This window comes from Mycobacterium sp. Dal123C01, from assembly GCF_052566995.1.
On the sequence record NZ_CP199580.1, the window covers coordinates 796611 to 911594 of the forward strand.

The window sequence follows — 114984 nt, forward strand, 5'->3', positions numbered from 1 at the left end:
CTCCGGGGGCGATGCCATCCAAATCGGCGCGGTCATTCTCGGCCGCCCGCGATCAAAGGCCACACCGCCGGCGATGCGACTAATCCAAGGGACAGAACCGGTAGTGCCATACCAGGACTCCTCGCGGGGGCGAGTCAACGACGCCTGGGCGTAGATGGCGCACGTATCAACCCCGTTAGGAGTCGGGTGGCAGCCCGAAAAAGTTCCGGCTCACGTTCAACTCATTGAAAATTCTGAGAAAGCCGCCAGTGAGGCTGCTCCGGTGGTTACGCCCTGACGGCGCTGACCAGGGTGTTGCGCGCAATCATCGGCCCCGCTTCGGTTTCCGGTCCGGGAACCGGACGGCCAACCTCGCGCAAGTAGTCGGCCAAGGGGGTGCCGACCGCGGTCCATCCGTGTTGGCCGAACCATTCGGCGGCCGGGGCATGCTGCTCGTTGTAGACCAACTGGAAGAACACCCGCGTGTCGCCCTCGGCGGTGGCCGCCCGTTCCTCTTCGACGGCAGTCTCGAACTCGTCGGGCTGCAGCGGCGCGCCATCCTCGACGGCCACATGGCTGCCGGGGCCGGCCAGGCCGTCGATGCCGGTGAACAGCTGCTCCTGCGCGGCGGCCGGGAGATAGATCAGCAGACCCTCAGCAATCCACGCCGAGGGCTTGGCGGGATCGAAACCGCTGTTCCGCAGGGCTTGTGGCCAATCTTCCCGCAGATCGACAGCGATCTCCCGGCGCTCGGCGCGCGGCTGGTCGCCGTGGCCGCTGAGCACCTCACGCTTGAAATCGAGCACCTGCGGGCGGTCCAGCTCGAAGATCGTCGTCGCGGCGGGCCAGTTCAGACGGTAGGCGCGCGAGTCGAGTCCGGCCGCCAGGATGACTACCTGCCGCACACCAGCCTCGGCGGCCCGCAGGAAGTACTCGTCGAAATATTTCGTGCGAGCGGCCTGGAAGTTGACGAAATGGTCGCCGAAGCCGGCACTCTTGAGTTTGTGGTCGGGTTCCTTGCCGTCGAGAACGTCCGCCGACGAACCACCGACGGCTCGGCAGAAGATCTCCGCATACGGGTCGACGACCAGGGGGTTGGGCTTTTGCGCCTCCAACGCCCGCGCGGTGGCTACGAATAACGCCGTCGAACCGACACTTGTCGTGATGTCCCAGGTATCACCTTCGCTACGCACCCGCCCGACGTTACGCCGCCGCGGCGGCGGGACCGCGCCTAGACCAAGGGGCGTCCCGTCCTGATCCGGCGGTCCACGTCCCAGAGCAGGATGTTGAACGGGAACTGCCGGACGAACCGCGGCAGAAGCCCATTCACCGTTCGCAATACCGCAATCAGCCGGTCGAACCGACGCTGTTTGCCGGCGTCCCACGGCAACCGCATCTCGTCGCGGAATTGGTGCGGCAAAAACCCGGCGGTGATCAGCAGATTGAAACTGTCCAGCCGACGCTGCAGGCGGCGCGGCAACGACACCCCGCGCACGCGGCCCGCGGCGATCGGATACAGGTAGTCCCGAACGGCGTCGTCGATGTGCACCTTGCTCAGGGACTCTTGCCAGTACCGGTCGAACGCCGCCCGGTCCGTCGGCCACATCGCCACCGGCACCTGCAACGTGGTGGCCAGCGTCATGCCCTCGCGGTAGTGCCGATCGGCGTTCTCGCCGTCCAGCTCACCGATGAAAATCCGGTAGATGTCGACCCCGCCCTTGTACAAGCACGCCCCGACCCACAGTTGCAGGTTGAGGTCGAAAGCGTCATATTGCACCGGACTTTCGGCAGTGGAGTAGACCTGCGCGTGCGCCTTGTTCACCGCGCGGCGAAAGGCGTCCTTTTGCGCGTCGCTGCCGCCGGTGGCCACCGCCAGGTAGGTGAAGGTGGTCCGCGCCCGTTTGATCGGGTGCAGATCGACCCGGCCGCTCTCGACGCGACTCTCCATCACGCCATAGCCGACGCCGGGAAGCGCCAGTTGCATGATCACGTTGGCCGGACCGGCCAGCAGCGCCACGCCCATCAGACCTTCGTCGATCCCCAGCCTGCGCCCGCGCCGTGCGCGCCGCGGCAGGGGCGGGTCGGAGACCGGGCGCTCGACATGCGGAAGCGGCCGGTCAACGGCGTCCTGAATCGCCATCCGAAAACCTCCCGGCGCTCGTGCGCTATATGTGACAACGATTGTTTCCTGATATTGTCCGCGCATCGCGACGGTGTCAAGATGGTGCTCATGGCGCAGACCCCAAGCGAGCGTCCCTACCGCGGCGTCGAAGCCTCCCGGCGACTGGCGGAGCGCCGCGGCCGGCTGCTGGCCGCGGGCCTGGACTTACTGGGCGCCGACCAGCAGGATGCCTCGGCGTTGACGGTTCGCGCCGTCTGTGGCCTCGCCGGCCTGACCCCCCGTTATTTCTACGAAAGCTTCAGCGACAAGGACGGCTTCGTGGGCGCGGTCTTCGACTCGGTGATCGCCGACCTGGCCGCCACCACCCAGGCCGCGGTGGCGGCGGTGCCGATCCCGGAACAGGCCCGCGCCGGGATGACCAACATCGTGCGGACCATCGCCGGAGATGCCCGCATCGGGCGTCTGCTGTTCAGCACCCAACTCGCCGATGCCGTGATTGTGCGCAAGCGCGCCGAATCCAGTGCGCTGTTCGCGATGCTGTCCGGCCAGCATGCCGGCGACGTGCTGCGGATGCGGGCAAACGATCGCATGAAAGCGGGCGCGCACTTCGCGGTCGGCGGTGTCGGACAGATGATCAGCGCCTGGCTGGCCGGGGACGTGCGGCTGGAGCCCGACGAACTCGTCGATCAGCTGGCGTCGCTGCTCGACGAACTCGCCCATCCGCGGCTTTACGGCGTCAGGGGAACAACGGGAGCTGCCAAAGCGGCATCTTCGGATCCAGGAGCCACAGGCGCATCATGGTGAGTCGCAAAATGCGATGCGCTCCGGTGATCATGAAAATCGCCAGCGGCACCTCGATGCCCAGCGCCGTGACCACCGACAACCAGACATCATTGGGCCCCGCGGTCATCAGGTCGAACCACGCGTCGCAGATCAGCAGCACACCAGAGGTGAACGCTGCAAACATCAGCACCTGGCGGCGAAAGTAACCGAAAGCCGCTGTCGCCACCATGAAGCTGGCCAACAGGATGTCGAAGCCGACCCAGGTCGCGGGCCAGTTGTGCGCGACGTAGTTGTCCGGCAACGTCAGGGAGAGATAGACCAGCCAGGGAATCATCGCGATCGAGCCACCGACCATCAGGCCCAGTCGGATGCGCCGTATCCGCGCCAGCAGCATCGGGTCGATCACTTCGCTCAGCGGTGCTTCCAGTCGCGTGATCAGGTCGCGCCGCTGCTCTGGTGTCAGCGCCTCGATCTGCTCATCGGTCAAAATGCCGTCGGTCATCGTGGACATCCCCCGGCTCGGCCACAAGTTTGCCGATCAGCCTACGGCCTGCGCTCGGGGTCGCCGGTCGGCAGCCGTCCTCGGAACGGTCTGGACATCGCCGTCGCCGAATTCCTTTACCCAGCAGGCGAACTCAAGCGTGACGCCGTCGGGGTCCAGGAAATAGAAGGAGCGCACGTACACACCGGGATGCACCGTCGCGGATACCTGCATCTCGCTCTCGTCGTGGTTGAGGATCGGGCCAACTCGCACGCCCTTGTCCTTGAGCCGCTGCCGATATGCGTCGAATTTCTCGGCCGGTACGTGAAAAGCGAGATGATTCATCGTGCTGACCGCGCTGGTGATGTCCCCGATACCGGGGATGGCGTCCGGGGACGAGATGCCGGGCACCCGATCGGGTGCATCGGCGAACCAGAAGAACGCGACACAGTCGCCGTTGCCGGCGTCGAAGAAGAAGTGCTGGCCGCCACCGCCGGGCAGATCAAGCGATTTGATCAGCGGCATGCCGAGGATGTTGCTGTAGAAATCCACGGTGCGTGCCATGTCGGAACACACCAGCGCAACATGATTGATCCCACCGAGTTCGAATTCGGTGTTGGTGTTGTTCGGCTTGATCATGTTGCGGCTCCCATCGATTGGTGGGCCTGGCCAAGATGCAAAACTGAATCTAACATCAGATTCAGTTTTGCTCCAGGGAGGAACATCAGGTGTCGATCGCGGCGGAATCCAAAGGTCGGGGAAACCGGCCTGCCGAGTTCCCGACACACCGCGGCAGGCAGACGCAGGCCGCGATCGACGCCGCCGCACGAACGGTCATCGCGCGCAAGGGAATCCTGGCGACGACCATTGCCGACATCGCCGCGGAAGCGGGCCGCTCGGCGGCGTCCTTTTACAACTATTACGACTCCAAAGAGGCGATGGTCCGCCAGTGGGCAATGCGTTTCCGCGACGAGGCCAACGAGCGCGCGCGCTCGGTCACCGGGCATGGCCTGTCCGATCGCGAACGCGCCCACCAGGCCGCCGCCGCGCACTGGCACACCTACCGCAACCGGCTCGCCGAGGTGATCAGCGTGTCTCAGCTGGCGATGGTCAACGACGATTTCGCACAGTACTGGGCTGAAATCTGTGATATTCCAATCTCTTTCATCGCCGATACGGTCCGGCGCGCCCAAACAAAGGGCTACTGCGCGGGCGATGACCCGCAGCTGATCGCCGAGGCGATCGTGGCGATGTTCAACCAGTTCTGCTATATCCAGCTCAGCCGGGCAGACTCCGACGCGCTCGACGACCAGGCCTGCATCCAAACCCTCGCCAACATCTACTACCGGGCGATCTACTCGCAGGAAGGTCGCTGAATTGACGCGTAATGGCGGCGGTGCAGGGGTTATCCGCGAGTTCGTCGGCGTGACGTCGCCCACCGCCGGACGGGCCGGTGCGGGCGGACATCCGTGCCAAGGGCTGTACCACCGCGGCGTGGGACGCAAGCCGAAGGTGGCCATGATCGCCACGCACTACCAGATCGACTTCTCCGAGCACTATCTCGCCGACTACATGGCGATCCGGGGTATCGGATTCCTCGGCTGGAACACCAGGTTCCGCGGCTTCGAAGCCAACTTCCTGCTTGACCACGCGCTGGTCGACATCGGCGTCGGGGTGCGCTGGCTGCGCGAGGTCCAAGGAGTGGATACGGTTGTGCTGCTGGGTAACTCGGGAGGCGGATCGTTGATGGCCGCCTATCAGTCACAGGCCGCCGACCCGAATGTCACCCCACTGCAGGGAATGCGGCCGGCGGCCGGTCTGACCGAGCTGCCGCTCGCGGACGGCTACGTCGCCACCGCCGCTCATCCCGGACGCCCCGAGGTGCTGACCGCCTGGATGGACGGCTCCGTCGTCGACGAAAACGATCCCGTCGCCAGCGAACCCGAGCTGGACCTGTTCAACGAGGTCAACGGGCCGCCATACGCACCGGAGTTCATCGCCCGCTACCGCTCGGCCCAGACTGCGCGCAACCACGCCATTACCGACTGGGCCGAGATGGAGCTCAAACGTGTTCGCGCCGCGGGGTTTTCCGACCGGCCGTTCTCCGTGATGCGAACCTGGGCCGATCCCCGCATGGTCGATCCCGGCATCGAGCCCACCAAACGTGCGCCCAACCTGTGCTACGCGGGTGTGCCGGCCAAGGCCAACCGCTCCGCCCAAGGCATCGCCGCGTCCTGCACACTGCGTAGCTGGCTGGGCATGTGGAGCCTGCGGGTGGCGCAAACCCGGGCCGAGCCGCACCTGAGCCGCATCACCTGCCCGGCCCTGGTGATCAACGCCGAGGCCGACACCGGAGTGTTTCCGTCTGACGCCCAACGTATCTACGACGCGCTCGCCGGCGCCGACAAGTCGCAGGCCTCGATCGAAACCGACCACTACTTCACCACCCCGGGCGCGCGTAGCGAGCAGGCGGATACCATCGCCAGGTGGATCAGCAAGCGGTGGCGCTGAGAGTTCTCGCCCACTTCGTTCCCGGTGACAAAGTCCTCGATTTCCTTGCCGCCGAGGCAGATTGGCTCGACGTCCGATGGTGTGCCGCGGATGACGACGCGGGCTTCTACCGTGAGCTGCCCGAAGCCGACGTGATTTGGCATGTACTACGACCGTTGTCAGGCGGCGACCTGCGCCGGGGGGAACGGCTGCGGCTGGTGCACAAACTCGGCGCCGGGGTGAACACCATCGACGTCGAGACCGCGACGAGCTGCGGCATCGCGGTCGCCAACATGCCCGGCGCCAACGCACCGTCGGTGGCCGAGGGAACGGTGCTGTTGATGCTCGCCGCGTTGCGCCGGCTGCCGGCGCTGGACCGCGCCACCCGGCAGGGGCGTGGCTGGCCGCTCGATCCCGAGCTGGGCGAGACGGTCCGCGACATCGGCGGCTGCACCGTCGGACTGGTGGGCTACGGCAATATCGCCAAGCGGGTGGGCGAGCTCGTCGGGGCAATGGGCGCCACCGTCGTACACACCAGCACGCGCGACGACGGGCACCCCGGCTGGCGGCGGCTGCCCGAGCTACTGGCCGATAGCGACATCGTCTCGCTGCACCTACCGTTGACGGCTGACACCCATCATCTGCTCAACCGGGATGCGATCGCCTTGATGAAGCCCAGCGCGGTGCTGGTCAATACCTCGCGTGGAGCCATCGTCGACGAAGACGCCCTTGTCGGCGCGCTGCGCGACCGGCGGCTGGCCGCCGCGGGGCTCGACGTTTTCGAGGTCGAGCCCGTGGCGTCCGACAGTGCGCTGTTTGACCTGGACAACGTCGTGCTGACACCGCACGTCACCTGGTACACCGCCGACACCATGCGGCGCTATCTGGTCGAGGCGGTGGCCAACTGTCGGCGCCTGCGCGACGGCGAGCCCTTGGCCAATGTGGTCAACCAACCGACCGGTTATTAGATTAATGAGTGCTTGGCCGAAACGAACCCCGAAAAAATGGGAAGGCGACCAATGCCGATCGCAATAATTCCTGAACACCAAGCCCTGGCGGACTCGGTGCGATCCCTGGTGGCGCGCATCGCGCCGTCGGAGGCGCTGCACGCGGCCATGGAGACCCCGATCGAGAACCCGCCGCCGTACTGGCAGGCGGCCGCCGACCAAGGCCTGCAGGGTGTTCACCTGTCCGAGTCCGTCGGCGGACAGGGTTTCGGCCTCCTCGAACTGGCCATCGTGCTGGCCGAGTTCGGCTACGGCGCCGTGCCCGGGCCGTTCGTGCCGTCGGCGATCGCCAGCGCGCTGATCGCCGCGCACGACCCGGAGGCCAAGGTGCTCGCCGACTTGGCGTCCGGCGCGGCCATCGCGGCCTACGCGCTCGATTCCGGGCTGACCGCCACCCGGCAGGGCCGCCCCGGTGAGGAAGTGCTGGTGATCCGGGGCGAAGTCCGCGCGGTTCCCGCCGCAGCGCAGGCGTCGGTGCTGGTGCTCCCCGTGGCGATCGACAGTGGTGACGAGTGGATGGTGCTGCGCGCCGACCAGCTGGAGATCGAGCCGGTGAAAAGTCTTGACCCGCTGCGGCCCATCGCGCATGTGCGGGCCAACGCCGTCGAGGTCGGCGATGATGCCGCCTTGAGCAACCTGACCATGACAACCGCGTACGCCGTGATGTCCACGCTGCTGTCTGCCGAGGCGATCGGCGTGGCGCGCTGGGCGACCGATACGGCGGCGCAATACGCCAAGATCCGGGAACAGTTCGGCAGGCCGATCGGCCAGTTCCAGGCCATCAAGCACAAGTGTGCAGAGATGATCGCCGACACCGAGCGGGCTACCGCGGCGGTATGGGACGCTGCCCGCGCGATCGACGACGCCGGCCAAAACGATGGGGACATCGTCGCTTCCGGAGTCGAGTTCGCCGCCGCCGTGGCCGCGACGCTGGCACCCGCGGCCGCCCAGCGATGCACGCAGGACTGCATTCAGGTGCACGGTGGCATCGGCTACACCTGGGAGCACGACACCAACGTGTACTACCGCCGGGCGCTGATGCTGGCCGCTTGCTTCGGTCGCAGCTCGGAATACCCGCAGAAAGTGGTCAACACCGCGACCACCACCGGCATGCGCGCGGTGGACATCGACCTGGATCCCGAGACCGAAAAACTGCGGGCAGAGATCCGCGCCGAGGTCGCCGCGTTCAAAGAGATGGACCGCGAATCGCGCACGGTGGCACTCGCCGAAGGTGGCTGGGTGTTGCCGCACCTGCCCGCCCCGTGGGGCCGGGCGTCCGGCCCGGTCGAGCAGGTCATCATTGCCCAGGAGTTCAGCACCGGGCGGGTCAAACGGCCGCAGGTCGGCATCGCCGCGTGGATCATTCCGTCGATCGTCGCGTTCGGAACCGAGGAGCAAAAGCAACGGTTCCTGCCGCCGACCTTCCGCGGCGAGATGATCTGGTGCCAGCTGTTCTCCGAGCCGGGCGCCGGATCGGACCTGGCCGGGCTGACCACGAAGGCGACCCGGGCCGACGGCGGCTGGCGCATTACCGGCCAGAAGATCTGGACCACCGCCGCGCAGTACTCGCAGTGGGGTGCGCTGCTGGCCAGAAGTGAGCCCAGCGCTCCAAAACATAATGGCATCACTTACTTCCTGCTGGACATGAAGAGCGAAGGTGTCACGGTCAAGCCGCTGCGTGAGCTCACCGGGAACGCGATGTTCAACACCGTCTACATCGACGACGTGTTCGTGCCCGATGAGTGCGTGCTGGGCGAGGTCGACCGCGGCTGGGAGGTCAGCCGCAACACGCTGACCGCCGAGCGGGTATCGATTGGCAACAGCGACGCGAACTTCCTGGCGACCCTGCCGCAGTTCGTCGACTTCGTTCGCGACGGCCAGTTCGATCAGGTCGCACAACACCGGGCCGGGCAGTTGATCGCCGAAGGGCATGCCGCCAAGGTGCTGAACCTGCGCTCGACGCTGTTGACGCTGGCCGGTGGCGACGCCATGCCGTCCGCGGCGATCTCCAAGCTGTTGTCGATGCGCACCGGACAGGGCTACGCCGAATTCGCGGTGTCCTCATTCGGCACCGACGCCGCCATCGGCGACCCGGATCAGTTGGCGGGCAAGTGGGGCGAGTATTTGCTGGCCAGCCGGGCCACCACCATCTACGGCGGCACGTCGGAAGTGCAGCTCAACATCATCGCCGAGCGACTGCTGGGCCTGCCCCGCGACCCCTAAACAAAATCCATGCCGACCCGAGGCCGGTCTCGGGTCGGCATGGACGTCTCTAGAGGTGAGGCCACGCCGGCCTGAGATTGTCAGACCGGCGTGGTTTCCCCCCTCAATGCGGGCCGGCCAACCTATGAATCTGGCAGGACGAGGCTGGCCGGCCTCACGCTATTGGTCACCACCAAGGGCGCCAAAAGCCTCCATGACCCCAACCGTGGCCCCAGCCACCGTGACCCCAGCCGCGGCCAAAGCCACCGCCGTGACCCCACCCGTGGCCAAAGCCGTGGCCAAAGCCACCGCCGCGGCCAAAGCCTCCGTGACCCCAGCCACCGTGGCCTCCGCCCCCATGACCCCAACCGGGCCGGTCCGGGAGCAGGCCCGGGCCGAGCGGTGCGCCGCCATGCGGCCCGACAGTTTCGAAGCTTGTGGCAGGGGCGGGCGCCGGTGCGGCCTGCGCCGCCGGAATGCCGCCGAACAACATCGCGCCGGCCACCGCGCTGGCGCCGACTGCACCAGCGGCCGCGCCGCGGATCGATCGCAGTGTATTCATCTTGGTGAGCTCCTTCCGAGACCTCAGTTCCCCGACATTCTGGACGCTACGCATAAATTCCTAGGCAAACAATGGAAATTGCACTAATTCCACCTGTGAATTTGATGTCAGTCTCAGCTTTTTACCCATTGCACATTTCCGTATCAGCGGATTCGATTTCCGCATTTCTGTTAATACGCATTTCCGCCATTCAGGATATTTGCTGATACTGAGATCAGTATCCACTGATTGCGCTAAATGCCCAGTATAACCTCACTTTACTGAGGTACTGAGATACGGATTCGTGCACTTCAGTACATCGCTATTGTCGTGCTAATACGCTCGTCCAGTTAGTGATCCAACCCACTGTCATTGCCCAAATAGATAAGCCGACAGCCGGATTTAATCAGCTAAGCAGTAATCGGCATGCCGCGCAATCATATTTCCGGCAGCTACGTTAGTAGAATTCACGGCTCGAAACCGCTGGTGGGGCTCCTCATCGCGGCCGGGTTCGTCCGGGCCGCGTTGTGTCCGGCCGGTGACACCCGAGGCCGCGCGACGCGACTTACGCTGGGGTCAGTGAGACAATCAATAGAAGCCATGCACGCACTGATCTACTGATTGGCACCCACGGAGGGACGTCGCCGCAGTGAGTTCCAACCCCGGCCACATCGGACCCGGCGCCGGATCGTTCCGCGCGCAGATGTCCGCTGCGACCCCTCCCGGAGATGGCGCGCCCACCGAACGCATCACCGGCTTCCGACAGCCGCGCCCCCAACGACTGGTCGCCGAGCCGGTGGATCCCCAGCCACGGGAGCGGTCGGCAGGCGAGCAGCCGGCACGGATCCAGCGGACACGTCGCACCGTCGACCTCCCGGCCGCCACCCACCGAGCCCTCGACATCTGGCAGCGGGACGCCGCCGACCGCCTTGGTGTCGCGCGCGTGACGGGGCAAGAGGTGCTCACCGCGCTAATCGACCAACTGCTGGCCGACCCCAAACTCGCGACGCAGATCGTTCGCGCCATCCAGGACCGGCGCTGAACCGCCTGCCGCTAGTCGACCTGCATCTCGCGTAGCTCGCGTTTGAGGATCTTGCCGGTGGGGTTGCGCGGCAGCTCTTCGAGGAAGATCACTTCCCGCGGCACCTTGTAGCGGGCCAGGTGGTCGCGCACATAGTGCTTGATGCCGTCTTCGTCGACGTCGGCGTCGCCCTTCTTGACCACGAACGCGCGCAGCCGGTGGCCGTACTCCTTGTCCTCGACACCGATCGCGGTGGCCTCCACCACGTCGGGATGCCCGCTGATCAGGTCCTCGACTTCGGCCGGGAAGACATTCTCGCCGCCGGAAACGATCATCTCGTCGTCGCGGCCGCTGACATACAGCAGGCCGTCCTCGTCGAAGTAGCCGACGTCGCCCGAGGACATCAGGCCGTCGATGATCTGCTTGTGACCGCCACCCGTGTAACCCTCGAACGGGAAGGCATTGCCGACGAAGATCCGTCCGACGTCGCCCTGGGGCAACTCATTGCCGTTGTCATCGAGGATTTTGACCTTCACACCCTTGACCACCGGACCGACCGTCGACGCGTTCTTTTCCAAGTCCTCGGGCCGGGCGATGGTCGCAAAGGCGATCTCGGTCGAGCCGTACATGTTGTAGATGACCGGACCGATGTCCTTCAGTGCGCGGTTGGCGAGCTCGGCGCCCAATTGGGACCCGGACACGAAGATGATTTTCAGGCTGGACAGGTCGGGCTTGGTGTCCATCTTTTCCAGCGCATCGAGGATGCGGGACAACATGACCGGCACCACGACCATGGCCGTCACCTTGTGCTTCTCAATGTCTTCGAGCACCAGCGGCGGCTTGAACTTGCGCCGCAGCACCAGCGTCGAGCCCAGGAACATCGCGATGGTGGCGTGCAGATAACCCAGCGCGTGGAACATCGGTGCCGGCAGCGAGGTGATCTCGTTCGCCTTGAACGGAACGTGCGACAGGATGCCGCCGACCGGGGCCAGGGTGGGCGGGGTGCTGCGGTTCGCGCCCTTCGGGGTGCCGGTGGTGCCGCTGGTCAGGATGATGATCGAGGCGTGCTTGGCGGCCTTGGGGGCGGGCTCCTTGCTACTGCGCTCGATCAGCTCGGCGAGCGTCTCGTCGGTGCTGCCCGACGGCTCGTCGCTGTCCGGGTTGACGCCGAGCGCCCGTAGCTTGCCCAGCTCCGGCTCCGCTTTGCTGACGGCCTCGGTGTACTCGTCGTCGTAGATGATGACCTTGGCGCCCTCGCGCTCGGAGACCTCTTTGATCTGCGGCCCGGAGAATTCGCTGTTGAGCAGGATGATGCGGGCGCCGACCCGGGCCGCGCCGTAGTTGGCGATGACGAACCAGCGGTGGTTGCGAGCCAGGATGGCGACGCCGTCGCCGCCCTTCACGCCCTTCTCGATCAGGCCGTTAGCCACCGCGTGGGCGGCTTCGTCGAGCTCCCGGTAGCTGAACGCGCCGTCTTCGTCGATTAGTGCGGCGCGGTCGGGGGTGCGCCTGGCGTTGTGCGAGGGCAGCATGCCGAACTCGCCCCACTTGGCAATGTCGGTCACCAACCCGGTGTAGTTCTGCGGCGCCTCCAGCCGAAACGCGCCCGATTCGAAGATTTTGCGCACGTAGTGCAACTCAGCCGCACCGCGTTCGACGTACTGCTGGAGCTTTGAAACGGCTTGCCCGGGCAGGCCAGGAAGGTTAGGCATAACCTCACCATATGTGACGCGGGTCGCATCGCGGCCAGAAAATTTTCCCGGAATTACGATGAACCTCATGACCGGTCCGGCGTCATTTGAGGTAGCCGGGCACCAGGTGACCATCACCCATCCGGACAAGGTTGTGTTCGAGGGCCGAGGCGACACCAGGGCTTACACCAAGCTCGACCTGGTCCACTATTACCTCGCGGTCGCCGACGGAGCGTTGCGCGGGGTGGCCGGCCGGCCGATGATCCTCAAGCGCTTCGTCAAGGGAATCTCCGAGGAGGCCGTGTTCCAGAAGCGCGCGCCGACGAAGCGGCCGGACTGGGTCGACGTTGCCGAACTCCACTACGCGCGGGGCACGTCTGCCGCGGAGGCCGTCATCCACGATGCCGCCGGGCTGACGTGGGCGGTCAACCTGGGATGCGTGGACCTCAACCCGCATCCCGTGCTCGCCGACGACCTCGATCACCCCGACGAACTGCGCGTCGATCTGGACCCGATGCCCGGGGTCGAGTGGCAACGGATCGTCGACGTGGCGTTGGTGGCCCGCGAGGTGTTGGAGGATTACGGCCTGGTCGCGTGGCCGAAGACGTCCGGGTCCCGCGGCTTTCACGTCTACGCCCGGATCGCCCCGCGCTGGGAGTTCCGTCAGGTCCGGCTGGCCGCCCAGACCGTGGCCCGTGAGGTCGAGCGGCGGGTGCCCGACGCGGCGACCAGCCGCTGGTGGAAGGAAGAGCGCGAGGGCGTATTCGTCGACTTCAACCAGAACGCCAAGGACCGCACGGTCGCCTCGGCGTACTCGGTCCGGGCCACTCCGGACGCCCGGGTGTCGACGCCGCTGCATTGGGACGAGGTCGCCGACTGCCGACCGGAAGCGTTCACGATCGCCACCGTGCCCGACCGGTTCGCCGACATGGGCGACCCGTGGGCGGGGATGAACGACGCGGTCGGCGGACTGGACCGGTTGCTGATGCTGGCCGAGGAACTGGGCCCCCCGGAGCGGGCGCCGCGGGGATCGAAAAAGCCCGCCGACGGCCGGCGCCAGTCGGCGAAGCCGCTCATTGAGATCGCCCGGACCAAAACCAAAGACGAAGCGATGGCCGCGCTGGAAACCTGGCGCGACCGCCACCCCGCCGTGGCCGGGCGGTTGCAGCCGGCCGACGTGCTGGTCGACGGCATGCGAGGGCCGAGTTCGATTTGGTACCGGATCCGGATCAACCTGCAGCACGTTCCGGTCGATCAGCGCCCGCCGCAGGAGGAACTGATCGCCGATTACAGCCCCTGGGAGGGGTACACGCCGCCGGCTTCCCGGCCGGGTGCCGCGGGTGCGGGAGAACCGCCCCATGCCGGCGACTGATCAGTCCCTGGGTTTGCGCTAGCGCAAGAAACTCAAGACTTCGTGGATGCCGGCATGCGGCTGGGCTGAGCGGCAAAACCGCGCGGCGCTGCAGGTCAGAGTCGGCGACGCGATACTCTCACGCGATGCGACAGGGTTGGAATCGGCGGGGGTTCTTGCAGCTCGCCGGGGCCGCGGCGGCCGCCGCGGCAGCCGGGGCGACCGGGCTCTCATCGGGGTGCTCCTCGCCCAAACCGACGCCGGGCGCCGCTGGCGGCGAAGGGGTGACGATCACCCATCTTTTCGGTCAGACCGTCATCAAGCAGCCGCCCAAGCGCGTGGTCAGTGCCGGCTACACCGAGCAAGACGACCTGCTCGCGGTGGGCATCGTGCCGGTCGCGGTGACCAACTGGTTCGGTGATCAGCCGTCCGCGGTGTGGCCGTGGGCTCAGTCCAAGCTCGGCGGCGCGCAACCCGTGGTGTTGAACCTGGACAACGGAATTCCCGTCGACCAGATCGCCGGTCTGAAGCCCGACTTGATCGTGGCCATCAACGCCGGCCTAGACGCCGACACCTACCAGAAGCTGTCCGCGATCGCTCCGACCGTCGCGCAGTCCGGCGGTGACGCCTTCTTCGAGCCGTGGAAGGACCAGGCCAGCACGATCGGCCAGGCGGTGTACCAGGCCGACCAGATGAAGTCGCTGATCGATGCCGTCGACAAGCAGTTCGTCGCTGTCGCCCAAAATCATCCGCAGTGGCAAGCCAAGAAGGTGTTGCTGATGCAGGGCCGCATGTTCCAGGGCACCGTCGTCGCCACCGCGGCGGGCTGGCGGACCGACTTCCTGAACCAGATGGGTCTGGTGATCGCCGACAGCATCAAGCCTTTCGTCACCGATCACCGCGCCGTCATTCCTCGCGATCAGATCAAAGCGGTGCTCGATTCCGCCGACGTGGTGATCTGGACGACCGAGAATCCGGACGACCAGAAGAGGCTGCTGGCCGACCCCGAGATAGCCGGATCGCAGGCGACCGCGCAGAACCGCCACATCTTCACCACCAAGGACCAGGCCGGCGCGATTGCTTTCGGCTCGGTTCTGAGCTACCCGATGATCGCCGATCAACTGCCGCCACAGATCAGCAAGGTCCTGGGATAGCTGCCCGCGGCGGGCCCGCCACTTTGAGCGTTCGCTAAGGCAGCTCTGGCAGTGTTCGAAAATCCCGCGCTGCCCCCTCCCGCCAGCCCCGATTCCGGGGTTACCGTCGAGTAATGAGCGTGACGGATCTCCCTGCGGACCTGCCCACCGAACTGGTCGGCACTGTCGTTCTCGACTACGGCGATCAGGCCCTCTTGGTGCAATGTGCCAGCACCGCTGAGGTATTGGCCTGGGCGGATGCGTTGCGCACGGCGGCACTGCCGGGTGTTCTCGACATCGTTCCCGCCGCCCGCACAGTGCTGGTCAAGCTCGACGGCCCCCGGTATCAGGGAGTCATCCGTCAGCGGCTACGGAAACTGCGGGTCACCGCCGATGCGCCCGCCCCGGCGGAGCGCACCGCCGACGTGGTGATCGACGTCGTGTACGACGGCCCAGACCTCGCCGAGGTCGCCGGCCACACCGGGCTCACCACCGCACAGGTCATCAATGCCCACACCGCCACCTTGTGGCGAGTCGGATTCAGCGGATTCGCACCAGGTTTCGCGTACCTGGTCGACGGCGACCCGCGCCTGCGGGTGCCGCGCCGCGACGAGCCGCGGACCTCGGTGCCGGCCGGCTCGGTAGCACTCGCGGGCGAATTCAGCGCGATATATCCACGCCGGTCCCCCGGGGGCTGGCAACTCATCGGTCATACCGACGTGGTCCTGTGGGACCTGGTGCGATCCGATCCCGCGTTGCTGACGCAGGGCATGTGGGTTCAGTTCCGGGCCGCGTAGAGGAGTACACCGTGACAACCCTTGAAATTCTGCGCACCGGCCCGCTCGCCGTTGTCCAGGACCTCGGCCGGATCGGGCAGGCCCACATCGGCGTCGGCCGGTCCGGCGCCGCCGACCGTCGCTCGCACAAGCTCGCCAACCGGCTGGTCGCCAACCCCGACGACCGCGCCACCGTCGAAGTGACCTTCGGCGGTTTCGCGGCCCGGGTGCACGGCGGCGATCTCGACATCGCGGTGACGGGCGCCGACACCGACCCTTCGGTCAACGGAATCAAGTTCGGCACCAACAGCATTCATCATGTCCGCGATGGCCAACTGATTTCGCTGGGCACCCCGCGGGCCGGCCTACGGACGTACCTGGCGGTGCGTGGCGGCATTTCCGTGGAACCGGTCCTGGGCTCTCGAAGCTATGACGTGATGTCGGAGATTGGGCCGTCCCCACTGTCGCCCGGAGACCAACTGCCGGTCGGCGCGCATTCCGACGAGTACCCCGAACTCGACCAGGCTCCCGTCGCGGCCATCAGCGGCGACACGGTCGAACTGTTGGCGGTCCCCGGACCACGCGACGACTGGTTCGTCGATCCCGATGTCCTGGTGCACACCGACTGGTTGGCATCCGATCGCAGCGACCGAGTCGGGATGCGCCTGGTCGGCCGCCCACTGCAGTACCGCTTCCCCGACCGGCAGCTGCCCAGCGAGGGCGCCACCCGGGGTGCGATTCAGGTGCCGCCCAACGGATTACCGGTAATCCTGGGGCCTGACCATCCGATCACCGGCGGTTACCCGGTCGTCGGCGTGGTGATCGATGACGACATCGACAAGGTCGCCCAGGTGCGGGCGGGTCAGCGGGTGCGACTGCATTGGGCGCGGCCACGGTCTCCGGTCGGCCCCCAGTCGTACTCGGGTTGATCGAGCTCGCCGGCCTCGTAATGCGAGACCGCCCACAAGCCTGTAGACAAGAGGGGTGCACACCCGGGTACTCACCGCCCGCCTCGTCCACACTGCCGATCTCGACAGCGACACCAGGCAGCGCATCCACCAGATGGTCACCGAGGCCTTCGCCGGTCGTTTCACCGAGAACGACTGGGAACACGCCCTGGGCGGTATGCACGCCCTGATCTTGGAGCACGGCGCAATCATCGCGCACGCCGCAGTGGTCCAGCGGCGATTGTTTTACCAGGGCAAGGCGGTGCGTTGTGGTTACGTCGAAGGGGTCGCGGTGCGGGAAGACCACCGCGGCCAGGGTCTGGTGCACGCCCTGCTAGACGGGGTCGAGCAGGTGATACGCGGCGCCTATCAGGTGGGGGCACTGAGTTCGTCGGCCCGGGCCCGCAACCTCTACACGGGGCGGGGCTGGTTGCCCTGGCATGGCCCGACGTCGGTGCTGACCCCGACCGGGTCCACGCGCACACCCGACGACGACGAAACGATATTCGTCTTCCCGGCCGTGATCGGCCTGGACACTTCCGCGGAACTGATGTGCGATTGGCGCGCGGGCGACGTCTGGTAGCCCAGCCCTCCCAGTGCTCGAAGTCTCCTCCATACCAGCGCGATTCATCACACCGAAGTCGGCTAAGATGTGAGGTGTTCGTGCTTGGGCCCACGTTATTGTGGTGCACGCCACACTAATTGACCGCCCCTCACATTGCCGCCCGTCAGAAGTGAGCGGAAATTCACGCCCGAGTGACTGCGGGCAGTGCCGGAGGCAACAAAGGATTCCTAGCGTGATCGCCAAGAGCGATGACGATTGGAGTCCCATGAAAATCTCGCTGGGCCGTTCGCATGTCCTTTCGGACTGGGACCCCGAAGACACGGCAGCCTGGGAGGCCGGCAACGACAAGATCGCCCGTCGCAACCTGATCTGGTCAGTGGCCGCCGAACACATCGGCTTCTCGATCTGGTCGATCTGGTCGGTGATGGTCTTGTTCATGCCGGCGTCGGTGTATGGCTTCTCCGCCAGCGACAAGTTCTTGCTCGGCGCCACCGCAACCCTGGTCGGGGCCTGCCTGCGGTTCCCCTACACGTTTGCCACCGCCAAGTTCGGCGGCCGCAACTGGACGGTGTTCTCCGCGCTGGTGCTGCTGATCCCGACCGTCGGCACCATGCTGCTACTGGCCCATCCCGGTCTGCCGCTGTGGCCGTACCTGGTGTGCGCGGCGCTGGCCGGCCTCGGCGGCGGAAACTTCGCATCGTCGATGACGAACATCAATGCGTTCTACCCGCAACGCCTCAAGGGCTGGGCATTGGCGGTCAACGCCGGTGGCGGCAACCTCGGCGTGCCGCTGGTCCAGCTCGTCGGCCTGCTCGTGATCGCGGCCGCAGGAAACCGTCAGCCCTACTGGGTATGCGCGATTTACCTTGTGCTGCTGGCGATCGCGGGCATCGGGGCCGCGCTTTACATGGACAATCTGCCGCAGTATCGCATCGAGATGAACACCATGCGCGCGGTGCTGGCCGAGCCACACAGCTGGGTGATCGCACTGCTCTACGTCGGCACCTTCGGCTCTTTCATCGGGTTCTCCTTCGCGTTTGGCCAAGTGCTGCAGATGAACTTCATTGCCGGCGGGGAGAACACCGCGCAGGCATCGTTGCATGCCGCCCAGATCGCCTTTCTGGGACCACTATTGGGATCGGCGTCGCGGGTGTACGGCGGTAAACTCGCCGACCGCATCGGTGGTGGCCGGGTCACCCTCGCCGTCTTCTGTTCGATGATCCTGGCCGCCGGAATACTGGTCAGCGCAAGCACTTTGGGTGGTCACGGCGCCGGTCGGACGCCCGCTGCGACGATGGTCGGCTATGTGATCGGCTTCGTCGCCCTGTTCATCCTGTCCGGCATCGGCAATGGGTCGGTGTACAAGATGATTCCGTCGATCTTCGAGGCGCGTAGTCACTCGCTGCAGGTCGGCGAGGCAGAGCGCCGGCAGTGGTCACGTTCCATGTCCGGCGCGCTGATCGGACTCGCCGGGGCGATCGGCGCCCTCGGTGGCGTCGGCGTCAATCTGGCGCTGCGGCAGTCATATCTGCACAGCGGCACGGCAACCTCGGCCTTCTGGGCCTTCACGTTGTGCTACGTGGCCGCTGCGGTGCTGACCTGGGCGGTGTACATCCGCCGTCCACTCGAGGTCACCGCCCCGATCACACCGGAAGCTTCATCGCCCGCTCGGCTTGCTCACGTATAGCCGCGATATATGTGCCATTGCGATTCGGTAGCGAAGTCGATAGCACGAAATGTATTCCACCTCACACCGAATTTCACAGCCACCCTGGAGGCGTCGAATATTTACCGTCTTTGGATGTGATTGTTGCCGGTGAGATCCCTTCTGATCTGCGGTCTTTCGATCTCTGGCAATTCTTCAGCGACTTACCAGATAACTGGGATTCAACTTACAGGCGATATAGGTCCGATTAAGTTGACGGAGTTCGGTTCCGAATGTGACCATCGGAACTACGGCAGGGCGTGCCTCTTAATTCGAGGCGCCCACATGGGCATCGAAGGCCAGACTCACAACAGCTCTTCCCGCTTATCGGGTGAGCTGGCTGACGGTTTGGCCCAAGGCCGCTGTTGTGCGGTTGACGTGGGCGGCTCGACGAAAGGGATTCCTTATGCCTGAGGTTGGCGGCGGTCCTTCATTTCAACGCGCCCAGACGATTTCGGTGAAGAGTGCAGATCGCATGGGCCGCAACCACCGCATCACGGACTGGAATCCCGAAGACACCGCGGCCTGGGAGGCCGGCGACAACAAGATCGCCCGCCGCAATCTGCTGTGCACGATGGCGGGCGACCATGTCGCTTTCTCGATCTGGAGCCTGTGGTCAGTGATGGCGCTGTTCATGCCGGTGTCGGTCTACGGCTTTTCCGCCAGTGACAAGTTGCTGCTGAGTGCGGTTGCCACGCTGGTCGGCGCCTGCGCGCGCATCCCGTACACCCTGGGCATCGCCAGGTTCGGGGGCCGCGACTGGACCACGTTCTCTGCGTTCGTGTTGCTGATCCCGACTGTCGGCACCATCGTGTTGTTGTCCAACCCCGGGCTGCCGTTGTGGCCATATGTGTTGTGCGCGGCGCTAACCGGGCTGGGCGGTGGCAACTACGCGGCGTCGCTGGCCAACGTCAACGCGTTCTATCCGCAGCGACTCAAGGGCACCGCGCTGGCCATCAACGCCGGTGTCGGCAACCTCGGTGTCGCGGTGATCCAATTGATCGGCCTGCTGGTGCTGGCGACGGCGGGCCACCAGGCGCCGTACTGGGTGTGCGCCGTCTACCTGGTGTTGCTCGCGGTGGTCGGTATCGCTTCGGCGCTGTTCATGGACAATCTCGACCACGGTATCGAGCTCAACCACATGCGGTCGATCCTGTTCGACCGCGACACCTGGGTGATCTCGCTGCTCTACATCTGCACCTTCGGTTCCTGGATCGGCTTTTCCTTCGCCTTCGGTCAGGTGTTGCAGGTCAACTTCCTGGCCAATGGCGAAAGCACCGCGCACGCGTCGCTGCATGCGGCCGAAATCGCGTTTATCGGGCCGTTATTGGGCTCACTGGCGCGGATCTACGGCGGCAGACTGGCAGACCGCCGGAGCGGTGGCCGCGTCACCCTGGGCGTCCTGGGCGGCATGATTTTGGGCGCCGGGGTGCTGGCGGGCATCAGCATGCTCGACGACCGCCGCGGAACCACGCCGTCCACCGCGGTAATCGGCTACATCATCGGCTTCATGGTGCTGTTCGTTCTGTCCGGGATGGGCAATGGGTCAGTGTTCAAACTGATTCCGTCGGTCTTCGAGGCACGCAGTCGCTCGCTGGAGGTCAGTGAGGCGGAGCGCCGGCAGTGGTCGCGTGCCAAGTCGGGATCGCTGATCGGTATCTGCTCCGCGGTCGGGGCGCTCGGCGGCGTCGGAATCAACTTGGCGCTGCGCGAGTCCTACCTGCGTAGCGGCACCGAAACGTCAGCGTATTGGCTGTTCCTGGCGTCCTACGTCGTCGCGGCGATCCTGACGTGGATGATGTACGTGCGCCGACCTGCGTCGATCCCAGAGGCGCAGAATTCGCTTCTCACAGCAGAACCCGCCCGAGTGTGATCACCACCGCAACCCGGGCAATGCGTCAGCAATCGTCAGGTAACGACGCCGAAACGTCACAGGCATACACAGGTCGTATGGGGCAGCCCGGCTCACCACCGCTTACCGGTTACCGGATCGCGGTCACATCGTCGCGCCGTTCCGAGGAGTTGTGCGCGTTGCTGAGCCGTCAGGGTGCCGAGGTCTCCAGCGCCGCCGCGATCAACATGATCGCGCTGCCCGAAGACGAAGAACTGCAAAGAAATACCGAAGCCGTCATCGCCGATCCGCCCGACATCCTGGTGGCGCACACCGGCATCGGCTTTCGCGGCTGGCTGGCCGCCGCCGAGGGTTGGGGTCTGTCCACCCAGCTCATCACGTCGTTGTCCAAGTCGCGGGTCCTGGCCCGCGGGCCAAAAGCAACCGGTGCGCTGCGCGCCGCCGGCCTGCACGAAGAGTGGTCCCCGAAATCCGAATCCTCCCAAGAGCTTCTCAAATACCTGCTCGAATCGAATCTGTCCGGCGCGCGTATCGCCGTCCAGCTGCACGGAGCCGCCGACGCGTGGGATCCGTTCCCCGAGTTCATTGGGGGATTGAGCGCCGCGGGTGCCGAAGTGGTGCCCATCCGGGTGTATCGATGGAAATCCACCGCCATGGGCGGCAACTTCGACCAACTCGTCACCGGGATCGCGCGACGACAGTTCGACGCCGTCAGCTTCACCTCGGCACCAGCCGCGGCGGCGGTCCTGGAACGCAGCCGCGACCTCAATATCGAGGACCAAGTGATCGCGGCGCTGCGCACCAATGTGCATGCGATGTGTGTCGGCCCGGTGACATCGCAGCCCCTGCACCGCAAGGGCATTCCGACATCGGCGCCCGAACGAATGCGGCTGGGCGCCTTGGCTCGCCACATCGCCGAAAAGCTTCCGGTGCTCGGATCATGCGCCGTGAAGGCCGCGGGACACGCGATTGAGATCCGAGGAAACTGCGTGCTGGTCGACGGTTCAGTCCAATCGCTGTCCGGATCCGGGATGGCGGTAATGCGCGCGCTGGCACACCGTCCCGGCGACGTCGTCGCCCGCGGCGACCTGCTGCGGGTGCTCCCCGGCCATAGCAACGATCCACACGCTGTCGACACGGCCGTGCTTCGGTTACGAACATCCCTGGGCGACAAGAACATTGTGGCGACAGTCGTCAAGCGCGGCTACCGGCTCGCGATCGACGAACCGGCGGGATTGCCATGAGCCTGATTCTGGCAGCGCACGGCACCCGCCGACCGGGCGGTGTCACGATGATCGGCGACCTGGCGGCGCAGGTGAGCGGACTCCTGGGGCCCACGGTGCGGGTTGCCTTCGTCGACGTCCTGGGTCCCACCCCGAACGAGGTACTTTCCGCGGTCGGCGGACACCGAGCCGTCGTGGTGCCCGCGTTTTTGTCCCGCGGCTATCACGTCCGCACCGATGTCCCCGCCCATGTGGCGGCCAGCGGGCACCCCAATGTCATCGTCACCCCGGCTTTGGGGCCGGGTGGGGAGATCGCCCGGATCGTCGCCGACCAGTTGATGAAATCCGGTTGGCGCCCTGGCGATTCGGTGATTCTCGGGGCAGCTGGAACATCGGATCCGATAGCCCGCGCGGACCTGCACACCACCGCGACGCTGTTGTCGGCGCTGACCGGATCACGAGTCAGCCTGGGATTTGCGGCCATTGGCGATCCGCATATCACCGAGGCCGTCGAGATGGCCCGGGCCGACGGGGCGCGCCGCGTCGCCGTCGCCTCCTATCTGCTGGCCGACGGTCTGTTTCAGGAGAGGCTGCGGGATTGTGGTGCCGACCTGGTCAGCCGGCCACTGGGGACCCATCCGCGGCTGGCACGGTTGATTGCGAACCGATTCCGCAGGGCCCTACCGGCGCCAACCACCCGGCACCCCGTGCGTCGCTACCGGCGGGGCGCGCCGACACCGGCAATGCTTGATCTTTGATCACGCACGGGTGATCCTGGCACCATGCCCCGTCGCGAAGAGCCGTCGCGTGGGCTCCTCGACCCGGTCGCGAAGATGCTGCGGTTGCCATTCGGCACACCGGAATTCATCGACCGTATCGTCACCGGCGGGGTCAACCAGGTCGGCCGGCGAACGCTGTACATGCTGATCACCACGTGGGATGCCGCCGGCGGTGGCCCGTTCGCAGCGAGCGCCGTGGCTTCCACAGGGATGGCTAAGACCGCCGAGGTCGTGCAAAGCATGTTCATCGGACCGGTTTTCGGCCCGCTGCTGAAGATGCTGGGCGCCGACAAGGCCGCCGTGCGGGCATCGTTGTGCGCCTCGCAACTGGTAGGCCTCGGCATCATGCGCTACGGGGTGCGCTCCGAGCCGCTGCACTCCATGTCGGTGGACACGCTCGTGGACGCGATCGGGCCAACGATGCAGCGCTACCTGGTCGGCGATATCGGCTAGGCAGCCAACCGCGCGATCTGAATTTCTCCCCTATCGGTGACGCGCACCTGGTACACCGGCACCGACACCCGCGGATCGTCCAGGCAGCAACCGTCCTCGAGGGCGAAAGCCTGCTTGAGGATGGGCGATTGGACGGTGGCGCGACCGCCACGGTCGCCGACGATCCCGCGTGAGATCACGGCCGCACCGGAGAACGGGTCGACGTTGCCGAGCGCGTGCACCGACCCGTCGTCCAGACGAAACAGCGCCGCCTGGGAACCGTCGTCGAGCAGCACTCCGACGCCACGGCCCGGGATGAGGTGGTCGTAGGAGCAGGCGGTGGTCCACACCTGAACGTCGTTGACGATTGTCACGCTGCCTCCTTCATCATGAGCGGACCCGCGGCATGCCAATGGACACAGGGATTTTGCGCCCGGCATGCTCGGTGAATGTCACAGTCGAATCGATTTCTTCCGGCGCGTTGACGAAGGAGACAAACCGCGACAGCTTGTCCGGATCTTCGAGCACGCCCTTCCACTCGCACTTGTAGTTGTCCACGTGCCGCTCCATCGCGGCCTCGAATTCCTGCGCCAGGCCTAGCGAGTCGTCGCACACGACCTCGCGCACGTGATCGAGGCCGCCGTCCAGGGAGTCAACCCACGGCGCGGTGCGCTGCAGCCGATCGGCGGTGCGGATGTAGTACATCAGGAACCGGTCGATGTAGCGGACCATCGTCTCGGTGTCCAGGTCGCTGGCCAGCAGCTGGGCGTGCTTGGGAGTCATCCCGCCGTTGCCGCCGACGTACAGGTTCCAGCCCTGCTCGGTGGCGATGATGCCCACGTCCTTGCTGCGCGCCTCGGCGCACTCCCGCGCGCAACCCGAAACCCCGAACTTGATCTTGTGCGGTGCGCGCAGGCCCCGATAACGCATCTCCAGGTCGATGGCGAGCTGCACCGAATCCTGCTGGCCGTAGCGGCACCAGTCGCTGCCCACGCAGCTCTTCACCGTGCGCAACGCCTTGCCGTAGGCGTGGCCGGATTCCATGCCGCCGTCCACCAGCCGCTGCCAGATCTGCGGCAACTGGTCCACCCGGGCGCCAAACATGTCGATCCGCTGGCCGCCGGTGATCTTCGTGTAAAGCCCGAAGTCCTGGGCGATCTGGCCGATCAGAATCAGGTGCTCGGGCTTGATGTCGCCGCCGGGCACCCGCGGCACCACCGAGTAGCTGCCGTTCTTCTGAATATTGGCCAGGAAGTGGTCGTTGGAATCCTGCAGCGCGGCCTGCTCACCCTCGAGAATGTGATCCGAGCCGGTCGAAGCAAGGATGGACGCGACCACGGGTTTGCAGATGTCGCAACCCCTTCCGCGACCGAACCTCTCCAGCAGACCGGAGAAGGTCCGGATCTCGGTGGCCGAGATGATCTCGAAAAGCTCCGCGCGCGACTGGCTGAAGTGCTCGCACAACGCTTTGGACTGCGCCACGCCCTCGGCTTCGAGCAGCTGCTTGAGCAGCGGCACGCATGACCCACACGACGTGCCGGCCGCCGTGCACGACTTGAGCGCGGGAACGTCGCCGCAACCATCGGCGATCGCGCACTTGAGATCGCCCTTGGTGACGTTGTTGCAGGAGCAGATCTGCGCCGAATCCGGGAGCGCGCCAACGCCCAAAGCCGAAGCGCCGCCGCCGGCCTGCTCGGGGGCGATCAGCGCGAGCGGGTCGCCGGGCAACTCGCTGCCGACCATGGGCCGCAGCACTCCGTAGGTGGAAGCGTCGCCCACCAGCACCCCGCCGAGCAGGGTCTTGGCGTCATCGGAGAGCACCAGCTTGGCGTAGGTCCGGTTCACCGCGTCGTTGATCGCGACCTCGAGGCAGTTCTCGGTCGTGCCCATCGCGTCGCCGAAGCTGGCGACGTCGACGCCCAGCAGTTTGAGCTTGGTGGACAGATCCGCCTCGGGAAACTCCGCGGCGCCACCCAGCAGCCGGTCGACCACGACCTCCGCGGAGGTGTAGCCCGGTCCGACCAGGCCGTAGCACCGACCGTCGATCGCGGCGACCTCGCCGATGGCGTAGATGTCGGGATCACTTGTTCGGCAGGATAAGTCGGTGAGCACGCCGCCGCGCTCGGCGAGCGTCAATCCCGCCGCCGCGCCCAGCTCGTCGCGCGGCCGGACGCCGGCCGCGAAGATCACCAGGCCGGCGTCGATCACTTCGCCGTCGGTCAGCCGCACCTGCGCCGCTGCCGAACCATCCGCATACTCAACGGATTCAATCGATTCGGTACCCGTGCCGACGTGCACCGAAATCTCGAGTTCGCTGACCATCCTGGCCAGCAGCGCGCCGCCGGCCTCGTCGATCTGCTGGGCCATCAATCGCGGCATCATCTCGACGACGTGGGTCTGCAACCCGAACTGCCGCAAGGCATTGGCGGCCTCGAGCCCGAGCAGGCCGCCACCGATCACAACGCCGGCCGCATTGTGACCGGTGTCACGGGCACGCTCGGCGTCGGCACGGATGGCGTCGAGGTCGTCCAGGGTCCGGTACACGTGGCATGCGGGCAGGTCATGGCCGGGCACCGGCGGAACGAAGGCGTAGGAGCCGGTGGCCAGGACCAGCGCGTCGTAGCCGTGTCGTTCGCCGTCCGCGGTCACCACTGACTTTGCCGCGCGGTCGATTTCGGTGACCCGCGCGTTCAACAGCAGGCGCACCCGCTCGTCACCGGCGTAGTCGTTACCGGGCAGTGCCAGCAGGGCGCGGTCCCAGCTCTCGGTGTACGAGGTCAGTCCAACGCGGTCGTAGGCGGCGTCGGTCTCTTCGGCCAAAACGGTGATCTGCCAAGAGCCGTCGGCGTCACGGGCGCGCAGCGCCTCGACCAAGCGGTGGCCGACCATGCCATGCCCGACCACAACCAAGTGACGGGCAGCACATCGCGCGCGCGTGTTGGGGGTTGGGGTCATGCCACGAGGTTAAGCGCCAGAAATTAAGGAAAACCCGCTCAATGTATCGCTCGTATGACGTGGCTCTCACACCTCACAATCTCCTGTGTGATGTGCGTTCGCTCCCGGCGAACGACCTGATGGAACTTTAGCGTGGTCGACTCAAGTTCGTCTAGGTAGCCGGCCCGCAAGGCGTCGGTCACAGCACACTCACAATGAAGCTCAAGGAAGCGTAGAGGAGACGACAATGAGCAATCTTGCATTGCGGTCGCGTTCGGCCTGGGACACCGACCGGTGGTTGCGCGACTTTTTCGGCCCCGCCGCGACGGCGGACTGGTACAAGCCAGTGACCAGCGGTTTCAATCCCGCGGCGGAGATCGTCAAGGACGGCGACGACGCAGTGGTACGCGTGGAACTGCCTGGTGTTGATGTCGAGAAGGACGTCAACGTCGAGGTCGACAAGGGCCGCCTGGTAATCCACGGCGAACACCGCGACGAGCACGCCGAGGAGCAGAACGGCCGCACGTTGCGGGAGATCCGTTACGGCTCATTCCGCCGGTCGTTCCAGCTGCCCGCCCACGTCACCGGCGAGGCCATCGCGGCTTCCTACGACGCCGGCGTGTTGACGGTACGGGTCACCGGCGCTTACGCCGGAAGCCAGGCGCAGCGCATCGAGATCACGAAGTAAATTCGCGCGAACAACGGCCAAGCCGGCGGAGCCAGATGTTCCGCCGGCTCGGCCGTACTCATCAGCGAAACGCCTCGCCGGCGTCAATTCCGATCACTCGCAACAGGTTTACCACCTTGCGATCCAGGCTTTCGCCCACCGTGGTCACCTCCGCGATACCCAGGCTGCCGAACGCGGCACTGGGCTGGTCCATGGAGAACACCGCATTGCCCTCGGCGTCGGCATGGATCAAAAGGCGTAATGGGGCGTACAGCAAGGTTTTCGGGTCATGGCGGAACATGGTTTCGGCGATCGTGTGATTGCCGAGCAGATACTCCACCGCCTTGGTGGTGTGGCCGGCGAGAATAAAGAACGGCAGTCCGTCGATCTTTGCGTAGACCATCAGTCCGTTCGGCGCGTTGATCGCCGCGGCCGCAATGACTTCGTCCCAACTGCCGCCGCGCTCGGCGATCTCGCGTACCGTCGCCGGGTCGAACGGCGGTGCCGCCTTCTCGAAAGCCGCGATGAATTGGTCGAACTCCACACCGGTGGAGATATCGATGCGATTCATGGTGTGCGGCGCCACACTGAATTCGGTTGTCTTGAGGCTATTTGTCATGGCATTCCTCATACTTCGATAGTTGGGTTCAAAACAATGACGCGATCACCAGCTGTCGCGGACCGGGCGTGGGGTCCGGAAGATCAAGGTACTCAAGCACTTCCGGACCACCGAAGCGGTCGTAGCGGATTGCCCTCACAGCGGCCTACCCCCAGTGGTTCGGTGAACGAACTTCACGATTCTGACTATACGGTTCGGTGAATGAACCGGCAAGGGGTAGCATGGACATCGTGGCCCTTCCCCGTGAATACCCCAGCGAGAGCTGCCCGATCGCCCGGTCATTGGAGATCGTCGGCGAGCGCTGGACGTTGCTGATCATGCGCGACGCCTTCTTCGGGGTGCGGCGCTTCAGCGACTTTCGCGGTCACCTCGGCATTCCGAAAGCGGTGCTGGCCGAACGGCTGTCATTCCTCGTGAAAGAGGAGGTGCTGGCCAAGGTGGCGGGTGAGTACGAGTTGACCACCAAGGGCTGTCAGCTCTGGCCGATGATCTGGTCAATGATCAGCTGGGGCGACGAGAACTACATGGAGAAGCCCACCAGGCGGACCTATCGGCACGCGGAGTGCGACGGCGTCATCGGGCAGGACCGCAGCTGTCAGCGATGTGGCCAGGTCCCCCAGGTCGCCGACCTGATCGTGCATCCGCCACAGCGCCCGCGTGATCCGATTCGGCACGATCCGGCCAGTGCGGCGCTGCGCCGGCCGCACCGGATGCTGGAGCCGATCTAGCCGCTCAGCCCCAGCGGGCCAACAGTTCCTTGGCCCGGCCGGCCAGTGTGGCTTGCAAGAACGGGCCGAAACTGATCCGGGCCACCCCCAGCGGGCCGAACGACGCCGGGTCGTCCTGATCGGGCAGAGCGATTGCGTTGATCGGCAGCGGCAACTCAGTTGCCAAGCGCCGCAACGTCTCCGGGTCGTGACGGCCCACCGGGTAGAGCACATCAGCGCCGGCGTCGGCCGCCTCCGTCAGTCGCGCCACCACACGTTCGACGCGGTCGGAATCATCCCCGTCCTTGCGCAAGAAAAGATCGGTGCGGGCGTTGATCACGACGTGGACCCCGGCGCTATCAGCGGCCGAACGCAACGCACCGACTAATTCGGCGTGCTCACCGGCGGACCGCAGTCGCTTGCCCTCGGAGTGCACGGTGTCTTCGATATTGAGGCCGACGGCGCCCACGCTCAGCAAGCCTTCGATCAGGCGCGACGCCGGTTGGCCGTAGCCCGACTCGATGTCCACCGACACCGGGACCTCGACCGCCGCGGTGATCTGGGCGACCCGGGTCAGCACATCGTCGAACGACATGCCCTCGCCATCCGGTTTGCCGATCGAGTCGGCCAGCGGATGGCTGCCCACGGTCAGCGCGACGAATCCGGCATCCGTGGCGAGACGCGCCGACCAGGCATCCCAGACGGTCGGCAGCACCACCGGGTTGCCCGGCTGATGCAATTCCAGTAGCGCCGCCGCGCGCTGCGCGGACGTGGTCTGACCTGTCATAGGTGTTTGCTCCGCGGTCTGGGCGAGTCATCTGTCCGGCGTCAATCCTGTGCGGTCGATACTATCGAGGGACGGACTGTGATCCGCGACACCTCGGCCCTAGGAGATCCCTTGTCCACCACTACTGAACTTGCCGAACTGCACGATCTCATCGGCGGCTTGCGGCGGTGTGTGAGCTCCTTGAAGTCGCGCTACGGCGACAGTCCGGCGATGCGTCGCATCGTCATCGACGCCGACCGGATCATGAGCGATGTCGAATTACTCGACACCGATGTTTCGGAATTAGACTTGGCGGGCGCCACGGTGCAGCATTCCGGCGAGAAAATCACCATTCCCGACACCCAATACGACACCGATTTCTGGCGCGATGTCGATGACGAGGGTGTCGGGGGTCACAATCGCTCCTGATATTCCAAGCCCCCGTTAAAACGGAGGGCTCTGTCTTGTACCCTTCGACCAACAGCCCTGTTCGAAGAGGAACATTTGATGAGCGCACCCACGGCGAACCGTCCTGCGTCCGGTGTCTTTTCACCCACGCGAGCCCACATCCAGCAACGGACGCTCCGCACCGACCGGTGGTGGTTGTCGCCATTGCGGATCGATCTTGGCTTCGCCGCATTCGTCATCTACGCGACGCTGCGCGCGTTCCAGCAGGATTACTTCTTCGTCCCGAAATACCACTACCTGACGCCGTTCTACTCGCCGTGCGTCAGCACGGCATGCGGTGAGGCCAGCGACTTCTGGCCGCGGATCCTGCCGGATGTGTGGTGGTTGCCGTACGCGGCACTGACGCTGCCATTCCTGCTGCTGTTCCGATTGACCTGCTACTACTACCGCGGCGCCTACTACCGCACGGTGTGGCAGTCGCCCACCGCCTGCGGGGTGGCCGAACCGCGCGTCCACTACACCGGCGAGACCAAGCTCCCGCTGATCGTCCAGAACACCCACCGGTACTTCTTCTACATCGCCGGCATCATCTCGGTGATCAACAGCTACGACGCGATCGTCGCGTTCCATTCCGAAGACGGACCAGGTGGATTCGGCTTCGGCCTGGGCAACGTGATCCTGGTCGGCAACGTCGTCATGCTGTGGATCTACACGATCTCCTGCCATTCGTGCCGGCACGTGACCGGCGGGCGGCTCAAGCACTTCTCCAAACACCCTGTGCGGTATTGGATCTGGACGCAGGTCAGCAGGCTCAACACCCGGCACAAGCTGTACGCGTGGATCACGCTCGGCACCCTGATGCTCACCGATTTCTACATCGCACTGGTGGCCAGCGGCACCATTTCGGACCTGAGATTTGTTGGCTGAGAAGCCCTTTCACGCACATCAGAAAGCTAAGTGAGGTTCTATGACTGAGGTCGAACGGCACTCCTACGACGTCGTAGTGATCGGTGCCGGCGGCGCGGGCTTGCGGGCGGTCATCGAAGCGCGCGAACGTGGCCTCAAGGTCGCGGTCGTGTCCAAATCGCTGTTCGGCAAGGCACACACGGTGATGGCCGAGGGTGGCTGCGCCGCGTCGATGGGCAACACCAACCCGAAAGACAACTGGCAGACCCACTTCGGCGACACCATGCGCGGCGGCAAGTTCCTGAACAACTGGCGGATGGCCGAGCTGCACGCCAAGGAGGCGCCGGACCGGGTCTGGGAGCTGGAGACCTACGGCGCGCTCTTCGACCGCCTCAAGGACGGCAAGATCAGCCAGCGCAACTTCGGTGGACACACCTATCCGCGGCTGGCCCACGTCGGCGACCGCACCGGCCTGGAGCTGATCCGGACCATGCAGCAGAAGATCGTCTCGCTGCAGCAGGAGGATTTCGCCGAGCTCGGTGACTACGAGGCGCGAATCAAGGTGTTCGCCGAATGCACGATCACCGAGTTACTCAAGGACGGCGACAGAATCGCCGGGGCGTTCGGCTACTGGCGCGACAGCGGCGGATTCGTCGTCTTCGAAGCACCCGCGGTGGTCCTGGCCACCGGCGGGATCGGCAAGTCCTTCAAGGTCACGTCGAACTCCTGGGAGTACACCGGCGACGGTCATGCGCTGGCGCTGCGCGCGGGCGCGACGCTGATCAACATGGAGTTCATCCAGTTCCACCCGACGGGCATGGTGTGGCCGCCGAGTGTGAAAGGAATTCTGGTCACCGAGGGTGTGCGCGGCGACGGCGGAGTGTTGAAGAACTCCGACAGCAAGCGCTTCATGTTCGACTACATCCCCCCGGTGTTCAAAGGCCAGTACGCCGAATCCGAGCAAGAAGCCGACCAGTGGCTCAAAGACAACGACTCGGCTCGCCGCACTCCTGACCTGCTGCCCCGCGATGAGGTCGCCCGCGCGATCAACTCGGAGGTCAAGTCCGGTCGCGGCACCCCGCACGGCGGCGTCTACCTGGACATCGCCTCCCGGTTGACGCCCGAGGAGATCAAGCGGCGGCTTCCGTCGATGCACCACCAGTTCATGGAGCTGGCCGGGGTCGACATCACCAAGGAGCCCATGGAAGTCGGGCCCACCTGTCACTACGTGATGGGCGGTGTCGAGGTCGACCCCGACACCGGCGCGGCCACCGTAGCCGGGCTGTTCGCCGCGGGCGAGTGCTCCGGCGGCATGCACGGTTCCAACCGACTGGGCGGCAACTCGCTGTCGGACCTGCTGGTCTTCGGCCGGCGCGCCGGGCTGGGCGCCGCCGACTACGCCCGCGCCCTGGCCAGCCGCCCGGCGGTGAGCGAGGATGCCGTCGACGCGGCGGCGAAGCGGGCGCTGGCTCCTTTCGAGGGACCGACGAACGGCGCCAGCGCCGAGAACCCGTACACGCTGCAACTGGAACTGCAGCAATCGATGAACGACCTGGTCGGCATCATCCGCAAGTCGGAGGAAATCTCCGAGGCCCTCGACCGGCTCACCCAGCTGCGCGAGCGGTTCACGCGCATGCACGTCGAGGGGCACCGCCAGTACAACCCCGGCTGGAACCTGGCTATCGACCTGCGCAACATGCTGCTGGTCAGCGAATGCGTGGCCAAAGCCGCGCTGATGCGCACCGAGAGCCGTGGCGGCCACACCCGCGACGACCACCCTGGACTGGACTCGTCCTGGCGCAAGGTGTTGCTGGTGTGCCGCGCGTCCGGCGGCGACGACGACGTGATTCCCGACGTCACCGTCACTCGCGAGGACCAGGTACCGATGCGGTCTGACCTCTTGGAGCTGTTTGAGGTCTCCGAGCTGGAGAAGTACTTCACCGAGGAAGAGCTGGCCGACCACCCAGGACGGAGAGGCTAATGAGCTACGACGCGACGATGCGGGTGTGGCGCGGCGACGAAGCCGGCGGCGCGCTGCAGGATTTCACGGTCGAGGTCAACGAGGGCGAGGTGGTGCTCGACATCATCCATCGTCTGCAGCAGACCCAGACCCCCGACCTCGCAGTGCGGTGGAACTGCAAGGCGGGCAAGTGCGGATCCTGCTCGGCCGAAATCAACGGCAAGCCAAAGTTGATGTGCATGACCCGGATGTCGACATTCGCCGAGGAAGAGGTCGTGACGGTAACGCCGCTGCGGACCTTCCCGGTGATCCGCGATCTGGTCACCGATGTCTCGTTCAACTACGAGAAGGCCCGTGAGATCCCGTCTTTCGCGCCGCCCAAGGAATTGCAGCCCGGCGAATACCGGATGGCGCAGGTCGACGTTCAGCGCTCGCAGGAGTTCCGTAAATGCATCGAGTGCTTCCTGTGCCAGGACGTCTGCCACGTGGTCCGCGACCACGAGGAAAACAAGAAGGAGTTCGCCGGGCCGCGTTTCCTGATGCGCATCGCCGAACTCGAAATGCACCCGCTGGACACCCGGGACCGCCGCAACGACGCCCAGGAAGAGCACGGTCTGGGCTTCTGCAACATCACCAAGTGCTGCACCGAGGTCTGCCCGGAACACATCAAGATCACCGACAACGCGCTGATCCCGATGAAAGAGCGGGTCGCCGACCGTAAATACGATCCGGTCGTTTGGCTGGGCAACAAGCTGTTCCGCCGCTAGCATCCTGCGGCTAGTCGAAAGTTTCAGCGAGACAAGCTGTTTAGACGCCCAGTCGGCGGAACGCGCTGCGGTGGAACACGATGGGTGCCACTTCGGCGTCCACCGTCACCTCGGAGACCCGCAGGACCACGATGATGTGGTCACCGGCCGGGATCAACTGCTCGATCGCGCTTTCCAGCCACAGCCCGGTGCCCTTGATGAACACCGCACCGGACTCACTGGATACCGTCTCCAAGCCCGCGAACCTGTCGCCAGTCTTGGCGGCGAGTGTCTTGGCCGCCTCGTCGTGGGACTCGCCAAGCACGCTGATGCCCAGTTTCGGCAGGTCTTTGAGCTTGGGCCAGGTCGTCGACGTGTTCTGCACGCAGAACGACACCAGCGGCGGTTCCAGCGAGACGGGGACAAAGGTACTGGCAGCCAGTCCCACCCGGACTCCCGAAACCTCCGCGGCGATCGCCACCACGCCGGACGGGAAGTGGCCGAAGGCATCACGCAGTGTGGATGCTGTCAGGTTGTTCGATGCATTCACTGGACTTCACTCGCCCCTTGAGATGACGACGGATTCGCTTTTGTGACCCTACCTGCCAAGTATCCATGCGCGTCGGCCACGTCAGGGTGGGCCCGCAGCCTGCTCTTCCAGGCGTTGCGGCCGTAGACCGAGAAGATCGGGTCGGCCGGGTCCTCGGTCGGGGACCAGGTTTTGTCGGTCCGCGCGGCGAGTTCGCCGGGTAGCGACAGCACCGGTATCTGCGCGTCCAGCCGGGGATTGAAGAAGAACGGCACCGAAATCCGCTCGGCCACCTGCCCGCCCAGATCCACCCGGTGTTCGGTAGCGCGCAGGTAGCCGCCGGTCGCGACCTCGAGCAGCTCGCCGATGTTGACGATGAACGCCCCGTCCAGGGGCGCCGCGTCGATCCAACCTTGCGAGTCTCCCTGCGCGGGATCACCGCCCCTGCCCCGTCGCACCTGCAGGCCCCGACTGCCCGGCTCGGCCAGCAGCAACGTCAGCACCCCGGAGTCTCGGTGCGCGCCCACGCCCTGCGAGGTGGCCGCGCGGGCGGGATAGCGGATGACCTTGATCAGGGTGGCCGGCGCCTCGGCGAAGGCGTCATCGAACACATCGGGCGGACTGCCCAGCGACGCCGCCCAGTGCCGCAATAGCGCGCGGGACACCCGCGACAGGGCGGCGTCCCACTCGGCGATGATCGCCGGAAGCTCGGGCAGCGCGGCCGGCCACTGGTTGGGGCCCTGCAGCCAGAGGTAGTCGGGCTTGTCCGGCCCACCGATGGGCGGACGTTCGGGTCCAATATCAATCTGCTCGCGCCAATCCACCTCGCCCAGCGTCAGCTCGCCGCCCAGCCGGGTGTAGCCGCGAAAATGCGGGCTGCGCACCATCGCCACGGCGTCCTTGTCGGCCTGCGGCAGCTCGAACAACTTGCGCGCCACCTCGAGCACCCGGGCGACGAGCGTCTCGGGTACGCCATGGCCGGTCAGATAGAAGAATCCCACCTCGTGGGCAGCCTCGCGGAGGCCCTCGCGCAGCCGGCCGGCACTAACCGCCAGGTCCACCACGGGTAAGGCGGTGACGCTCTTCACACCTGTCACGTGTCCATTATCGCCGCAGGTAGAGCCTCTGTCGAAAGCGCGAACAGGCACTTCCCAACCGGTTGGTTAATTAGACAATGAAATCTAGCTCACACTCACTTGCGCTCATGTCACAACCCGATATATTTTGGGCAGAGTTACTGGTGGGTAACTTAGCCCGAGTACCCAACCATTACGTGGCATTCTCAACGAGGAGGAAAGTAGTGAGCCACTACAAGAGCAACGTCCGTGACCAGGTATTCAACCTGTTCGAGGTGTTAGGCGTTGAGAAGGCATTAGGCCAAGGCGAGTACACCGACCTCGATGTCGACACCGCCCAGGAAATGTTGAACGAGCTCAGTCGACTGGCCGAGGGGCCGATCGCCGAGTCGTTCATCGAGGGCGACCGCAACCCGCCGGTATTCGACCCCAAGGCGCACTCGGTGACCCTGCCGGAGTCGTTCCAGAAATCAGTCCGCGCAGTCCAAGAAGGCGGCTGGGACAAGGTTGGTCTCGATGAGGCCCTCGGCGGCGTACCCGCGCCCAAATCCCTGCTGTGGGCCCTGCACGAGCACATCCTGGGCGCCAACCCGGCGGTCTGGATGTATGCCGGCGGCGCCGGCTTCGCCAACATCCTCTACCACCTCGGTACCGAGGAGCAGAAGAAGTGGGCCGTGCTGTGCGCTGAGCAAGGTTGGGGTTCGACCATGGTGCTCACCGAGCCGGATGCCGGTTCGGACGTCGGCGCCGGCCGCACCAAAGCCGTGCAGCAGGAAGACGGTTCCTGGCACATCGACGGCGTCAAGAGGTTCATCACCTCGGCCGACTCCGGCGACCTGTTCGAGAACATCTTCCACCTGGTACTGGCCCGCCCGGAGGGCGCCGGTCCCGGCACCAAGGGTCTGTCGCTGTTCTTCGTGCCCAAGTTCCTGTTCGACTTCGAGACCGGTGAACTGGGCGAACGCAACGGCGTGTTCGTCACCAACGTCGAGCACAAGATGGGCCTGAAGGCCTCCGCTACCTGTGAGCTGACCTTCGGTCAGCACGACGTGCCCGCCAAGGGCTGGCTGGTCGGTGAGGTGCACAACGGCATCGCGCAGATGTTCGACGTCATCGAGCAGGCCCGCATGATGGTCGGCACCAAGGCCATCGCCACCCTGTCGACCGGTTACCTGAACGCGCTGGACTACGCCAAGTCTCGCGTGCAGGGCGCCGACATGACCCAGATGACCGACAAGTCGGCACCGCGCGTGACGATCACGCATCACCCCGACGTGCGCCGGTCGCTGATGACCCAGAAGGCGTACGCCGAAGGTTTGCGTGCCCTGTACCTCTACACCGCGACCTTCCAGGACACGGCGGTTGCCGAGGCGATTCACGGCATCGACGCCGACCTGGCCGTCAAGATCAACGACCTGTTGCTGCCGGTGGTCAAGGGTGTGGGCTCCGAGCAGGCCTACGCGAAGTTGACCGAGAGCCTGCAGACGTTCGGTGGGTCCGGCTTCCTGCAGGACTACCCGATCGAGCAGTACATCCGGGACGCCAAGATCGACTCGCTCTACGAAGGCACCACCGCCATCCAGGCGCAGGACTTCTTCTTCCGCAAGATCGTCCGCGACAAGGGTGTAGCGCTGGCCCACGTATCGGGCGAGATCCAGAAGTTCGTCGACTCCGAATCCGGCAACGGCCGGCTGAAGACCGAACGCGAACTGCTGGCCAAGGCGCTCGCCGATGTCCAGAGCATGGCGGCGACGCTGACCGGCTACCTGATGGAAGCCCAGCAAGACGTCACCAGCCTGTACAAGGTGGGCCTGGGTTCGGTGCGCTTCCTGATGAGCGTCGGCGACCTGGTCATCGGCTGGTTGCTGCAGCGTCAGGCGGCAGTGGCCGTGGCGGCGCTCGACGAGGGCGCCAGCGGCACTGAGCGGTCCTTCTACGAGGGCAAGCTCGCGGTCGGGTCGTTCTTCGCGAAGAACTTCTTGCCGTTGTTGGACAGCACCCGCGAGGTGATCGAGACGCTGGACAACGACATCATGGAGCTGGACGAGGCCGCTTTCTAAGCGACTTCGCCCGCCGGACTACACAAGCAAAATCCCCCGCTTCCACGCTGAAGCGGGGGATTTTGTGTCTTTGGGAGCGTACGAAAAAGACCGCCGCTGGATCCCCTCACTCCAGCGGCGGCCCTTTTCGTACGCCCGCTTTTTCATACAGGCGATCGAATCGGGGACGGCCCCGCGTCGCCGTCGGGGTCGGGGGGTCAGACCACAACACGGGGCAATCCGTTCTTCGGTTACCCATCCCCTGCTGTTACTAATCGGCTGTGACGGATTTCATCCGTCACGACAGTCGATGGGCCCAGCTGCAGCCCTTAGGCGCAGGTCAAGCCTCTAAAATCGCGGCGACGCCCTGGCCGCCGGCGGCACAGATCGAAATCAGCGCGCGGACCGGACCCTCACCTTTGCGCTCCGCCTTCGTGGCCTCTTTCTTTTCAAAGAGCTGCTTGGCGGCCTGCGCGAGAATGCGCCCGCCGGTGGCCGCAAAGGGGTGGCCGGCAGCCAACGACGAGCCGTTGACGTTGAGTTTGGACCGGTCGATCGAGCCCAACGCGGCGTCGAGACCCAACCGCTCCTTGCAGTACTCCTCGGACTCCCAGGCCTGCAGATGCGCCAGCACCACCGAAGCGAAGGCCTCGTGGATTTCGTAGAAGTCGAAATCCTGCAGGCTCAGCCCGTTGCGGGCCAGCAGCCGCGGCACCGCATAGGTGGGCGCCATCAGCAGCCCGTCACGTCCGTTGACGTAGTCGACCGCGGCGGTCTCCGCGTCCACCAGGTAAGCCAGCGTGGGCAACGAATGGTCGGCGGCCCACTGTTCGGTTGCCAGCAGGGCGACCGAGGCGCCGTCGGTCAACGGCGTCGAGTTGCCCGCCGTCATCGTCGCGTCACCGGCCTTGACACCGAAGACTGGGCGCAGCGTGGCCAGCTTCTCGACGCTGGAGTTGGCTCGCAGGTTGTCGTCGCGGTACAGCCCCAAGAAGGGTGTGACGAGGTCGTCGAAAAAGCCTCGATCGTAGGCCGCGGCCATGTTGTGGTGGCTGGCGACGGCCAATTCGTCCTGGTCTACTCGCTTGATCCCCAGCTGCTTGGCGGTGATGGCGGCATGCTCCCCCATCGACAGCCCGGTGCGCGGCTCGCTGTTGGCCGGGATCTCGATACCCAGGGTGGCGGGCAGCGTGCCGACCAGCTTCAGCCGTTGCACGTTGGACTTGGACCGGCGCAACTTCAGCAGGGTCCGCCGCAGGTTGTCCCCCAGGCCGATCGGCGGGTCAGAGGTGGTGTCCACCCCGCCGGCGGCGGCGACCTCGTAGCGGCCCGACGCGATGCCGTCGGCGGCGGCGATGGCCGCCTGCAAACCCGTGCCACAGGCCTGTTGAATGTCGAATGCCGGTGTGTACGAAGACAATTCAGAGCCCAGCACGCATTCGCGCATGAGATTGAAGTCGCGGCTGTGTTTGAGTACCGCACCGCCGACGACCACGCCCAGGCGCTCGCCGCCCAGCCCGAACCGATCCACCAGCCCACCCAGGGCCGCGGTGAACATGTCCTGGTTGGACGCGTCGGCGTAGGCGCCGTCCGAGCGTGCGAAGGGAATGCGATTGCCGCCGAGCACGGCGACGCGTCGCCGGGATTTCAGACTCGTCTGAGCAGACTGTTTACTTGTCTCAGAACTTGCAGGGGCCACGTTGATCTCCGGTTATCAGTTTGGATTCGGCCGTCTGGGGCCATACTACCGACTGTTCTTACTCTGCAGTAAGTTCGTCCCCGATACGGTTGGCTCATACGAACGTTCGACCCAGAAAGAAAACGGAAGGCAGCTCAGTGGCTCCCAATCGTTCGTCCGATCTGTTCTCGCAAGTCGTCAACTCCGGCCCCGGATCCTTTGTGGCGAGGCAACTTGGTGTCCCGCAACCCGAGGACCTGCGCCGCTACCGGCCCGGTGATTCACCGCTGGCCGGAGCCTTGCTGATCGGGGGCGAAGGCCGGGTCGTCGAGCCGCTGCGCGCGGCACTGGACAACGACTACGACCTGGTAGGCAACAACCTGGGTGGTCGCTGGGCCGACCGATTCGGCGGTCTGGTTTTCGACGCCACCGGCATCACGGCGCCGGAGGGCCTCAAGGCGTTGCACGATTTCTTCACGCCGCTGCTGCGCAACCTGGGCCACAGCGCCCGCGTCGTCGTCGTCGGCACCACGCCCGACGCCGCCGCCAGCACCGGCGAGCGGATCGCGCAGCGCGCACTGGAGGGCTTCACCCGCTCGCTGGGCAAGGAGCTGCGCCACGGCGCCACCGCGTCCCTGGTCTACCTGTCGCCGGAGGCCAAACCGGCCGCGACGGGCCTGGAATCCACCATGCGGTTCATCCTTTCGGCCAAATCGGCCTACGTCGACGGCCAGGTCTTCTACCTCGGCGCCGCCGACTCCACCCCACCGGCCGACTGGGACCGGCCGCTGGACGGCAAGGTCGCGATCGTGACCGGCGCCGCCCGCGGCATCGGCGCGACGATCGCCGAAGTGTTCGCCCGTGACGGTGCCCGCGTCGTCGCGATCGACGTGGAGTCCGCCGCCGAGACGCTGGCCGAAACCGCGAGCCGGGTGGGCGGCACGGCGTTGTGGCTCGATGTCACCGCCGACGACGCCGTCGACAAGATCACCGAGCACCTGCGCGACCACTATGCCGGGCACGCCGACGTCCTGGTCAACAATGCCGGCATCACCCGCGACAAGCTGCTGGCCAACATGGATGACGCCCGGTGGGATGCCGTCTTGGCCGTCAATCTGCTTGCCCCACTGCGACTTACCGAGGGCCTGGTCGAAAACGGCAGCATCGGCAAGGGAGGCCGGGTGATCGGCTTGTCGTCGATGGCCGGCATCGCCGGTAACCGCGGGCAGACGAACTACGCCACCACGAAGGCCGGGATGATCGGCCTCACCCAGGCGCTGGCACCGGAACTGTACGAGAAGGGCGTCACGATCAACGCCGTCGCGCCGGGATTCATCGAAACCCAGATGACGGCCGCGATTCCGCTGGCCACCCGTGAGGTAGGCCGCCGAATGAACTCGCTGCTGCAGGGCGGCCAGCCGGTCGACGTCGCCGAAGCCATCGCCTACTTCGCCAGCCCGGCGTCAAACGCGGTGACCGGCAATGTCATTCGTGTCTGCGGCCAGGCCATGCTGGGCGCTTGAGTCCGGAGTTCGAGGAGAACACGATGAATCAACCAAGCGGCCTGAGGAACATGCTGCGAGCGGCCGCCGGGGCACTGCCCCTGGTGTCGCGATCCGACCAGTTGCCCAGCCGCACGGTGACCGTCGAAGAGCTGCCCATCGACCAGACAAACGTGGCCGAGTACGCCGCGCTCACCGGTCTGCGCTACGGCAACAACGTGCCACTCACCTACCCTTTCGCGTTGACCTTTCCGGCGCTGATGTCGTTGGTGACGGGGTTTGACTTTCCCTTCGCCGCAATGGGTTCGGTGCATACCGAGAACCACATCACGCAGTACCGCCCCATCGCGGTCACCGACACCGTCGCAGTGAAGGTGCATGCCGAGAATCTCCGCGAGCATCGCAAGGGCCTGCTGGTCGACTTGGTCACCGACGTCAGCGTCGGCAGCGAAACCGCATGGCACCAGGTGACGACCTTCCTGCACCAGCAGCGCACCAGCCTGTCGGACGAACCGAAACCGCCACCGCAAAAACAGCGCAAGCTTCCGCCGCCACCCATCGTGCTACGAATCACGCCCGGCCAGATCCGGCGCTACGCCGCCGTCGGCGGCGATCACAACCCGATCCACACCAACCCGATCGCCGCCAAGTTATTCGGATTCCCGACCGTGATTGCACACGGAATGTTCAGTGCCGCAGCGGTATTGGCTAACATCGAAGGCGGCTTGCCCGACGCGGTGCGGTACTCGGTGCGGTTCGGCAAGCCGGTGATCCTGCCCGCGACCACCGGCCTCTACATCGACGAAGGCGACCAGGGCGCCGGGGGCTGGGACCTTTCGCTGCGCAATATCACCAAGGGCTACCCGCACCTGACGGGCAACATCCGGCCGCTGTAGCAGCCTGTTCAGCCCGCGCGTTCGTCGTGCTTCTGGGCGGGCACGCCGCGACCACCGAGAAGCGCTTTCAGCCCGTGCGCACCGGTCGCGGTCAGCAGAAAAACCAAGAACAGCCAAAGCGGCGGCCGGGCGAGCTCCCAGACGAAGATCGCCGCCCAGATCGGCGAGCCCTGGGTGACCGCAAGCACTCCAGCGGCACCGGCCAACGAGACGGCCGGCACGTGCAGGTGTGTCCCGGCAATCCAATTGATCGTCAACACCAGCAGCGTGCCCGTCGCCGCGCCGGTGGCCAGCGAGGGGGTGAGCATCCCGCCGGCCCCGCCGGCGCGCAGGAACAAGGCGGTCAGCAGCGGCTTCAGCAGCAGGATCGCGGCCGCTGCGGACAGCGTCAGCCCGCTGGCGAGGCTGACGGTCAGGATGCTTCGGCCGTTGCCGGGCAGTTCGGGCCACCAATGCGCGCAGATGCCCATCACCAGCCCGGCGCCGGCGAGTGCGGGGATCAGCACCCAGGTCTTGATCTGGCGCGCTGGGCGCGCGGCCGCCATCAGCCGGTTGAACGCCAACCCCACGGCGAGGGCGAAGGGAGCCAACAGCAGCCCGTGCGCCGTCAGCAGATAGGTGGATTCCCCGATCGGCCAGTCCAGGTTGGGCTGATCGCGGGTAACGGCCGAGCCGACCGCGACGGCCAGGCTGGAGGTGAGCAACGCGGCGCCCAGCGCCCTGGGATGCCAGGTGTTGAGCATGATCCGCGCGGAGAACAACGCACCGGCCAGCGGCACGGCATACACCGCGCCCAGCCCGGCCCCGGCGGCGCAGGCCAGCAGGATCTCGCGGTCACGGCTCGACATCCGCTTCAGCCATCCGGTCCCCAAATCGCTGAGCGCCGCGGCGAATTGGCGTGGCGCCCCTTCCCGGCCAAGGGATGCCCCCGAGCCGACCAACAGCACCTGCAGCATGGCGTCGATGCTCCAGGACAGCCGCGGTATGCGCTCGTGGCGGGCGATGGTTCCGGCCAGCGGCGGCACGTCGGCCCGGCGGCGCAGGATCCACCAACCCATAGCCGCCAGCGCGGCACCGACCATCGGCCCCAACACCCGCCGCACCGGACTGCTGCCGGTGACCCCGGCCAGCAGGGTGCCGAAACTGTAGTGGTAGGTCAGGTGCTGAACGAAGCGCAGCACGAACGTCGTCGACAGCCCGGCGATCCCAGCCAGCACTCCCACGATGACGACCGCACAGAAGAAGTCGAGATTGCGGCCCGAGGTCGAAGCGTGCAAGCGAGGCACTGCACGAATCTAGCCCGGACCCGACGCTGTCGCCCCTAGGACGCGGGCCGCTGGGCGGGGCCGACGTCCTGATCGGCCGGCACGCCACGCAGGCCGTGCCAGAACAGCTCGATCATCAGCTCGGCCGCCTCGTCGACGTCGATGTCGCCGGTGGAAAGCCGGTTGGCCATCGCCTCGCCCGCGCCCACCAGCGCCACCCCCATCATCTGGTGCTCGGCGTCCGTCCGCGGCGTGCGACTGCCTTCCCGTACCAGTCCGGCCACCAGCTCGATGATCTGTTCGCGCCCTTCACGCACGGTGTGGGCGAACGCCTGCGAGCTGATGGCCTGGGTGTACATCACGATCCAGGACGCCCGGTTGGCGTCGATGTAGCGCAGGAACGCCCCGATGGTGTTGCGCAGCAGGTCCCTGGGGCTTTGGGTGAAGTCGATGTCGGAACGCACCGCGTCGATGAACCGGGACAGTTCGCGGCTCAGGCAGGCGCCGAACAAATCCTCTTTCGAGCCGTAATACAGGTACAGCATCGGCTTGGAGATCTCGGCCGCGGCGGCGATGGTGTCCATCGAGGTCTCGTGGTAGCCGTTGACCGAGAACATCTGCACGGCGGCGTCGAGCATCTGCTGTTCCCGGACAGCGCGCGGTAGCCGCTTGGTACCACCTGCCATCGATGTGCCCTTCTAGCCCGTCTATCTGACTCCAGGGTAACGATCGAGCGGCCGGTTAGTGCCCACACGTCCGGCCGGGGCCCTTCATCGTCGCCACCCGCACCAGCGATTGGTCCACCGCGGGCAGCGCCAATTCTCCTGCCGCCACGGCTTTTTCGAGCCGGTCCAGGACCGCGGGAACCTCGTCGGTGGTGACCCACAGCGCGACGTCGCTACCCGCCTGCAAAGTGCGCAGCGCCGCTTCGGCCACGCCGAACCGATCGGAGATCGCCGCCATGCTGGACAGATCGTCGCTGAACACCGGCCCGTTGAAGGGTGGGCCGCCGTAGCCGATGCCATCGCGCAGCAACTGCACCGCGGCGCGGCTCAGGCTGGCCGGGTCGTCGCCGGTCAGCCCGGGAACCTGCAGGTGACCCACCATCACCGCGACCGGTGCGGCGGTCACCAGCGTCCGGTATGGCACCAGGTCGACGTTCTGCAGCTCACTCAGCGGTGGGGTGACGACGCCACCGGTGTGCGAATCACCGGACCCGTGCCCGTGGCCGGGGAAGTGTTTGAGCACCGGCAGCAGTCCGGCGTCACGCAAACCTTGCGCGTAGGCCCCGGCGTAGGCGGTGACCGTGTTCGGGTCGTTGCTGAACGAGCGGTCCCCGATCACGCTGTCGTCGGGGGCGTCGGAGACGTCGACCACCGGTGCAAAGTCGATCGTGATGCCCAAGTCGCGCATCTTCTTGCCGCGCTGCGCCGCCAGATCGCGGACCTGCTCGGCGGTTTGACTCTTGGCCAGCTCCCGGGGCGACGGGGCCGTGCCGATCAGCGACTTCAACCGGGACACCCGGCCGCCCTCTTCGTCGACGCTGACCGCCAGCGGCAGCGGCCCCGCGCTGCCCGCGATCTCGGCCAGCGGACCCTTGAAGATCCCCAGGTCCGTCCAGCTGCCGATGAAGATCCCGCCGACGTGGTTGCCGTTGACCACGGCGCGGGCGTCGTCGGCGTTTTTGACGCCCACCATCAGCAGCTGGGCCAGCTTGTCGCGGGTAGACAGCTTGGCCGGCAGGGTCGTCGGGTCGGCGCAGACCGGTGGCGCGGGGGATGCGGCAACCGCCTTGCTGGTCGTGGTCGACGCGGGGGGCCGGGTGGCGTCGTGGCCACACGCTGTGATCAGCGCCGAGGCGGCGGCCAGCACGGCCAGGGTGCGCGGAAAAGCCATCGGGACATGTTGTCACGAGGGGCAGTCGCGTCGGCGCGGCCCCTTGGACCCGTCCGCTGGCAAGATGGCGAGCGGGGAGAGGAGCCGGCGATGAGCGGGATAACGCTGGCCGCGGCCGGCATCGCGGCGGGGCTAATGATCGGTGCCGCGGCGACCGTCGGCGTCACGCTCGCCTTGGACGCCACGGCAGACCACAGCACGGTGCCGGCGCAGACCCCACCGGCTACCTCGATCCCTTCGGGGCCCTTCCTGGTGAACTACGGCGATCGGTGTTGGCACGGCCATTGCGTGCCGTGGCCATGACTCACCGACCCGGATCGCGACAGCCGTTCTGCTAGGTTGGCCTGGGGTTGTCCCCAGTCACGCCCGCAAACCCGAGGAGTCACCGATGAACCGGATCGTTGCGCCCGCCGCCGCGAGCGTGGTGGTTGGTTTGTTGCTGGGCGCGGCCGCGATCTTCGGGATCACCCTGATGGTGCAACAGGACACGAAGCCGCCACTTCCCGGGGGCGATCCGCAGTCGTCAGTGCTCAACCGGGTCGAATACGGCAACCGTAGCTAGCTCGGCGACACGGACTGCGCCGGCGGCGCCTGCGGAATCGGCCGTGGGCTTGTCGGCCTCGCCGCTATCCCGACGTTGGCTGTTCTTGGTCGGTGCGATCGCGCTGGCGCTGACGTTCGCGCAATCCCCCGGGCAGGTGTCCCCCGATACGAAACTCGACCTCACCGCCAACCCGCTGCGCTTCCTACTCCGCGCGACCAACTTGTGGAACAGCGAGCTGCCGTTCGGCCAGACGCAGAATCAGGCCTACGGGTACCTGTTTCCGCACGGCACCTTCTTTTTGATCGGCCACCTGCTGGGCGTACCCGGCTGGATGACCCAGCGGCTGTGGTGGGCGCTGCTGCTCACCGTCGGCTTCTGGGGATTTCTGCGGGTCGCCGAGGCGTTGGGCATCGGCAGCCCCTCCTCGCGTCTGATCGGCGCGGCCGCGTTCGCGCTGTCGCCGCGGGTGCTGACCACGCTCGGATCGATCTCGTCGGAAACCTTGCCGATCATGCTCGCGCCGTGGGTGTTGCTGCCGACGATCCTGGCTCTGCGGGGGACCGCGGACCGCTCGGTGCGCGCACTGGCCGGCCAGGCCGGGCTGGCGGTGGCGCTGATGGGCGCGGTCAACGCGATCGCCACGCTGGCGGGTTGCCTGCCGGCCGTGATCTGGTGGGCATGCCATCGGCCCAATCGGTTGTGGCGGCGCTACACCGCGTGGTGGCTGTTGAGTCTGGCGCTGGCGATGCTGTGGTGGGTCGTGGCGCTTCTGCTGCTGCGTAACGTCAGCCCCCCTTTCCTGGACTTCATCGAATCCTCGGGCGTGACGACGCAGTGGTCGTCGCTGGTCGAGATGCTGCGCGGTACCGACAGCTGGACTCCGTTCGTGGCACCGACGGCCACCGCGGGCGCGCCGCTGGTGACCGGATCGGCGGCCATCCTGGCTACCTGCCTGGTCGCTGCGGCCGGACTGGCCGGGCTGGCCAGCCCGGGGATGCCGGCCCGCGGACGGCTGGTGACGATGCTGCTGGTCGGGGTGGTGCTGATGGCCGCCGGCTACAGCGGTGGGCTGGGCTCGCCGCTGGCACATCAGGTGCAGGTGTTTTTGGATGCGGCGGGCGCGCCGCTGCGCAACGTGCACAAGCTGGAGTCGCTGATCCGGATTCCGATCGTGCTGGGCATCGCCCAGCTGCTGGGCCGGATACCGCTACCGGGCAGCGCGCCGCGAGCGCAGTGGCTGCGCGCGTTCGCTCACCTCGAGCGCGACAAACGCGTCGCCGCGACGGTTGTGGTGCTGACCGCGCTGACGGTCAGCACCTCGCTGGCGTGGAGCGCCCGGCTCACCCCGCCGGGCACGTTCGGCGCGATCCCGCAGTACTGGCACGACGCCGCCGACTGGCTCAGCGAGCACAATTCCGGATCGGGGACCGGGGGCCCACCCCCCGGACGGGTGCTGGTGGCCCCGGGGGCGCCGTTCGCCACGCAGACGTGGGGCACCAGCCACGACGAACCACTCCAGGTGCTCGGCAGCACCCCGTGGGGCGTGCGCGACTCCATCCCGTTGACCCCGCCGCAGACCATCCGGGCGCTGGATTCGGTGCAACGGCTGTTCGCCGCCGGCCTTCCCTCGGCAGGCCTGGCCGATACCCTTGCCCGCCAAGGTATTTCGTATGTGGTGATGCGCAACGACCTCGATCCCGACTCGTCGCGTTCGGCGCGCCCGATCCTGGTGCACCGTGCGATCGAAGGGTCACCGCGACTGGAGAAGGTGGCGCAGTTCGGCGCGCCGGTGGGGCCCGGCACGTTGCCCGGGTTCGTCGCCGACAGCGGGCTGCGCCCGCGCTACCCGGCGGTGGAGATTTACCGCGTGGCCGCCGCCGATCCCGGCGCGCCCTATTTCGCCGACCTCGACCGCCTGGCCCGGGTCGACGGCGGACCCGAAGTGCTGCTGCGGCTCGACGAGCGGCGCCGGCTACTGGGCCAACCGCCACTGGGTCCGGTGCTGATGACCGCCGACACTCGCGGTGCCGGCCTGCCGGCGCCCGTCGTGACCGTGACCGACACGCCGGTGGCGCGTGAGACCGACTACGGCCGCGTCGATGAACATTCGTCGGCGATCCGGGCCGACGGCGACACGAGGCACACCTACAACCGGGTGCCCGACTACCCGATGCCCGGCGCCGACCCCGTCTTCGGCGGCTGGAACGGCGGGCGGATCACCGTGTCGAGTTCGTCGTCGGATTCCACCGCCATGCCCGACGTCGCTCCGGCGACCTCCCCCGCCGCCGCCATCGACGGCGACCCGGCAACGGCGTGGGTGACCAATGCCCTGCAATCGGCGGTCGGGCAGTGGCTGCAGGTCAATTTCGACCACCCGGTGACCAACGCCGCGATCACGCTGACACCCAGCGCGACCGCGGTCGGTTCCCAGGTTCGTCGCATCGCGATCGACACCGCCACCGGCAGCACCACCCTGCGATTCGACCAGCCGGGCAAGCCGCTTACCGCGGCGCTGCCCTACGGGGAAACCCCGTGGGTGCGGATCACCGCCGCCGGCACCGACGACGGATCCAGCGGCGTGCAGTTCGGCATCACCGACCTGTCGATCACCCAGTACGACGCCTCCGGATTCGCTCACCCCGTCGACCTGCGGCACACGGTCCGGGTGCCCGGGCCGCCGCAGGGTTCGGCCATCGCGGGCTGGGACCTGGGCTCCGAACTGCTGGGCCGGCCGGGTTGCGCACCGGCAACCGGCAGCGTGCGGTGCGCGCCGTCGATGGCGCTGGCCCCCGAAGAGCCGGTCAATTTCAGCCGTACCCTGACCGTTCCCACGCCGGTGTCGGTGACCCCGCGGCTGTGGGTGCGGCCCCGGCAAGGCCCGAAGCTGGCCGACCTGATCGCCGAGCCGAATACCACCCGGGCCCAGGGCGATTCCGACACGTTCGACATTCTCGGTTCGGCCTTTGCGGTCACCGACGGTGACCCGGCCACGGCGTGGACGGCGCCACAGCGGGTGGTGCAACACAAGAGCGCACCGACGCTGACGCTGGTGCTGCCGCGGCCCACCGAGGTCGCTGGGGTGCGGCTGCTGCCGAGCCGGTCGACCCTGCCTGCCCAGCCGACGGTGGTGGCCGTCAACCTCGGCGACGGCCCCCAGGTCCAGGAGTTCAGGCCGAGCGACGAGGTTTCCAGCGGGGCCGCCCGGCCGCAAACCCTGTCGCTGCGACCCCGGTTAACCGACACCGTCACGATCAGCCTGCTGGACTGGCAAGACATCATCGACCGCAACGCGCTGGGCTTCGACCAGCTCAAGCCGCCGGGGCTGGCCGAAGTCGCGGTGCTCGGCACCGACGGCAACCCGATCGCCCCCGCCGACGCGGCCCGCAACCGGTCGCGCGAGATCGTCGTCGACTGCGACCACGGTCCGGTCATCGCGGTCGCGGGCCGGTTTGTGCACACCTCGATCCGGACCACGGCGGGTGCGCTGCTGGACGGCGAGCCGGTTCCCGCCAGCCCGTGCGATCGCAATCCGATCGCGCTGCCGGCGGGGCAACAGGAATTACTGATCAGCCCCGGCGCCCAGTTCGTGGTGGACGGGGCACAGCTGTCGACCGCAACTGCCGCCGAATTGCCCGTCACCACGGGCGCCGCGGCGGTTCCCGCGGCGACGGGGTCCTGGGGTCCCGACCGTCGCGAGGTGCGGGCCCCGGCGTCGGCGACCCCGCGGGTGCTGGTCATCCGCGAGAGCATCAATCCGGGCTGGGTGGCACGCACCAGCACCGGGGCCCGACTGACGCCGGTAACCGTCAACGGGTGGCAACAGGGCTGGGTGGTGCCCGCGGGAAACCCGGGCACGATCACGCTGACCTTCGCATCCAATTCGCTGTACCGGGTTGGCCTGGCCGCCGGGCTGGCGTTGCTGCCGCTGTTGGCGATGCTCGCGTTGTGGCGAACCCGGCGAGGGCGTTCGGACGACCCACCCCCACCACCATGGTCACCCGGGCCGTGGGCCGCGGTGCCGGTGCTGGCGGCCGGTGCGGTGATCGCCGGCGTGGCCGGGGTCGTCGTGATCGGCGCCGCCCTCGGCGTGCGGTACGCGCTGCGCCATCGAGAGCAGTTGCGCGACCGGGCCACGATCGCGGCCAGCGCGGGCGGACTGATTCTGGCCGGGGCGGCACTGTCCCGCCATCCCTGGCGGTCGGTGGACGGCTACGCCGGCCATTCCGCGAATGTGCAACTGCTGGCTTTGATTTCGCTTGCGGCGGTCACCGCCTCGGTGGTGACGCCCGATCTCTTGCGCAACCGCCGCGCGGGATAGTCATGGTCATGGGCTGGTTTTCGGCACCCACCTACTCGCTGTGCAGCTTCGTGCTCGAGCGCGGCGTGGCGGCCATCTACCTGATCGCGTTCGTCGCCGCCGCGGCACAGTTCCGCTCACTGATCGGAGAGCACGGAATCCTTCCGGTGCCACGGTTTTTAGCGGGGCATTCGTTTTGGAGGACGCCAAGCATTTTTCATCTGCGCTATTCCGATCGGCTGTTCGCGGGTGTCTCCTGGTTCGGTGCGGCGTTGTCGGCGGCCGTGGTCGTCGGCGTGCCGGACCTGGTGCCGCTGTGGGCGGCGATCCCGATGTGGCTGACGCTGTGGGTCCTCTACCTGTCGATCGTCAACGTCGGGCAAGCGTGGTATTCGTTCGGCTGGGAATCCCTGTTGCTGGAAAGCGGATTCCTGATGATCTTCCTCGGCAACGATCGCGTTGCGCCCCCGGTGCTGACCTTATGGATCGCGCGACTGCTGCTGTTCCGGGTCGAGTTCGGCGCGGGACTGATCAAGATGCGCGGCGACCCGTGCTGGCGCGATCTGACCTGCCTGTATTACCACCACGAAACCCAGCCGATGCCGGGGCCGCTGAGCTGGTTCTTCCATCACCTCCCCAAACCACTGCATCGAATTGAGGTGGCGGGCAACCATTTCGCGCAGCTGGTGGTGCCATTCGGGCTATTCGCGCCACAGCCGATAGCCAGCGCGGCCGGGGCCATCATCGTCGTCACGCAGCTGTGGTTGGTGATGTCGGGCAATTTCGCCTGGCTCAACTGGCTGACGATCGTCCTGGCGTTCAGCGCGATCGACGACTCTTCGGCGGCGCTGCTGCTGCCGATACCCGCGCATCCGCCGCTGTCGGCGCCGCCGTCGTGGTTCGCCGCACTGGTGGTCGCGTTCGCCGCCGCGGTACTGTTCCTGACCTATTGGCCGGTGCGCAACATGCTGTCCTCACGCCAGCGAATGAACATGTCGTTCAACCCATTTCACTTGGTCAATACCTACGGCGCCTTCGGCAGCATCGGCCGTACCCGTCGGGAGGTGGTGATCGAGGGCACCGACGAACCAAGGATCACCGCGCAGACGGTATGGAAGGAATACGAATTCAAGGGCAAGCCCGGCGTTGTAGGCCGGCTGCCACGGCAATGGGCCCCTTACCATCTGCGGCTGGACTGGCTGATGTGGTTTGCCGCGATCTCGCCCGGTTATGCCCAGCCGTGGCTGACGCCGTTCCTGCAACAGCTGCTGCGCAACGACCGGGCAGCCCTGCACCTGTTGCGGCACAACCCGTTCCCGGAATCACCGCCTCGCTACGTGCGGGCACAGCTCTACCGGTATCGCTTCACCACACCGGCGGAGTTGCGACGCGATCGGGCGTGGTGGCATCGCACACTGGAAGGCCGCTACGTCGCGCCGATGGCATTGGGGACAGCGCCTCCAGCCGGCTGAGGAAACTGTCAGCCCAGTCGGCTGAGATCCGTGATGAGCTGGGAAACCACCGTGACCGTGGCGATCCGGCGGTCCGCGTCGTCGTCGAGGTCGGCGGCAAGAACGGCGTTTGTTCTCGTCAGCTTCAGCACCCGCCCGGTCGCCACAAAGGATTTCGCCGTTCCGGCCCGCAGGATCGTCACCGTCATACTCAGCGTCGGGCAGGGACAACCGGTCACCAGCGAGCCGCAATGCGTGGCCGTCTGATCCAGCATCTCGGCGATCGACCCTCCACTGAGTTGCCTGAAATTGAAAGCGGTGGGGCCCGGTTCGTAGGACATGCGTAGCCATCGCTCTTCGCGACAGCCCTCGAGGAACCTCGCATTCAGCGCCGAAAGGTTGGGCATCAGATGCTTGTTCGCGCGTTCCACCCACTCCGCATCGGTGAGCGCGAGGCCCGGTTCGCCGAACAGTCCGAAGTATCCATCGACATCCATAGTTTCCACCTTAGCGTTGGGCCGCGACGAAACCAGTTCCATCACAGCATCTTTCATTCACCAAACGAGATATCGATTGCGATGCAAGCCCTCTCAGCGGTGCCGTGCGGCTTCTTGAACGAGTTGAACGCGGGAAGCGACGCCCAGCTTGCGGAAAATATGACGGAGGTGGGTTTGTACCGTGCGTGGCGAGATGAATAGCTTGGCAGCGATGTCTTTGTTGGCGAGTCCGTCACTCACTAGTTGGACGACCTCGCGCTCTGTCGGGGTCACAGATGCCCAACCACTCGCAGGCCGTTTCCGTTCGCCGCGGCCGCGCTGCGCATACGCGATTGCCTCCGCGATAGACAACGCGGCGCCGGCGGCCCAAGTGGACTCAAACTCACTGTCGCCCATTGCATCACGTAGCGCTGCGACCGAGGATTCGTGGGCGGCGTCGTAGATCTGGAACCGGACCTGGCCGGTCCGGTCTCTCATCGCTTGGGCGGCCCCGAACAGCCGTACCGCCTCCCGCTGGCTGCCCGCGTCGGCCGCCAGACTGGCCAGGCATTCCAGGGTGTCAGCAACCCCCAAGTACGCGCCGGATCCGGACGCGCAGACGAGCGCCCCGTGTGCATCCTTCTCGGCTTGCACGAAGTCACCTTGGGTTACCGCGATGCGGGCACGCGCAGTCAATGCCATGGCGGCATTCCATCCGGATGTCGCGCGGACAACTTCGTCGGCGCAGCGTCGAGCCGCCCGAAGGTCGCCGCGAGCCAGCGCGATCTCTGCAACGGGATTCACATACAGCGCCAAGAATTCCCGTCGTTGGCTCAACCGCTGCATCGCAATCTCGCTAGCCTGCGCCGCGGCCGTGACATCGCCGGCGGCGAGGGCGGCCAGCGCCAGCGCCGCATTGCTGAACCCTTCCACGAAGTCACCGAGTTCGGTCGCTTGCTCGACGGCGGCCGCGGCGATGGCGCGCGACGCGGTCGTGTCGCCTCTAAATGCGAGCGCCATGCTGTGGCCGACTCGCCCGGCGTAGCTGAAGAGCGCGTCCTGGCAGGCGTCGGCATCGGTGATCAGCGCGTCGAACTGTTGAACGGCTCCGTCGAGGTCGCCACAATGCATCTGGGCCATTCCGAGGTTCCAGCGGCAGTGACGCGCGACGAACTGATCGCCGATCGCCTCCGCGATATCGCGTCCCTCTTCGGCGGCCACCCGCTCCGCCCTCACGTCACCGGCGAAGAGGGCCGCAAATGCCCGGTAGGGCTGGATCTGACTCAGCGCCGCCAAATCTCCCAGCGATCGGGCGAGGTCGAGCGCCTCGGTGAAAGACTCCTCGGATGCCTCCCCGCTGTACGACCAAACGCAGCACCACGCGGTGAGTGCCCTCAGCAAGAGCGCCGGTTCCCCGATACCACGGGCGAGCGTGAGCGCCTCTGCGGCAGCGTCTTTGCTTCCGGGATCTACCACCGAGACGGTCAACATGATGCGGTCGGCGAGCGCGCGTACCCGCATGGCGGGCGCGATATCCGCGCCGTGGGCGTCGGCAGTGGCGAGGGCGGCATCAAACCACGCCAGCCCCTCCTGAATCCGTCCGCGGCGCCGCCACAGCGGCTGCAGAAATGATGCCAGGGCTAGCGCCGCCTCCGGTTCAGCTCGATCGAGTGACCAGGCGAAAGCTGAACGGAGATTGTCGATTTCGGTTTCGGCTTGCTCTGTGTGCCGCTCGAGGCCGGTGGGCGCCAAGGTCTCGAACATCGCCGCGAACGAGCTGTAATGACCGCGATGGCGGGACCGAATGGTCTCGGCCTCAGCCGAGTCGCTGAGCTTTTCTTGAGCATACTGACGCACCGTCTCCAGCAGCCGATACCGTGTTCGGCCCCGATGATCCTCGGCAACCACCAGCGACTTGTCCACCAGCAGACTGAGCTGGTCCAGGACGTGATGGCGCTCGAGTTCGCCGCTACCAGCGACCGCTTGCGCCGCGTCGAGGTCGAAGCCACCCATAAACACTGCCAACCGCCGGAATAGGACACGCTCGGGCTGGGTCAAAAGGGCGTGTGACCAATCGACCGAGGCTCGCAGGGTCTGCTGACGTCGCACTGCAGTGCGGGCGCCGCCAGTCAACAGCCGGAAACGATCGTGCAGTCCGTCGAGGATTTCGCCCAGCGATAACGTACGCACCCGAGCGGCTGCCAGCTCGATGGCCAACGGCAGGCCATCGAGGCGTCGGCAGATCTCTCCCAACGCGGCCAGGTTGTCGTCGGTGATGCGGAAACCGGGCCGGGCAAGGCCCGCACGGTCGGCGAACAGCTCGAGGGCGTCGTCGGCTATCGGCAGTGAGGGGACCCGCCAGATGACCTCGCCTGTCACACCAAGCGGCTCACGACTCGTGGCAAGCAGGGTCAGTCTGGGGCAGGCCGCGAGCAAGGCATCCGCGAGCACGGCACATGCATCGAGCAGATGTTCGCAGTTGTCCAACACGATCAGCATCTGACGGCCGCCCACCGACTGCGCGAGCATGTCGATCTCAGCACGGCCCGGGTGGTCGCACAGACCAAGCGCGCGGGCTACGATGGCCGCCACGATGTCGGCAGAGCCGATCGGCGCCAGATCGACGTACCACACTCCGTCACTGAAATCAGCGGCTAACTGAGCTGAAAGTTCTTGGGCTAGGCGCGTTTTGCCGACACCTCCAGCGCCGGTAAGGGTGACAAGCCGGCTGTCGGCCAGCAGATGGCCCACCTCGTGCAGCTCCTCGGTGCGTCCCACGAAACTGGTGAGCTGCACCGGAACATTGTGGGTCAGAACGGAAGTCGCCGCGCGCAGCGGCGGAAACTCGTTATGCAGATCGGGGTGGCACAGCTGCACCACCCGTTCGGGCCGGGGCAGATCGCGCAGGCTGTGCGTGCCAAGGTCGGCCAGCCACGCATCGGCGGGAAGATGTTCGATGACTAGATCTGCCGTGGTGCCCGACAGCACGGTTTGGCCGCCATGCGCCAAATCACGTACGCGCGCGGCTCGATTGATGGTGGTTCCGACGTAGTTGCCTTCATCGCGCAGCTGCACCTCGCCGGCATGTAAACCGATGCGCAACCGGATTGGCGCCAGCGGCGCCCTCTGCAGTTCGAGAGCACACGCGACCGCGTCGCTGGCCCGGGCGAATGCCACCACGAAGCTGTCGCCCTCGCCCTGCTCGACCGGGCGGACGCCACCATGCGCCGCGATCGCGTCCGACAGGGTGCGGTCGAGCGCCGCGATGGCAGCGGTCATGTCGCTCGGAGCCGTATCCCACAGCCGGGTTGACGCTTCGACGTCCGCCAGCAGCAGCGTCACCGTTCCGGTTGGGACCAACTCACTCACCCCAAGATCCCGCCGCTCTGAGCGCGACGTATGCGCACACCGGTCAATATCCGTCACACTCGCCACTCTGCAGCCAGCACGGCCGGCAAACATCAGCCGAAATGCGTATATCTCCCCGGCCCACGACCGCTTATCGGCCGTTCGCTGTACAGCATATGGACAATTTGCCAGGCGGACGAGTCAGCCGCTGCTACAGAAATACGTCTGTGCCGCAGCATTGGTAGGCCTTCTGACCGATGATCTTGGCTTCGCCGCGACGAAAAGTTGATTTTGAACCGCCCGACCACTGGCCCGACGCAAGGATCCAGTGATCTATCTCACCGATGTAGATGGCTTGCGGCACAACGAGATAGCTCAGCTAATGAACACTCCCACCGCGACAACCGCCCCACTCCTGCGGTTGGCGTATCAACTGGTGCGTGTTCTGTCCATGTTTCTGGCCGTATTTCCGGCCGGGCGGCACCATCGAATCATGCGGGCTCGGCTCGCCAGTCCAGGAGGTCCGTCAGATGACACGCACACATTCAGGTTCACTGGTTGCCGGTGGGCTCAACTGGGATAGCTTGCCGCTGCGGCTCTTCGCCAGAGGCAATGCCACGTTCTGGGATCCCGCCGATATCGACTTCTCCCGCGACCGCGCGGACTGGGAACGGCTGACCGAGGAGGAACGCGACTACGCGATCCGATTGTGCGCTCAGTTCATTGCCGGGGAGGAAGCGGTGACCGAAGACATTCAGCCGTTTATGGCGGCCATGCGGGCCGAAGGCCGGCTCGGTGACGAGATGTATCTGACGCAGTTCGCTTTCGAGGAGGCAAAGCACACCCAGGTGTTCCGCATGTGGCTCGACGCCGTGGGCGAGACCGGAGATTTGCAGAGTTACCTCGAACCCCTGTCGGCCTACCGGACGATCTTCTACCAAGAGCTTCCAGATTGCCTCAACGCATTGTCGTGGGATCCCTCACCGGCCGCCCAGATCCGGGCATCCGTGACCTACAACCACGTGGTCGAGGGCATGATGGCGCTGACCGGCTACCACTCTTGGCACAAAATCTGTGCTGGCCGCAACATTCTTCCCGGCATGCAGGAGTTGGTCCGGCGCATCGGCGACGATGAACGACGCCACATGGCGTGGGGCACCTTCACGTGTCGGCGCCATGTCGCCGCCGACGACGCCAACTGGACCGTCTTCGAAACGCGGATGAACGAGCTCATCCCGCTAGTCCTGCAATCCACCGAGCAAAACTATTCCATGTACAGCGGCCCCATTCCGTTCGGACTGTCCATGGACGAAACCAGGCAGTACGCCTCCGACAAGGGAATGCGACGGTTCGGCACCATCTCCAGCGCCCGCGGGCGTCCGCTCGGCGAGATCGACGTCGACTACTCGCCGGTGCAGCTCGAGGACACCTTCGCCGACGAGGACGAGAAGGCCATGGCGGCCTCGGCATCGGTGAGATGAAAGCCCTGGGGATTGCGGCGGCAGCCGCCATAGCACTTGCGCCGTTCGCTGTGGTAGCAACCACACCCGTTGTGGCACAGGCGGCTCCGTTTTCCGATGCTAGAGCAGACGCTATCGGCCCTTCCGCCGCGTCCTCCGCCCCCGAGCACGATTCCGGCGGGGCCGCAGACGAGGAGCCGACCCGACCCTGGGGGCACTCGGCGGCGCTGCACTATGGGGCGTTGGTGACAGCAGTGGGCCTTGTCGCCTGGATTGTCGGATTGTCTTCACGTCGCGACAGTGGCACACCTCCGATCCCGCGCCGGGCCGAACCTCGCCGGGCCGGCCACGGTGCGCTAGCCGCCAAATCCGCGCTCACGTTTCCGACGATTGATCATCCAGGTTCAGCGCTAAAGCGAAGGGTGCTAGTCGAGGCGGCCCATAGATGCGCCATCCCCACCTGTCGGAACCCAACGACCGAGATAGCTCACATCGTGCCTGAGTCACAGAGCCATGACGACTCGTTCGAAAACCTCATCGCGTTATGCCCGGACTGCCAAAAGAAAGAACTCGATCGGCAGTCGATCCGCATGTACAAGCGCAATCTCGGGATCTTGAACAGCCGCTACTCTGATTTCGAGCGCCGGGTGTTCGATCAGATTGCCGAGACAGACCGGAGATCCTTTATTGTCGAGGCGGGTTTGGAGATCCCTCTCCTCCATGCGGTCAATGATGGGCTTTTGAAACGAGTCGAACTATCGCCGGTAGCGATCGGACCCGGCGAACCAACCCATTACAAATACGAAGTCGCCGATGCTGGGCTGGATTTCGTCAGCCGATACATCCAGGGTGAAGACATATCATGATGTCCCGCAACGCCGCCCGTTGAGGAACATCGACCCGGCTGCACACCACCTGGTCCGCGGCTGCCCTGCGAGCAGGCAGAAGGCTTTAGCGGCCTCGGCATAGCCGAGGCCGCTAAACCTACTTCTGAGCCTTACTTCTGGTAGGACAGCGCTCCCGTTCCGGCGAGCTTGCCACCCTCGACGATCAGGTACTCCGGACGAATGGGCTTGCCGGCGAACCAGCTTTCCAGGATCTCCCTGGTGCCGGCTGCGTAGCGGGCCTGCGCGGACAGCGTGGTTCCCGAAACATGCGGAGTCATCGCGTTATTCGGCATGGTCCGCCACGGGTGGTCGGCCGGCGGCGGTTGCGGGAACCAGACATCGCCGGCATAGCCCGCGAGCTGGCCACTACGCAGCGCTGCCGCGATGGCCTCGGGGACGGTTTCCTCGCCGCGGGCGGTGTTGACAATGTAGGAGCCGCGCCGCATGGTGCCCAGCAACCGCTCGTTGAACATCCGACGGGTGGCTTCGTAGAGAGGCGAGTGGATGGAGACGACGTCGACCGAACGCACCAGCGACTCGACGTCGGGATGGAACGTGACGTTGAGTTCCTTCTCGACCTCCGGCGACAGCCGTCGTGTGTCGGTGTAGTGCAGGTTGACGTCGAACGGCGCCAGGCGGCGCAACACAGCCCGCCCGATCCGGCCGGCGGCGATCAGCCCGACGTCCATGCCCTCCAGGTCGTAGGCACGCTCCGCGCAATCGGCGATGTTCCAGCCGCCTTCGGTGGCCCACCGATGCGACGGGACGAAGTTACGTACCAGCGTCAGGATCTGCATCACCGTGTGTTCGGCGACACTGATGCTGTTGCTGTAGGTCTCCTCGGCGACGGTGATGCCGTGCTCTTTGGCCGCGTCTAAATCCACATGGTCGGAGCCGATACCCGCGGTCAGCGCCAGCTTGAGTCTGGGCGCCTTCGCAATGCGCTCCTTGGTCAGGTAGGCCGGCCAAAACGGTTGGGAAATAACGATATCGGCATCGACCAGCTCGCGCTCGAACTCCGAATCCGGCCCGTCCTTGTCCGACGTCACCACCAACTCGTGGCCGCCGTCTTCGAAGAACTTGCGCAACCCGAGCGCACCCGATACGCAACCGAGTAGCTCACCGGGGGTGAAGTCGATGTTCTCCGGAGTCGGCACGGTGGCGCCGTCGGGGTAGCTCTGGATCGTCGGGATGCTGTCGCGGGCGTACTTCGGCGGATACCCGTTGACGGGGTCCGGGTAGAGCACCATTACACACTTCGCCATCGGTTTCTCCTGGCTCGATTCTTCGGAGGTTGATATATCCGAGTTTTCTCCGGTGACATCGAAGGTGTCCAAGACCAAATTTCGACCGGCCGATAGGCCGCGCCGATCAGACCTCGTGCAGTCGGTCACTGGCCGTCGTTGACGGCCGGCCGAACACCTCACCGATGCCCGCGTCCCGCGCGGTCTCAACCAGCGTGCGGGTCACCACCGAGCCGGGTTCTGCGGCGTTGGTGACCAGCACCATCGGAGCCGTGACCGAAGGATCGTGCAGCCGCAGCACGGAAGCCCCGGCCGGTACCCCAAGGGCGCGGATCCAGGTATGCGGCACGATGGTCGCCCAGCGTCCGGTGGCTACGTGAGCGAATAACGTGGCGACAGAGTCCGTTTCGAGTTGCGGACTGACCACGAGACCTTGGGTGTCCAAGGCGTCGTCGATGACGCGGCGCCCTCGCATCCCCTCGGTCAGCAAACACAGCGGCAAGGCCAAGGCATCCGACCAACTGATGGTGTCGGATTTAGCGGTGAGCAGCTCGCTGCCGACGACGAGCACCTGATGCTCCTGATACAGCGGGGTGACCAGCAGTTCGTCGGTGTCGTGGCTGTCCGGATACAGAATCCCCGCGTCCAATTCGAACCGCCGGATGCGTTCGATGATCTCGGCCGAGCGCAGGTTGGTCTCCAGCTGAACGCGCACCAACGGGTGGGCGGCACAAAACGGATCGGTCAGCAGCGCAACAGTGGTGGCGGCGTTCGGGACCACCCCCAACCGCAGCTCGCCGACGAGGCCGGTCTGCAATGCCGCGACTTCAAGCTTGAGAGCGTCGCAATCGGCCAGGATGCGCCGCGCCCAATGCACGAGCCGTTCGCCTTCGGGGGTGAGGCCTTCGAACTTCTGGCCGCGCCGGACCAACGGGACCTTCAGCTCGTGTTCAAGCTTGCGGATGGCTTCCGACAACGCCGGCTGGGATACATGGCACGCGTTCGCAGCATGGGCGAAATGACGCTCCCGGGCGAGCGCTACGAAATACTCCAGCTGACGAAACAGCATGACCTATTCGACCACGCTGCAAGTGTGGTCGGGCTATCGCCCGGGCATGCGGCCCTGGGAGTCGGTCTGCTTTGCTGAAACTCGTTGCTGCCGAGACATAATCGCAGCGCCTCGTTCTTTCGTGCCAGCTCTGTGACCAAAGCGTGGCCGATTCGTATGTGCCGCCGAACTATGTTAACGACTCGGCAGACTTAGTGCTTTCTCGTTCTCAGGCGTAGCTGGAAGATTGATATTCCTGCCTGGGCGCGTGAGCACACGAACTTCCATCAGATCCCAAGAGAGAGAATATGGATTTCGAGGGCGCGCATACCCGGGACCTTCTGACATTGGCTGAGCAGGCCCTACAGGGCGAAAACGTTGACAAGGAAATGCTAAGCAGGGCCGCTATCCGGGTTATTGACAACCCTCCCCGAGATGGGATTCTGCGCAGCCTTGTCGATCACGTGTGTCAAGCCGTTTTTGATTGGACTTGCTTCGATGGCTCACGCGCACGGCTTGAGGGTGTCATCGAAGGCTACAAAATGGCCGCCAACGCGCTCAAGGTCGATGTACAGCTGGACAACCTGCGGCACTAGTCAACGGGCCTGCTCCTGGTGTTACAGCGTTTCGTCGAGTTCACCGAGCCGGTCGGTCAAGCGGAGATTCTCCGAATAGTCGACCGGACAGCAGATCAGCGAAACGCCGTCATCGTCGAGCGCGGCCTGCAGCGTCGGCAGTAACTCGTCGGCGCTGGTGATCCGATATCCCTTGGCACCAAAGCTTTCGGCGTACTTCACGATGTCGGGATTGCCGAACTTCACGTAGTAGTGTTCGCCGAGTTCGAGATCCATCTTCCATTCGATGAGGCCGTAACCGCCGTCATCCCAGATCAACACCACTAGGGGGATGCTCTCTCGGACGGCGGTCTCGATTTCCTGCGAGTTCATCATGAACGCGCCGTCGCCGACCACGGCGAGCACCTTGGAGTCGGGCTGGGCCAATTTGACCCCGAGCGCCCCCGGCAGCGCAAAACCCATGGTGGACAAGCCATTCGAGATCAGGCAGGTGTTCCGCTCGTAGGTCGGGTAGAGCCGCGCCATCCACATCTTGGTGGCCCCGGTGTCGACCAGCACCACGTCGCTGCGGCCCAGCGCTTCGCGGGTATCGGCCACCACCCGCTGCGGCGCCAACGGGTAGCGCGAATCCTGTTGTCCCCGAGCGAATTCCTCGGCCAGCAGGCCGGAGCCGCGCACCTCCGGCTCTGCGTCGTAGGTGTGGTCGCCCAGCGCATCGGCCAGTGCATCAAGAGAGTCGCTGATATCGCCGATAATGCCGACGTCAACCGAGTAGTGCGCGTCGACTTCGGCCGGGAAGCGATGGATGTGGATGATCTTCTTGTCGGCCTGCGGGTTGATCCGGACGGGGTCGAACTCTTGCAGCTCGTAGCCGACGGCGATGACGACGTCGGCGTTGTCGAACCCGAAATTGACGTAGTCGTGGCGCATGAACCCGATGGTCCCGATGCTGTTGGGGTGATCGTCGGGCATCACGCCCTTGCCGTGGAAGGTGTTGGCCACCGGAATACCGAATTTCTCGGAGAACCGCTCCAACGCCGCGGTAGCGTCGCTGCGCGCCGCACCATGTCCGGCCAGCATCACCGGTCGCTTCGCGTTACGCAGGATGTCGGCCGCGCGTTCCACCTGACCGGGCGCCGGCGCGTCGGCGCGGACCACGTTGCGCGGCAACGGGGTCAGGTCGTAGTCGGCCTCGTCGACGTCGATGTTCTCGGGCACGGCCAGGTAGACGGCGGCGGGGCGTTCGGTCTCGGCGAGTTTGAACGCCTTGCGGAACATTTCCGGAATGGCGCGCGCGGTGGGGACGCTAGCGGCCCACCGGGTGATCGGGGCGAACATCGAAACGAGGTCGACGTATTGGTGCGATTCTTTGAACTGGCGGTCCTGGCCGACCTGAGCGGAGATCGCCACCATGGGGGTGCTGTTCGTGGTGGCATCGGCGACGCCCAGCTGCATGTTGATCGCGCCCGGGCCCAAGGTGGTCGACACCACCGCCGCCCGTCCGGTGACCCGTCCGTACATCTCGGCCATGAACGCCGCGGCCTGCTCGTGCCGGGTGAGCACGTAACGGATCTTCGAGGCCGCCAGCGCCTGCGTGAAGCGGATGTTCTCCTCACCGGGCAGCCCGAACACCACGGCAACACCCTCGTTTTCCAGGCACTTGACCATCAGCTGAGCCGCTGTACTCATCCGGCACCTCCCTCGAGGAACGATAGTGGCAGGCTAGATGTTGAACCTTTCACAACCATCCCAAGCGAAGGATGTCAGCATGGCGATCGCCACCATCAACCCGGCTACCGGCGAGACGGTCAAGACCTTCACCCCGGCAACCGACGCGGAAGTCGACGCAGCCATCGCGCGCGCGCACGAGCGGTTCCTCGACTACCGCCACTCCACCACCTTTGCTCAGCGCGCCGAATGGGCGAACGCGACGGCCGACCTCCTGGAAAAGGAGGCCGACGACGTCGCGGCGATGATGACCCTCGAAATGGGGAAGACCCTCAAATCAGCCAAAGGCGAAGCGCTCAAGTGCGCCAAGGGTTTTCGCTACTACGCGGAGAACGCCGAGAAGCTGCTGGCCGACGAACCGGCCGAAGCCTCGAAGGTCGGAGCGAAAAGGGCCTACACGCGCTGGCAGCCGCTCGGGGTGGTCCTGGCGGTGATGCCGTGGAACTTCCCGCTCTGGCAGGCCGTCCGGTTCGCCGCGCCCGCGCTGATGGCGGGCAATGTCGGCTTGCTCAAACACGCTTCCAACGTCCCGCAGTCGGCGCTGTATCTCTCCGACGTGATCACCCGCGGCGGCTTTCCGGAGGGCTGCTTCCAGACGCTGCTCGTCTCGTCCAGTGCCGTCGAGGGCATCCTGCGGGATCCCCGGGTCAAAGCGGCCACGCTGACCGGAAGCGAACCGGCCGGGCAGTCCGTCGCCGCGATCTGCGGTGACGAGATCAAACCCACCGTGATGGAGCTCGGCGGCAGCGACCCGTTCATCGTGATGCCCTCGGTGGACCTCGACGAGGCGGTCAAGACCGCGGTCACCGCCCGGGTCCAGAACAACGGGCAGTCCTGTATCGCCGCCAAGCGGTTCATCGTGCACACCGACGTCTACGACGCGTTCGTCGACAAGTTCGTCGAACGGATGCAGGCGCTCAAGGTCGGCGACCCGACCGACCCGGACACCGACGTGGGCCCGCTGGCCACCGAGTCGGGCCGCGACGAGATCGCCAAGCAGGTCGACGACGCCGCTGCGGCGGGCGCCACCATCCGCCTCGGCGGCAAGACACCCGACCAGCCCGGCTGGTTCTACCCGCCGACTGTGGTCACCGACATCACCAAGGACATGGCGCTCTACACCGAAGAGGTGTTCGGGCCCGTCGCCTCGATGTACCGCGCCTCGGGCATCGACGAGGCGATCGAGATCGCCAACGCCACTACGTTCGGCCTGGGGTCCAACGCCTGGACCAACGACGAAGCCGAGCAGGAGCGCTTCATCGACGACATCGAGGCTGGCCAGGTCTTCATCAACGGGATGACGGTGTCGTACCCCGAACTCGGGTTCGGCGGCGTCAAGCGTTCCGGTTACGGCCGTGAACTCGCGGACCTCGGCATCCGCGCGTTCTGCAATGCCAAGACCGTCTGGGTCGGGTAACTCGGGCTAGCTAGGCAGAGGCGCCGACGAGGGCCTTCGCGTCCTCGTCGGCGAAGGTGTCCTCCAGCTGCACCGGTGAGTAGTCGAGGTCGATCTCGCCGACCGGCCGTCCGCGGGCGCTGCCGATCGTGCCGAGCCGCCGCATCCCCTTGTCGGCGGCGTAGGCCATGAACTCCTCCACCGACAGGTCGAAGGGCATCGGGTCGTAGAGGGAAAAGCTCTCTTCGATAAGGCGCAGCCCGAGCGGCATGAGCTCGTTCATGCGCGTTTCGAACACTCCCCAATTGGCATCGTCGGCCGCGACGTGGCGCCGGCAGGTGAAGGTTCCCCACGCCATGTGGCGTCGCTCGTCGTCGCCGATGCGCCGGATCAGCTCCTGCATCCCGGGCAGAATGCCGCGCTCCACGCAGATTTTGTGCCAGCCGAAGTAGCCCGTCAGCGCCAACATGCCTTCGACGACGTGGTTGTAGGTGACGGACGCCCGTACCTGGGCAGCCGGTGACGGATCGACGGACAGGGCGTTGAGGCAGTCCGGCAATTCCTCGTAGAAAATCGTCCGGTAGGTGGGGATGTCATCGAGGTAGACGTGCAGGTCATCGGTGACGCCGACGGCGTCGAGCCACATCCGGAACACCTGGACGTGCTTGGCTTCCTCGAACGCGAACTGGGTCAGATACATTTCGTCGCCCAGCCGGCCTTCGACCCGCATCGCGGACATGAACGGCTGAATATCCTCGGTCACCGCCTCCTCGCCGGCGATGAACTCGGCGCACAGCCGGGTGGCGTAGTGCCGTTCGTCGTCCGACAGCTGCTCCCAGTCCGCGCGATCGCGGGAGAAATCGATGTCGGCCGGGTTCCAGAACTTCGCATTGCCACCGGCAAACAGCGTGAGCGGCAAGCTGTCCCAGTTGAGTCCGCCGGCAACCATCGAGCCCGTATGTGTCCGTGTCATGTGACCTCCTCGGATTGGTATGGGGCTGTAAATCCTTGTGGCTTCGCCCCGACGGGCGGATGCGGCAATACCGCAAATGCCGCAGCCAGCACGGCGACAAGCCTGCGCACGGCCAGGGCCGGCTGCTCGGGGCTGGGCTCGTCGAGCCCGAGGATGGGGTCCAGGCCGCGCATGTAGGGCGCCAGCGCCAGGTGCGGAAAGAGCAACAGCAGCAGCGAGATCAGCACGTCGGTGTCGGCGTCGGCGCGTAGGTCGCCGCGGGTCTTGGCACCGTGCACCAGTGGCCGCAGCACGTCCAGGTAGTGACGGTGGATGACGCTGCGCACGGTAATGCGGGCGTCGGTATCGACCTCCAGGGTCGCCGCGGCGTGCAGCGCGCGTTCGTGCGGATGCTCGGCGAAGTAGGCGACCCAGCCGTCGAGCAGCTCGGTGAGAAATTCGAAGAACGGCCGGGTCGGGTCGAGGTCGCGGATCAGGTCTTCCATGTAGACCCGCACCCGCTGGCTGCCGATGTCGGCGATGAACGCGAACAGGTCGCGCTTGTCCGCGAAGTACTGGAACAGGCTGCCCTTGGCGACGCCGGCGCGGCGCGCAATGACGTTGAGGCTGCCGCCGGAGAACCCGTGCGCCCCGAACTCGGCCTCCGCGGCCTCGATGATGGCGGTGCGACGAGCGGGGTCGACGCGCGCCCATGTCACTGTCGGCATCCGACCTCCTTGTCGATGACCACTGGTCATCTTACGGTGAGCTACGTCACAGTCAAGGGGGTGCCGGCATTGCGCCGCGGCGGCCGCCGAATGTGCGGCTAGCTTCACGCTCGCGCCCGAATGTGCGGCTGGCTTCACACTCGGCCTAGGGTCTGCCCACCTAGGGCCGCATCTGGTAGGCGCCGTTGATCGGCTGGATGTGTTCCTTCCACACCTGGTCGTAGCGCGCCTGGTCGAACACCGGACGACGGATCATCCGCATCGCGAAGCGGGCCTGCGCGTCGGTCGTGGCGGGCTTGTCGCCCAGCTCGACGGCGTAGCTGTTGAAGTCGCGCACCAGCACGGCGAAGATCCCGTCGAGCAGCGCCTCATCCAAGCCCGACAGCAGCGCCTCCTCCAGGATCAGCTGGGCATACGGGACGACCGCGAACAGCTGCCCGACCCCGAAGGCGAAGTCGATGTCCTTCTGCTGGGTGGCGTCGGGGGTGGCGCTGGCCAGCATCTCGGCCAGCACGTCGATCTGCTTGCGCAGCAGATCGACGTTGGGCAGATAAGCGAAGTGGTCGAACGGCGGTCGCCAATCGTGGAACCGCACCTTGCCCAGTCCTCCGGTCGGGCCCTGGTCGAACAGGAACGAATCGTCGGTCGCCTCGTCGCGACGGTCGATCACCGGCAATTCGGTGTTCGGCGCGAACAGGTAGTTGGGCATGAACTTGGCCAGCAACCCGATGTTGATGTGAACGGTGCCTTCCAGCCTCGGCAGCAGCCCGATCTCGCGGGCCATGCCCTCGAACATGGTGTCCTTCTCCACGCCCTTGGCGGCGATGACATCCCACAGGGCGGTGATCACGCGCTCACCCTCGCCGGTGATCTTCGCCTTGGTGAGCGGGCTGTAGAGCAAGTAGCGACGGTCGTTTGCCGACGCGCTGCGCATGTAGTCGCAGGCGCGGGTGGCGACCAGCTTCATGGCGATCAGCCGCACGTAGGCGTCGGTGAGCAGACGCCGCACGTGGGTGAAGTCGGTGACGACGGTGCCGTACAGGTGGCGGTTGGACGCGTGGGTGACCGCCTCGTACATGGCGTGGGTACACATGCCGATCGCACCCCACCCCAGGTTGTACTTGCACACGTTGACCGTGTTGAGCGCGGCGTGGAAGGCCTCGGGGCCGCGGTGCAGGATGTCGGCCTCGGTGACCGGGTAGTCGCGCAGCGCGTAGTTGGCGACGTAGTTCTGCGAGTTGACGACGTTCTTTTTCAGCTCGTAGCGGTCGTGCTGGGAATCGGCGACGAAGAACACGTACTCGTCGGTGCCGGCGATCTTGCCGAAGGTCGACACCATCCGGGCGACGTTGGCATTGCCGATGTAGTACTTCTCGCCGTTGGCGACCCAGCCGTGCTCGGCCGGCGTCAGGATCATGTCGGTCTGGTAGACATCGGCGCCGTGGCTCTGCTCCGACAATCCGAAGGCGAACACCTCACCCTGCTCCAGCTGGGCCGCGGCCTTGCGCTTGGCGTCCTCGTTGTCGCTCATCCAAATCGGGCCCAGGCCAAGGGCGGTGACCTGGAAGGGGTACCAGTAGTTCAACCCGTAGAAGCCGACGATCTCGGCGAACTCGCTGATCCGGTAGGTGTCCCAGCGACAGTCGGCGGCGCCGTATTCCGACGGCGTCAGCAGCGAGGCGAAGATGCGCTCCCGCCCGACGTGGTCCAGGAAGTCGGAGTACCAGACCCGCGCGTGGTCGTCGGCCTTCAGCCGGGCCTTGCCCCTGGACTCGAAGAAGTCCACGGTGGCGGCCATGATCTCCCCCGACCGATCATCTGGGTAACGGCGTTGCAAATGATTGGGATTGAGCAACATGGCGGGCTCCGGTCAAACGGGTGGCAAAACGGACGCGGCCGACGGTACGCCAATAACAGGCCACCTGGACATCATCGGATGGTTGCCAGCGAAAATCCATATTGTCTCGACTGCCTCTGTTGGATGACCACCGGCCGGGCCTAGCATCAGCGACGTGTCCGAACTAAATACCGCGCGTGGCTCGATCGATACCACTGATCTCGGCGTGACGCTCATGCACGAGCACGTGTTCATCATGACCACCGAGATAGCCGAGAATTACCCCGACGCATGGGGCGACGAAGAAAAACGGGTGGCCGATGCCATCGCCCGGCTCAACGAGCTGAAGGCCCGCGGCGTGGACACCATCGTCGACCTCACCGTGGTCGGCCTGGGCCGTTATATCCCGCGCATTGCCCGCGTCGCGGCGGCCACCGGGCTGAACATCGTTGTGGCGACTGGGCTTTACACCTATAACGACGTGCCGTTCCGGTTTCACTACGAGGGCCCGGGCGGGCTGCTGGGCGGCCCGGAGATCATGACCGAGATGTTCGTCAAGGACATCGAGGAGGGTATCGCCGACACCGGCGTCAAGGCCGGAATCCTCAAGTGCGCCACCGACGAACCCGGCATCACCCCCGGCGTCGAGCGGGTGCTGCGTGCCGTCGCCCAGGCGCACAAGCGCACCGGGGTGCCGATCTCCACGCACACCCATGCCGGCCTGCGACGCGGCCTCGAGCAGCAGCGCATCTTCGAAGAAGAAGGCGTCGACCTGACCCGGGTGGTCATCGGACATTCCGGTGACAGCACCGACGTCGGCTACCTCGAGGAGCTGATCGCCGCCGGCTCCTATCTCGGGATGGACCGGTTCGGCCTCGACCTGCTTTTACCGTTCGAAGAACGGGTCGGCATCGTCGCGCAGATGTGCGAGCGCGGGCACGCGGACAAGATGGTGCTCTCGCACGACGCCAACTGTTACTTCGACGCGCTCCCCGAAGACCTTGTGCCGCAGATGGCGCCGAACTGGCACTACCTGCACATCCACAACGACGTGATCCCCGCGTTGAAAGAGCGTGGGGTCACCGAGGAGCAACTGCACACCATGCTGGTGGACAACCCGCGGCGCATCTTCGAGCGGCAGGGCGCTTATGAGTGAGCCGGTCCCGCCGATCGGTACCCAGATTTCGGCACTTGCCGCACTGGCCCCCGACGAGCCCGCGGTCACCTGCGACGGCCTGACGATTACCCGCGCCGAACTCGACCGGTCGACGAACCGGTTGGCCCGCGCCTACGCCGATCGCGGTGTCGGCGTCGGCGATTACGTGACGATGGTGCTGCCCAACTCGGTCGAGTGGATTCAGGCCGCCGTGGCGTGCTGGAAGCTCGGCGCCGTGCCCCAGCCGCTGTCGGCACGGTTGCCCGCCGCCGAGCTGCAGGGCCTGCTGGAGTTACGCCCACCCGCCTTGCTGGTGGGCCACGGAGGCGATCGACAGCCCGGCGAAGCCGGGCGCAGCGGGTCGCCGACCGGACCGCCTAGCCACCCCGACATACCAAGTGTGCCAATCAATTTCATTCCCGACGCGACGTTGTCTGACGCCGCATTGCCGGAAGCGGTCTCGCCGGTGTGGAAGGCGATGGGGTCGGGCGGCAGCACGGGCCGGCCCAAGCTCATCGAGTCCGGCGGCGACAGCCGGATACCGGCCGCAATCGGCTATCCGCTGGGCGCCCAAGAGGGAGACACCACGTTGGTGCCGGTGCCGCTGAGCCACAACACCGGCTTCACCGCGGCGACGATCGCGTTGCTGATGCGCCAGCATCTGGTGTTGATGAGCCGGTTCGACCCGCACGGGTTCCTGCAACTGATCACCGACCATCGCGTGACGTTCGTGACGACAGTGCCGACGATCATGCAGCGCACGCTGCCGGTCTACCAGGCCAACCCGCAGTCCTACAACCTGTCCTCGATCCGGCGCTTCTGGCATCTGGCGGCCCCGTGCCCACCGGCTATCAAGCAGGCGTGGATCGACCTGCTGGGCCCGGAAAAGGTTTGGGAACTGTACGGCGGCACCGAGTTACAGGCGCTGACGTTCATCTCCGGCGACCAGTGGCTGACCCACCGCGGCTCGGTCGGCGTGGTCGTCGCCGGCGAGATGAAGGTGCTCGACGACGACGGCAAGCCCTGCGCGCCCGGCGTGGAGGGCGAGATCTACATGCGGCCCAACCCAGGCAGTGCGCCCACCTATCGCTACGTCGGCGCCACGGCGAACAGCCGCGATGGCTGGGATTCGCTGGGCGATCTCGGCTACTTCGACACCGACGGGTTCCTGTATCTGTCGGACCGCCGCGTCGACATGTTCACCGTCGGCGGCCGCAACGTCTACCCCGCCGAGATCGAAAGCGCGCTGTCGGCACACCCGGATGTGTTGTCCTGCTTGGTTGTTGGCGTCCCCGACCCGAACGCAGGTGATCTGGGCCAGGTGCCCTACGCGCTGGTCCAGACGACCGACGACTCCACCCTGGATGCCGCGGGTGTGCGGGAGTTTCTGCGCGGGCACATCGCGGGATACAAGGTGCCGCCCACCCCCGACTTCATTGAATTCGTCGACACTCCCCTGCGCGACGACGCCGGCAAGGCCCGGCGATCGGCGGTCCGGGCCGAGATCATGGCCCGCTCGCTCACCGCCGAGGCGGGCTGACGCTCGTCGGATCGCGGGCACCAAGAATTCGTAGAGAATCTTCTAAGCCCGCTGCCCCACCATGAGGGCTATGCAGATCGAGCCATTGAGTACCGACCTGATCGAACGCTACCTGCGATCACGTCATTTGCGATTTTTCCGCAGCGATGACGGCGCGGAATTCATGATGGTGCTCTCCAGCTGTGAGCGGGGCAAGCTGCACGTGAACCTGCGGATCAACGGCTTGCGGCCCGACATTTTGGAGATCTCGATCAGCCCGGCCGGGTACTACCAAGCCAGCGAGCGCCCGCGCCTGATGGAACTGGTGAACGACTGGAACCGCGACACCCATTGGCCCAAGGCGTTTGTGCGCGAGACCGCCGCGCCGAGCCACGTCAGTGTGGTCGGTGAGAGTGCTTACCTGCTGACCGACGGCATCCACCTGGCGGCGCTGGGGAACTTCATCAAGTCCACCGTCGAGTACGGGGCCGATCTGATCGAGAAGATCGAGCAGGCCATCTGTCTGCCGTCCGCGGACACGCTGGAACAGTGGATGGATCGCACCGGCTAAGGTGCGATCGCGTCCGCCTCGGCATCGACGGCCCCGCCTGTTTCGGCCGGCTTCTCGCGTTTCTCCCAGCGGCGCAACGCCTCCCGGCACGGCGTCTCGACCAGGGCGTAGCTCACCGCGGCGATCGCGAACCCGAAGATCAGCGTCAGTATCAACACCGTCGGCATGTCCCCGGTGAACGGGAACGTGCCGATCACCGGGAACACCATCGCCAGGGCGGCCAGGTGCCAGATGAACAGGCCGTAGGACCAGCGGCCCAGGGTGACCATGCCCACGTTGCCCAGCAGTCGGTGGCCGGTGTCGACCCGGTCCAGCACCAATGGCGCGACCAAAGCGAACGCGACCAGCGAGCCCATCGATGTCTTCACCGCGAACTGTGTCGCGGTACCCGGAGTCAGCCCCTCCGGACCTGCCAGCGGGGACGCCGCCACCACAAAGGCCAGCACCGCGATGACGGCCATCAGCACCCGCCGGCGCGCCAACCGGTGCGCCAGCCCGATCGGGGTGTGGACCCACTCCGCCAGCAGCATGCCCGCGGCGAACCAGGAGAAAAATGCCGGCGGCCAGTTGAGCGGGTTGCCGGCTCCCGAATGTAACGGCACCCAACCCCACGCCCAACTGAGGACCGCCAGCGCAGCGATCACCGGCACCCGGGCGCCCACCGGAATGCGGCGGGCCAGTAACGCGAGAATCGGCAACGCCACATAGAAACTGACCTCGACCGAGAGGCTCCACATCTGGGTCAGGCCGCCGGTCAGGGTGAGCGGCACATAGATCTGGGTGAGCGTCAGGTTTGCCAGCCACACCGTCGGGCTGGCGTGATCCGCGTCGGGCAGCAGGGTAAGGATCACCACGACCGCCACCAGATAGGCCGGCATGATCCGGACAACCCGCGAGCGCAGGTAGTGGCCGGTGAGCGGACGCGGCCCCAGATCCCGTGCCGCTGCCGCATGACCCCGCCACAGCAGGAACCCCGACAACGCGAAGAACACCGCCACGGCGAGGTCGAAGCGGCCGAACAGCCGGCCGTCGACACCGCTGGAGTGTCCGGTCTGAAAAGCCACATGCGTAATGACGACACCCATGGCCGCGCAGGCGCGCATACCCTCGACAGCGGGCAGGAAGCTGCGGATTCCGCCCACCTGCTGGCTATCGGTCACGATCCCAGTCTGCCTGCGCTGTGTTACCTGGCGGATCGGGTACTGCTGTTAGGGTCAAACGGGTTTGCCTCGCTGCTTGATCGGGCCGGGAGCAGGTCGCGGCCGGCGAGTCCAATAGAGCTTTTACAGGAGGGCACAGCAACGTGAACCGAGCGGTTATGTTGCGGTTCGCCGCATGCGGAATCATCGGGCTCGGGGCCGCCCTGCTGATCGCCGCGCTGCTGCTGTCGACCTACACCACCAGCAGGATCACCAAGATCCCGCTCAACCTCGACGCCACGTTGGTCAGCGACGGCAGCGGAACCGCACTCGACTCGGCGTCGCTATCCAGTGACCACGTCGTCGTCAACCAGAACGTGCCGCTGGTTTCCCAGCAGCAGATCAGCGTCGAGTCCCCCGCCAACGCCGATGTGGTCACGCTGCAGGTCGGCACCTCGGTTCGGCGCACCGATAAGCAAAAGGACACCGGGCTGCTGCTGGCGATCGTCGACACCGTCACGCTCAACCGCAAGACGGCGATGGCCGTCTCCGACGACACCCACACCGGCGGCGCCGTCCAGAAGCCGCGGACCTTCAGCGATGAGAACCCGCCCACCTCAATCCCGGTGCGCCACGACGGCCTGTCCTATCGATTCCCGTTCAACACCGAGAAGAAGACCTATCCGTATTTCGACGCGGTCGCGCAGAAGACCTACGACGTCAACTACGACACCCAAGAGGACGTCAACGGCCTGAGCGCCTACCGGTTCACGCAGAACATCGGTTACAGCGCCGACGGCAAGCTGGTGGCCCCGGTGAAGTACCCGTCGCTGTACGCCGGCGACGAAGACGGCAAGGTGACCACGTCCGCGGCGATGTGGGGCTTGCCGGGCGACCCGGCCGAGCAGATCACGATGACCCGCTACTACGCGGCCCAGCGGACCTTCTGGGTAGACCCGGTCTCGGGCACCATCATCAAGCAAACCGAGCACGCCAACCACTTCTTCGCCCGCGATCCGCTGAAGCCAGAGGTGACGCTGGCCGATTACAAGCTCACCTCCAACGAAGACACCGTGGAATCTCAGGTGAACGCGGCCCGCGACGAGCGTGACCGGCTCGCCCTGTGGTCGCGGGTACTGCCGATCACGTTCACCGCGGTCGGCCTGATCGCGCTGATCGGCGGCGGAGTGCTGGCGGCGTTCAGCCTGCGGACCGAGAGTGCGCTGACCGACCCCGGCCTGGACCGCGGCGACGAGGAGTTCTTCGGCCGCAGTGGCCTCGAAGAAAAGGTGCCCGGCGCCGAAGCCGAGACCGAGAAGTTGCCCACCCAGCGCTCCGAATCGGACGACGATCCACCCGAGGGCGACCTACCGCACGGCGATCCGCCCGACGTGGGCCCGCCCGAACCCAGTCCACCCGCCCCGCCCGACCGGGACTAGCCCGCGGTCGCGCCGACGGTGACCGCGCCTCGCGTGCACTGGTCACTGCCCGGATACGCGTTGGTCCTGGCGCTGCTGGTGGTGGCGCCGTTGCTGCGGCCGGGGTATCTGCTGCTGCGCGACGCGGTGTCCACGCCACGCTCCTATCTGTCGGATACCGCCCTGGGGTTGACGTCGCCGCCGCGGGCGACGCCGCAGGATTTCGCCGTGGCGCTGGCCTCGCACCTGATCGATGGCGGGATCGTCGTCAAGGCGCTGCTGGTCCTGGGACTGTGGCTGGCGGGCTGGGGCGCGGCGCGACTGGTCGCGGCGGCCCTGCCTTGTGCCGGCACGTCCGGTCAGTTGGTCGCGATCACGCTGGCGATCTGGAATCCCTATGTCGCCGAACGACTCCTGCAGGGTCACTGGAGCCTACTGGTCGGCTACGGCTGCCTGCCCTGGGTGGCGACGGCCGTGCTGACGCTGCGCTCGGGTGCAGCCATCGGCGGGGTCGGCTTTTTCGCGTTGGCGTTCTGGATCGCCCTGGCCGGACTGACCCCGACCGGGCTGATGCTCGCCGCGACGGTGGCGCTGGTCTGCGTGGCGGCACCCGGTGCGGGCCGGCCGCGGTGGCTCTGCGCCGCGGCGGCGTTGGGCGCGGCACTTGTCGCGGCGCTGCCCTGGCTGACGGCCGCGGCGATGGGCTCGTCGTTGTCCACCCCCAAAGCGGCGAGCACGCTCGGGGTTCTCGCGTTCGCGCCACGCGCCGAGCCCGGTCTGGGCACGCTGGCCAGCCTGGCCAGCCTCGGCGGGATATGGAACGGCGAGGCCGTACCCAGTTCGCGGGCAACGCTTTTCGCGGTGGTGTCGGCGCTGGTACTGCTGGGCGTGGTGGCAGCCGGGATGCCGACCGTGCTACGCCGCCCGGCGGCGAAGCCGTTGCTGGTGCTGGCCGCGGTGTCGGTGTTGATACCGGCGGCGTTGGCGACCGGGCCCGGTCTGCACGTGCTGGCCGCGGTGGTTGACGCCGTGCCCGGCCTCGGTGTGCTGCGCGACGGCCAGAAGTGGGTTGCGCTGGCGGTGCCCGGATACGCACTCGCGGGTGCCGCCGCGGTGGTGACGCTGCGCAAGTGGCTGCACCCGGCGGCGACGGCACTGGTCGGCTGTCTCGCGCTGATCGCGGTGTTACCCGACTTGGCGTGGGGGGTGGGAGGCAAGGTTGCGCCGGCGCATTACCCGCACGGGTGGGCCGCCGTCGCGGCGGCGATCAACAGTGCGCCCGCCCCGGTCGCCGTGCTGCCCGCGGGTTCGATGCGCCGCTTCGCATGGTCGGGTCCGGCGCCGGTGCTGGATCCGCTGCCCCGCTGGCTTCGCGCCGATGTGCTGAGCACCGGCGACTTGGCGATTTCCGGGTTGGTCGTGCCCGGGGAGGGCAACCGCGCCCGGGCGGTCCAGGAGTTGCTGCGATCCGGTCCCGATCCGTCCGCGTTGGCCCCGGCCGGCGTGGGGTGGTTGGTCGTCGAATCGGACAGCGCCGGTGACATGGGTTCGGCCGCCCGCACCCTCGGCGCGCTCACACCGGTCTTCCGCGACCAGGAATTGACGCTGTACCGGATCGGCGGCCAGGACGCCGGGGTGCCGTCAGATCGGCGGCGAGCCACGGTGCTCGCGCACCTGGCGTGGCTCGCGATGCTGATCGTGGGGGCAAGCGGTGCGTTGGTCGCCGGAGTCCGGCGCCGGGTGTCCGGTTAGACCACGCCGCTGACGAATTCGCCGGCCTGGACGGCTTCCAGCACGGCGCGCACCGCGTCGGCGCTTTGCGTCCAGGAGAACTCACCGCTGCGCGTCTGCGCCTTGACCCCGAGTTGGTCGCGCAGCACCGGATCGCACAGCACTTGTTCGAGGCGATCCGCCAGCGCGGCGCGATTGTCCACCAATATCCCGGTCACTCCGTCGACGATCGAGTCGGACAGTCCGCCCGAGGATCGGTAGCCGATGGTGGGCACCCGGTGCTGCGCGGCCTCAACGACCGCCAGACCCCACCCTTCCTTGCGCGAGGGCAGCACATGCACCCAAGCGCTTTGCAGCACATGGTGTTTGGTCACGTCGTCGACATGGCCGTGGAAGGTCACCGCGTCGCTGATGCCGAGGCTGCGCACCTGGTCGACGAGACGCTGGCGCCACCAGCCGTCGCCGACGATGTCGAGATGCAGTTCGCCCAGTCGCGGGCGCAGCTCGGCGACCGTTTCCAGCGCGTCCTCGATCTGCTTGTGCGGCACCAACCGCGAGAGCACCACCACTCGTGGCACGGCCGAACGCGGGCCGGACAGCGACCGGGCCGGCGCCTCGTCGAGGCCGTTGCGCACCACCGCGATCCGCTCGTTGTCCACGCCCAGGGTGACCAGGTCGCGCGCCGACGGCAGCGACACGGTCAGGTACTGATTGCGCCGGTGCAACCGCGGCGACAACCACGACTCGACAAACCAGCCCAGCCGGCGAAACACCGGCCCGGCGACCGGCCACTGTTCGCGGTGGCAGTGGTGTACCAGCACCACCACGCGGCGGCCGTAGAGCAGCCGGGCCAGAAACGGCAAACCGTTTTGCGCGTCGACCACCACGTCAGGCCGCGCTCGCCGCAGCGGCCCGAGCCCCAGCCGGGCTCCGGCCATCGCCAGCAGCGCCCATATGTACACCGAGTAGCGCCCACCGGAGCGGCTGATCGCCACGCCGTCGACGATTTCGTGGCGTGGCGCGCCCGGATAGCGGGCGGTGCGCAGGGTGACGGCGATCCCAGATGCGGCCAACTGCGCGCCGATGCGCTGCAAGTAGGTTTCGCTGCCGCCGCCCTGCGGGTGTCCGGTGTCGCGCCAGCACAAAAGCAGGACGGAGCGCAGGTCAGACATCCTGGTCAGCCTAGCGGTTGCCCGACGTAGGGTGTGGCCGGTGGCGGTCACTGACTTGTTTGCGCGACGGGCGACGCTGTCGCGCTCGGTGCGGCTGCTGTCGGCGTTCCGCTACGAACAGCCGGACCCGGCCCGGTTCTACGGCGCGCTGGCCACCGATACCGCGGCGATGGTCGGCGACCTCTGGCTGGCCGCCCGCGGCGAACCACCGACCGGCCGCACCCTCCTCGACGTCGGCGGGGGGCCGGGATATTTCGCGCAGGCGTTCGGAGACGCCGGTGTCCGCTACCTCGGCGTCGAACCCGACCCGAGCGAAATGCACGCCGCCGGACCCGCCTTCGCCCGAACAACGGACACGTTCGTCCGGGCGTCGGGCATGGCGCTGCCGTTCGCCGATGACTCGGTGGACATCTGTCTGTCCTCGAATGTCGCCGAACACGTGCCGCGGCCGTGGCAGCTGGGCGCCGAGATGCTGCGGGTGACCAAGCCGGGCGGGCTGGTGGTGCTGTCCTACACCGTCTGGCTGGGTCCGTTCGGTGGGCACGAGATGGGTCTGACCCACTACCTGGGCGGCGCCCGCGCCGCGGCGCGTTATGCCCGCAAACACGGCCATCCGGCAAAGAACGACTACGGGTCGTCGTTGTTTGCGGTGTCCGCCGCCGAGGGGCTGAGCTGGGCCGAGAACACGGACGCGGTGGTGGCCGCATTCCCGCGCTACCACCCGCGATGGGCGTGGTGGCTGACGTCGGTGCCGGTGCTGCGCGAGTTCCTGGTCAGCAATCTCGTGCTGGTGCTGTCACCGCGAGAATGAAACATGTTCTCGTTTTGCTTCGGCTTGGGTAGGGTGGCGGCCATGGGCGAGATTAAGACGGAATACGACAAGCTTTTCATCGGCGGCAAGTGGACGGCGCCGTCGACCTCCGAGGTCATCGAGGTGCACAACCCGGCTACTGGCGAGTACTTCGGCAAGGCGGCGCTGGCGGCGAAGGCCGACGTCGACGCCGCGGTTGCCGCAGCCCGCGCCGCGTTCGACAGTGGCCCCTGGCCCTCGACGCCGCCTAAGGAGCGCGCGGCCGTCCTCGCCAACGCGCTCAAGTTGATGGAGGACCGCAAGGAACTGTTGTCGGCCCTGCTCGCCGGCGAGACCGGTCAGCCGGCGATGACGATCGAAACGATGCACTGGATGGGCTCGATGGGGGCGATGAACTTCTTCGCCGGTCCCGCTGTCGACCAAATCAAATGGCGGGAGATCCGCAACGGCTCCTACGGTCAGACCATCGTCCATCGCGAGCCGATCGGCGTGGTGGGCGCGATCGTGGCATGGAACGTGCCGCTGTTCCTGGCCGTCAACAAGCTGGGGCCGGCACTGCTGGCCGGCTGCACCGTGGTGCTCAAGCCGGCCGCCGAAACCCCTTTGACCACAAACGCTTTGGCGGACGTGTTCGCCGAGGCGGGCCTGCCCGAAGGTGTGCTGTCGGTGGTGCCCGGTGGGATCGAGACCGGACAGGCGCTGACGTCCAACCCCGACGTCGACCTGTTCACCTTCACCGGTAGCTCGGCCGTCGGCAAGGAGATCGGTAAGCGCGCCGCGGACATGCTCAAGCCGTGCACCCTGGAGCTCGGCGGGAAATCGGCGGCCATCATCCTCGAGGATGTCGACCTGGCTTCCGCGATCCCGATGATGGTGTTCTCCGGCGTGATGAACACTGGGCAGGCCTGCGTGGGTCAGACCCGCATCCTGGCGCCTCGCTCTCGTTACGACGAAATCGTGGACGCGGTAAGCACTTTCGTGCAGACACTCCCGGTCGGCCCACCGTCGGACCCGGCCGCTCAGATCGGGTCGCTGATCTCGGAGAAGCAGCGCGCCCGGGTCGAGGCCTACATCGCCAAGGGCATCGAGGAGGGCGCGCGGCTGGTGTGTGGCGGCGGCCGTCCCGAAGGCCTGGACGGCGGTTTCTTCGTGGAGCCCACGGTGTTCGCCGACGTCGACAACAAGATGACGATCGCGCAGGAGGAGATCTTCGGGCCGGTGCTGAGCATCATTCCCTATGACACCGAAGAGGACGCGATCAAGATCGCCAACGATTCGGTGTACGGGCTGGCCGGCAGCGTGTGGACCACCGACATTCCGAAGGGCATCGAGATCTCGGAGAAGATCCGCACCGGCACGTACGCAATCAACTGGTATGCCTTTGACCCCGGCTGCCCGTTCGGTGGCTACAAGAACTCCGGCATCGGCCGAGAAAACGGGCCAGAAGGTGTCGAGCACTTCACCCAGCACAAGAGCGTGCTGATGCCGATGGGCTACACGATCGACGCCTAGGTTCGTGACGCCGAGCGTGAAGTTAGTTTCACGCTCGGCGACTAGCGGCCTTGGAAGTGCGCGTCCCGTCGCTCAATGAACGACTGGATGCCCTCGGCGGCGTCCTCGCTGGCGAATAGCTCGGTGACGGCGGGGCGTAGACGCTCGATCGCGACCGGTTCACCCTGGGTACGCGCCAGGTGCGCCGATGCCAGCGTGGCCCGCACACCTAACGGCGCGGCACGCTCGGCGATCGTGTGGGCGATGTCGCGCGCCCGGGCCAGAGCCGTGGCCGCATCATCAGCCACCTCCTGGACCAACCCGATGCGGTGCGCCTCGGTGGCGTCGAACTCATCGCCGGTGAGCAACCAGCGCATGGCGTTGCCCCAGCCGGCCTCGCGGGGCAGGCGGATCGTCGCACCGCCGAACGGGTAAATACCGCGCCGCACCTCGAGCTGGGTGAATCTGGTGCCGACGGCGGCGATGCGGATGTCGGCGGCCAGCAGCAACTCGATGCCCAGTGTCATGCACCAGCCGTGCGCGACCGCGACCAGCGGCGTGGTCCACGTGCCGTCCAGCCGCCACGGGTCCCGGCCGTCGTCGGGGAAGGGATTCTGACCGGAAGCGATCCCCGGGCCGACGTCGGCGAGATCCAGACCGGCGGTGAAGTGGTCGCCGTGCGCGAACAGCACCCCGGCTCGCACCGAGGTGTCGGACTCCAGCAGCGCGTAAGCGCGGGAGAGATCGGCGAGCATCGCGCGATCAAACGAGTTGCGTTTTAGCGGTCGGTTCAGGCCGATCAGCAAAACGTCACCGTCGCGCTCCAGCGACACAGTGTCCAGAGCGGGAAGGTTCTGGCCGGCAGGGCCGTTGTAGGTGAATGCCATCGCCCAAGTGAATCTCACAACCGAAAATTATGCAATAAAGCATAATCCTTACGGTCTACTCAGCTCAGTAGTGGACGCAAGTAATGACCTAGGTCACACAATCCCCTGGTCTGCGCGTTTAGTTCCACTAACAACTTGCTTAGTAGACAAACGCCTTATATGATTCTCAGCATAATCATGAGCCGCCTGGCCCCGGCGCATGACAGCAGCACTAGGCCGGGAGAAAGATCATGTGGATCATCGAACTCAACGTCGCCGGCTATCAGTTCACCCGCGAGGTGCCCGACCTGAAACGACCGGCATTCCGGTTCAGCCCGCGCAACATGCACTGGCCGGTATCGCGGCATTCGCACGCTGCATGACGTCAGCTCCCGGAGGTACGACAGTGCCTACCACTACCAGCGACATCGCACCGGAGGGTGCGCCTGCGAAACGGGTCAGCACCCGGACCAAGATGCTCGTCAGCGCCGCAGAAGTGATGCGCGAGCGCGGGGCCGCCGGGGTGACCATCGACGCCGTGCTGGCCCGCAGCGGCGCGCCGCGCGGTTCGGTCTATTACCACTTTCCCGACGGGCGCAATCAGATCCTGAGCGAGGCGCTGCGGTATTCGGGTGATTCCATCACCGCGACCATCGACGCCGCCGCCGACCATGGCGCTAGGGCGTTGCTCCGCGAGTTCATCGAAATGTGGGAGCACCTGCTCGCCGATGGCGACTTCAACGCCGGCTGCCCCGTGGTCGCGGCCGCGATCAGCTCGGACGAAACTGATCAGGATCTGACTGTCGAAGCGGGCATGATCCTGGGCCGGTGGTGCACCGCATTGACCCAGGCATTCAGCAAAGACGGCTTCGGCGACGACGATGCGGCCTCGCTGGCGGTGATGTCGATCTCCGCGCTGGAGGGCGCGATCGTGCTGTCGCGCTCGACGCGCTGCGTCCGCCCACTCAGCCAGGTTGGTGAACAGCTCGAATTCCTAATCAAGGCAAGGGAATTCGTTACTCGCAATGGAATGCCCGGCAAGCACGACGACGCGTAGCCCCAGCCGGGGCTACCGGGTGAACCTCAGTCGCTCGCCGGTAGCGGCTTGACCTCTTTGAGCGCAAGCGCGGTCTGACCGACGCTCAGGCTCCCCGCGCCCGGCTTGGTCACCAGTACCTCGGCGCCGGCGTCATCGACATAACGCTTGCCCATCACGGTGCCCTCGGAGAAAGCCGGGTCGAGTTCGCCCGAGCGCTCGCCGCCGATCGGCACCATCGGCACACCACCGCAGCGCAGGTCGTCGAGGCTGTCGGCGCTCCTGACGACGATGACCTGGGTGTCACACACCTGGCTGGTGAGGCGGGTTCCGTTCTTGATCATGATTTCGTCCTCTGCTTACTGCTCGGCCGGCGCGGCCTGCAATCCTTCGATGATCTCCCTGCGCAGCACCTTGCCCGTGGGTGTGGTCGGCAGCTCGTCGCGAAACACTACGCGGTCGGGGGTGCGCGAACCGCGCAAACTCTTACGGACGTGCTCCCGCAATTCCTCGGCATCGGGTTCGGCGCCGGGCCGCGGCACCACCACGGCCACGATCGCCTGTCCCCACTGCGCGTCTTCGACACCGACTACGGCGACGTCGCGCACCGCGGGGTGCTCGACGAGCACCTCCTCGAGCTCGGCAGGCGCGATGTTCTCGCCGCCGCGGATGATGGTGTCGTCACTGCGTCCACCGATGAATAGGAAGCCCTCTGCGTCCAGCATCGCGATGTCTTTGGTTGGGAACCAACCGTTTTCGTCGAGCACCGAGCCGATCCCGGTGTAGCGGCCGGAGACCTGCTCGCCGCGCACGAAGAGCTCGCCGGTCTCACCGGCGGCCAGCACCTTGCCCTCGTCGTCGCGGATCTCCAGCTCGATGCCGGGCACCGGGCGGCCCACCGAACCCAGCCGCTTGACGACGGTCACGTCCGCTGCGGATTGCGCCGCGCGGTGGTCGTCAGGGGTCAGCACCGCGATCGTCGAGCTCGTCTCGGTCAGCCCGTAGGCGTTGACGAAGCCGACGCCCGGCAACAGCTCGAGTGCCCGGCGGACCAAGGGCAGTCCGACCTTCGACCCGCCGTAGGCCAGGTTGCGCAGCGACGTCAGCTCATGGCCGCCCGCCTCGAGCACGGTGACGACGCGGTCCAGCATGGTGGGCACCAGCGTCGCGGTGGTCACGTGCTCGGCATTGATCAGCCGCACCCATTCGTTGGCATCGAAGTTGGGCAGGTAGACCATCTTGCGGCCGGCGTACAGGTTCGACAGTGCCGCGCCGACCCCGGCGATGTGATACGGCGGCACGCAGATCAATGCCGCGTCTTGGGCACCGGCCGAATCGAATTCGACGGTACCGGTGACGTAGCTGGTCAGGTTGTTGTGCGAGAGTTCGACGGCCTTGGGCTGCGACGTGGTGCCCGAGGTGAACAGCACGATCGCGACCGACTCCGGGTCGGCAAATTCCGCGACGGGTTCGGTGGTGCGGGCGGCCGTCAGGAAGTCGTCGGAAACCATCACCCGTTTCGAGGAATCGCCGAGCATGTCCTGGTAGCGGCCGTCGACGATGACCAGAGGTTCGGGCAGCCGCTCGATCAGCGTCTGGATACTCTCGGCGGACAGCCGGTAATTGATCGGGGTGAAGGTCAACCCGGCGCGTGCGGCGGCGAAGATCAGCACCGGCAGCATTGCGCCGCCGAGGCCCACATACGCCACGTGCTGGGCGCCCGATTCCGTGATGACACCCGCGCCGCCGTCGGCCAGATCGCTGAGCTCCTGCGTCGTCAGCCGCACGTCACCCGACACAACGGCGGTGCGATCGGGGTTGCTCGACGCAGCCATCTCAAGAAGCAAAGAAATGCTCACGCTTGAAGTTTCTCCGGTATCAACACGTTACAAAGCGGGCCAGAAGTGTCATGCTCGACTGTAGTTTAGATCACGCAAGTATCTTGCGGACCAGCGCAGTCGCCTGGGCCGTTCCCCCCGCCCGGCGGCGAGGTCTATCCCGCCCACCACCGATGCCGCCTCAACGGTGGCCGGCCCCGTCACGGTGGAAGAAAGCGCGGACGCCGAGGAACGCGCAGCCTGAACTCAGGTGCCGGTCCACTGCGGCGCGCGCTTCTCGGCGAATGCGATCGCGCCTTCCTTGGCGTCGTTGGACGAGAACACCGGCATCAGCAGCTTGTTCTGCTCGGCGAAGAACTCATCGGGGCTCCAGGCGCGGGACTCGACGATGATCCGCTTGGTGGCGGCGACCGCGAGCGGCCCGTTGGCCGCGATCTTCTCGGCCAGGGCGATCGCGGCGTCCAGCGCCGTGCCCGGCTCGGCCAGCACGTTCACCATGCCCAGCGCGTGCGCGCGCTCGGCGCTGAGGTTCTCGCCGGTCAGTGCGAGTTCCATCGCGATGGCCGACGGGATGCGCTGCGGCAGCCGCAGCAGTCCGCCGCCGCCGGCGACCAGCCCGCGCCTGACCTCCGGGATACCGAAGGCCGAATCCTTGGACGCCACGATCAGATCGGTGGCCAGCGCCAGCTCGGTGCCGCCGGCCAGGGCGTAGCCCTCCACCGCGGCGATCAACGGCTTGATCGGTGGACGTTCGGTGAATCCCATGCCGCGGCCCTCGACGATGGGCAATTCGCCCCGCGCGAACGCCTTGAGGTCCATGCCCGCACAGAACGAGCCGCCCGCCCCCGTGAGGATGCCCACCGACAAACCGGCTTCGGCATCGAGCCGGTCGACGGCCTCGGCCAAACCGTTGGCCACCGCGGAGTTGACCGCGTTCTTGGCCTTCGGCCGGTTGATCGTGATGATCAGGATCCGGCCCCGTTGTTCGACCAAAACCTCGGGCTCGTTGGCTTCTTCATTCCCAGTGCTCACGGTGCTACCAAGCTCCTTTGCATTCGGTGCAAACCAGTGGGTCCGACTGATGGTAACCGCCGACGGAAATGGCACTGGCACCAGGAAAGAGTGGCGTTACCCCGATACCAAGTCGCTGGACGCGCCAGATCGATCAGGCCGGCGCCATCGCGGCCTCGATGACCGTCAGTTCTTCGGAAATCCCTGCGGCCCTGCGTAATTCGATGAAGTCGGCGACCATGGCGTCGGTCACCTCGTGCGGGTCTTTGACGGTAGCGCCGTCGGACAGCACCGAGATGTTGAGCTGATCGACGTAACTCCACACGGTGATGTTCAGGCCGCTGCCGGCGGTCAGCGGCCCCACCGAATAGATCTCGGTGACTACCGCATCCCCGACCCGGCCGCGCTCGCGTGGTCCGGGAACATTCGAGATCGGGAGGTTGAGCACCTTGTTCTGGCCGTCGCGGCTGGATGCCCAGCGGAAAAACGACTCGGTGGCCAGCGGCGGCATGTAGTTCGACCACCGGCTGATCAATTCGGGCCCGACCAAGTGGAACGCCTCTTTGGCGAAGTTGGCGTTGTCGTGGCAGGCGTGCAGCCGCGCCAACGGGTCATCGAGGTCGACCGGCAGCGCCACCATCAATCCGGTGAAGTAGTTGCCCGATATCCGGTCCGGTGAGAAGTCGAAACTCGCCGGTACGGAGGCCAGCAGTGGTTCGGCCGTGCCGTCGTAGCGCAACAGCAAGGTGCGCAACGCTCCGGTGGAGATGGCCAGCACCATGTCGTTGATGGTCGCGCCGCACCGCTTGCCGGTCTCTTTGATGTCGGCGAGCGACAGGGTGGCCGTGGCGAAACGGCGTTCCGGGGTGATCCGGTGATTGATGAAGGTCGGCGGTGGGGTGAAGGGCATGGTCAGCTCCGGCGAAAGCTTGCGTGAGCTGCGCCGGACCCGGCCGATACCTTGTGCGGTGTAGCGAAACGTCCCCGGCAGTTTTGCGGCCTGCCGGAGGTGATCGGTGAACGCCGACCGCACCAGTTGTGGTTTGCTCGGTGCGGGGTCGGTGATTTGCGGCCCGCTCTCGGGTGTGGGCACCAGGTCCATGCCCCGGGCCATCAAGTTGGCCGACGCGACGCCGTCGGCAAGCGCGTGGTGGATCTTGCCGACCACCGCGACCCGGTTGTTGGCCAGGCCTTCGATGAAGTACATCTCCCACAGCGGACGGTCGCGGTCCAGCGGGGTGCTGGCGATGCGTCCGATTGCGTCGTCCAACTCGCGACGCCCGCCCGGCTCGGGCAGCCGCAACTGGCGGATGTGGTAGTCGAGGTCCACCTCGCAGTGCTCCCGCCACATCGGATGGTGGAACTTCCACGGGATGTCGACGAGCTGATACGTGAAGGGCTCGAGCTTATTCAGCCTGCCCCCGATGACCTGACGAAACGCGTCGAGGCCGAAGTCGTGGCGATCCGGGTGGACCTCGATCACGGCGACCTTGATCGTGTGCATGTGCACGTTCGGGGTCTCGCTGTACAGCAGTACCGAGTCCCAGCCGCTCAGCCGTTTCATCGCTGCCCCTTCCCCTCAGGAGGGACCTTACTCAGCGGTGGAGCTCAGATAACCTCTTTTGCGCTGATCTGCGCCTTGGCGCGATAGATCTGGTTGAGGAACAGCGAAATCGCGTGGGCCGCCACACCGGCGCGCTCACCGTCGATCATGTCGAAGCCGTGTCCCGCCCCGGGCAGCTCCAGGTAGCCGACCATCGAATGCGAGACCGCCCGCAGCCGCTCGACGAAGTTGCGCGCCTGCTCGACGGGGATGACGCTGTCCTTGCTGCCGTGAATCACCAAGAACGGCGGGGCATTTCGGTGCACACGCGCGATCGGCGACGCGTCGCGGTACACCTCAGGATGACGGGCGATGGACTTTTTGACCACCACCCGCTCTAGGAATTCGACGAACCGGTCACGCTCGGGGGTGGAGCGGTCCTCCCAGTCGTAGCGGCCGTAAATGCCGACGACCGCGTCCACCGAGCTGTCAGCGCCCTCCGGCAGCCGTCGCTCGAACTGTGGGTCATCGGGGGTCAGTCCGGCCAGCGCGGACAGGTGCCCGCCCGCCGAACAGCCTGCCACCGCGACGAATTCGCGATCACCGCCGAACTTGTCGACGTTGGCACGCGCCCACGCGATCGCGGTCTTGACGTCGGTGATGTGTCGCGGCCAGCGGTGATACGGCGCGACGCGGTAGTCGATCGCCAGGCACACCCAGCCCATCTCTGCCAACCGTGACATCAGGGCGGTGCCCTGCATCATGCTTCGCCCGTGCACCCAGGCGCCGCCGGGGACGAAGATGAGCACCGGCGCGGGTTGGGCCGGCAGATCCTTGCGCCGCCACACATCGAGCACCTGCGCTGGGTGGTCCCCGTAGTGGACCGCCCGGCGGTACAGGTAACGGCGCTGCCGTAATGCCTCCCAGATCGGCGGCGTTTTCTCGGCGACGGGCCATTCGAGATCGAGGTCCGCGGCCGACACGACTCCGCGCAGGGCCGCGACGGAGACCTCGAGCGTGCTTTCCCGGTCCCGGCGACGCGCGTCGTTGATCCCGGGCGTCAGCCAGCCCTTCTTCAGCGCGGAGAAGGCCTCTGGCGCCTGCCGCGCGCCCCAGACACCCATCGCGGTCACGCCGCCCAGCGGTTCCAGGTGCTTTCCGACTACCGGTAGCGAAGCCCCGGCGACGCTTAGTGCCAGCGCATAGTCGGCGGGACGGGCCCGCAGCAACCATCGCAAACAAGGTGTCATGCTCGGTACCCTCGCCGTCATGTAGGGGACTGTACCCCGACGCCGCGGAGGGAAACTGACGTTCGCGTAGAAGTCCTAGACAGGTTGTTCGGCTTTGCTGAGCGAGGCGCTCGCGGCACGTCGGCGCACCGCGATCAGACGCGCTCCATAACCGATCGCGCTCACCGCGAACATCGCCGCGGTAAGCAGCAGCCACCTGCCCAGGAAGGGCTGCTGGGTCTGGCCGGTCGCCGCCAGGTAGGTGGGTCCGCCCTGCTCGATGATGCCGGGTAGGAAAATCAGCAATGTCAGCCCAGCGCCCAGGGTAGGAATTCGAATATAGTTGCGGACCAGCACTTTTGGGTGGCTGCGGGCCGGTCGCCCACCGGACCGGGCGGCCAGCGCGCGGTCGGCCAGCGCGTAGATCGGGAAGAACAGCAGGTCGTGGACGACGACGGCGGCGGCGAACCAGACCACGATCGACTGCCACCAGCTGCCGGAGTTCCACAAGGTCGCCGGCTTGAAGGTGGCCAGGATGTAGCCCAAAAGTGCGAAACCGGACACCATGGTCAGCAGATGCAGTGGATGAGATCCGTATACTGCGGTGAAACGTGTTGGGAATCTTGACATCTCAACCGGCTTCGAATTCGATGGCGGCCACCCATTTGGTGTTGTGCACGCCGGGCAGCGCGGGAACGATGATGCGGGCCGGATAGCCGTGGTCCAACGACAGATCAGCGCCGTTGACCCGCAGCGCGAGGAGCGCGTCAGGATCGCTAATCTGGTTGGCCTGCAACGTCGCCTCGCCGAATGCACCGCCTCGCTGCAGCGACACCACCCGCGCCGAGCGCGGAGCGGGGACGCCCGCGACGCGGGCAAGCTCGGCCAGCCGTACTCCGCTCCAGGTCTGCACGGTTGACCATCCCTCGACGCAGGCGATGGGCAGGCGCGCGGCGCTTTGCGGCATACCGGTCAGCCTGGCGCGGTCCAGCAGGACCTCCGCGGGACCGCCGCGCAGGGCCAACGACCAACCCTCGCCCACACTTTCGGGACTGATACCCGCGGCGACGGCGGTCTTGTTGACCGGAAAATCGCCGCGGCCCCGCCCCCGGGGCAGCAGCAGGGCGGCGCCGCGAGCGGCCCCGCCGACCGTCTGCCCGACCGTGAGAACCGCGATCAGCAGCGCACCGCTGCCGACCAACGCCAGCGCGCCACGCCTGCTCACCGTCGGTTCGGTCGGATCGACGGCCACCAGGCCGTCGGGATCGGCCGGCTGTGGGCGGGTGTCGGCGCGGCTAGTGCGCAAGACGTCGCGCAGCGACAGCGACCGCAACCCGGTGACCATGCGCGGCAGCTTGATCGCGATGTGCATCAGAAATCCGGTGATGAAGACCCAGGCTCCGAAGTAGTGGGCGTCGTAGAAGCTGAACCCGAAGATGTAGTCGTACTGGATGTTGAGCACGCCGGTGACGATCTCGAACAGGATCCCCCCGACCAGCATCACCAGCGACAACCGCTCCAGCAGCTGGGCGACCGATCGCGCCGGCGGCCAGACGAACAGCCGCGGGATCACCGACCACAACTTGGCCAGCACCACCGGGATGATCACCAGCCCGAGCCCCACATGAATGCCCTGGGTCAGGCGGTAGAGCCACGACGGTCGGGTGGGCCACGCGAAGAGGGGCAGTCGCAGCCAGCCGACGTCCGCGGGGATGGCCTGGCCGAATTGCGGGGCGTAGGCGATGTAGGACAGCAGTCCGGTGATCGTGACGATCGGCAGTGCGAGCAACAGCACCAGACCGAACACCGACGTCAGCCAGGGACCGCGCAGCGGACTGCGAAACCGGGCGAACAGGCCGTTCATGGCGCGGCCAGACTCGCAATCACCCGGCCGCTGATCAGACGAACGCTGGTCAACGTCAGACCGACTTGCGCCGCGAGAGTGGCGGCGCTGTCCACACCGACCGACGCCCACCGGAACCAGGGCCCGACATCGCAGGCCGACTCCAGGCGCACCCAGCGCTCGCGGATGCCGACGGCGTCGGCCTCGAACTCGGCCACGCAGCGCCCACCGCCGCGTAGCAGCTCGGCGGCGCGACCCAGGATCCGTCGCGGATCACCGCCCAAACCGACATTGCCGTCGACCAGCAGGACCGTGTGCCACCGACCCATGCCGGGCAGCGGCTCGAATACGTCACTCAGCAGGGCGGGCGCACCCCCGCGACCGGCCAACCGGATCGCGGTCGCGGACCGGTCGATGCCCAGCGCGGGAATTCCCCGCTCAAACAGCCGCGCGACCAATCGGCCGGGCCCACAACCCAGCTCGATCGTCGGCCCGCTGCACATCTGCGTGACGGCTTCGTCGAAGACCTCGTCCAGCGCGTCGGTCGGTCCGCCGTTTGAGGGACATCGGGCCCCCAACCAGCGGTGCGCCGGCAGCGCCCGGACCTCACCGTCCTCATGACGAATCCAACATCGCTCGCCGCCGAGCGCCCGTTCGTAGAGGTGCCCCAGCATTTCACGTCCCCCGCGTCGTACACGAACGGGCGCACCGACCGGGCGCCAGCATTTGAATCACTCGGATCGATACCCGGATCTCGCGCGGGTTAACCACGCCGATCAACGCGGGTCGCTCGGCGCGGCGAGATACGTCACACGGGTGATTCGGAGCCGAAGCAGCCCCGGACGGCTATGGATCTGGCCGAATGCGAAGCGGCTTTCGCGGTGTCAGCTGGCGCCATCGAACAAGAACCCCTCGAGCAACTCGTTCACCCGCGCCGGATCCTCCATCGCCGTGAGGTGCCCGATTTCGTCGAGAACCACAAAGGACGAGTTGGGGATGGAGTCGGCCATGGCCCGCGTCTCGGCCACCGGGAAGGTGGCGTCTTCGACGCCGGCGACCACCAGCACCGGGGCGGTGATGTGGTTGAGCAGCGCGTGCTGATCGGGTCTCGCGGGTACCACACTGCGCACCGCCCAGCTGCCCGAAGTGACGTCGACGGTTCGCAGGGTCGCACGTACGGCCTCGACGACGTCGGGCCGGGTGCGCAGCGTCGTCGACCCGAGGAAGCCGCGGACTACCGATCGCGTCAGCGGCGGTCGTATGCCCCTGAGGATTTTCGCCAACTGCAACATGGCCGCGTATTTGACCTTTTGCGGGAAACCGGCTTTCGATGCGGTGCAATTCATCAAGACGGCGCGGTCGAGGCGGCTCGGGTGCTGAGCGGCGAAGGTGGCCCCGATCATCCCGCCCCAGGAATTACCGACGAAGTGGGCCTTGTCGATGCCGAGCCCATCCATCAGGTCCACGACGCAGCGCGCGCAATCGGTGAAGCTGAACATCGCGCGCAGCGGCTCGCTGCCGCCGTGCCCAGGGGGGTCGATGAGCACCAGGCGGTTGTCTGCACCGAAGCGGGCGGCCTGGCCGGCCCACAAGTCACCCGTCATCAGCAGGCTGGGCCACATCAACACCGCGGGCCCGGTTCCCGGGCTGACCTGGACGCGGATCTTGCCGAGGACGGTATCGACAAACCGCGGAACCAACGTCGTCACTTCGCCTCCATGTTCACCGACAAGCCTAAGCACCGTCGCGGCGCTGACGTTGCCCTCACGGCGGGCGACAACACCTGCTTTCCTTCGGCAATACTGAACCAGTGCCGAACAGCGACGTTCACCCCGATTTGCGCCGGATCGCCCGCATCGCCCCCCGGCGACTGATCACTCCCCGGACATTGCCGATCATCCGGAAGTTGCTCGCGCTGAGAGCCCGTCGCTCATCCGGCGATGTCGAGGTCATCACCCTGGGTTCGGGAGCAGGCATTCGGCTGTTCCGGCCGCCCGGCGTCACCGAACCTGTTCCGGCACTGCTGTGGATACACGGCGGCGGCTACGTGTCAGGCATGGCGCAGCAAGACGATCGGCTGTGTCGTAGGTTCAGCACCAGGTTGGGCATCACCGTCGCGTCCGTGGAGTACCGCCTGGCGCCCGAACATCCGTATCCCGCGCCGCTCGAAGACTGCTACACGGCATTGACCTGGCTGGCCGGGCTTCCCGCGGTGGATGGGGAGCGAGTCGCGGTCGGGGGCGCCAGTGCCGGCGGCGGGCTTGCGGCAGCACTGGCGTTCCTGGCCCGGGACCGCGGCGAGGTCACCCCGATACTCCAAGTCCTCGCCTATCCCATGCTCGACGACCGAAGTTCCCTGACTGCCGAGAAGCCGAACTATCGACTGTGGGACACGCGCAGTAATCACTTCGGCTGGACGGCGTATCTCGGCGACGCCGATCCAGTGGTAGCCGTCCCATCCCGACGGGACGACCTGAGCGGGTTGGCGCCGGCGTGGATTGGCGTGGGCACCCACGACCTGTTCCACGACGAAGACCTCGCCTACGCCGAGCGCCTGCGCGGCGCCGGAGTGTCGTGCGAGGTCGAAGTCATCCCTGGCGCCTTCCACGGATTCGACGTAGTGGCATCGAAAGCGCAAGTGTCACACGGGTTTTTCGACAGCCAATGCGAGACTCTACGCGCTGCGCTGGCCTCGTCGGCGCGCTAGTTCGCCGCGTAGGCGATGGCGCCGCCGATGATCGTCGCGCCCACCAGCCCGGCGTCCAGCTCGGCCAACACCACCGCGGGCGGCTCGGTCGACACGCAGAGGTCTGCGGGCTGGCCCACGTCGATGGTTCTGATCCGACTCGGCTGATCGGCGTAACCGAAAAACATCGTCAAAGCTTCTGGCGCCGAGATACATTCGTCGCTGCACAGCACGGCTCCGGTTTCAGTGGTGCGGTGCACCGCGGCCCGCATCGCCGCCCACGGGTCCCCCCGGCCGAACGGCATGTCGGTCGACAGCGCCACGCGCACCTTGGCTTTTCGCAGCGACGCGAGCCGCCACAGCGCGGCGTGCTCGGCGGCGGGAATCTCGGCGAGGTACTGATCGCCCCGCTCGGCGACGAAATTGGGCTGAGTCACCACCGTGAGCCCCTCCGACTCGGAAAGGTCGGCCAGGTCGGCCAGGTTGTCGTCGTCGACGACCGCGGCATGCTCGATGCGATCCAGCGGGTGGCTACCTGCGGCGCGCAGGGCGGCGATGGTCACCACCAATTGGGCTGCGGTCACGCAGTGCACGGCTACCGGCTGTCCGTCGGCGTGGTGATCGACGATCCATCCGGTGAGCGACTCCAGGTCGAGGCGGTCATCGTGCAGGATTTTCTTACCGGGGGCCAGAAACGACACCCGTGGCGCGAACTCACCGTGCCGGTGTGCCACCAACAGCGACACCATGTCATCGGCGTCGAGATCCGGTGTGGCATCGGTGACTCCGGTGACACCGACCGCGGTAAGGCGCCTGCTGAGCTCAGTCAGGTCGGTGTCGTGCCGCCGCAGCGCCTCGGACCAACGGTCGCTGGCACGCAGCCGCCCGTCGGGGTGTTCGGCCATTCCGAGCCGCCGCAGTGCCGCGGAATTGAGGATCCACAAGGCGCCGCTGCGGTGCTGGACGCGCAGCGGAATGTCGGGCACCAGGGCGTCGAGCGCGGCGCGATCCAACTCACCGGCAACGGATTCGTGATAGCCGATCGCCCGGATCCATCCGTCGACATTCGGCGTGGCCCTCGATAGTTCTTGTATCAGTTGCTCTTTGGCGTGCACACGAGGCGGTCCAAGCGGCAGCGAATCCATCGCCGAGGCGGCCGAACGCAGGTGCACATGGTGGTCGTGCAGGCCGGGTAGCACGGTGCCGCCGCCCGCGTCGAGAACGGTCTCCCCGCGTCCGGCGGCCAGTCCGTCGCCTACCTCTTCGATCAGCGCGCCGACCCGGATGTCGGTGACCGTGCCGTCCAGCAATGTCGCTCGCCGGATCAGCATGTCAGGAGCCGTCTTTCGGACACCAGTCGTCGTACGGCGTCGTTGTCCGCGCCCAACTCGCTGGCCGGCCTGTGCGCCCCCGGCGCCGGGGGCGCGGGGGGCGGGCATTCCGAGTCCGATGCCGTGCTGGGCAGCGCCGCGTAGCCCGCGGCGGTCTCCACCATCGACACGTGGATCAACTCGCCGCCGCCGCGCGCCAGCGATTCGGTCACGGCCGAGGTCGCCTCCAGCCCCGTGAGTGGATCCGCGATGGCGTCGCCGCAGAACACCGGCCCTTCAAAGCCTGCGGGGCCGCTGGTGCCGACCAGGCCGCCCGCCACGGCGGCATCGTCACCGAAAGCGGGCCGTGCGGGGTCCTGGCCATACCCGCTGATGCGCAACCAGATTCGGCCCGCTCGCGGTGCAATGTGATCCGGTCCCAGCCCGCGCCGGGTCAGCGCCGCGGGCCGTGAGCCTTCGATCACGATGTCGGCGACCGCGAGCAGCTCGCGCAGCTCGTCGGCCTGGCTGTCGAAATCGAGGCAGTAGGACAGCTTTTCACCGTTCATCCAGTCGAAGAATTGGCGATTGCCTCCCCGCGTGCCGTCCGGGCGGCGGGGACTTTCGACTTTGACGACGGTGGCTCCGGCGTGGGCCAGCAGCTGCCCGCACAGCGGTCCGGCCCACATCGACGACAGGTCGGCCACCAGCAGGTCCGCGAACCTGCGCGCGGCCGCCCGGGTGCCGATCGGGTGTATCCGCGGCTGCGCTTGCACAACCTCGCCCAGGCCGGCCGCCGGGATGTCGAGCAGACTCGCCCGCTCGGTGATCCCCGATACGAGAGAGGTTGCGGCCCAATGCTCTAGCACCGGCCACGGGTCGACTGGCACCTTCTCGACCTCCAGCAAGGCGGGGACAGCGGCGATGTCGTCGGGGCGCGATAGCGTGAGCGCGCACCAGCCGTCGCGCGCCGAGAGCAGCCGGGTGCCACCACCGGCCGAGATCCGCCCGCCGCGGGTCAATCCGAGCAGTCCGGCACGCCCGGTCAGCAGGGTGGCCGCATCGACAGTGGCACCCAAATGCGTGCCGACCGCCGCGGCGACCTGCTCGGCGCGTGCCAGCACGTCGGCGCGGGAGAAGTCGGGGCTCCCGTTGGGCAGGCCGGTCAGGTAGGCCAGCCCGCTGCTTCCCCACTTGGACACCGCCGAGCTCACGGCCGCCAGCGTAACGCCGCTGCTCGCGAAGCGGTTAGAAGTGCAGCGCGCTGAACCGCCAGTCCAGCACCGCTCGATCGGGATCTCCGGCCGAGTCACTGACCGCATGCACCAGCGACCGCAGCCCCAGCACACCCCCATGCTCGGTTGGCACGGCCGACTCGACGTGTACCTCGCTGTACAGGGTGTCACCCTCGTACACCGGCCCGGTGTGATCGCAAGACACCCAGCCCAGCACCGTCCCCAGGTTCGGGAGCAGCCTGCTCGCCTGCGCGAGCGCCAGCCCGATGGTGTGTCCGCCATACACCAGGCGGCGCCCGCCGGCCCGCAAATCATGGTGTGCAGCAGCAATATTCAGGGTAAGCCTGGCCAGTTCGGGCGCGTTTGTGACGACGTCGCCGCTGCTGTGCAGCACCGCAGGAGCCATGGCGGCGTCGAAATGCGGTCCGGGAACCCGCTTTCGGAAGGCCGCGCCGTCCCATTGCGCGGCCGGATTCACGGCCGGCAGCGCCACCTCGGCGCCGATGGTGGACAGATCGTCGCTGGGTGCCTGATCGGGGTTCCAGTCTGGGCTGGCGGGCAACATGGCGCAGCGGTAGAAATCGAGCACCAATCGATCGGCCTGGTCGATCGTGATCATCCGCAGCGCCGCCAGCCCCGTCGGCGCGCGGCCAGGCTTGACCGAGTTGGCGCGCAGCCCAACCACTTCGGTCCGGGTGTAGAGAGAGTCGCCGATCACCGGGAACCGGTGAAACGTCAGCCCGCGGTAGAACAGGTTGGCTATGACCCGCTGGGTGACCAGGGTGCTCTGCCCGATCGCAACATCGCAGACCAGTCCCGGATGCGCCAGCGGCCCCGGCGCGCCGGTCACTGCGGTACACAGGCCGGTGTCCAAGGCCAGGCGCAGCCGGTCCCCCACGATCGCCTGATGAGCGGCGGCCATCCCCGCCGACAGCGTCGCCACCGGCGCCCAGTCGAAGACCTGGCCTCTCGAGAGGTCGTCGAAGTACGGCCCGCCTTCGCGGATCCCCGCATACCCGTTACCCGTCACAACGCCACATGCTGGCAGGCTGTCGAATCAGAACGCAACGCCGGAGGTGCTAAATGGCTGGGTCACAGGTGGACGACGACGAAGACATGCTGGTCGCCACGGTGCGAGCCTTCATCGACCGCGAGGTCAAACCGACCGTCCGCGAGGTCGAGCACGCCAACACCTACCCCGAGGCGTGGATCGAACAGATGAAGCGAATCGGCATCTACGGCCTGGCTATCCCCGAGGAATACGGCGGGTCGCCGGTGTCGATGCCCGGTTATGTGCGCGTGACTCAGGAGCTGGCCCGCGGCTGGATGAGCCTGGCCGGCGCGATGGGCGGGCACACCGTGGTCGCCAAGCTGCTGACACTGTTCGGCACCGAGGAGCAGAAGCGGACGTACCTGCCGCTGATGGCCACCGGCGAGGTGCGCGCCACCATGGCCTTGACCGAGCCCAGCGGCGGCTCCGACCTACAGAACATCTCGACCACCGCGCTGCCGGACGGATCCGGGGGGTTGCTGATCAACGGTGCCAAAACCTGGATCAGCAACGCGCGTCATTCCGGACTGATCGCGCTGCTGTGCAAGACCGACCCGAATGCCACACCGCGGCACCGGGGCATCTCGATTGTGCTCGTCGAGCACGGGCCGGGTCTGACGATATCCAGGGACCTACCCAAGTTGGGCTACAAGGGCATCGAGTCCTGTGAGCTGTCCTTCGACGACTTTGCCGCACCCGCATCGGCCATCCTGGGAGACCTTATGGGCGAAGGCTTTTCGCAAATGATGAAGGGGCTCGAGACGGGCCGCATCCAAGTGGCTGCCCGGGCCCTGGGCGTGGCAACCGCGGCGCTCGAGGACGCGTTGGCCTATGCCCAGCAGCGGGAGAGTTTCGGCCGGCCGATTTGGAAGCATCAGGCCGTCGGCAACTACCTCGCCGACATGGCCACCAAACTCACCGCCGCCCGCCAGCTCACCCGTTACGCGGCCGAACGCTACGACAGCGGCGACCGCTGCGACATGGAGGCCGGGATGGCCAAGCTGTTCGCCTCCGAGATCGCGATGGAGATCGCACTCAACGCGGTACGCATCCACGGCGGTTACGGCTACTCCACCGAGTACGACGTCGAGCGCTACTTTCGCGACGCACCCCTGATGATCGTCGGCGAGGGCACGAACGAGATCCAGCGCAATGTCATTGCCGGGCAACTGGTCGCCCGGGGCGGGATCTGAATCCAGCGCCCGACCACACCTTGTGCGCTATATTTGCCTGACTTGCGCACCAGCAAAGCGGCGCGGGAGTAAACCTGTTTGGTTCCGGAGGAACCCCAAGGAAGGCAGCTGCCATGAGTTATCCCCCAGGGCCGTACGAAGGTTCCCCCGAGTGGCAGGGCCAGCAACCCGAATGGCAGGGCCAACCGCAGCCGCCGGAGTGGCAAGGTCAGCCGCAGCAAGGCTGGCAGCAGCCGCAACAACCCGGGGGCTGGCCGGCCCAGCAGCCGGCGGGTTGGCAGGGTCAGCAGGAACCGGATAACTACCTCGTCTGGGCGATTTTGTGCACGGTCCTGTGCTGCCTCCCGTTTGGGATTGTGTCGCTTGTCTACTCCAACAAGGTCGCCGGGTTGTGGTCCCAAGGCCGGTTCGGCGAGGCGCAGGAAGCGTCGAGCAACGCCAAGAAGTGGGCGATCATCGGCGCAATCGCAGGTGGCGTCACCTATGCGATCATCGCCATCTTGTACATCGTCATCGCCGTGGTCGCCGTCTCCAGCATCCCGTCGACCACCACCACCACATTCTCCGGCTACTGAGCAACCCTTTGCGCGCCAACATAAGTCGCGTCCACTAATCCCCAGTCCAGCGCCGTGTCCGTGCCGACGGTGCGGCCGGACAACACCAGATAGGCCGTACGCCAGCGGCCGATGCGACGCGTGACGCTGACGGTGCCGCCGGCGCCGGGGATCAGTCCCAGACTCAGTTCGGGTAGTCCGAAGAGCGAATCTTCGTGCGCCTCAACCCATCCGCAGAATGCGGCCATCTCCAATCCGCTGCCCAGCACCCGGCCGTGTACGTCGGCGCGGCAGGCCCGGCCGAGCCTGGCGGTGAGCGCGTCGAGCGCCAAGGCCGGGCTATGACGAGTGCGGGCCAGATGCGCGCTCGCCGGGTCGGCGAAGGTGCCGAATTCGGCGAGGTCTCCGCCGCTGCAAAATGAGGGGCCGTTGCCGCTCAACACAATCCCGGTCACCGACGGATCCAGCTGCGCGACGGTCAGCGCCTCGAGCAGCGCGGCGCGCGCATCGGTGGAAAAGGCGTTGTGGCGTTGCGGCCGGTTGAACCGGATCCGCAGGGTGTCGCCGTCGCGCTCCGCCTGCACCGGGTCGGCGATCTCGGGCATGCGGGCCGGCCCGCGTTCCTCGAGCCAGCGGGCGAACTCCGGACCCGATTGCAGGGTCGAGTAGGCCAGCGATTCGGTCAGCACTGAAGCCAATGCCGGGCCGTCGGTCCGCACGGTGCGCAGCACATCGTCGCAGACGCTGCTGGCCTGCGGCCAGTGTTCATAACGGGTACGGAGCTCGGCCAGCGTCTCGGGAACCGAGTCGACGGTAACCACCCGGCGGTCAGCGCAGGCATCCTCGGTCAGCGTGAAAGTCGCTGTCTCTAGCCAGGATTGGCCTCGGGCAATCTCAGCGGCCGAGCCGACGCCGACAATCACACCCGGCGGCGATGCTGGGCCGTCCTCCGGCGCGCTCGACACTGAGTTCGATAGCTGGACCACCCGGAGCATCGGTCACACCGAGTATTTCTCGATCAGCCCGTTCTTGTAGAGCTTGCCGGTGTCGGTGCGCGGCAGCTGTGCCTCGAACGCGATCGAGCGTGGGCATTTAAAGTGCGACAAGTGGTCTCGCAGCCACGCCATCAGCTCGTCGGCGAACTGATCGGTGCCATCGGCTTCGTCGACGGTCTGCACGGCCGCCATGACACGCTGGCCCATCTCGTCGTCGGGCACCCCGAACACGGCCGCGTCCAGCACCTTCGGGTGGGTGACCAGAAGGTTCTCGGCTTCCTGCGGGTAGATGTTCACCCCGCCGGAAATGATCATGTGGTGGCGCCGGTCGGTCAGGTACAGGTAGCCTTCCTCGTCCAGGTAGCCGATGTCGCCGACGGTCGCCCAACCGTGCGTGTCGCGGGATGAGGCGGTTTTCGTTGGGTCGTTGAGGTATTCGAACGAATACCCGCCCTCGAAGTAGATCTCACCGGCCGCGCCGGCCGGCAGCTCGTTGCCCTCTTCGTCGAGAATGTGCACGGCGCCCCCCATCGGTTTGCCGACCGAACCGGGATGCTTGAGCCAGTCTTCGGCACCGATGAGTGTCGACCCGTGCGCTTCCGAGGATGCGTAGTACTCGTCGACGATCGGTCCCCACCAGTCGATCATCTGCTTCTTGATCTGCACCGGACACGGCGCCGCGGCGTGCATCACCCGCTTGAGGCTGGATAGGTCATACGAATCACGAACGCTCTGAGGCAGTTTCAGCATCCGGACGAACATCGCCGGGACGAACTGGCCATGGGTAACCCGGTGGCGCTGGATCGCGTCAAGGGTGCCCTCGGGGTCGAACTTCTCCATCACCACCGTGGTGATGCCACCGGCCTGAATGGTCATCGACCATACCGACGGTGCGGTGTGGTAGAGCGGGGCCGGGCTCAGGTAGACCGCGTCCGGATCCAGCCAGAACCCGACCAGGGCCGACATCATGCCCGGCGCCTGGTCCGGCGGGACATGCGGCAGTTCGCGTTTGATCCCTTTGGGCCGGCCGGTGGTGCCCGAGGAGTACTGCAGCAGGTCGCCCTCGATTTCGTCGTCGATCGGGGTATCCGGCTGTCCTTCAACGCATTCCGGGTAACGCTCCCAGCCCGGGAGGTCGCCTTCTTCGTCAGGACTAGCGATCAGCAACAGATCCGGTAGGCCGCCCGGTAGATGCTCGGCCAGGCCCGCGCAGACTTCCCTCAGCGCCGCCGACCCGATGATCGCCTTGGCGTTGCTGTTGTCGATGATGTAGGCGGCTTCGGCTGCCGTCAGGTGGGTGTTGATCGGCACGTAGTACAAGCCACTGCGCCGAGCCGCCCACATGACCGCGTGGTTGTGCTCGTTGTTCTCCATCAGGATCGCGACGCTGTCGCCTTCGCGCAGACCGGCCTTGCGGAACCGGTGTGCCAGCCGGTTGGCGCGAGCCTCGAGGTCGTCGAAGGTGACGACCGTCCCGGACGGATAGAGGATGACAGCAGGTTTGTCGGCGCCGATATAGGGGCGTATCTGCATGCGCCGACTGTACCGCCGCCGAAGTTGACGGGTGTTAAGTGGCCCGAAGACCGGTCCTCATCAGGCGTCAGCCGTGCGGCGCCTCAGAGATCTTGCTGTCCGGCTTGCCCAGCGTCTGGCAGTAGGTCTGCGCCGACAAACGCGTCGCGGAAATCTCCAAGGTGGTCGGGTCTTGGCCGCTCTTGTCCTTCAGCATTTTGCTGATCTCGTCGTTCTGCTTCTTCTCATCCTGGGTGGTGAAGTCCTTGCACTTGGTGTCGCCACCGGTGTTGATCACCTGCGACGCGGAGCATCCACTGAACAGAATTCCAGCCGCGGCAACCACAATCGTGAGCGCGGAGGGTGTCTTGGACTTCACAGACTTCATTGTCGGCCTTCCAGGAGGGGTGTTAGCTAGCTATACACACAAGCGTGCGCTCCCAAACACCCGACGGGAATCGAGGCATGGCGTTTGCCACGAAGCCCACTAAAGAAATCGGGCCGGCGCGTCTTGCGCGCCAGCCCGATTCACCGTGTTCTAGGGGGTCTTAGCCCGCCTTAGTCGGACTCCGCCAGCCGCTGCTTGAGCGCCTCGAACTCGTCCTTGACGCCGGTGGGCAGCTTGTCGCCGACGAACTCGAACCACTCCTCGATCAACGGCAGTTCCTCGCGCCATTCGGCCGCGTTGACCGCCAGCGCCTTGGTCACGTCGCCGCCCTCGATGTCGAGCCCGTCCAGGTCGAGGTCCTCGGCCGTCGGCACGATACCGATCGGGGTGTCCTGACCGCCGGCCTGGTGTTCGATGCGGTCGACGATCCACTTGAGCACCCGGCTGTTCTCGCCGAAGCCCGGCCACAGGAAGCCGCCACCCTCGTCGCGACGGAACCAGTTGACGAAGAACACCTTTGGCAGCTTGGAGTCATCGGCGTTCTTGCCCAGGTCGATCCAGTGCTGGAAGTAGTCACCGACGTGGTAGCCCAGGAACGGCAGCATCGCCATCGGGTCGCGGCGCACGGTGCCGACCTTGCCCTCGGCCGCGGCGGTCTGCTCGCTGCCCATGGTGGCGCCCATGAAGACGCCGTGCTGCCAGTCGCGAGCCTGAGTCACCAGCGGCACGGTCGTCTTGCGGCGCGCGCCGAACAGGATGCCGGAAATCGGCACACCCTCCGGGTCGTCCCACTCGGGCGCCAGAATGGGGCACTGCGACATCGGGGTGCAGTACCGCGAATTCGGGTGCGCCGCTTTGGTATCCGACTCGCGCAGGATCCAGTCGTTGCCCTTCCAGTCGATCAGGTGGTCGGGCTCGCCTTCCAGACCCTCCCACCAGACGTCGTTGTCATCGGTGAGCGCGACGTTGGTGAAGACGGTGTTGCCCGCCTCCATGGTGCGCATCGCGTTCGGGTTGGACTTCCAGTTCGTGCCCGGCGCGACGCCGAAGAAACCGAATTCGGGGTTGACGGCGTAGAGCCGGCCGTCCTTGCCGAACCGCATCCAGGCGATGTCGTCGCCGAGGGTTTCGGCGCGCCAGCCCGGAATGGTCGGCTGCAGCATCGCGAGGTTGGTCTTGCCGCACGCCGACGGGAAGGCCGCGGCGAAGTAGTAGGCCTTGTTCTCCGGGGAGATCAGCTTGAGGATCAGCATGTGCTCGGCGAGCCAGCCCTCGTCGTGCGCCATCGCCGAGGCGATACGCAGCGAGTAGCACTTCTTGCCCAGCAGCGCGTTACCGCCGTAGCCCGAGCCGTAGCTCATGATCTCGCGGGTCTCCGGGAAGTGGGTGATGTATTTGGTGTCGTTGCACGGCCACGGCACGTCCTTTTGGCCCGGCTCCAGCGGGGCGCCAACGGAGTGCAGCGCCTTGACGAAGAATCCGTCGTCGCCGATCTTCTCCAGGGCGGCCTTGCCCATCCGGGTCATCACCTTCATCGAGATGACGACGTATTCGGAGTCGGTGATCTCCACACCCAGCTTGGGGTCGTCGGCGCCGAGCGGGCCCATGCAGAACGGCACCACCCACATCGTGCGACCGCGCATGCAGCCGCGGTACAGCTCGGTCATGGTGGACCGCATCTCGGCCGGGTCCGTCCAGTTGTTGGTCGGGCCGGCGTCGATCTCGCGCTCGGAACAGATGAAGGTCCGGGACTCCACCCGCGCCACGTCGGATGGGTCGGACAGCGCCAGGTAGGAATTGGGGCGCTTCTCTTCGTTCAGTTTCTTCAAGGTGCCGGCCTCGACCAGTTGGGCGGCCAGCCGGTTGAACTCCTCGTCGGAGCCGTCAGCGAACACAACCCGGTCGGGCTGCATCAGCTCGGCAGCCTCCTCTACCCACGCCAGCAGCCCCCGATGATTGGTGGGTGCGGTCTCCAGACCGGGAATGGTCGCTGAGGTCATCGAACTCTCCTGAATTCATCTCCGTACGTGTGGGCATATTGTGAATGCGTATGCAGTGGCCCACACAAATATTGACATGGTGGCGTTAGCTACAGGCTATCGCGATCGCCTTGCTGGGGAAGGCCCGGGCGGGTATAAGCCTTCTCACATCAACGATTCAGAAGCGCCAAAAAGGTCAAGAATTGTCCTCATCCGCGCTCCTCGGGGCCGATTTAGCGGTTTCGGCCCCGTCGGCGTCGTCGGCGGGGCCATGGGGTTGAGGTATACCCGGTTGTCCAAGTTCTGCACGCACCGCATCCAGCGCCGCCGCAACGATGGGCATCTCGCGGTCCCGGGCCGCGGCGGCGCGGGCCGCGGCGATGGCATGCTCGCGCAGTTCGGTGTCAATGGCGCCAACCTGCTCCGACACCTGCTCGTTCTCGGCCTCCTCGCGGACAACGAGCCCGGTGCTCAGCAGCGACTCGGCGGCCAGCACGCGGGTCGCGACCAACTCCTCGACCACCGACCGCAGCGACGAGGTCAGATCGCCCACCCAGCGGTCCAGCAATGCGCGGTCATGCAGCAGGGCCCGCAGGTTGACCACCAGGAAGGTGACCGCGAGACCGACCGCGACGCACGCCACGGCGCCGGCGATCTCTACTGCCGGATTCAGCCGCCGGGCGACGCCGGCCACCAACCGGCTGAGCGTCAGCGCGACGCCCACCCCGAACCCGACTCCCAACAGCATCATCAGCCAGGTCTCCTGGCGCCGCGATTTCAGCGGCGGAGGCGCGACGTCGACCGCCGGCAGCTGGTCGACGGGCGGTAACTCCATCGGCATGTCCAGCTCGCGCGCGAGGTCGTCGAGGTGGGTGGTGGTGCCTTCGTAGACCTCGACGACCACCTCGGCGGCCCGGCCCCGCGCGTACGCCTCGAACCCGCCCATGTCTCGCCGGGGCAGACGGGCGGCGTCTTGTTGCAGTTCGCTGCGCACCGACGAGCAACGGTTCAGCGCGAGGTGCGACAGCTGGACCCGCGCCTGCTGGATCTGGCCGCGCGAGGTGATGGTGCGCTCGGATTTCAGTTGGCGACGCTCCCGCAGGGCGGTGCTGCGCTCCTCGCGCAGCGCGTCCACCCGGGCCCGCCGGCCGGCGCCGTCCGCGTCGCGGTCGAACCGCTGCGCGACCGTATGAAGCCGGGATTCCCAGGCGCGCAACCGATTTCGCCGCTCGACATCAGAAACGGCAAGCTGCGCCGAAACCGTGTCGACCAGTTCGTCCAGCCGCGACTCGCCCAGTTCGGGCGCGGCGGCCACACCTATCCACGGCACCTGGGCGTAGCGCGGCGCATGTGCGGCCAGCAGGTCGCGGTTGGCGCTGAGCGTGTCGCGCCAGGCGCGGTGCACGTCGATCTTGGACACCACGCCGACCACTACGTCGGTGTGCTCGGCGGCGGCGTCCAGCAGTGCACAGTCCGATTCGGTCAGGTGGGCGGCCGCGGAGACGACGAACACCACCGCCATCGGCGCCTCTCCGGACCGCAGATCCATCGACTCGACGAATTTGTGCTGGGGCAGCCGCTCACCCAGCGCGGTGACCACCCCGGTCACACCGGCCATCCATGGGCCGGTCACCACCACGACGTCGTGGCGGCTGATGGCGGGCGCATCCAGCTGCGGCCCGATCGCCGTCACCAGTTCGTCGACCTGGGCCGCCGAATCGCCAGAAGCCTTGTCGCTCACCATGACTCCCGGGTCCGCGACCACAGCCGCAGTGATCCTCGGGCGATGTCGCCAGCACAGGCGCGGTGCAACTCGCTCACCGATCCGCGGCCGTAGCGCTGCCACCGCACCGCCCGCGGCAGGTGATCGGCCGGATCGTCGCACCCGCCGACGACATGCCCGGCCGCCTCGGCCACCTCGACCGCGGCGGCCATCCGCGCGATCACCGTGTCGTCGCGGGACAGGAACCCGCTGACCTGCTCGCCGATCCCGGCAGTGCCAACGGCCAGGGCCTCCAACTCCGCGATGGCCCCGAGCATCCGCTGGTAGCGCACCTCGGCGCCGAGGGCCGACAACGTGGCGATGACCGCATCGATGCCACTCATCCGGCGCAGCAGCGCGCGGACCTGTGTTGGCGTGCTGCCCCGGCGCACCGCGGCAATACCCAGCGCGGTGCCGAACAGGTCCAGGGTGTCCAGCAGTTGCTGACGCGCGTCCGTCGGCACCGGGTTATCGGCCGCCACGAACCCCTCGAAGGAGCCGTCCAGGCAAGCGGAGCCGCCGGGATGGGCGGCCAGCGCCTGCAACGCCGACCACGACGTGCCGCCCAGCCCCTCGATCGCGGCAACGGCCAGCAAAGCGTTCATCGGTTCGAACCGCACTCCGACGAGCTCGGCGAGCTCGGCACACCGCGTCCGCGCGGTCGCGAGCGGCCCGGTCCCGGTGCGGCCCGCCAGCGGGCCGGTCAGATCGGCCTTGTTGAGCACGGCCAGCACCGGGCACCCAGCGATCGCGATCGCGTCGGCGTCCTCGGGTTTGACCACCTCGGCGATCACCTGGACGACCAAGTCGGCCTCGCCCGCGGATGGCATCACGGTGATTCCCGACACGGTCGCGGCCTGTGCCAGCGCGCGTGCCACGGTGCTGCGGCCCACCCCCTGGCGTCCGCGGACCGCCACCGCCAGCGGTGCGGCGGCTTTGTCGGCAATCGCGCTCACCCGCGCGTCGGCACACCCGCCAGCAAATCGCGCCAGCTCGTCGACGAAAACTTGGTGCCCCCGTACCTTCATGTCTTGCCTGCTCGATCCGATTGGCCGGCTTCCCCACCCCGGCGTTGCTCCCGCCGACTGCGGGGTCATCGCCAGCGCCAGGCCCGTTTGCCGGGCAGCCGATCGGGCCCCACCGAATAGTGGCACTTGCGTCACCGAGTTGCGAGCCACCGCTTATCTGTTACCAGTTGAAGGCAACTGTTGGGTATCAATCTGGACCAGGAGCGGCTACATCGGGGGTTCATGGGCCACGATGGACAAATGCATGCGCAACCCGGGGTCGGGACGTGTCCTGATGCACCGGTGGAGGTGGGAGCCGGCCTGGAGATTGAAGAAGGCATGACGCCAGCGCCAGAGTCTTCCGGTTCGGGTGCCCCTCAACGGGGCTATCTGCCGGCCACAAGTTTCCGCTCCAGGCGCTCCACCCTGTCCGGCACCCAGCGGGAGACCTGGGACCGGCTGTGGCCGACAGTGGGCCTGTCCGAAATCCCGAGCCGCTTTGAACCGCTGGACACGCGTGCCTGGTTTGGCCGGGAGGCGCCGCTGGTGCTCGAGATCGGCTGCGGCAGTGGCATATCGACGCTGGCGATGGCGCGCGACGAACCTGAAATCGACGTGATCGCGGTGGAGGTTTACCGGCGGGGCCTGGCCCAGCTGCTGTGCGCGATCGACCGCGAGCAGGTGCCCAACATCCGGTTGATCCGCGGCAACGGGATCGACGTGCTGCAGCATCTGATCGCACCGGCGTCGCTGACCGGAGTTCGTGTCTATTTCCCCGACCCGTGGCCGAAGGCACGCCATCACAAGCGCCGCTTCCTGCAACCGGCCACGGTTGGCCTGATCGCGGACCGGTTACTCCCCGGTGGTGTCCTGCACGCCGCGACGGACCACCCCGGCTACGCCGAGCAGATCGCCGAAGTCGGCACCGGCGAACCCCGGCTGAGTCGCGCCGATCCCGGCAGCCGGCTGCCGATCTCGATCGTCCGCCCTACCACCAAATACGAGATGAAAGCCCAAGAAGCGGGCAGCTCCGTATCCGACTTCATCTGGAAAAGACGATGAGTATGAGCCTCGCAGAACAAACGGCCGCCGCGGAATCCGCCGCTTCACCGGCGGCGCCGTCCAGCGACGACCTGAGCCTCGATACGCCGGCCCAGCGCGTGCTGCTGGTATGGGACGCTCCCAACCTCGACATGGGCCTGGGCTCGATCCTGGGCCGGCGCCCGACAGCCCTGGAACGTCCCCGTTTCGACGCGCTCGGTCGCTGGCTGCTGGCGCGCACGGCCGAGGTCAGCAGCGGCCGTCCGGGCGTCGTCGTCGAACCCGAGGCCACCGTGTTCACCAACATCGCTCCGGGTAGCGCCGACGTGGTTCGACCGTGGGTGGACGCGTTGCGCAACGTGGGATTCGCGGTCTTCGCCAAGCCGAAAATAGATGAAGACAGCGATGTCGACCGGGACATGCTCGAGCACATCGATCTGCGGCGTCGAGAAGGCCTCGCGGCGCTGGTTGTGGCATCCGCTGACGGCCAAGCGTTCCGTCAGCCGCTGGAAGAAATCGCACGCGACGGGGCCGCTGATGTGATCCCTGTCCAGGTGATCGGATTTCGCGAACACGCGAGTTGGGCACTAGCGTCGGATACCTTGGACTTCGTTGACCTGGAGGACATCGAAGGTGTCTTCCGGGAACCGTTGCCGCGGATCGGCCTAGATTCGCTGCCTGACCGGGGGGCATGGCTGCAGCCGTTCCGGCCGCTGGCCGCGCTATTGACCACGCGTGTGTGACACTGGAAAACCAATGCGCGGGTCGCTGTTAGTGATCCAGTAAGGAGCTTAGGTGTTCGCCTGGTGGGGTCGAACTGTGTACCGCTACCGATTCATCGTAATCGGGGTCATGGTGGCTCTGTGCCTTGGCGGAGGCATCTTCGGGATGAGCCTGGGTAAGCACGTCACGCAGAGCGGTTTCTACGACGACGGCAGTCAATCCGTCAAGGCTTCGATACTGGGCGACAAGGTCTATGGCCGCGATCGCACCAGCCACGTCGTCGCCAGCTTCACCGCCCCCGACGGGAAAACCGTCGATGACCCCGCATGGCGGGAAAAGATCGTCGCCGAACTCAACAAGCTGAAAAGCGACCATCCGGATCAGATCGTCGGCTGGGCCGGCTGGTTGGCAGTGCAAAACCCCGCCGACGCTCCCTCGCTCATCAAGGGGATGGTGAGCGAGGACAGAAAGCACACCTTCGTCAGCATCCCGCTGAAGGGCGATGACGACGACACCATCCTCAATAACTACAAGGCCGTCGCACCCGACCTGCAAAAGCTCGATGGCGGCACGGCCCAACTCGCCGGCCTTGAGCCGATCGCCAACGCTCTGACCGGCACCATCGCCACCGACCAGCGGCGCATGGAGGTCCTTGCGGTGCCGCTGGTGGCGGTGGTCCTTTTCCTGGTCTTCGGGGGCGCAATCGCCGCTGGCCTGCCTGCCATCGTGGGCGGACTGACTATCGCGGGCGCAATAGGCATCCTGCGGCTCGCCACCATGTTCGGGCCGGTGCACTTTTTCGCCCAGCCGGTGGTCTCGCTGGTCGGATTGGGCCTAGCGATCGACTACGGGCTTTTCATCGTGAGCCGATTCCGGGAAGAGATCGCCGAGGGCTACGACACCGAGGCCGCCGTGCGGCGCACGGTCATGACGGCCGGGCGCACGATCGCGTTCTCGGCGGTGCTGATCATCGCGTCGAGCGCCAGCCTGCTGGTGTTGCCGCAGGGCTTCGTGCATTCGCTGACCTACGCGATCTTCGCCGCGGTGGGACTCGCGGCGCTGCTGTCGATCACGTTCCTGCCGGCCTGCCTGGGCATCCTCGGTCGCCACGTCGACGCGCTGGGAGTGCGGACCGCCTTCCGGGTGCCGTTCCTGCGGAATTGGAAGTACTCGCGGGCCTACCTCAACTGGCTCGCGGACCGGCTGCAGAAGACCAAGACCCGAGAAGAAGTAGAGGCCGGCTTCTGGGGCAAGCTGGTCAACTGGGTGATGAAGCGGCCGCTGGCGTTCGCCATCCCGATCGCCGTCGGCATGATCCTGCTGGTCATCCCGCTGGGCAACCTGTCGTTCGGCGGCATGAGCGAAAAATACCTGCCGCCCAATAATCCCGTGCGCCTGGCACAGGAGCACTTCGACAAGCAGTTCCCGGGATACCGGACCGAGCAGCTGACGGTGGTGATCGAGAGCAACAACCACAGCAAGGTCACCGACCAGCAGGTTGCCGATATCCGCAGCAGAATCGCGGGGATCAACGGGTTCACCGACAAGACGTGGGAGGAACGGCCGTGCCCGACCATTGCCGGCAACCCCTGCGTCCCCGGTCCGAACGGGGCAACGGTGCCCAAAGACGACTCGGTGCGGGTGATCCAGAACGGCCTCGTCAACAAAAATGATGCCGCGAAGAAGATCGACGATCTGCGGGCGATAAACCCGCCGAAGGGCATCACCCTGCTGGTCGGCGGCACGCCGGCGCTGGAGCAGGACAGCATCCACAGTTTGTTCGACAAGGCTCCGCTGATGCTCGTGCTGTTGCTGACCGCCACCATGTTGTTGATGTTCCTGGCGTTCGGATCGGTGGTGTTGCCGGTCAAGGCGGCGGTGATGAGCGCGCTGACGCTCGGGTCGACGATGGGCATCCTGACGTGGATCTTCGTCGACGGGCACTTCTCGACATGGCTGAATTTCACGCCGACTCCGCTGATGGTGGTGGTGATCGCGCTGGTCGTCGCGGTGGGCTTCGGTCTGGCCACCGACTACGAGGTGTTCCTGGTGTCCCGAATGGTCGAGGCGCGCGAGCGTGGCATGTCGACCGCGGAGGCCATCCGGATCGGTACCGCGACCACCGGGCGCCTGATCACGGCCGCCGCCCTGGTGCTCGCCGTGGTCGCTGGTTCATTCGTGTTCTCCGACCTTGTGCTGATGAAGTATCTGGCGTTCGGTCTGATGGCGGCGCTGCTGCTGGACGCGACCGTGGTGCGGATGTTCCTGGTGCCCTCGGTGATGAAGCTGCTCGGCGACGACTGCTGGTGGGCCCCGCGCTGGGCCCGGCGGCTGCAGAACCGCATCGGGTTGGGCGAGATCGACCTGCCCGACGAGCGCAAGCGGACCACCGTCAACGGCCGTGCGGTCCGGCCGCCGGTCGCGGCCAGCCTGGTCGCCGCGAAACCGCGTGCACCGCACGATCCCACGCACCCCGGCGCGCCCCCGGACCCGTCGCGCGCCACCCGTTCGGGTCCGGCGAGCCAGCCTGAGCTTCGGCCCGCCGCGGAGCTGCCCCCGGGTCCCAGCGCCGCCCGCACTCAGTCCAGGCCCAGCCAGCCGACGGAAGCCAAGACGACGCGCTTCTCGCTGCCGGGCAACTCCGAGGCCAGCGCCGCGCGGCCACCGGCACCGGCGCCGGCCGCACCTCCGCCACCCGCACCCCCGCCACCCGCACCGCCGCCATCGGCCGGTGAGACGCGAGCCATGCCGATCCCGGGTAACCACGAGAACAAGGGCGACCCGGCCGACCCCACCACGGCTCTCCCGGTCATGCGGTCGGAGGGCAACGACTCCGATGCCGCCACCGAGAAGCTGAATGCCAGCGGGCAGGGCGACAACGGCGAGAACCCGCGTCCGCGCCGTCGCGCGGGCGGCGGGCTGTCCGCGCAGGATCTGCTGCGCCGCGAGGGACGGCTATAGACCCGCTCGGCTCCTAGTCGGGCCCCTTCTCCGGGCTGTCCGGCTTTGCCTTGAGCAGCGCCGTATCCTCGGCGTCCTCGGTCTGCTTTTCGACTTCGGCGGAGGGGTCGGGGGCCAGCAACACCTGCATCGCGTTGTTGAGGAACGCGACTGTCGGCACGGCCAGCAAGGCTCCGACAATCCCGGCAAGCACACCGCCGGTGGAAATCGCCAGCACCACCCCGAGCGGGTGAATGGAGACCGCGCGCCCCATCACCAGCGGCTGCAGCAGATGCGACTCGATTTGATTGATCACGATCAGCAAGCCGAGCGTGAGCAGCGCGTAGACGATCCCCTTGGCCAGCAGTGCAACCACCACGGCCACCAACCCCGAAATCAGGGCACCGATCAGCGGGATGAAGGCACCGAGAAACACCAGCGACGCCAACGGCAGCGCCAGCGGGACGCCCATGATGGCCAGCCCGGTACCGACACCGGCCGCGTCGGTGAGGGCCACCAGGAAGGTGGCCCGCACATAGGCGATCAGCGACCCGTATCCGGCACGGCCGGCTTCCATAACCCGGTCGCGCACGTGGACCGGGAACATCTTGGTCACGTATTGCCAGATGTTGCGGCCGCCGTAGAGGAAGAAAATCAAGGTGAACAGCACCAGCACCGCGGCCGTGAGCATTTCGGTGAGGGTAGCCGCGGTGGACAGCGCCCCGCTGGTCAGCTTCGCCTGATTGTTGTGCAGCGCCTGGATCGCGGCATTGCCCGCGTTGGTGATCTGCTCACTGCGCAGATGCGCCGGCCCTTCGATCAACCACTCGCGGGTGCTGTCGATGCTGCGGGTGACCTGCTCGGTCAGATCGGGTAGCCCGACGACGAACTGGGTGATGACGAAGGTGAGGACACCGCCGAGCAGCGCGAATCCGCCCAGCAACACCAGCGCGACCGCGCCGCCGCGCGGCAGGCCCCGCCGGTCCAGCCAGTCCACGGCCGGTACCAGCAGGGCGCTGATCATCAGGGCCAGCAGCACCGGGACGACGATGATCTCGAGCCTCGCCACCACCCACAGGAAGGCGACGCCCGCGGCCAGGATGACCAGCAAACGCCACGCCCAGGCTGCCGTCTTGCGGACAAGGGGTTCGACGGAAGCGTCGTCGGTGTTTGCCGGCATCCGGCCAGCCTATCTGGCGCCCTCGGCCTCGGGGGCCCTCCGCACGCGCTCGGAGGACCGTCGAGAGGCCTGTTTGGGCGGTTGCGCCTGGCACGATCCGGTTACGAGGGCGACACGCTCGGAGTTGCGCCTTGATGGTGGTGCCACCTGCGCGGTTACCCTAAAACACGTGTCGCACGACGCACCCATCCGCAACCTCCGCTTCCCGGGCGGCGGTGCGTTCGCCCGTGAGGGTGAGCTGCCCGCCTCCGCCTGCGGGGGCCAGACGCCGCGGGGCAAGTACTGGTGGGTGCGCTGGGCGGTCCTGGGCCTGGTCGCGATCGTGCTGGCCGTCGAGGTTGCCCTGGGCTGGGATCAGCTGGCCAAGGCTTGGACGAGCCTGTTCCAGGCCAACTGGTGGTGGTTGCTCGCGGCCGTCCTGGCGGCGGCCGCATCGATGCACAGCTTCGCCCAGATCCAGCGCACTTTGCTGAGGTCGGCCGGGGTGCATGTGAAGCAAGCGCGCTCCGAGGCCGCGTTCTATGCCGCCAATTCGCTGAGCACCACGCTGCCCGGCGGCCCGGTGCTGTCGGCGACGTTTTTGCTTCGCCAGCAACGCATTTGGGGCGCCTCGACCGTGGTGGCGTCCTGGCAGCTGGTGATGTCGGGTGTGCTGCAGGCGGTGGGATTGGCGCTGCTCGGGTTGGGCGGTGCTTTCTTCCTGGGTGCCAAGAACAACCCCTTCTCGTTGTTGTTCACGCTCGGCGGCTTCATCGCGTTGTTGCTGCTTGCCCAGGCGGTGGCATCCCGGCCGGAGCTGATCGAGGGCATCGGCACCCGCGTGCTGTCGTGGTCCAACTCGGTTCGCGGCAAGCCGGCCGACTCCGGCCTGGCGAAGTGGCGCGAGACCCTGATGCAGCTCGAGTCGGTCAGCCTGGGCCGACGCGACTTGGGGGTGGCGTTCAGCTGGTCGATGTTCAACTGGATCGCCGACGTGGCCTGCCTCGCCTTCGCGGCCTACGCGGCCGGCGACCATGCGTCTGTCGCCGGCCTGACGGTGGCCTACGCGGCCGCACGCGCCGTCGGCACGATTCCGCTGATGCCGGGCGGGTTGTTGGTCGTCGAAGCGGTGCTGGTGCCCGGCCTGGTGTCCAGCGGTATGTCGTTGCCCAACGCCATCTCGGCCATGCTGCTCTATCGGCTGATCAGCTGGCTGCTCATCTCCGCTGTCGGCTGGGTCGTGTTCTTCCTCATGTTCCGCACCGAAAGCACGGGCGGCTCCGACGACGATTCACCGACCGGCCCGCTGCCCGCGTTAGAGCCTCATCTGCGGCGCTGGAACGATCCCGCGAGTGAGGCCGCGCTGCAGGGTCCGTTACCGCCACCCGACCCCAGAGGCGTCGGCTAGCCGACGTTGTTCTGCCGCGACGGGCCAGGAAGCGCGCCGCCCGGCGCGGTCGCTGCGGGCGGGGTCCCCGGCGTTCCGCCGGACGGCAATCCGCCCAGGCCAGCTGCGGGCGCAGCGGGCAGCCCGCCGGCACCCTGCGTCTGCTGCATCATGCCCATGGCCTGGGGGATGCTGATCGGCAGCTTGCACTGCGCCGACATATTGGTCAGCGGCTGTGCGATCGACGTCATGTCGAGGGCCACCTTGGGGTTGGCCTCGAAGTAGGACTTCAGCGAGGTGACCGACTGTGGACCGGCCTGCTGCTGCAGCATCGTGGTCATCGACTGGTTTGTCTGCGGATGTGAGTCCAGGTAGTCGCCCATCGACTTGGAGACCGATCCGATCGTCCGGGCGACTTCGCTGGCCGCGCACGGGTCGTTGGCACCCGTCGCCGGCGGCCCGGCCATGAGTGCAACAGCCGCGGTTGGCACTGCGGTGGCGATCAACCCTGCGATGAGCCTGCGCCGTGTGGTTGCGACGTCTTTCTTGAAGCCTGTCTTCATGCCTGAACTCCTGACGGTTTGCCGCGGCCGCCGATTACGGCGGAGGGCAAACGGCTGCGATCGCAGACCTCATGCATTGCGGGGTTCCCCAGAGCCCCCGCGCGGCCCAGCGATATCCTGCCATCCGGGCCAGTGCCCTGCCAGCTGGTGTGACGGAGATCCTGCTTGGTCACCGGTTCGCAACGACTTGGCCGCGTCTTGGCTACAGAGGCGTATGCGCAGCTCACGAATTCGTTAAGCCCAACTAATACATAGGCTGCTGCGGTATTCTCGCCAGCACGCGTAAGCGAGAAAACTCGGGGAGCCTGAAATCCAGCAGTTTATGATGCGCCTCAGTCGCAGCCTGCGCAGGTACCGATGGTTGGTCTTCGCAGGCTGGTTGCTGACATTGGTCCCGGCGATCTATTTGGCCATGACGCAGTCGGGGAATCTCACCGGCGGCGGTTTCGAAGTGGCCGGCTCGCAGTCACTGAGGGTCCACGATCAGCTCGAGGAGCAGTACCACGACCTCGGGGCGTCCTCGTTGGCGCTGGTGGCGGCCCCCCGTCCCGACGCCAGCTACGAGGACATGAACAACGCAGTGGCTCAACTGCGACAGATTGCCGGCGAATTCCCCGGCGTCACGGAAAAAACGAATCCCGCGCAGCGCCCGCCGCAACCCGACCGGCCCTATGTGCTGACGCTGCGGCTGGACGCCCGCAACGCTCAAACCAGCGATATCGCCAAGCGGCTACGCCAGCAGGTCGGCGTCAAGGGCGACCAATCCGGGCAGACCGCGGAGGGCCGGGTGCGCCTCTATGTCATCGGGCAGGGTGCGCTCAGCGCCGCCGCGGCGGCGAACACCAAACATGACATCGCCGAGGCGGAGCGCTGGAATCTGCCGATCATCTTGATGGTCCTGCTCGCGGTGTTCGGCTCGCTGGCCGCCGCGGCGATACCGCTGGCCCTCGGCGTCTGCACGGTCGTGGTGACCATGGGCCTGGTCTACTTTTTGTCGGCCTACACCGCGATGTCGGTGTTCGTGACCTCGACGGTGTCGATGTTCGGCATCGCGCTCGCCGTGGACTATTCGCTGTTCATCCTGATGCGGTTCCGCGAGGAACTGCGTGCCGGGCGCGAGCACCGCGAAGCGGTGGATGCCGCGATGGCCACCTCCGGGCTGGCGGTGGTGCTGTCCGGGATGACCGTCGTCGCCTCGCTCACCGGGATCTACCTGATCAACACCCCGGCGCTGAAATCGATGGCTACCGGCGCGATTCTGGCCGTCGCGGTCGCAATGCTGACATCGACGACCTTGACGCCCGCGGTGCTGGGGACGTTCGGCCGCGCGGCCGCCAAGAGGTCCGCGCTGCTGCACTGGTCGCGCCGACCGGAGAGCACACAGTCCCGGTTCTGGAATCGCTGGGTCGGATCGGTGATGCGCCGGCCGTGGATATCGTCACTGGCGGCGACCGCGGTACTGCTCCTGATGGCGGCACCGGCGGCATCGATGGTGCTGGGCAACAGCCTGCTGCGCCAGTTCGACTCCTCGCACGAGATCCGCGCCGGGGTCGCCGGGGCATCCCAAGCGCTCGGGCCCGGCGCGCTGGGCCCGGTTCAGGTGCTGGTCAGTTTTCCCGACGGCGGTGCGTCGGCACCCGACCACAGCCAGGCGTTGGCCGCCATCCGGCAGCGAATGACGCAGGCCCCCAACATCGTCTCGGTGACCCCGGTGCAGTTCGCCGATGACAACACCAGCGCTTTGCTGTCCGCGGTGTTGTCGGTCGATCCCGAGGACATGGGTGCCCGCCACACCGTCGACTGGATGCGCGCCCAGCTACCCATGGTTGCCGACGAGGGGACGGCGCGCGTCGACGTCGGCGGCCCGACCGCGTTGATCAAGGATTTCGACGACCGGGTTTCGGCGACCGAGCCACTGGTGTTGCTGTTCGTCGCGCTGATCGCGTTCGTGATGCTGTTGCTGTCGATCCACTCGGTGTTCTTGGCGTTCAAGGGCGTCCTGATGACATTGCTGTCGGTGGCCGCCGCCTACGGAAGCCTGGTGATGGTCTTCCAATGGGGCTGGCTGAAGGATCTCGGCTTCGCCCAGATCACGTCGATCGATAGCACCGTGCCCCCGCTGGTGCTGGCGATGACGTTCGGGTTGTCGATGGACTACGAAATCTTCCTGCTCACCCGCATCCGGGAACGCTTCCTGCGTACCGGGAACACCCGGGATGCCGTCGCGTACGGCGTGAGCACCAGCGCGCGCACCATCACCAGCGCCGCCCTGATCATGATCGCGGTGTTCATCGGCTTCGCGTTCGCCGGCATGCCGCTGGTCGCCGAAATCGGGGTGGCCTGCGCGGTCGCGATCGCGGTCGACGCGACCGTGGTGCGGCTGGTGCTGGTGCCGGCGCTGATGGCGATGTTCGCCCAGTGGAACTGGTGGCTGCCCCGATGGCTGGCCCGGGTGTTGCCGTCGGTCGACTTCGACCGGCCGCTGCCCGAGGTCGACCTCGCTGACGTCGTCGTCATTCCCGACGACATCTCGGCGCTGACAGCGCCCAGCGCGGACCTGCGGATGGTGCTCAAATCGGCCGCGAAGCTCAAGCACCTGGCGCCCGACGCCATCTGCGTGGCCGATCCGCTGGCGTTCAGCGGCTGTGGTCGCAACGCCAAGCTGACCGAGGAAACCCGCGGTCAGGGCCCCGGACAGATTCCGCACCAGGTCAACATCGACGAGGACGTCGTCGGCGTCGGCGTGGGCGCCGGCGAGTTGAGAACCGGCACCAACGGTAATTCGGCGGCCAAGAAGCTGGTCGACGGCCTGGCGTCCCGCAACAGCATCGCCCGGGCCATGCCGTGGGGCGACCGGCCCGTCCATCCCGTGACACTGTGGCGGGGGCGGTTGTCGGTTGCCATCGACGCGCTCGAGGCCCAGCGCATCTCCAAGGCCGGCACCGCTGACCGGCCGCATTACGCACGCCGCAGCCCGGTGGAAACCACCCATGTGCAATTGCCCACCGGGGATCGGCTGCAGGTCCCGACCGGCGCCGAGACGCTTCGTCTCAAGGGTTATCTGATCATGTGCCGTAACAGCAGCCGCGATTATGCCGAATTTGCTGACATGGTCGACACATTAGAACCCGAGACGGCTGCTGTGGTGCTCGCCGGAATGGACAGGTATTACTGTTGTCAACCACCCAGGCAGCAATGGATCGCCTCCGAGTTGGTCCGTCAACTCGCGGATCCGAATCCGTCCGATTCGCCTGACGATCTCGCGGAACCAGACGCCAAGGCAGACTGGGATGAGGTCCGGCAGCGCTGTCTGTCGGTGGCCGTCGCAATGCTGGAGGAGGCGAGGTGACGTTGGCAGCCGACCGACGCCGCGTTCCGCCGCAACAGCAGCCCGCCGCGGAGGGTCCCCCCCATGACTTCGATCAACCGGTCGAGTTCTGGCCGACGTCGGCCATCCGCTCGGCGCTGCAGGGCGGCGACATCGACACCTGGAAGCGGATTGCCGCCGCGCTGAAACGTGACCCGTTCGGCCGCACCGCCCGCCAGGTGGAGGAAGTCCTCGACGGCACCCGCCCCTATGGCATCTCCAAAGCGATGTGGGAGGTACTGGAGCGCGCTCGCACCCACCTGGAAGCCAACGAACGCACCGAGGTGGCCCGCCACGTGCGGCTGCTGATCGAGCGGTCCGGCCTGGCTCAGCAGGAGTTTGCGGCCCGTATCGGGGTGGCGCCCGAGGATCTGGCTACCTACCTCGACGGCAGCGTCAGCCCGTCGGCCTCGCTGATGATCCGGATACGCCGGCTGTCGGACCGGTTCGTGAAGGTCAAGTCGGAACCCTCGCCCGAATCCAACTGACCCCTCAGCGGGCGTTGATCGGCAGCACGTCGGACACCAGCCAGTCGCTGCCCCGCTTGATCAGTGCCACCCGCAATGCCGGCGCCGCCCGACTGGGCGGCTTACCCGGAGTGTTCTGGGTTACCCGCAGGATGATCGTCACGCTGGCCGCCGTGGGTCCGATCGCTTCGACTCCGGCCGCCAGTGTGGAGGCCTGCGCCGTGACGTTGTGCTGCACGAGATCGACGCTGGACTTCTGATACTCCTCCTTGAACGCGTCCGCGCGCTCCGGCACCATCATCGCCGCGGCCCGGTCTAGGGAGCTGGTCGGGGAACTCGGGGTGAACGACGCCATCGCCTCGGCCATCCCGCTGGCGACCTGGACCACGTCTCGCGAATCCTTCTTGAACTGGCGGTCCGTGCTCGTCCAGTGTGTGTATCCGGTCAGCACGGCAGCCGACAGGGCGACCGTGCACAGCAAGACAACGGCCAGCCGCAGCCCCGGCGCGTCGTCGTCGGTACCGACGCTGACCGAATCACGGCGCAGCAGCCAGAAATTGGCCCCCACCCCCTCGACGATCAGCACCAACAGCACCGAACACGCCGCGACCCACCACAGTGGCCAGTCGAGGATGACCCCGATCATCAGCAGCGCGCCGATTGTGGCCAGCGGCGCCAGGATGTCGAACGCCAGCAGCCGGCCCAGGTTTCTCATCGAATCGACTCCAGGTGAGAGATCATCAGCTTGCCGTCGACGTTGGAGACATCGAGGCGCAGGTTCCAGTGCACCGTCTGCGGTTTGGCGCCGACGTTCTCGCTGACCGATGTCGCGACCAGCATCACCGAATCCGTCCGGGTGGCGAACGGCGGCAGCTTGGTGGTGACCACCGGCCGCGCGATCCCGGGTTGGGTATCCAGGTCGTGGTGCACCGTCTCGATCGCCACCGCCTCGATCCGCCCGCTGCTTTGCGACTGCAGTTTCTCGACCACCTGCCGGTAGGGCTGCACCGTCGCGTCGAAATCGGTGTTGAGCTCGCCGACCGTCCCGTCATGCAGCCGCTGCAGGCTGGGGTCGACGTTCGTGCTGTTCATGTTGATCAGCACGCCCGTCCAGTCGGCGGCGGTTTGCATGACGCGGCTCAGGTAGGTGCGCTCGGCGGCCTCGTCGCGGTGGGTGGACCAGATGATTGCGACGAGCACGATCGCGGCGACCGACAGCACGCCGAGTACCGCCGAGGCGACGCCATACGGAGAAAGGATCACACCGTCGGCGGCTTCGGGTTCTGCGGCGCTGGCCTCGGCGTCCTGCGCGTCGGCAACATCGTCTTCGGTTGCTGGCTCGGTCTGTTCGCCCTCAGGCATGGGCGCGAGGGTACCCCGCCCCCGGTCGCGCTCGGCGCGGCAGGCGCCCGGCGCGCGGGAGATGGAAGGATGGCGGGGTGACGTATGCGGCCATCCGCTCGGGCCTCGACCTGAGCCATATCGACGAAAATGCCCGTCCCCAAGACGACCTGTTCGGTCATGTGAACGGTCGCTGGTTGGCCGAATACGAGATCCCTCCGGACCGCGCCACCGACGGCGCCTTCCGCACCCTGTTCGACCAGGCCGAAGAGCAGGTGCGCGACCTGATCATCGAAGCGAGCAAC

Annotated in this window: 102 protein-coding genes and 1 pseudogene (2 of these 103 running past the window's edge); 52 read left to right on the top strand and 51 right to left on the bottom strand. The window is 66.4% G+C overall.

The window, feature by feature from the left end; translation table 11 throughout:
• From ACTXG5_RS03820 to ACTXG5_RS03830, 3 genes are all read right to left on the bottom strand, one after another.
• On the bottom strand, positions 1-36 hold the 5' end (the start) of the coding sequence (locus ACTXG5_RS03820) for a PPE family protein (protein ID WP_445162430.1). It extends 1467 nt beyond the left edge of the window; only the first 36 of its 1503 coding nucleotides appear in the window; its start codon is at positions 34-36; the stop codon falls past the left edge of the window.
• 230 nt (positions 37-266) lie between these two features.
• A complete protein-coding gene (locus ACTXG5_RS03825) occupies positions 267-1172 on the bottom strand; it encodes a class I SAM-dependent methyltransferase (RefSeq protein WP_445162431.1) in 906 nt (301 codons plus the stop codon).
• A 38-nt stretch (positions 1173-1210) separates the two neighbouring features.
• Positions 1211-2119, bottom strand: coding sequence for an oxygenase MpaB family protein (locus ACTXG5_RS03830; RefSeq protein ID WP_445162432.1), 909 nt, complete (start codon positions 2117-2119; stop codon positions 1211-1213).
• Positions 2120-2200: 81 nt separating this feature from the next.
• On the opposite strand from ACTXG5_RS03830, the gene ACTXG5_RS03835 reads away from it, so the two are divergent.
• Positions 2201-2905, top strand: coding sequence for a TetR/AcrR family transcriptional regulator (locus ACTXG5_RS03835; protein ID WP_445162433.1), 705 nt, complete (start codon positions 2201-2203; stop codon positions 2903-2905).
• Here ACTXG5_RS03835 and ACTXG5_RS03840 read toward each other — a convergent pair.
• Positions 2838-3386 (bottom strand): hypothetical protein, encoded by a 549-nt coding sequence (locus ACTXG5_RS03840; protein WP_445162434.1) that lies wholly within the window; start codon positions 3384-3386, stop codon positions 2838-2840. The genes ACTXG5_RS03835 and ACTXG5_RS03840 overlap by 68 nt on opposite strands.
• A 36-nt stretch (positions 3387-3422) precedes the next feature.
• Positions 3423-4004: a VOC family protein gene (locus ACTXG5_RS03845; RefSeq protein WP_445162435.1), complete on the bottom strand. Its 582-nt coding sequence runs from the start codon at positions 4002-4004 to the stop codon at positions 3423-3425.
• Between the two features lie 95 nt (positions 4005-4099).
• Here ACTXG5_RS03845 and ACTXG5_RS03850 point away from each other — a divergent pair, with 95 nt between their 5' ends.
• The 4 genes from ACTXG5_RS03850 to ACTXG5_RS03865 are packed head-to-tail and all read left to right on the top strand — an operon-like array spanning position 4100 to position 9085.
• Positions 4100-4741: a TetR/AcrR family transcriptional regulator gene (locus tag ACTXG5_RS03850; protein ID WP_445164247.1), complete on the top strand. Its 642-nt coding sequence runs from the start codon at positions 4100-4102 to the stop codon at positions 4739-4741.
• A gap of 1 nt (position 4742) precedes the next feature.
• A complete protein-coding gene (locus ACTXG5_RS03855; RefSeq protein WP_445162436.1) occupies positions 4743-5876 on the top strand; it encodes an alpha/beta hydrolase in 1134 nt (377 codons plus the stop codon).
• On the top strand, positions 5852-6823 hold the full coding sequence (locus ACTXG5_RS03860; RefSeq protein ID WP_445162437.1) for a 2-hydroxyacid dehydrogenase: 972 nt from the start codon (positions 5852-5854) through the stop codon (positions 6821-6823). The genes ACTXG5_RS03855 and ACTXG5_RS03860 overlap by 25 nt, the downstream gene beginning before the upstream one ends.
• Positions 6824-6874: 51 nt before the next feature.
• Complete coding sequence (locus ACTXG5_RS03865) at positions 6875-9085, top strand: acyl-CoA dehydrogenase (protein WP_445162438.1); 2211 nt, start codon at positions 6875-6877, stop codon at positions 9083-9085.
• Between the two features lie 166 nt (positions 9086-9251).
• Here the strand turns inward: ACTXG5_RS03865 and ACTXG5_RS03870 are convergent, their stop codons facing one another.
• Positions 9252-9626 carry a hypothetical protein gene (locus tag ACTXG5_RS03870; RefSeq protein ID WP_445162439.1) on the bottom strand — a complete coding sequence of 125 codons (375 nt, stop codon included), beginning with the start codon at positions 9624-9626 and terminating at the stop codon, positions 9252-9254.
• A gap of 628 nt (positions 9627-10254) precedes the next feature.
• Here ACTXG5_RS03870 and ACTXG5_RS03875 point away from each other — a divergent pair.
• Complete coding sequence (locus tag ACTXG5_RS03875) at positions 10255-10647, top strand: ATPase (protein WP_445162440.1); 393 nt, start codon at positions 10255-10257, stop codon at positions 10645-10647.
• A gap of 11 nt (positions 10648-10658) precedes the next feature.
• Here the strand turns inward: ACTXG5_RS03875 and fadD2 are convergent, their stop codons facing one another.
• A complete protein-coding gene (gene fadD2 / locus ACTXG5_RS03880) occupies positions 10659-12338 on the bottom strand; it encodes a long-chain-fatty-acid--CoA ligase FadD2 (RefSeq protein ID WP_445162441.1) in 1680 nt (559 codons plus the stop codon).
• A gap of 58 nt (positions 12339-12396) precedes the next feature.
• On the opposite strand from fadD2, the gene ACTXG5_RS03885 reads away from it, so the two are divergent.
• From ACTXG5_RS03885 to ACTXG5_RS03930, 10 genes are all read left to right on the top strand, one after another.
• Positions 12397-13689, top strand: coding sequence for a DNA polymerase domain-containing protein (locus tag ACTXG5_RS03885; RefSeq protein WP_445162442.1), 1293 nt, complete (start codon positions 12397-12399; stop codon positions 13687-13689).
• 125 nt (positions 13690-13814) lie between these two features.
• Positions 13815-14822, top strand: a complete 1008-nt coding sequence (locus ACTXG5_RS03890) for an ABC transporter substrate-binding protein (protein WP_445162443.1) — start codon at positions 13815-13817, stop codon at positions 14820-14822.
• 113 nt (positions 14823-14935) lie between these two features.
• Positions 14936-15598, top strand: coding sequence for a 5-oxoprolinase subunit B family protein (locus ACTXG5_RS03895; RefSeq protein ID WP_445162444.1), 663 nt, complete (start codon positions 14936-14938; stop codon positions 15596-15598).
• 11 nt (positions 15599-15609) lie between these two features.
• The gene (locus ACTXG5_RS03900; protein WP_445162445.1) at positions 15610-16506 is read left to right on the top strand and encodes a 5-oxoprolinase/urea amidolyase family protein; all 897 of its coding nucleotides are present in this window, start codon (positions 15610-15612) and stop codon (positions 16504-16506) included.
• Positions 16507-16561: 55 nt separating this feature from the next.
• On the top strand, positions 16562-17107 hold the full coding sequence (locus tag ACTXG5_RS03905; protein ID WP_445162446.1) for a GNAT family N-acetyltransferase: 546 nt from the start codon (positions 16562-16564) through the stop codon (positions 17105-17107).
• A 259-nt stretch (positions 17108-17366) separates the two neighbouring features.
• Positions 17367-18776 (top strand): nitrate/nitrite transporter, encoded by a 1410-nt coding sequence (locus ACTXG5_RS03910; RefSeq protein WP_445164248.1) that lies wholly within the window; start codon positions 17367-17369, stop codon positions 18774-18776.
• 493 nt (positions 18777-19269) lie between these two features.
• On the top strand, positions 19270-20667 hold the full coding sequence (locus tag ACTXG5_RS03915) for a nitrate/nitrite transporter (protein ID WP_445164249.1): 1398 nt from the start codon (positions 19270-19272) through the stop codon (positions 20665-20667).
• A gap of 77 nt (positions 20668-20744) precedes the next feature.
• Positions 20745-21890, top strand: coding sequence for a uroporphyrinogen-III synthase (locus tag ACTXG5_RS03920; protein ID WP_445162447.1), 1146 nt, complete (start codon positions 20745-20747; stop codon positions 21888-21890).
• Positions 21887-22627 (top strand): sirohydrochlorin chelatase, encoded by a 741-nt coding sequence (locus ACTXG5_RS03925; RefSeq protein ID WP_445162448.1) that lies wholly within the window; start codon positions 21887-21889, stop codon positions 22625-22627. The genes ACTXG5_RS03920 and ACTXG5_RS03925 overlap by 4 nt, the downstream gene beginning before the upstream one ends.
• A 24-nt stretch (positions 22628-22651) precedes the next feature.
• Positions 22652-23101 carry a TetR/AcrR family transcriptional regulator gene (locus ACTXG5_RS03930; RefSeq protein ID WP_445162449.1) on the top strand — a complete coding sequence of 150 codons (450 nt, stop codon included), beginning with the start codon at positions 22652-22654 and terminating at the stop codon, positions 23099-23101.
• Here the strand turns inward: ACTXG5_RS03930 and nirD are convergent.
• Positions 23098-23454, bottom strand: a complete 357-nt coding sequence (gene nirD / locus ACTXG5_RS03935) for a nitrite reductase small subunit NirD (protein ID WP_445162450.1) — start codon at positions 23452-23454, stop codon at positions 23098-23100. The genes ACTXG5_RS03930 and nirD overlap by 4 nt on opposite strands.
• Positions 23455-23467: 13 nt before the next feature.
• Complete coding sequence (nirB, locus tag ACTXG5_RS03940; protein WP_445162451.1) at positions 23468-26035, bottom strand: nitrite reductase large subunit NirB; 2568 nt, start codon at positions 26033-26035, stop codon at positions 23468-23470.
• A 226-nt stretch (positions 26036-26261) separates the two neighbouring features.
• Between nirB and ACTXG5_RS03945 the strand changes: the two genes are divergently transcribed.
• Positions 26262-26702 carry an Hsp20/alpha crystallin family protein gene (locus ACTXG5_RS03945; RefSeq protein WP_445162452.1) on the top strand — a complete coding sequence of 147 codons (441 nt, stop codon included), beginning with the start codon at positions 26262-26264 and terminating at the stop codon, positions 26700-26702.
• 61 nt (positions 26703-26763) lie between these two features.
• Here ACTXG5_RS03945 and ACTXG5_RS03950 read toward each other — a convergent pair whose 3' ends face one another.
• Positions 26764-27300 carry a DUF302 domain-containing protein gene (locus ACTXG5_RS03950; RefSeq protein ID WP_445162453.1) on the bottom strand — a complete coding sequence of 179 codons (537 nt, stop codon included), beginning with the start codon at positions 27298-27300 and terminating at the stop codon, positions 26764-26766.
• Positions 27301-27340: 40 nt separating this feature from the next.
• Positions 27341-27439, bottom strand: a pseudogene (locus ACTXG5_RS03955) (NADP-dependent oxidoreductase); the annotation flags it as partial.
• Positions 27440-27530: 91 nt separating this feature from the next.
• Between ACTXG5_RS03955 and ACTXG5_RS03960 the strand changes: the two are divergent.
• Positions 27531-28028 carry a winged helix-turn-helix transcriptional regulator gene (locus ACTXG5_RS03960; protein ID WP_445162454.1) on the top strand — a complete coding sequence of 166 codons (498 nt, stop codon included), beginning with the start codon at positions 27531-27533 and terminating at the stop codon, positions 28026-28028.
• Positions 28029-28032: 4 nt separating this feature from the next.
• Here ACTXG5_RS03960 and ACTXG5_RS03965 read toward each other — a convergent pair whose 3' ends face one another.
• On the bottom strand, positions 28033-28794 hold the full coding sequence (locus ACTXG5_RS03965; protein ID WP_445162455.1) for an isocitrate lyase/PEP mutase family protein: 762 nt from the start codon (positions 28792-28794) through the stop codon (positions 28033-28035).
• A gap of 111 nt (positions 28795-28905) precedes the next feature.
• Here ACTXG5_RS03965 and ACTXG5_RS03970 point away from each other — a divergent pair, with 111 nt between their 5' ends.
• From ACTXG5_RS03970 to ACTXG5_RS03985, 4 genes are all read left to right on the top strand, one after another.
• Entirely contained in the window at positions 28906-29202 is a 297-nt protein-coding gene (locus ACTXG5_RS03970; protein WP_445162456.1) for a hypothetical protein, read from the top strand.
• Between the two features lie 78 nt (positions 29203-29280).
• The gene (locus ACTXG5_RS03975; RefSeq protein ID WP_445162457.1) at positions 29281-30108 is read left to right on the top strand and encodes a hypothetical protein; all 828 of its coding nucleotides are present in this window, start codon (positions 29281-29283) and stop codon (positions 30106-30108) included.
• Between the two features lie 40 nt (positions 30109-30148).
• Positions 30149-32068, top strand: coding sequence for a fumarate reductase/succinate dehydrogenase flavoprotein subunit (locus tag ACTXG5_RS03980; protein WP_445162458.1), 1920 nt, complete (start codon positions 30149-30151; stop codon positions 32066-32068).
• Positions 32068-32814, top strand: coding sequence for a succinate dehydrogenase/fumarate reductase iron-sulfur subunit (locus ACTXG5_RS03985; protein ID WP_445162459.1), 747 nt, complete (start codon positions 32068-32070; stop codon positions 32812-32814). Before ACTXG5_RS03980 ends, ACTXG5_RS03985 begins: the two co-directional genes overlap by 1 nt.
• A gap of 40 nt (positions 32815-32854) precedes the next feature.
• On the opposite strand, the gene ACTXG5_RS03990 is transcribed toward ACTXG5_RS03985, so the two are convergent.
• On the bottom strand, positions 32855-33343 hold the full coding sequence (locus tag ACTXG5_RS03990; protein WP_445162460.1) for a flavin reductase family protein: 489 nt from the start codon (positions 33341-33343) through the stop codon (positions 32855-32857).
• Entirely contained in the window at positions 33340-34410 is a 1071-nt protein-coding gene (locus ACTXG5_RS03995) for an isopenicillin N synthase family dioxygenase (protein ID WP_445164250.1), read from the bottom strand. Before ACTXG5_RS03995 ends, ACTXG5_RS03990 begins: the two co-directional genes overlap by 4 nt.
• 212 nt (positions 34411-34622) lie before the next feature.
• On the opposite strand from ACTXG5_RS03995, the gene ACTXG5_RS04000 reads away from it, so the two are divergent.
• Complete coding sequence (locus ACTXG5_RS04000) at positions 34623-36458, top strand: acyl-CoA dehydrogenase (RefSeq protein ID WP_445162461.1); 1836 nt, start codon at positions 34623-34625, stop codon at positions 36456-36458.
• A 319-nt stretch (positions 36459-36777) separates the two neighbouring features.
• On the opposite strand, the gene ACTXG5_RS04005 is transcribed toward ACTXG5_RS04000, so the two are convergent.
• The gene (locus ACTXG5_RS04005; RefSeq protein ID WP_445162462.1) at positions 36778-38136 is read right to left on the bottom strand and encodes an acetyl-CoA C-acetyltransferase; all 1359 of its coding nucleotides are present in this window, start codon (positions 38134-38136) and stop codon (positions 36778-36780) included.
• 137 nt (positions 38137-38273) lie between these two features.
• On the opposite strand from ACTXG5_RS04005, the gene ACTXG5_RS04010 reads away from it, so the two are divergent.
• Together ACTXG5_RS04010 and ACTXG5_RS04015 are read left to right on the top strand one after the other, a co-directional pair.
• Positions 38274-39638 carry a 3-oxoacyl-ACP reductase gene (locus tag ACTXG5_RS04010; RefSeq protein ID WP_445162463.1) on the top strand — a complete coding sequence of 455 codons (1365 nt, stop codon included), beginning with the start codon at positions 38274-38276 and terminating at the stop codon, positions 39636-39638.
• A gap of 23 nt (positions 39639-39661) precedes the next feature.
• Positions 39662-40513 (top strand): MaoC/PaaZ C-terminal domain-containing protein, encoded by an 852-nt coding sequence (locus ACTXG5_RS04015; RefSeq protein WP_445162464.1) that lies wholly within the window; start codon positions 39662-39664, stop codon positions 40511-40513.
• Between the two features lie 8 nt (positions 40514-40521).
• On the opposite strand, the gene ACTXG5_RS04020 is transcribed toward ACTXG5_RS04015, so the two are convergent.
• Genes ACTXG5_RS04020 through ACTXG5_RS04030 form a run of 3 tightly spaced genes read right to left on the bottom strand, consistent with a single transcriptional unit; the run spans position 40522 to position 43674 of the window.
• Positions 40522-41799, bottom strand: a complete 1278-nt coding sequence (locus ACTXG5_RS04020; RefSeq protein WP_445162465.1) for a chloride channel protein — start codon at positions 41797-41799, stop codon at positions 40522-40524.
• Positions 41800-41834: 35 nt separating this feature from the next.
• Entirely contained in the window at positions 41835-42464 is a 630-nt protein-coding gene (locus ACTXG5_RS04025; protein ID WP_445162466.1) for a TetR/AcrR family transcriptional regulator, read from the bottom strand.
• Positions 42465-42519: 55 nt separating this feature from the next.
• Positions 42520-43674 carry a glycoside hydrolase family 3 N-terminal domain-containing protein gene (locus ACTXG5_RS04030; protein ID WP_445162467.1) on the bottom strand — a complete coding sequence of 385 codons (1155 nt, stop codon included), beginning with the start codon at positions 43672-43674 and terminating at the stop codon, positions 42520-42522.
• 90 nt (positions 43675-43764) lie between these two features.
• On the opposite strand from ACTXG5_RS04030, the gene ACTXG5_RS04035 reads away from it, so the two are divergent.
• The 4 genes from ACTXG5_RS04035 to ACTXG5_RS04050 all read left to right on the top strand — a co-directional run bounded on the left by ACTXG5_RS04035 (position 43765) and on the right by ACTXG5_RS04050 (position 49987).
• Entirely contained in the window at positions 43765-43977 is a 213-nt protein-coding gene (locus tag ACTXG5_RS04035; protein WP_445162468.1) for a DUF2613 family protein, read from the top strand.
• An 85-nt stretch (positions 43978-44062) separates the two neighbouring features.
• Complete coding sequence (locus ACTXG5_RS04040; RefSeq protein WP_007769006.1) at positions 44063-44236, top strand: DUF2613 domain-containing protein; 174 nt, start codon at positions 44063-44065, stop codon at positions 44234-44236.
• A 49-nt stretch (positions 44237-44285) separates the two neighbouring features.
• Positions 44286-48536: an alpha-(1->3)-arabinofuranosyltransferase gene (locus ACTXG5_RS04045; RefSeq protein ID WP_445164251.1), complete on the top strand. Its 4251-nt coding sequence runs from the start codon at positions 44286-44288 to the stop codon at positions 48534-48536.
• Positions 48537-48544: 8 nt separating this feature from the next.
• The gene (locus ACTXG5_RS04050; protein ID WP_445162469.1) at positions 48545-49987 is read left to right on the top strand and encodes a lipase maturation factor family protein; all 1443 of its coding nucleotides are present in this window, start codon (positions 48545-48547) and stop codon (positions 49985-49987) included.
• Positions 49988-49995: 8 nt separating this feature from the next.
• On the opposite strand, the gene ACTXG5_RS04055 is transcribed toward ACTXG5_RS04050, so the two are convergent.
• Both ACTXG5_RS04055 and ACTXG5_RS04060 read right to left on the bottom strand, forming a co-directional pair.
• Positions 49996-50463 carry a hotdog domain-containing protein gene (locus tag ACTXG5_RS04055; protein WP_445162470.1) on the bottom strand — a complete coding sequence of 156 codons (468 nt, stop codon included), beginning with the start codon at positions 50461-50463 and terminating at the stop codon, positions 49996-49998.
• 93 nt (positions 50464-50556) lie between these two features.
• Positions 50557-53904, bottom strand: coding sequence for a helix-turn-helix transcriptional regulator (locus ACTXG5_RS04060; protein ID WP_445162471.1), 3348 nt, complete (start codon positions 53902-53904; stop codon positions 50557-50559).
• A 416-nt stretch (positions 53905-54320) separates the two neighbouring features.
• Between ACTXG5_RS04060 and ACTXG5_RS04065 the strand changes: the two genes are divergently transcribed.
• Positions 54321-55271, top strand: coding sequence for a R2-like ligand-binding oxidase (locus tag ACTXG5_RS04065; RefSeq protein WP_445162472.1), 951 nt, complete (start codon positions 54321-54323; stop codon positions 55269-55271).
• A complete protein-coding gene (locus ACTXG5_RS04070) occupies positions 55268-56116 on the top strand; it encodes an HNH endonuclease (RefSeq protein WP_445162473.1) in 849 nt (282 codons plus the stop codon). The genes ACTXG5_RS04065 and ACTXG5_RS04070 overlap by 4 nt, the downstream gene beginning before the upstream one ends.
• Positions 56117-56247: 131 nt before the next feature.
• On the opposite strand, the gene ACTXG5_RS04075 is transcribed toward ACTXG5_RS04070, so the two are convergent.
• Together ACTXG5_RS04075 and ACTXG5_RS04080 are read right to left on the bottom strand one after the other, a co-directional pair.
• Complete coding sequence (locus ACTXG5_RS04075) at positions 56248-57402, bottom strand: NAD-dependent formate dehydrogenase (protein ID WP_445162474.1); 1155 nt, start codon at positions 57400-57402, stop codon at positions 56248-56250.
• A gap of 106 nt (positions 57403-57508) precedes the next feature.
• Entirely contained in the window at positions 57509-58450 is a 942-nt protein-coding gene (locus tag ACTXG5_RS04080) for a LysR family transcriptional regulator (RefSeq protein WP_445162475.1), read from the bottom strand.
• A gap of 287 nt (positions 58451-58737) precedes the next feature.
• Here ACTXG5_RS04080 and ACTXG5_RS04085 point away from each other — a divergent pair, with 287 nt between their 5' ends.
• A complete protein-coding gene (locus ACTXG5_RS04085; RefSeq protein ID WP_445162476.1) occupies positions 58738-59025 on the top strand; it encodes a hypothetical protein in 288 nt (95 codons plus the stop codon).
• A gap of 21 nt (positions 59026-59046) precedes the next feature.
• On the opposite strand, the gene ACTXG5_RS04090 is transcribed toward ACTXG5_RS04085, so the two are convergent.
• A complete protein-coding gene (locus tag ACTXG5_RS04090) occupies positions 59047-60693 on the bottom strand; it encodes an acetolactate synthase large subunit (protein ID WP_445162477.1) in 1647 nt (548 codons plus the stop codon).
• Positions 60694-60772: 79 nt separating this feature from the next.
• Here ACTXG5_RS04090 and ACTXG5_RS04095 point away from each other — a divergent pair, with 79 nt between their 5' ends.
• On the top strand, positions 60773-62149 hold the full coding sequence (locus tag ACTXG5_RS04095; protein ID WP_445162478.1) for an NADP-dependent succinic semialdehyde dehydrogenase: 1377 nt from the start codon (positions 60773-60775) through the stop codon (positions 62147-62149).
• A 10-nt stretch (positions 62150-62159) separates the two neighbouring features.
• Here the strand turns inward: ACTXG5_RS04095 and ACTXG5_RS04100 are convergent, their stop codons facing one another.
• The 3 genes from ACTXG5_RS04100 to ACTXG5_RS04110 all read right to left on the bottom strand — a co-directional run bounded on the left by ACTXG5_RS04100 (position 62160) and on the right by ACTXG5_RS04110 (position 65666).
• The gene (locus ACTXG5_RS04100) at positions 62160-63101 is read right to left on the bottom strand and encodes a R2-like ligand-binding oxidase (RefSeq protein ID WP_445162479.1); all 942 of its coding nucleotides are present in this window, start codon (positions 63099-63101) and stop codon (positions 62160-62162) included.
• Positions 63098-63808: a TetR/AcrR family transcriptional regulator gene (locus ACTXG5_RS04105; RefSeq protein WP_445162480.1), complete on the bottom strand. Its 711-nt coding sequence runs from the start codon at positions 63806-63808 to the stop codon at positions 63098-63100. The genes ACTXG5_RS04100 and ACTXG5_RS04105 overlap by 4 nt, the downstream gene beginning before the upstream one ends.
• Before the next feature lie 160 nt (positions 63809-63968).
• Positions 63969-65666, bottom strand: a complete 1698-nt coding sequence (locus tag ACTXG5_RS04110; protein WP_445162481.1) for an acyl-CoA dehydrogenase — start codon at positions 65664-65666, stop codon at positions 63969-63971.
• 154 nt (positions 65667-65820) lie between these two features.
• Here ACTXG5_RS04110 and ACTXG5_RS04115 point away from each other — a divergent pair, with 154 nt between their 5' ends.
• The 3 genes from ACTXG5_RS04115 to ACTXG5_RS04125 all read left to right on the top strand — a co-directional run bounded on the left by ACTXG5_RS04115 (position 65821) and on the right by ACTXG5_RS04125 (position 68891).
• A complete protein-coding gene (locus tag ACTXG5_RS04115; protein ID WP_445162482.1) occupies positions 65821-66801 on the top strand; it encodes a phosphotriesterase-related protein in 981 nt (326 codons plus the stop codon).
• On the top strand, positions 66794-68341 hold the full coding sequence (locus tag ACTXG5_RS04120; RefSeq protein ID WP_445162483.1) for an AMP-binding protein: 1548 nt from the start codon (positions 66794-66796) through the stop codon (positions 68339-68341). The genes ACTXG5_RS04115 and ACTXG5_RS04120 overlap by 8 nt, the downstream gene beginning before the upstream one ends.
• 70 nt (positions 68342-68411) lie before the next feature.
• Positions 68412-68891, top strand: coding sequence for a YbjN domain-containing protein (locus tag ACTXG5_RS04125; protein ID WP_445162484.1), 480 nt, complete (start codon positions 68412-68414; stop codon positions 68889-68891).
• Here the strand turns inward: ACTXG5_RS04125 and ACTXG5_RS04130 are convergent.
• Positions 68888-69994, bottom strand: a complete 1107-nt coding sequence (locus ACTXG5_RS04130; RefSeq protein ID WP_445164252.1) for an acyltransferase family protein — start codon at positions 69992-69994, stop codon at positions 68888-68890. The two genes, ACTXG5_RS04125 and ACTXG5_RS04130, sit on opposite strands and share 4 nt — an antisense overlap.
• A gap of 200 nt (positions 69995-70194) precedes the next feature.
• On the opposite strand from ACTXG5_RS04130, the gene ACTXG5_RS04135 reads away from it, so the two are divergent.
• Complete coding sequence (locus ACTXG5_RS04135) at positions 70195-71469, top strand: DUF3068 domain-containing protein (protein ID WP_445162485.1); 1275 nt, start codon at positions 70195-70197, stop codon at positions 71467-71469.
• A 33-nt stretch (positions 71470-71502) separates the two neighbouring features.
• Positions 71503-73200 (top strand): hypothetical protein, encoded by a 1698-nt coding sequence (locus ACTXG5_RS04140; protein ID WP_445164253.1) that lies wholly within the window; start codon positions 71503-71505, stop codon positions 73198-73200.
• On the opposite strand, the gene ACTXG5_RS04145 is transcribed toward ACTXG5_RS04140, so the two are convergent.
• Complete coding sequence (locus ACTXG5_RS04145) at positions 73197-74351, bottom strand: glycosyltransferase family 4 protein (protein ID WP_445162486.1); 1155 nt, start codon at positions 74349-74351, stop codon at positions 73197-73199. The two genes, ACTXG5_RS04140 and ACTXG5_RS04145, sit on opposite strands and share 4 nt — an antisense overlap.
• Before the next feature lie 40 nt (positions 74352-74391).
• Here ACTXG5_RS04145 and ACTXG5_RS04150 point away from each other — a divergent pair, with 40 nt between their 5' ends.
• The gene (locus ACTXG5_RS04150) at positions 74392-75162 is read left to right on the top strand and encodes a class I SAM-dependent methyltransferase (protein ID WP_445162487.1); all 771 of its coding nucleotides are present in this window, start codon (positions 74392-74394) and stop codon (positions 75160-75162) included.
• Positions 75163-75204: 42 nt separating this feature from the next.
• The gene (locus tag ACTXG5_RS04155; RefSeq protein WP_445162488.1) at positions 75205-76674 is read left to right on the top strand and encodes an aldehyde dehydrogenase; all 1470 of its coding nucleotides are present in this window, start codon (positions 75205-75207) and stop codon (positions 76672-76674) included.
• A 41-nt stretch (positions 76675-76715) separates the two neighbouring features.
• Here ACTXG5_RS04155 and ACTXG5_RS04160 read toward each other — a convergent pair whose 3' ends face one another.
• Positions 76716-77540, bottom strand: a complete 825-nt coding sequence (locus ACTXG5_RS04160) for a crotonase/enoyl-CoA hydratase family protein (protein ID WP_445164254.1) — start codon at positions 77538-77540, stop codon at positions 76716-76718.
• A gap of 230 nt (positions 77541-77770) precedes the next feature.
• On the opposite strand from ACTXG5_RS04160, the gene ACTXG5_RS04165 reads away from it, so the two are divergent.
• Both ACTXG5_RS04165 and ACTXG5_RS04170 read left to right on the top strand, forming a co-directional pair.
• Positions 77771-77902, top strand: coding sequence for a hypothetical protein (locus ACTXG5_RS04165; protein ID WP_445162489.1), 132 nt, complete (start codon positions 77771-77773; stop codon positions 77900-77902).
• 92 nt (positions 77903-77994) lie between these two features.
• A complete protein-coding gene (locus ACTXG5_RS04170; protein ID WP_445164255.1) occupies positions 77995-78576 on the top strand; it encodes a TetR/AcrR family transcriptional regulator in 582 nt (193 codons plus the stop codon).
• 26 nt (positions 78577-78602) lie between these two features.
• Here ACTXG5_RS04170 and ACTXG5_RS04175 read toward each other — a convergent pair whose 3' ends face one another.
• From ACTXG5_RS04175 to ACTXG5_RS04215, 9 genes are all read right to left on the bottom strand, one after another.
• Positions 78603-78899, bottom strand: coding sequence for a hypothetical protein (locus ACTXG5_RS04175; protein WP_445162490.1), 297 nt, complete (start codon positions 78897-78899; stop codon positions 78603-78605).
• A gap of 15 nt (positions 78900-78914) precedes the next feature.
• A complete protein-coding gene (locus ACTXG5_RS04180; RefSeq protein ID WP_445162491.1) occupies positions 78915-80414 on the bottom strand; it encodes a class I adenylate-forming enzyme family protein in 1500 nt (499 codons plus the stop codon).
• A gap of 225 nt (positions 80415-80639) precedes the next feature.
• Positions 80640-81425: a crotonase/enoyl-CoA hydratase family protein gene (locus ACTXG5_RS04185; protein ID WP_445162492.1), complete on the bottom strand. Its 786-nt coding sequence runs from the start codon at positions 81423-81425 to the stop codon at positions 80640-80642.
• A 133-nt stretch (positions 81426-81558) separates the two neighbouring features.
• Positions 81559-82968 carry a WS/DGAT/MGAT family O-acyltransferase gene (locus ACTXG5_RS04190; RefSeq protein WP_445162493.1) on the bottom strand — a complete coding sequence of 470 codons (1410 nt, stop codon included), beginning with the start codon at positions 82966-82968 and terminating at the stop codon, positions 81559-81561.
• Between the two features lie 44 nt (positions 82969-83012).
• Entirely contained in the window at positions 83013-84218 is a 1206-nt protein-coding gene (locus ACTXG5_RS04195) for an alpha/beta hydrolase fold domain-containing protein (protein WP_445162494.1), read from the bottom strand.
• A 54-nt stretch (positions 84219-84272) separates the two neighbouring features.
• Positions 84273-84806, bottom strand: a complete 534-nt coding sequence (locus tag ACTXG5_RS04200; RefSeq protein WP_445162495.1) for a hypothetical protein — start codon at positions 84804-84806, stop codon at positions 84273-84275.
• Between the two features lies 1 nt (position 84807).
• Positions 84808-86040, bottom strand: a complete 1233-nt coding sequence (locus ACTXG5_RS04205) for a molybdopterin-dependent oxidoreductase (protein WP_445162496.1) — start codon at positions 86038-86040, stop codon at positions 84808-84810.
• Positions 86037-86693, bottom strand: coding sequence for an SAM-dependent methyltransferase (locus ACTXG5_RS04210; RefSeq protein WP_445162497.1), 657 nt, complete (start codon positions 86691-86693; stop codon positions 86037-86039). Before ACTXG5_RS04210 ends, ACTXG5_RS04205 begins: the two co-directional genes overlap by 4 nt.
• Before the next feature lie 210 nt (positions 86694-86903).
• A complete protein-coding gene (locus ACTXG5_RS04215) occupies positions 86904-87641 on the bottom strand; it encodes an alpha/beta fold hydrolase (RefSeq protein WP_445164256.1) in 738 nt (245 codons plus the stop codon).
• A 188-nt stretch (positions 87642-87829) separates the two neighbouring features.
• Here ACTXG5_RS04215 and ACTXG5_RS04220 point away from each other — a divergent pair, with 188 nt between their 5' ends.
• Positions 87830-88726 carry an alpha/beta hydrolase gene (locus ACTXG5_RS04220; RefSeq protein WP_445162498.1) on the top strand — a complete coding sequence of 299 codons (897 nt, stop codon included), beginning with the start codon at positions 87830-87832 and terminating at the stop codon, positions 88724-88726.
• Here the strand turns inward: ACTXG5_RS04220 and ACTXG5_RS04225 are convergent.
• Genes ACTXG5_RS04225 through ACTXG5_RS04235 form a run of 3 tightly spaced genes read right to left on the bottom strand, consistent with a single transcriptional unit; the run spans position 88723 to position 92280 of the window.
• On the bottom strand, positions 88723-90036 hold the full coding sequence (locus ACTXG5_RS04225) for an amidohydrolase family protein (protein WP_445162499.1): 1314 nt from the start codon (positions 90034-90036) through the stop codon (positions 88723-88725). The genes ACTXG5_RS04220 and ACTXG5_RS04225 overlap by 4 nt on opposite strands.
• Positions 90030-91229, bottom strand: a complete 1200-nt coding sequence (locus ACTXG5_RS04230; protein WP_445162500.1) for a CoA transferase — start codon at positions 91227-91229, stop codon at positions 90030-90032. Before ACTXG5_RS04230 ends, ACTXG5_RS04225 begins: the two co-directional genes overlap by 7 nt.
• 34 nt (positions 91230-91263) lie before the next feature.
• Positions 91264-92280, bottom strand: coding sequence for a MaoC family dehydratase (locus ACTXG5_RS04235; protein WP_445162501.1), 1017 nt, complete (start codon positions 92278-92280; stop codon positions 91264-91266).
• 53 nt (positions 92281-92333) lie between these two features.
• On the opposite strand from ACTXG5_RS04235, the gene ACTXG5_RS04240 reads away from it, so the two are divergent.
• Positions 92334-93494 (top strand): acyl-CoA dehydrogenase family protein, encoded by a 1161-nt coding sequence (locus ACTXG5_RS04240; RefSeq protein ID WP_445162502.1) that lies wholly within the window; start codon positions 92334-92336, stop codon positions 93492-93494.
• 113 nt (positions 93495-93607) lie between these two features.
• Complete coding sequence (locus ACTXG5_RS04245; RefSeq protein WP_445162503.1) at positions 93608-94069, top strand: CD225/dispanin family protein; 462 nt, start codon at positions 93608-93610, stop codon at positions 94067-94069.
• On the opposite strand, the gene ACTXG5_RS04250 is transcribed toward ACTXG5_RS04245, so the two are convergent.
• The 6 genes from ACTXG5_RS04250 to ACTXG5_RS04275 form a co-directional block, all read right to left on the bottom strand.
• Positions 94063-95043, bottom strand: a complete 981-nt coding sequence (locus ACTXG5_RS04250) for an enoyl-CoA hydratase/isomerase family protein (RefSeq protein WP_445162504.1) — start codon at positions 95041-95043, stop codon at positions 94063-94065. The two genes, ACTXG5_RS04245 and ACTXG5_RS04250, sit on opposite strands and share 7 nt — an antisense overlap.
• Positions 95044-95046: 3 nt before the next feature.
• A complete protein-coding gene (gene fadD4 / locus ACTXG5_RS04255) occupies positions 95047-96576 on the bottom strand; it encodes a fatty-acid--CoA ligase FadD4 (RefSeq protein WP_445162505.1) in 1530 nt (509 codons plus the stop codon).
• A 67-nt stretch (positions 96577-96643) separates the two neighbouring features.
• Positions 96644-96904 carry a hypothetical protein gene (locus ACTXG5_RS04260; protein ID WP_313863333.1) on the bottom strand — a complete coding sequence of 87 codons (261 nt, stop codon included), beginning with the start codon at positions 96902-96904 and terminating at the stop codon, positions 96644-96646.
• Positions 96905-97113: 209 nt separating this feature from the next.
• Complete coding sequence (locus tag ACTXG5_RS04265; protein WP_445162506.1) at positions 97114-98943, bottom strand: phosphoenolpyruvate carboxykinase (GTP); 1830 nt, start codon at positions 98941-98943, stop codon at positions 97114-97116.
• Between the two features lie 175 nt (positions 98944-99118).
• Positions 99119-100666: a hypothetical protein gene (locus ACTXG5_RS04270; RefSeq protein WP_445164257.1), complete on the bottom strand. Its 1548-nt coding sequence runs from the start codon at positions 100664-100666 to the stop codon at positions 99119-99121.
• Positions 100660-101712: a hypothetical protein gene (locus tag ACTXG5_RS04275; RefSeq protein ID WP_445162507.1), complete on the bottom strand. Its 1053-nt coding sequence runs from the start codon at positions 101710-101712 to the stop codon at positions 100660-100662. Before ACTXG5_RS04275 ends, ACTXG5_RS04270 begins: the two co-directional genes overlap by 7 nt.
• 318 nt (positions 101713-102030) lie before the next feature.
• Between ACTXG5_RS04275 and trmB the strand changes: the two genes are divergently transcribed.
• From trmB to ACTXG5_RS04290, 3 genes are read left to right on the top strand one after another with little or no spacing between them, the layout of a single operon-like run.
• Complete coding sequence (trmB, locus tag ACTXG5_RS04280) at positions 102031-102753, top strand: tRNA (guanosine(46)-N7)-methyltransferase TrmB (RefSeq protein WP_445164258.1); 723 nt, start codon at positions 102031-102033, stop codon at positions 102751-102753.
• A 2-nt stretch (positions 102754-102755) separates the two neighbouring features.
• Entirely contained in the window at positions 102756-103475 is a 720-nt protein-coding gene (locus ACTXG5_RS04285) for an NYN domain-containing protein (protein WP_445162508.1), read from the top strand.
• 52 nt (positions 103476-103527) lie between these two features.
• Positions 103528-106416, top strand: coding sequence for an MMPL family transporter (locus tag ACTXG5_RS04290; protein WP_445162509.1), 2889 nt, complete (start codon positions 103528-103530; stop codon positions 106414-106416).
• Positions 106417-106429: 13 nt separating this feature from the next.
• On the opposite strand, the gene ACTXG5_RS04295 is transcribed toward ACTXG5_RS04290, so the two are convergent.
• Positions 106430-107575 carry an AI-2E family transporter gene (locus ACTXG5_RS04295; protein WP_445162510.1) on the bottom strand — a complete coding sequence of 382 codons (1146 nt, stop codon included), beginning with the start codon at positions 107573-107575 and terminating at the stop codon, positions 106430-106432.
• A 169-nt stretch (positions 107576-107744) separates the two neighbouring features.
• Between ACTXG5_RS04295 and ACTXG5_RS04300 the strand changes: the two genes are divergently transcribed.
• Positions 107745-108962 carry a lysylphosphatidylglycerol synthase transmembrane domain-containing protein gene (locus ACTXG5_RS04300; protein ID WP_445162511.1) on the top strand — a complete coding sequence of 406 codons (1218 nt, stop codon included), beginning with the start codon at positions 107745-107747 and terminating at the stop codon, positions 108960-108962.
• Here ACTXG5_RS04300 and ACTXG5_RS04305 read toward each other — a convergent pair.
• Positions 108959-109504, bottom strand: coding sequence for a hemophore (locus ACTXG5_RS04305; RefSeq protein WP_445162512.1), 546 nt, complete (start codon positions 109502-109504; stop codon positions 108959-108961). The genes ACTXG5_RS04300 and ACTXG5_RS04305 overlap by 4 nt on opposite strands.
• A gap of 322 nt (positions 109505-109826) precedes the next feature.
• Between ACTXG5_RS04305 and ACTXG5_RS04310 the strand changes: the two genes are divergently transcribed.
• Together ACTXG5_RS04310 and ACTXG5_RS04315 are read left to right on the top strand one after the other, a co-directional pair.
• Positions 109827-112853: an MMPL family transporter gene (locus ACTXG5_RS04310; protein WP_445162513.1), complete on the top strand. Its 3027-nt coding sequence runs from the start codon at positions 109827-109829 to the stop codon at positions 112851-112853.
• Positions 112850-113359 carry an XRE family transcriptional regulator gene (locus tag ACTXG5_RS04315; protein WP_445162514.1) on the top strand — a complete coding sequence of 170 codons (510 nt, stop codon included), beginning with the start codon at positions 112850-112852 and terminating at the stop codon, positions 113357-113359. Before ACTXG5_RS04310 ends, ACTXG5_RS04315 begins: the two co-directional genes overlap by 4 nt.
• A gap of 4 nt (positions 113360-113363) precedes the next feature.
• Here the strand turns inward: ACTXG5_RS04315 and ACTXG5_RS04320 are convergent, their stop codons facing one another.
• Positions 113364-114053: a hypothetical protein gene (locus ACTXG5_RS04320; RefSeq protein WP_445162515.1), complete on the bottom strand. Its 690-nt coding sequence runs from the start codon at positions 114051-114053 to the stop codon at positions 113364-113366.
• Positions 114050-114700 (bottom strand): hypothetical protein, encoded by a 651-nt coding sequence (locus ACTXG5_RS04325; RefSeq protein WP_445162516.1) that lies wholly within the window; start codon positions 114698-114700, stop codon positions 114050-114052. The genes ACTXG5_RS04320 and ACTXG5_RS04325 overlap by 4 nt, the downstream gene beginning before the upstream one ends.
• Positions 114701-114777: 77 nt before the next feature.
• Between ACTXG5_RS04325 and ACTXG5_RS04330 the strand changes: the two genes are divergently transcribed.
• Positions 114778-114984, top strand: the start of a protein-coding gene (locus ACTXG5_RS04330; RefSeq protein ID WP_445162517.1) for a M13 family metallopeptidase. Its footprint extends 1779 nt past the window's final position; only the first 207 of its 1986 coding nucleotides appear in the window; its start codon is at positions 114778-114780; its stop codon lies beyond the right edge, outside the window.

Coding starts and splice junctions, on each gene's coding strand:
- ACTXG5_RS04250 (WP_445162504.1), bottom strand. CDS start 95,043: ATGCTCCGGGTGGTCCAGCTATCGAACTCAGTGTCGAGCGCGCCGGAG.
- ACTXG5_RS04270 (WP_445164257.1), bottom strand. CDS start 100,666: ATGGTGAGCGACAAGGCTTCTGGCGATTCGGCGGCCCAGGTCGACGAA.
- ACTXG5_RS04205 (WP_445162496.1), bottom strand. CDS start 86,040: ATGAACGGCCTGTTCGCCCGGTTTCGCAGTCCGCTGCGCGGTCCCTGG.
- ACTXG5_RS04095 (WP_445162478.1), top strand. CDS start 60,773: ATGGCGATCGCCACCATCAACCCGGCTACCGGCGAGACGGTCAAGACC.
- ACTXG5_RS04275 (WP_445162507.1), bottom strand. CDS start 101,712: ATGAAGGTACGGGGGCACCAAGTTTTCGTCGACGAGCTGGCGCGATTT.
- ACTXG5_RS03930 (WP_445162449.1), top strand. CDS start 22,652: ATGCCCCGTCGCGAAGAGCCGTCGCGTGGGCTCCTCGACCCGGTCGCG.
- ACTXG5_RS04215 (WP_445164256.1), bottom strand. CDS start 87,641: ATGTGGCCCAGCCTGCTGATGACGGGTGACTTGTGGGCCGGCCAGGCC.
- ACTXG5_RS03835 (WP_445162433.1), top strand. CDS start 2,201: ATGGTGCTCATGGCGCAGACCCCAAGCGAGCGTCCCTACCGCGGCGTC.
- ACTXG5_RS03950 (WP_445162453.1), bottom strand. CDS start 27,300: ATGACAAATAGCCTCAAGACAACCGAATTCAGTGTGGCGCCGCACACC.
- nirB (WP_445162451.1), bottom strand. CDS start 26,035: ATGACCCCAACCCCCAACACGCGCGCGCGATGTGCTGCCCGTCACTTG.
- ACTXG5_RS03870 (WP_445162439.1), bottom strand. CDS start 9,626: ATGAATACACTGCGATCGATCCGCGGCGCGGCCGCTGGTGCAGTCGGC.
- ACTXG5_RS04015 (WP_445162464.1), top strand. CDS start 39,662: ATGAATCAACCAAGCGGCCTGAGGAACATGCTGCGAGCGGCCGCCGGG.
- fadD2 (WP_445162441.1), bottom strand. CDS start 12,338: ATGCCTAACCTTCCTGGCCTGCCCGGGCAAGCCGTTTCAAAGCTCCAG.
- ACTXG5_RS03980 (WP_445162458.1), top strand. CDS start 30,149: ATGACTGAGGTCGAACGGCACTCCTACGACGTCGTAGTGATCGGTGCC.
- fadD4 (WP_445162505.1), bottom strand. CDS start 96,576: ATGCAGATACGCCCCTATATCGGCGCCGACAAACCTGCTGTCATCCTC.
- ACTXG5_RS04160 (WP_445164254.1), bottom strand. CDS start 77,540: ATGGCATTCACCTACAACGGCCCTGCCGGCCAGAACCTTCCCGCTCTG.
- trmB (WP_445164258.1), top strand. CDS start 102,031: ATGACGCCAGCGCCAGAGTCTTCCGGTTCGGGTGCCCCTCAACGGGGC.
- ACTXG5_RS04195 (WP_445162494.1), bottom strand. CDS start 84,218: ATGACGGCGAGGGTACCGAGCATGACACCTTGTTTGCGATGGTTGCTG.
- ACTXG5_RS04155 (WP_445162488.1), top strand. CDS start 75,205: ATGGGCGAGATTAAGACGGAATACGACAAGCTTTTCATCGGCGGCAAG.
- ACTXG5_RS04320 (WP_445162515.1), bottom strand. CDS start 114,053: ATGAGAAACCTGGGCCGGCTGCTGGCGTTCGACATCCTGGCGCCGCTG.
- ACTXG5_RS04060 (WP_445162471.1), bottom strand. CDS start 53,904: ATGTTTGCCGGCCGTGCTGGCTGCAGAGTGGCGAGTGTGACGGATATT.
- ACTXG5_RS03830 (WP_445162432.1), bottom strand. CDS start 2,119: ATGGCGATTCAGGACGCCGTTGACCGGCCGCTTCCGCATGTCGAGCGC.
- ACTXG5_RS04265 (WP_445162506.1), bottom strand. CDS start 98,943: ATGACCTCAGCGACCATTCCCGGTCTGGAGACCGCACCCACCAATCAT.
- ACTXG5_RS03925 (WP_445162448.1), top strand. CDS start 21,887: ATGAGCCTGATTCTGGCAGCGCACGGCACCCGCCGACCGGGCGGTGTC.
- ACTXG5_RS04295 (WP_445162510.1), bottom strand. CDS start 107,575: ATGCCGGCAAACACCGACGACGCTTCCGTCGAACCCCTTGTCCGCAAG.
- ACTXG5_RS04145 (WP_445162486.1), bottom strand. CDS start 74,351: ATGTCTGACCTGCGCTCCGTCCTGCTTTTGTGCTGGCGCGACACCGGA.
- ACTXG5_RS04175 (WP_445162490.1), bottom strand. CDS start 78,899: ATGATCAAGAACGGAACCCGCCTCACCAGCCAGGTGTGTGACACCCAG.
- ACTXG5_RS04055 (WP_445162470.1), bottom strand. CDS start 50,463: ATGGATGTCGATGGATACTTCGGACTGTTCGGCGAACCGGGCCTCGCG.
- ACTXG5_RS04040 (WP_007769006.1), top strand. CDS start 44,063: ATGAACCGGATCGTTGCGCCCGCCGCCGCGAGCGTGGTGGTTGGTTTG.
- ACTXG5_RS04190 (WP_445162493.1), bottom strand. CDS start 82,968: ATGAAACGGCTGAGCGGCTGGGACTCGGTACTGCTGTACAGCGAGACC.
- ACTXG5_RS04325 (WP_445162516.1), bottom strand. CDS start 114,700: ATGCCTGAGGGCGAACAGACCGAGCCAGCAACCGAAGACGATGTTGCC.
- ACTXG5_RS04070 (WP_445162473.1), top strand. CDS start 55,268: ATGAAAGCCCTGGGGATTGCGGCGGCAGCCGCCATAGCACTTGCGCCG.
- ACTXG5_RS04310 (WP_445162513.1), top strand. CDS start 109,827: ATGATGCGCCTCAGTCGCAGCCTGCGCAGGTACCGATGGTTGGTCTTC.
- ACTXG5_RS04210 (WP_445162497.1), bottom strand. CDS start 86,693: ATGCTGGGGCACCTCTACGAACGGGCGCTCGGCGGCGAGCGATGTTGG.
- ACTXG5_RS03985 (WP_445162459.1), top strand. CDS start 32,068: ATGAGCTACGACGCGACGATGCGGGTGTGGCGCGGCGACGAAGCCGGC.
- ACTXG5_RS03890 (WP_445162443.1), top strand. CDS start 13,815: ATGCGACAGGGTTGGAATCGGCGGGGGTTCTTGCAGCTCGCCGGGGCC.
- ACTXG5_RS04085 (WP_445162476.1), top strand. CDS start 58,738: ATGGATTTCGAGGGCGCGCATACCCGGGACCTTCTGACATTGGCTGAG.
- ACTXG5_RS03840 (WP_445162434.1), bottom strand. CDS start 3,386: ATGACCGACGGCATTTTGACCGATGAGCAGATCGAGGCGCTGACACCA.
- ACTXG5_RS04050 (WP_445162469.1), top strand. CDS start 48,545: ATGGGCTGGTTTTCGGCACCCACCTACTCGCTGTGCAGCTTCGTGCTC.
- ACTXG5_RS04200 (WP_445162495.1), bottom strand. CDS start 84,806: ATGTCAAGATTCCCAACACGTTTCACCGCAGTATACGGATCTCATCCA.
- ACTXG5_RS03915 (WP_445164249.1), top strand. CDS start 19,270: ATGGGCCGCAACCACCGCATCACGGACTGGAATCCCGAAGACACCGCG.
- ACTXG5_RS04125 (WP_445162484.1), top strand. CDS start 68,412: ATGCAGATCGAGCCATTGAGTACCGACCTGATCGAACGCTACCTGCGA.
- ACTXG5_RS04305 (WP_445162512.1), bottom strand. CDS start 109,504: ATGAAGACAGGCTTCAAGAAAGACGTCGCAACCACACGGCGCAGGCTC.
- ACTXG5_RS04090 (WP_445162477.1), bottom strand. CDS start 60,693: ATGAGTACAGCGGCTCAGCTGATGGTCAAGTGCCTGGAAAACGAGGGT.
- ACTXG5_RS04035 (WP_445162468.1), top strand. CDS start 43,765: ATGAGCGGGATAACGCTGGCCGCGGCCGGCATCGCGGCGGGGCTAATG.
- ACTXG5_RS04065 (WP_445162472.1), top strand. CDS start 54,321: ATGACACGCACACATTCAGGTTCACTGGTTGCCGGTGGGCTCAACTGG.
- ACTXG5_RS03945 (WP_445162452.1), top strand. CDS start 26,262: ATGAGCAATCTTGCATTGCGGTCGCGTTCGGCCTGGGACACCGACCGG.
- ACTXG5_RS04120 (WP_445162483.1), top strand. CDS start 66,794: ATGAGTGAGCCGGTCCCGCCGATCGGTACCCAGATTTCGGCACTTGCC.
- ACTXG5_RS03920 (WP_445162447.1), top strand. CDS start 20,745: ATGGGGCAGCCCGGCTCACCACCGCTTACCGGTTACCGGATCGCGGTC.
- ACTXG5_RS03865 (WP_445162438.1), top strand. CDS start 6,875: ATGCCGATCGCAATAATTCCTGAACACCAAGCCCTGGCGGACTCGGTG.
- ACTXG5_RS03885 (WP_445162442.1), top strand. CDS start 12,397: ATGAACCTCATGACCGGTCCGGCGTCATTTGAGGTAGCCGGGCACCAG.
- ACTXG5_RS04025 (WP_445162466.1), bottom strand. CDS start 42,464: ATGGCAGGTGGTACCAAGCGGCTACCGCGCGCTGTCCGGGAACAGCAG.
- ACTXG5_RS04105 (WP_445162480.1), bottom strand. CDS start 63,808: ATGCCGACAGTGACATGGGCGCGCGTCGACCCCGCTCGTCGCACCGCC.
- ACTXG5_RS04130 (WP_445164252.1), bottom strand. CDS start 69,994: ATGCGCGCCTGCGCGGCCATGGGTGTCGTCATTACGCATGTGGCTTTT.
- ACTXG5_RS04110 (WP_445162481.1), bottom strand. CDS start 65,666: ATGTTGCTCAATCCCAATCATTTGCAACGCCGTTACCCAGATGATCGG.
- ACTXG5_RS04080 (WP_445162475.1), bottom strand. CDS start 58,450: ATGCTGTTTCGTCAGCTGGAGTATTTCGTAGCGCTCGCCCGGGAGCGT.
- ACTXG5_RS04240 (WP_445162502.1), top strand. CDS start 92,334: ATGGCTGGGTCACAGGTGGACGACGACGAAGACATGCTGGTCGCCACG.
- ACTXG5_RS04165 (WP_445162489.1), top strand. CDS start 77,771: ATGTGGATCATCGAACTCAACGTCGCCGGCTATCAGTTCACCCGCGAG.
- ACTXG5_RS04100 (WP_445162479.1), bottom strand. CDS start 63,101: ATGACACGGACACATACGGGCTCGATGGTTGCCGGCGGACTCAACTGG.
- ACTXG5_RS03975 (WP_445162457.1), top strand. CDS start 29,281: ATGAGCGCACCCACGGCGAACCGTCCTGCGTCCGGTGTCTTTTCACCC.
- ACTXG5_RS03965 (WP_445162455.1), bottom strand. CDS start 28,794: ATGACAGGTCAGACCACGTCCGCGCAGCGCGCGGCGGCGCTACTGGAA.
- ACTXG5_RS03895 (WP_445162444.1), top strand. CDS start 14,936: ATGAGCGTGACGGATCTCCCTGCGGACCTGCCCACCGAACTGGTCGGC.
- ACTXG5_RS04075 (WP_445162474.1), bottom strand. CDS start 57,402: ATGGCGAAGTGTGTAATGGTGCTCTACCCGGACCCCGTCAACGGGTAT.
- ACTXG5_RS04245 (WP_445162503.1), top strand. CDS start 93,608: ATGAGTTATCCCCCAGGGCCGTACGAAGGTTCCCCCGAGTGGCAGGGC.
- ACTXG5_RS04285 (WP_445162508.1), top strand. CDS start 102,756: ATGAGCCTCGCAGAACAAACGGCCGCCGCGGAATCCGCCGCTTCACCG.
- ACTXG5_RS03845 (WP_445162435.1), bottom strand. CDS start 4,004: ATGATCAAGCCGAACAACACCAACACCGAATTCGAACTCGGTGGGATC.
- ACTXG5_RS04030 (WP_445162467.1), bottom strand. CDS start 43,674: ATGGCTTTTCCGCGCACCCTGGCCGTGCTGGCCGCCGCCTCGGCGCTG.
- ACTXG5_RS04170 (WP_445164255.1), top strand. CDS start 77,995: ATGCTCGTCAGCGCCGCAGAAGTGATGCGCGAGCGCGGGGCCGCCGGG.
- ACTXG5_RS04225 (WP_445162499.1), bottom strand. CDS start 90,036: ATGCTGATCCGGCGAGCGACATTGCTGGACGGCACGGTCACCGACATC.